This is a genomic window from Streptomyces cyanogenus, from assembly GCF_017526105.1.
Taxonomy (GTDB): Bacteria; Actinomycetota; Actinomycetes; order Streptomycetales; family Streptomycetaceae; genus Streptomyces; species Streptomyces cyanogenus.
Genome location: NZ_CP071839.1, coordinates 1,030,237 through 1,145,579, shown reverse-complemented (window position 1 = coordinate 1,145,579; position 115,343 = coordinate 1,030,237). Strand labels below are relative to the sequence as shown.

Annotated in this window: 89 protein-coding genes and 5 pseudogenes (2 of these 94 only partly in view); 36 read left to right on the top strand and 58 right to left on the bottom strand. The window is 71.8% G+C overall.

Translation table 11 applies throughout. From position 1 onward, the window contains the following. Positions 1 to 1,063 carry the 3' portion of a nucleotide disphospho-sugar-binding domain-containing protein gene (locus S1361_RS05065; protein ID WP_208030640.1) on the top strand. It extends 158 nt beyond the left edge of the window, so 1,063 of the gene's 1,221 nt are visible here — the last part of the coding sequence; its start codon lies off the left edge, out of view; its stop codon occupies positions 1,061 to 1,063. Positions 1,064 to 1,150: 87 nt separating this feature from the next. On the opposite strand, the gene S1361_RS05060 is transcribed toward S1361_RS05065, so the two are convergent. From S1361_RS05060 to S1361_RS05040, 5 genes are read right to left on the bottom strand one after another with little or no spacing between them, the layout of a single operon-like run. Beyond that, positions 1,151 to 2,242 carry an alpha/beta hydrolase gene (locus S1361_RS05060; RefSeq protein ID WP_208030639.1) on the bottom strand — a complete coding sequence of 364 codons (1,092 nt, stop codon included), beginning with the start codon at positions 2,240 to 2,242 and terminating at the stop codon, positions 1,151 to 1,153. Then, entirely contained in the window at positions 2,239 to 3,042 is an 804-nt protein-coding gene (locus tag S1361_RS05055; protein ID WP_243769088.1) for a 2-oxo acid dehydrogenase subunit E2, read from the bottom strand. Before S1361_RS05055 ends, S1361_RS05060 begins: the two co-directional genes overlap by 4 nt. A gap of 32 nt (positions 3,043 to 3,074) precedes the next feature. Then, the gene (locus S1361_RS05050; protein WP_208030638.1) at positions 3,075 to 3,302 is read right to left on the bottom strand and encodes a phosphopantetheine-binding protein; all 228 of its coding nucleotides are present in this window, start codon (positions 3,300 to 3,302) and stop codon (positions 3,075 to 3,077) included. Further along, positions 3,299 to 5,179 carry an HAD-IIIC family phosphatase gene (locus S1361_RS05045; RefSeq protein WP_208030637.1) on the bottom strand — a complete coding sequence of 627 codons (1,881 nt, stop codon included), beginning with the start codon at positions 5,177 to 5,179 and terminating at the stop codon, positions 3,299 to 3,301. Before S1361_RS05045 ends, S1361_RS05050 begins: the two co-directional genes overlap by 4 nt. A 5-nt stretch (positions 5,180 to 5,184) precedes the next feature. Beyond that, positions 5,185 to 6,216 carry a 3-oxoacyl-ACP synthase III family protein gene (locus S1361_RS05040; RefSeq protein WP_208030636.1) on the bottom strand — a complete coding sequence of 344 codons (1,032 nt, stop codon included), beginning with the start codon at positions 6,214 to 6,216 and terminating at the stop codon, positions 5,185 to 5,187. 233 nt (positions 6,217 to 6,449) lie between these two features. Between S1361_RS05040 and S1361_RS05035 the strand changes: the two genes are divergently transcribed. After that, positions 6,450 to 7,043 (top strand): allene oxide cyclase barrel-like domain-containing protein, encoded by a 594-nt coding sequence (locus S1361_RS05035; RefSeq protein ID WP_208030635.1) that lies wholly within the window; start codon positions 6,450 to 6,452, stop codon positions 7,041 to 7,043. A gap of 73 nt (positions 7,044 to 7,116) precedes the next feature. Here S1361_RS05035 and S1361_RS05030 read toward each other — a convergent pair whose 3' ends face one another. Next, complete coding sequence (locus S1361_RS05030) at positions 7,117 to 8,373, bottom strand: cation:proton antiporter (RefSeq protein WP_243769087.1); 1,257 nt, start codon at positions 8,371 to 8,373, stop codon at positions 7,117 to 7,119. Between the two features lie 481 nt (positions 8,374 to 8,854). Here S1361_RS05030 and S1361_RS05025 point away from each other — a divergent pair, with 481 nt between their 5' ends. Genes S1361_RS05025 through S1361_RS05015 form a run of 3 tightly spaced genes read left to right on the top strand, consistent with a single transcriptional unit; the run spans position 8,855 to position 12,148 of the window. Beyond that, the gene (locus S1361_RS05025; protein WP_208030633.1) at positions 8,855 to 9,661 is read left to right on the top strand and encodes a thioesterase II family protein; all 807 of its coding nucleotides are present in this window, start codon (positions 8,855 to 8,857) and stop codon (positions 9,659 to 9,661) included. After that, positions 9,658 to 10,428 carry an AfsR/SARP family transcriptional regulator gene (locus S1361_RS05020; protein WP_208030632.1) on the top strand — a complete coding sequence of 257 codons (771 nt, stop codon included), beginning with the start codon at positions 9,658 to 9,660 and terminating at the stop codon, positions 10,426 to 10,428. Before S1361_RS05025 ends, S1361_RS05020 begins: the two co-directional genes overlap by 4 nt. Before the next feature lie 19 nt (positions 10,429 to 10,447). Next, positions 10,448 to 12,148, top strand: a complete 1,701-nt coding sequence (locus tag S1361_RS05015; RefSeq protein WP_208030631.1) for an MFS transporter — start codon at positions 10,448 to 10,450, stop codon at positions 12,146 to 12,148. 345 nt (positions 12,149 to 12,493) lie between these two features. Here the strand turns inward: S1361_RS05015 and rffA are convergent, their stop codons facing one another. The 5 genes from rffA to rfbA all read right to left on the bottom strand — a co-directional run bounded on the left by rffA (position 12,494) and on the right by rfbA (position 18,254). Continuing rightward, complete coding sequence (gene rffA, locus S1361_RS05010; RefSeq protein ID WP_208030630.1) at positions 12,494 to 13,651, bottom strand: dTDP-4-amino-4,6-dideoxygalactose transaminase; 1,158 nt, start codon at positions 13,649 to 13,651, stop codon at positions 12,494 to 12,496. Positions 13,652 to 13,700: 49 nt separating this feature from the next. Further along, positions 13,701 to 14,912 carry a nucleotide disphospho-sugar-binding domain-containing protein gene (locus S1361_RS05005; RefSeq protein ID WP_208030629.1) on the bottom strand — a complete coding sequence of 404 codons (1,212 nt, stop codon included), beginning with the start codon at positions 14,910 to 14,912 and terminating at the stop codon, positions 13,701 to 13,703. A 75-nt stretch (positions 14,913 to 14,987) separates the two neighbouring features. Then, complete coding sequence (locus S1361_RS05000; RefSeq protein ID WP_208030628.1) at positions 14,988 to 16,355, bottom strand: NDP-hexose 2,3-dehydratase family protein; 1,368 nt, start codon at positions 16,353 to 16,355, stop codon at positions 14,988 to 14,990. Beyond that, a complete protein-coding gene (rfbB, locus tag S1361_RS04995; RefSeq protein ID WP_208030627.1) occupies positions 16,349 to 17,362 on the bottom strand; it encodes a dTDP-glucose 4,6-dehydratase in 1,014 nt (337 codons plus the stop codon). The genes S1361_RS05000 and rfbB overlap by 7 nt, the downstream gene beginning before the upstream one ends. A 19-nt stretch (positions 17,363 to 17,381) precedes the next feature. After that, positions 17,382 to 18,254, bottom strand: a complete 873-nt coding sequence (rfbA, locus tag S1361_RS04990; protein ID WP_208030626.1) for a glucose-1-phosphate thymidylyltransferase RfbA — start codon at positions 18,252 to 18,254, stop codon at positions 17,382 to 17,384. 265 nt (positions 18,255 to 18,519) lie between these two features. On the opposite strand from rfbA, the gene S1361_RS04985 reads away from it, so the two are divergent. From S1361_RS04985 to rfbH, 3 genes are read left to right on the top strand one after another with little or no spacing between them, the layout of a single operon-like run. Then, positions 18,520 to 19,578 (top strand): Gfo/Idh/MocA family protein, encoded by a 1,059-nt coding sequence (locus S1361_RS04985; protein WP_208030625.1) that lies wholly within the window; start codon positions 18,520 to 18,522, stop codon positions 19,576 to 19,578. Further along, positions 19,575 to 20,600, top strand: a complete 1,026-nt coding sequence (locus tag S1361_RS04980) for an NAD-dependent epimerase/dehydratase family protein (protein WP_208030624.1) — start codon at positions 19,575 to 19,577, stop codon at positions 20,598 to 20,600. The genes S1361_RS04985 and S1361_RS04980 overlap by 4 nt, the downstream gene beginning before the upstream one ends. Before the next feature lie 2 nt (positions 20,601 to 20,602). Further along, positions 20,603 to 21,910 (top strand): lipopolysaccharide biosynthesis protein RfbH, encoded by a 1,308-nt coding sequence (rfbH, locus tag S1361_RS04975; RefSeq protein ID WP_208030623.1) that lies wholly within the window; start codon positions 20,603 to 20,605, stop codon positions 21,908 to 21,910. A 162-nt stretch (positions 21,911 to 22,072) separates the two neighbouring features. Here the strand turns inward: rfbH and S1361_RS04970 are convergent, their stop codons facing one another. The 6 genes from S1361_RS04970 to S1361_RS04945 all read right to left on the bottom strand — a co-directional run bounded on the left by S1361_RS04970 (position 22,073) and on the right by S1361_RS04945 (position 28,475). Next, the gene (locus S1361_RS04970; RefSeq protein WP_243769085.1) at positions 22,073 to 22,402 is read right to left on the bottom strand and encodes a DUF6059 family protein; all 330 of its coding nucleotides are present in this window, start codon (positions 22,400 to 22,402) and stop codon (positions 22,073 to 22,075) included. After that, positions 22,399 to 23,541: an acyl-CoA dehydrogenase family protein gene (locus S1361_RS04965; protein WP_208030622.1), complete on the bottom strand. Its 1,143-nt coding sequence runs from the start codon at positions 23,539 to 23,541 to the stop codon at positions 22,399 to 22,401. Before S1361_RS04965 ends, S1361_RS04970 begins: the two co-directional genes overlap by 4 nt. Positions 23,542 to 23,573: 32 nt before the next feature. Continuing rightward, a complete protein-coding gene (locus tag S1361_RS04960) occupies positions 23,574 to 23,873 on the bottom strand; it encodes an acyl carrier protein (RefSeq protein ID WP_208030621.1) in 300 nt (99 codons plus the stop codon). Positions 23,874 to 23,899: 26 nt separating this feature from the next. Continuing rightward, positions 23,900 to 25,516 carry an amino acid adenylation domain-containing protein gene (locus S1361_RS04955; RefSeq protein WP_208030620.1) on the bottom strand — a complete coding sequence of 539 codons (1,617 nt, stop codon included), beginning with the start codon at positions 25,514 to 25,516 and terminating at the stop codon, positions 23,900 to 23,902. A 134-nt stretch (positions 25,517 to 25,650) separates the two neighbouring features. Next, the gene (locus tag S1361_RS04950; RefSeq protein ID WP_208030619.1) at positions 25,651 to 27,399 is read right to left on the bottom strand and encodes a 3-hydroxyacyl-CoA dehydrogenase family protein; all 1,749 of its coding nucleotides are present in this window, start codon (positions 27,397 to 27,399) and stop codon (positions 25,651 to 25,653) included. Beyond that, the gene (locus S1361_RS04945) at positions 27,396 to 28,475 is read right to left on the bottom strand and encodes a 3-oxoacyl-ACP synthase III family protein (RefSeq protein ID WP_208036466.1); all 1,080 of its coding nucleotides are present in this window, start codon (positions 28,473 to 28,475) and stop codon (positions 27,396 to 27,398) included. Before S1361_RS04945 ends, S1361_RS04950 begins: the two co-directional genes overlap by 4 nt. Positions 28,476 to 28,538: 63 nt before the next feature. Between S1361_RS04945 and S1361_RS04940 the strand changes: the two genes are divergently transcribed. Next, on the top strand, positions 28,539 to 31,595 hold the full coding sequence (locus tag S1361_RS04940) for an AAA family ATPase (RefSeq protein ID WP_341829284.1): 3,057 nt from the start codon (positions 28,539 to 28,541) through the stop codon (positions 31,593 to 31,595). Positions 31,596 to 31,762: 167 nt separating this feature from the next. Then, complete coding sequence (locus S1361_RS04935; protein ID WP_208030617.1) at positions 31,763 to 32,797, top strand: 3-oxoacyl-ACP synthase III family protein; 1,035 nt, start codon at positions 31,763 to 31,765, stop codon at positions 32,795 to 32,797. Between the two features lie 16 nt (positions 32,798 to 32,813). Here the strand turns inward: S1361_RS04935 and S1361_RS04930 are convergent, their stop codons facing one another. Continuing rightward, positions 32,814 to 33,938 (bottom strand): helix-turn-helix transcriptional regulator, encoded by a 1,125-nt coding sequence (locus S1361_RS04930; protein ID WP_208030616.1) that lies wholly within the window; start codon positions 33,936 to 33,938, stop codon positions 32,814 to 32,816. Positions 33,939 to 34,827: 889 nt separating this feature from the next. On the opposite strand from S1361_RS04930, the gene ccrA reads away from it, so the two are divergent. Beyond that, positions 34,828 to 36,204, top strand: a complete 1,377-nt coding sequence (gene ccrA, locus S1361_RS04925) for a crotonyl-CoA carboxylase/reductase (protein WP_208030615.1) — start codon at positions 34,828 to 34,830, stop codon at positions 36,202 to 36,204. Positions 36,205 to 36,246: 42 nt separating this feature from the next. On the opposite strand, the gene S1361_RS04920 is transcribed toward ccrA, so the two are convergent. After that, positions 36,247 to 36,909: a response regulator gene (locus S1361_RS04920; RefSeq protein WP_208030614.1), complete on the bottom strand. Its 663-nt coding sequence runs from the start codon at positions 36,907 to 36,909 to the stop codon at positions 36,247 to 36,249. Beyond that, positions 36,906 to 38,177 carry a sensor histidine kinase gene (locus S1361_RS04915; RefSeq protein ID WP_243769084.1) on the bottom strand — a complete coding sequence of 424 codons (1,272 nt, stop codon included), beginning with the start codon at positions 38,175 to 38,177 and terminating at the stop codon, positions 36,906 to 36,908. The genes S1361_RS04920 and S1361_RS04915 overlap by 4 nt, the downstream gene beginning before the upstream one ends. A 214-nt stretch (positions 38,178 to 38,391) precedes the next feature. On the opposite strand from S1361_RS04915, the gene S1361_RS04910 reads away from it, so the two are divergent. The 3 genes from S1361_RS04910 (at position 38,392) to S1361_RS04900 (ending at position 42,563) form a co-directional block, all read left to right on the top strand. Further along, a complete protein-coding gene (locus S1361_RS04910; protein ID WP_208036463.1) occupies positions 38,392 to 39,165 on the top strand; it encodes an ABC transporter ATP-binding protein in 774 nt (257 codons plus the stop codon). Next, positions 39,165 to 41,714, top strand: coding sequence for an ABC transporter permease (locus S1361_RS04905; RefSeq protein WP_208030613.1), 2,550 nt, complete (start codon positions 39,165 to 39,167; stop codon positions 41,712 to 41,714). Before S1361_RS04910 ends, S1361_RS04905 begins: the two co-directional genes overlap by 1 nt. Positions 41,715 to 41,903: 189 nt before the next feature. Beyond that, entirely contained in the window at positions 41,904 to 42,563 is a 660-nt protein-coding gene (locus tag S1361_RS04900; protein ID WP_208030612.1) for an MSMEG_1061 family FMN-dependent PPOX-type flavoprotein, read from the top strand. Positions 42,564 to 42,977: 414 nt separating this feature from the next. On the opposite strand, the pseudogene S1361_RS04895 reads toward S1361_RS04900, so the two are convergent. From S1361_RS04895 to S1361_RS04885, 3 genes and pseudogenes are all read right to left on the bottom strand, one after another. Continuing rightward, positions 42,978 to 43,352, bottom strand: a pseudogene (locus S1361_RS04895) (alpha/beta fold hydrolase); the annotation flags it as partial. Between the two features lie 121 nt (positions 43,353 to 43,473). Beyond that, positions 43,474 to 43,968, bottom strand: a complete 495-nt coding sequence (locus S1361_RS04890) for an LGFP repeat-containing protein (protein ID WP_208030611.1) — start codon at positions 43,966 to 43,968, stop codon at positions 43,474 to 43,476. A gap of 357 nt (positions 43,969 to 44,325) precedes the next feature. Beyond that, the gene (locus tag S1361_RS04885; RefSeq protein ID WP_425086587.1) at positions 44,326 to 45,540 is read right to left on the bottom strand and encodes a PP2C family protein-serine/threonine phosphatase; all 1,215 of its coding nucleotides are present in this window, start codon (positions 45,538 to 45,540) and stop codon (positions 44,326 to 44,328) included. Positions 45,541 to 45,841: 301 nt separating this feature from the next. On the opposite strand from S1361_RS04885, the gene S1361_RS04880 reads away from it, so the two are divergent. Further along, positions 45,842 to 46,177, top strand: coding sequence for a hypothetical protein (locus tag S1361_RS04880; RefSeq protein ID WP_208030609.1), 336 nt, complete (start codon positions 45,842 to 45,844; stop codon positions 46,175 to 46,177). Positions 46,178 to 46,289: 112 nt separating this feature from the next. On the opposite strand, the gene S1361_RS04875 is transcribed toward S1361_RS04880, so the two are convergent. Then, positions 46,290 to 48,746, bottom strand: a complete 2,457-nt coding sequence (locus S1361_RS04875; protein WP_279577602.1) for a SpoIIE family protein phosphatase — start codon at positions 48,744 to 48,746, stop codon at positions 46,290 to 46,292. Positions 48,747 to 48,886: 140 nt separating this feature from the next. Here S1361_RS04875 and S1361_RS38970 point away from each other — a divergent pair. Then, positions 48,887 to 48,998 (top strand): annotated as a pseudogene (locus tag S1361_RS38970) (CBS domain-containing protein); the annotation flags it as partial. A 266-nt stretch (positions 48,999 to 49,264) separates the two neighbouring features. Here the strand turns inward: S1361_RS38970 and S1361_RS04870 are convergent. Next, positions 49,265 to 50,957: pseudogene (locus S1361_RS04870) on the bottom strand (acetolactate synthase large subunit). A 226-nt stretch (positions 50,958 to 51,183) separates the two neighbouring features. Between S1361_RS04870 and S1361_RS40030 the strand changes: the two are divergent. The 5 genes and pseudogenes from S1361_RS40030 to S1361_RS04850 all read left to right on the top strand — a co-directional run. After that, a pseudogene (locus S1361_RS40030) lies at positions 51,184 to 51,261 on the top strand (amidohydrolase family protein); the annotation flags it as partial. 76 nt (positions 51,262 to 51,337) lie between these two features. Beyond that, positions 51,338 to 51,469, top strand: a complete 132-nt coding sequence (locus S1361_RS39830; RefSeq protein WP_279577651.1) for a LuxR C-terminal-related transcriptional regulator — start codon at positions 51,338 to 51,340, stop codon at positions 51,467 to 51,469. Positions 51,470 to 51,793: 324 nt separating this feature from the next. Further along, entirely contained in the window at positions 51,794 to 52,036 is a 243-nt protein-coding gene (locus S1361_RS04860) for a hypothetical protein (RefSeq protein WP_208030608.1), read from the top strand. Then, positions 52,036 to 54,330 carry a heavy metal translocating P-type ATPase gene (locus S1361_RS04855; protein WP_208030607.1) on the top strand — a complete coding sequence of 765 codons (2,295 nt, stop codon included), beginning with the start codon at positions 52,036 to 52,038 and terminating at the stop codon, positions 54,328 to 54,330. Before S1361_RS04860 ends, S1361_RS04855 begins: the two co-directional genes overlap by 1 nt. After that, on the top strand, positions 54,327 to 54,869 hold the full coding sequence (locus S1361_RS04850) for a copper chaperone PCu(A)C (RefSeq protein ID WP_208030606.1): 543 nt from the start codon (positions 54,327 to 54,329) through the stop codon (positions 54,867 to 54,869). Before S1361_RS04855 ends, S1361_RS04850 begins: the two co-directional genes overlap by 4 nt. A 121-nt stretch (positions 54,870 to 54,990) precedes the next feature. Here the strand turns inward: S1361_RS04850 and S1361_RS04845 are convergent, their stop codons facing one another. Then, the gene (locus tag S1361_RS04845; RefSeq protein ID WP_208030605.1) at positions 54,991 to 55,611 is read right to left on the bottom strand and encodes a TetR/AcrR family transcriptional regulator; all 621 of its coding nucleotides are present in this window, start codon (positions 55,609 to 55,611) and stop codon (positions 54,991 to 54,993) included. A gap of 156 nt (positions 55,612 to 55,767) precedes the next feature. Between S1361_RS04845 and S1361_RS04840 the strand changes: the two genes are divergently transcribed. Together S1361_RS04840 and S1361_RS04835 are read left to right on the top strand one after the other, a co-directional pair. Continuing rightward, positions 55,768 to 57,972: an MMPL family transporter gene (locus S1361_RS04840; protein ID WP_208030604.1), complete on the top strand. Its 2,205-nt coding sequence runs from the start codon at positions 55,768 to 55,770 to the stop codon at positions 57,970 to 57,972. 32 nt (positions 57,973 to 58,004) lie between these two features. Next, positions 58,005 to 58,727, top strand: a complete 723-nt coding sequence (locus tag S1361_RS04835; RefSeq protein ID WP_208030603.1) for an LmeA family phospholipid-binding protein — start codon at positions 58,005 to 58,007, stop codon at positions 58,725 to 58,727. A gap of 56 nt (positions 58,728 to 58,783) precedes the next feature. Here S1361_RS04835 and S1361_RS04830 read toward each other — a convergent pair whose 3' ends face one another. The 3 genes from S1361_RS04830 to S1361_RS04820 all read right to left on the bottom strand — a co-directional run bounded on the left by S1361_RS04830 (position 58,784) and on the right by S1361_RS04820 (position 63,735). Then, a complete protein-coding gene (locus S1361_RS04830; protein WP_208030602.1) occupies positions 58,784 to 61,180 on the bottom strand; it encodes a glycoside hydrolase family 65 protein in 2,397 nt (798 codons plus the stop codon). Continuing rightward, positions 61,177 to 61,920, bottom strand: coding sequence for an HAD family hydrolase (locus S1361_RS04825; protein ID WP_208030601.1), 744 nt, complete (start codon positions 61,918 to 61,920; stop codon positions 61,177 to 61,179). The genes S1361_RS04830 and S1361_RS04825 overlap by 4 nt, the downstream gene beginning before the upstream one ends. Positions 61,921 to 62,262: 342 nt before the next feature. Next, entirely contained in the window at positions 62,263 to 63,735 is a 1,473-nt protein-coding gene (locus S1361_RS04820; protein WP_208030600.1) for a carboxylesterase/lipase family protein, read from the bottom strand. Between the two features lie 158 nt (positions 63,736 to 63,893). On the opposite strand from S1361_RS04820, the gene S1361_RS04815 reads away from it, so the two are divergent. Further along, positions 63,894 to 64,871 (top strand): AraC family transcriptional regulator, encoded by a 978-nt coding sequence (locus tag S1361_RS04815; RefSeq protein ID WP_208030599.1) that lies wholly within the window; start codon positions 63,894 to 63,896, stop codon positions 64,869 to 64,871. Between the two features lie 124 nt (positions 64,872 to 64,995). On the opposite strand, the gene S1361_RS04810 is transcribed toward S1361_RS04815, so the two are convergent. From S1361_RS04810 to S1361_RS04800, 3 genes are all read right to left on the bottom strand, one after another. Further along, positions 64,996 to 65,376, bottom strand: a complete 381-nt coding sequence (locus S1361_RS04810) for a RidA family protein (protein ID WP_208030598.1) — start codon at positions 65,374 to 65,376, stop codon at positions 64,996 to 64,998. A gap of 198 nt (positions 65,377 to 65,574) precedes the next feature. Continuing rightward, the gene (locus S1361_RS04805) at positions 65,575 to 66,513 is read right to left on the bottom strand and encodes an MBL fold metallo-hydrolase (protein ID WP_208030597.1); all 939 of its coding nucleotides are present in this window, start codon (positions 66,511 to 66,513) and stop codon (positions 65,575 to 65,577) included. Between the two features lie 286 nt (positions 66,514 to 66,799). Beyond that, positions 66,800 to 68,287, bottom strand: coding sequence for a long-chain-fatty-acid--CoA ligase (locus S1361_RS04800; protein ID WP_208030596.1), 1,488 nt, complete (start codon positions 68,285 to 68,287; stop codon positions 66,800 to 66,802). Positions 68,288 to 68,451: 164 nt separating this feature from the next. Here S1361_RS04800 and S1361_RS04795 point away from each other — a divergent pair, with 164 nt between their 5' ends. Then, on the top strand, positions 68,452 to 69,621 hold the full coding sequence (locus S1361_RS04795) for a PucR family transcriptional regulator (protein WP_208036460.1): 1,170 nt from the start codon (positions 68,452 to 68,454) through the stop codon (positions 69,619 to 69,621). Between the two features lie 78 nt (positions 69,622 to 69,699). Here S1361_RS04795 and S1361_RS04790 read toward each other — a convergent pair whose 3' ends face one another. Beyond that, complete coding sequence (locus S1361_RS04790; protein WP_208030595.1) at positions 69,700 to 70,032, bottom strand: hypothetical protein; 333 nt, start codon at positions 70,030 to 70,032, stop codon at positions 69,700 to 69,702. 124 nt (positions 70,033 to 70,156) lie between these two features. Beyond that, positions 70,157 to 71,410 carry a L,D-transpeptidase gene (locus tag S1361_RS04785; RefSeq protein WP_208030594.1) on the bottom strand — a complete coding sequence of 418 codons (1,254 nt, stop codon included), beginning with the start codon at positions 71,408 to 71,410 and terminating at the stop codon, positions 70,157 to 70,159. Positions 71,411 to 71,695: 285 nt separating this feature from the next. On the opposite strand from S1361_RS04785, the gene S1361_RS04780 reads away from it, so the two are divergent. The 10 genes from S1361_RS04780 (at position 71,696) to S1361_RS04735 (ending at position 81,663) form a co-directional block, all read left to right on the top strand. After that, positions 71,696 to 74,344 (top strand): winged helix-turn-helix domain-containing protein, encoded by a 2,649-nt coding sequence (locus S1361_RS04780; RefSeq protein WP_208030593.1) that lies wholly within the window; start codon positions 71,696 to 71,698, stop codon positions 74,342 to 74,344. 42 nt (positions 74,345 to 74,386) lie between these two features. After that, positions 74,387 to 74,905 carry a hypothetical protein gene (locus S1361_RS04775; RefSeq protein WP_208030592.1) on the top strand — a complete coding sequence of 173 codons (519 nt, stop codon included), beginning with the start codon at positions 74,387 to 74,389 and terminating at the stop codon, positions 74,903 to 74,905. A 120-nt stretch (positions 74,906 to 75,025) separates the two neighbouring features. Beyond that, positions 75,026 to 75,223, top strand: a complete 198-nt coding sequence (locus S1361_RS04770) for a hypothetical protein (protein WP_208030591.1) — start codon at positions 75,026 to 75,028, stop codon at positions 75,221 to 75,223. A gap of 195 nt (positions 75,224 to 75,418) precedes the next feature. After that, a complete protein-coding gene (locus S1361_RS04765) occupies positions 75,419 to 76,168 on the top strand; it encodes an HdeD family acid-resistance protein (protein WP_208030590.1) in 750 nt (249 codons plus the stop codon). A 22-nt stretch (positions 76,169 to 76,190) separates the two neighbouring features. Continuing rightward, positions 76,191 to 77,546: a hypothetical protein gene (locus S1361_RS04760; RefSeq protein WP_208030589.1), complete on the top strand. Its 1,356-nt coding sequence runs from the start codon at positions 76,191 to 76,193 to the stop codon at positions 77,544 to 77,546. Between the two features lie 79 nt (positions 77,547 to 77,625). After that, positions 77,626 to 78,087 (top strand): SHOCT domain-containing protein, encoded by a 462-nt coding sequence (locus S1361_RS04755; RefSeq protein WP_208030588.1) that lies wholly within the window; start codon positions 77,626 to 77,628, stop codon positions 78,085 to 78,087. A gap of 27 nt (positions 78,088 to 78,114) precedes the next feature. After that, the gene (locus tag S1361_RS04750; RefSeq protein WP_208030587.1) at positions 78,115 to 78,555 is read left to right on the top strand and encodes a DUF7144 family membrane protein; all 441 of its coding nucleotides are present in this window, start codon (positions 78,115 to 78,117) and stop codon (positions 78,553 to 78,555) included. An 8-nt stretch (positions 78,556 to 78,563) separates the two neighbouring features. Further along, positions 78,564 to 79,838: a diacylglycerol/lipid kinase family protein gene (locus tag S1361_RS04745; RefSeq protein WP_243769080.1), complete on the top strand. Its 1,275-nt coding sequence runs from the start codon at positions 78,564 to 78,566 to the stop codon at positions 79,836 to 79,838. Positions 79,839 to 79,845: 7 nt separating this feature from the next. Then, on the top strand, positions 79,846 to 80,763 hold the full coding sequence (locus tag S1361_RS04740) for a YihY/virulence factor BrkB family protein (protein WP_208030586.1): 918 nt from the start codon (positions 79,846 to 79,848) through the stop codon (positions 80,761 to 80,763). A gap of 216 nt (positions 80,764 to 80,979) precedes the next feature. Further along, positions 80,980 to 81,663, top strand: coding sequence for a phosphatase PAP2 family protein (locus S1361_RS04735; RefSeq protein WP_208036457.1), 684 nt, complete (start codon positions 80,980 to 80,982; stop codon positions 81,661 to 81,663). A 7-nt stretch (positions 81,664 to 81,670) separates the two neighbouring features. On the opposite strand, the gene S1361_RS04730 is transcribed toward S1361_RS04735, so the two are convergent. The 24 genes and pseudogenes from S1361_RS04730 to S1361_RS04615 form a co-directional block, all read right to left on the bottom strand. Continuing rightward, positions 81,671 to 83,005: a glutamate-1-semialdehyde 2,1-aminomutase gene (locus tag S1361_RS04730; RefSeq protein WP_208030585.1), complete on the bottom strand. Its 1,335-nt coding sequence runs from the start codon at positions 83,003 to 83,005 to the stop codon at positions 81,671 to 81,673. 4 nt (positions 83,006 to 83,009) lie between these two features. Continuing rightward, positions 83,010 to 83,561: a dTDP-4-dehydrorhamnose 3,5-epimerase gene (rfbC, locus tag S1361_RS04725; protein ID WP_208030584.1), complete on the bottom strand. Its 552-nt coding sequence runs from the start codon at positions 83,559 to 83,561 to the stop codon at positions 83,010 to 83,012. Next, positions 83,558 to 84,790, bottom strand: coding sequence for a polysaccharide pyruvyl transferase family protein (locus S1361_RS04720; protein ID WP_208030583.1), 1,233 nt, complete (start codon positions 84,788 to 84,790; stop codon positions 83,558 to 83,560). The genes rfbC and S1361_RS04720 overlap by 4 nt, the downstream gene beginning before the upstream one ends. After that, entirely contained in the window at positions 84,787 to 85,743 is a 957-nt protein-coding gene (locus tag S1361_RS04715) for a glycosyltransferase family 2 protein (protein ID WP_208030582.1), read from the bottom strand. Before S1361_RS04715 ends, S1361_RS04720 begins: the two co-directional genes overlap by 4 nt. Continuing rightward, positions 85,740 to 87,038 carry an MATE family efflux transporter gene (locus tag S1361_RS04710; protein ID WP_425086586.1) on the bottom strand — a complete coding sequence of 433 codons (1,299 nt, stop codon included), beginning with the start codon at positions 87,036 to 87,038 and terminating at the stop codon, positions 85,740 to 85,742. The genes S1361_RS04715 and S1361_RS04710 overlap by 4 nt, the downstream gene beginning before the upstream one ends. Further along, positions 87,035 to 88,318, bottom strand: coding sequence for a DUF4910 domain-containing protein (locus S1361_RS04705; protein WP_208030581.1), 1,284 nt, complete (start codon positions 88,316 to 88,318; stop codon positions 87,035 to 87,037). The genes S1361_RS04710 and S1361_RS04705 overlap by 4 nt, the downstream gene beginning before the upstream one ends. After that, positions 88,306 to 89,331: an NAD-dependent epimerase/dehydratase family protein gene (locus S1361_RS04700; RefSeq protein ID WP_208030580.1), complete on the bottom strand. Its 1,026-nt coding sequence runs from the start codon at positions 89,329 to 89,331 to the stop codon at positions 88,306 to 88,308. The genes S1361_RS04705 and S1361_RS04700 overlap by 13 nt, the downstream gene beginning before the upstream one ends. 3 nt (positions 89,332 to 89,334) lie before the next feature. Continuing rightward, positions 89,335 to 89,982: a PIG-L deacetylase family protein gene (locus tag S1361_RS04695; protein ID WP_208030579.1), complete on the bottom strand. Its 648-nt coding sequence runs from the start codon at positions 89,980 to 89,982 to the stop codon at positions 89,335 to 89,337. Beyond that, a complete protein-coding gene (locus S1361_RS04690; RefSeq protein WP_208030578.1) occupies positions 89,979 to 90,773 on the bottom strand; it encodes a glycosyltransferase family protein in 795 nt (264 codons plus the stop codon). Before S1361_RS04690 ends, S1361_RS04695 begins: the two co-directional genes overlap by 4 nt. Continuing rightward, positions 90,770 to 92,020, bottom strand: coding sequence for a class I SAM-dependent methyltransferase (locus tag S1361_RS04685; protein ID WP_208030577.1), 1,251 nt, complete (start codon positions 92,018 to 92,020; stop codon positions 90,770 to 90,772). The genes S1361_RS04690 and S1361_RS04685 overlap by 4 nt, the downstream gene beginning before the upstream one ends. Further along, the gene (locus tag S1361_RS04680; RefSeq protein ID WP_208030576.1) at positions 92,017 to 93,258 is read right to left on the bottom strand and encodes a glycosyltransferase; all 1,242 of its coding nucleotides are present in this window, start codon (positions 93,256 to 93,258) and stop codon (positions 92,017 to 92,019) included. The genes S1361_RS04685 and S1361_RS04680 overlap by 4 nt, the downstream gene beginning before the upstream one ends. Positions 93,259 to 93,260: 2 nt before the next feature. Further along, positions 93,261 to 94,496 (bottom strand): O-antigen ligase domain-containing protein, encoded by a 1,236-nt coding sequence (locus S1361_RS04675; protein ID WP_208030575.1) that lies wholly within the window; start codon positions 94,494 to 94,496, stop codon positions 93,261 to 93,263. 1 nt (position 94,497) lies between these two features. After that, positions 94,498 to 96,033, bottom strand: coding sequence for a right-handed parallel beta-helix repeat-containing protein (locus S1361_RS04670; protein ID WP_208030574.1), 1,536 nt, complete (start codon positions 96,031 to 96,033; stop codon positions 94,498 to 94,500). Positions 96,034 to 96,041: 8 nt separating this feature from the next. Then, positions 96,042 to 98,000, bottom strand: a complete 1,959-nt coding sequence (locus S1361_RS04665; RefSeq protein WP_208030573.1) for a heparinase II/III family protein — start codon at positions 97,998 to 98,000, stop codon at positions 96,042 to 96,044. Continuing rightward, a complete protein-coding gene (locus tag S1361_RS04660; protein ID WP_208030572.1) occupies positions 97,997 to 100,189 on the bottom strand; it encodes a bi-domain-containing oxidoreductase in 2,193 nt (730 codons plus the stop codon). Before S1361_RS04660 ends, S1361_RS04665 begins: the two co-directional genes overlap by 4 nt. A 17-nt stretch (positions 100,190 to 100,206) precedes the next feature. Next, positions 100,207 to 102,141: an asparagine synthase (glutamine-hydrolyzing) gene (asnB, locus tag S1361_RS04655; RefSeq protein ID WP_208030571.1), complete on the bottom strand. Its 1,935-nt coding sequence runs from the start codon at positions 102,139 to 102,141 to the stop codon at positions 100,207 to 100,209. A gap of 3 nt (positions 102,142 to 102,144) precedes the next feature. Then, the gene (locus S1361_RS04650) at positions 102,145 to 103,698 is read right to left on the bottom strand and encodes a Wzz/FepE/Etk N-terminal domain-containing protein (protein WP_208030570.1); all 1,554 of its coding nucleotides are present in this window, start codon (positions 103,696 to 103,698) and stop codon (positions 102,145 to 102,147) included. Continuing rightward, on the bottom strand, positions 103,695 to 105,047 hold the full coding sequence (locus S1361_RS04645) for a Wzz/FepE/Etk N-terminal domain-containing protein (protein WP_208030569.1): 1,353 nt from the start codon (positions 105,045 to 105,047) through the stop codon (positions 103,695 to 103,697). Before S1361_RS04645 ends, S1361_RS04650 begins: the two co-directional genes overlap by 4 nt. After that, a pseudogene (locus S1361_RS04640) lies at positions 105,044 to 106,308 on the bottom strand (glycosyltransferase family 4 protein). The gene S1361_RS04645 and the pseudogene S1361_RS04640 overlap by 4 nt, the downstream one beginning before the upstream one ends. Further along, the gene (locus S1361_RS04635) at positions 106,298 to 107,614 is read right to left on the bottom strand and encodes a nucleotide sugar dehydrogenase (protein WP_208030567.1); all 1,317 of its coding nucleotides are present in this window, start codon (positions 107,612 to 107,614) and stop codon (positions 106,298 to 106,300) included. The pseudogene S1361_RS04640 and the gene S1361_RS04635 overlap by 11 nt, the downstream one beginning before the upstream one ends. A 75-nt stretch (positions 107,615 to 107,689) precedes the next feature. Further along, entirely contained in the window at positions 107,690 to 109,168 is a 1,479-nt protein-coding gene (locus S1361_RS04630; RefSeq protein ID WP_208030566.1) for a sugar transferase, read from the bottom strand. Positions 109,169 to 110,067: 899 nt separating this feature from the next. After that, entirely contained in the window at positions 110,068 to 111,453 is a 1,386-nt protein-coding gene (locus S1361_RS04625) for an MFS transporter (RefSeq protein WP_208030565.1), read from the bottom strand. Between the two features lie 8 nt (positions 111,454 to 111,461). Further along, on the bottom strand, positions 111,462 to 113,474 hold the full coding sequence (locus tag S1361_RS04620) for a PEP/pyruvate-binding domain-containing protein (protein WP_208030564.1): 2,013 nt from the start codon (positions 113,472 to 113,474) through the stop codon (positions 111,462 to 111,464). After that, positions 113,471 to 114,844: an ATP-grasp domain-containing protein gene (locus tag S1361_RS04615; RefSeq protein WP_208030563.1), complete on the bottom strand. Its 1,374-nt coding sequence runs from the start codon at positions 114,842 to 114,844 to the stop codon at positions 113,471 to 113,473. Before S1361_RS04615 ends, S1361_RS04620 begins: the two co-directional genes overlap by 4 nt. Positions 114,845 to 115,116: 272 nt before the next feature. Between S1361_RS04615 and S1361_RS04610 the strand changes: the two genes are divergently transcribed. After that, positions 115,117 to 115,343, top strand: partial view of a PAS domain-containing protein gene (locus S1361_RS04610; RefSeq protein ID WP_208030562.1) — the start only. Its footprint extends 1,060 nt past the window's final position; only the first 227 of its 1,287 coding nucleotides appear in the window; its start codon is at positions 115,117 to 115,119; the stop codon falls past the right edge of the window.

Sequence of the window (115,343 nt, the reverse complement as noted above, 5' to 3'; positions counted from 1 at the left end):
CGGCGGCGACTACGACCTCATCGCCGGACTGGCCGAGGCGGTGAAGGTACGGGACGAACTGGCCCGTGAATGGAACGTGACCGGTCCCGGCCAGTTCCCGCCCGACGTCCTGCGCAAGCTCCTCGACCTGCGAATGGTCCCGCACATCAGGGCCGCCGAGGACATGGCGCCCGACCTCGTCGCGTTCGCCCGCGGCTGGCGGCCGGACCTCGTGATCACCGACCCGGTGATGTACGCCGCCCCGCTCGCCGCGGCCGCGGTGTCCGCTCCGGTCGTACGGCACCTGTGGGGGCCGGACATGTCGCGCAAGGTCGGCCTGCCGGGCAACGGCGTGAGCGCCCAGGAGGACCACCGCGCCGCCTGGCCGCAGGAGCTGGCCGACCTCTACCTGCGCCACGGCGCCGAGCCGGCCGCCGACATCGCCGTACGGACCCTCGACACCTGCCCGGAATCCCTGCAAGTCCCGGGCGTGCCCCACCGCGTCGCCATGCGCTACACCTCCTACAACGGCACCGCGGTGGCTCCGCAGTGGCTGTTGGAACCCGCCGAGCGGCCTCGGATCTGCGTCACCTGGGGGTCGCTCACCACGACCATGCGGGGGCCCGAGGCCTTCCTCGTTCCGCGCGTCGTCGAAGCCCTGGCAGATCTGGACGTCGAGGTGATCCTCGCCCTGCGGGCCGCGGACCGCGAACGTCTGGGGCCACTGCCCGAGCGGATGCGCGTCCTGGTGGGGATGCCGCTGGACCTGATCCTGCCGACCTGCTCGGCGATCATCCACCAGTCCGGCGCCGGCAGCACCCTCACGGCGGCGCTGCACGGCGTGCCCCAGGTGACGGTCCCACAGATCGCCGACCAGGGGCTGGTCAGCGAGCGGCTGGCCGGCACCGGCGCCGGGATCGTCCTGGACGGCGACAACCTCGGTGCACAGGCGGTACAGGAGGCCGTGCGCCAAGTGCTCGACAGCGCGGCCCCCGGCCAGGCCGCGCGACGGCTGCGGCAGGAGATGCTGGACCAGCCCACCCCGTCCCGGATCGTCACCGAGCTGGAGGCGCTCGTCGGCTGAGCCGCGAGCGACTCGACGCCCATGGGTGGTGCCCCACTTCGCGAAGTGGGGCACCACCCATGGGCGTCGAGCGGTGTGTCCGGCGGTTCAGGCCCGGGAGCCGGTCAGCCGGCGCCGCAGCCCCTGACCGCGCAGCAGCATGCCGAGCACGGCGGACTGTGCGTTGCGGATGCCGCGCGCATGCAGCAGCGCCGCCGTGGTCCACAACTGCACCTCGCCGACGTGGTGCGGGGCTCCGTGCACATCGTCGAACTCCACCAGGTCCAGTCGGCGGGCACCGCTGCGCAGCAGCTCCGGGTCGGCCGCGGGGATGATCTCGTCGCGCCGGCTCGCCACGTACGCCACCGGGATGTCCAGTCCGGCCAGCTGCTCCCGGGTCAGTGCCCACTCGTCCAGGGCGCCCGGTACGGCGTCCGCGACGGTGCCGGTCATGTGGGCGAGCGTGTCCACGGTGATCCGGGGAAGCCGCTTCTGCCACGCGTGGTCGGTGAAGAACGCCCCGATCGGCGCCCCCACGGTGACCACCCCGCGGATGCGGGGGTCCTCCACCGCGCACCGCAGGGCCAGATGGCCGCTGAAGCTCAGCGCGGTGGCGTATGTGCGGGAGACGTCGGCCCGGTCGGCGACGGCGTCCAGCAGCCCGGACAGCATCCGCCAACTGCCGGCCCCGTAACGCAGCCCGTTCTCGCCGGTGCCCGGCAACTCCGCGACCACCGCGGCCATGCCCAGGCGCCGCACATGGGCGAGCATCGGCGCCCACTGCTCCTTGACCGAGACGATGCCGCCCATGACGACCAGCAGCGGCTTGGGATCGGAGGTGGACAGGCCGCCGGCCCAGCAGCGCACCGTGCCCTCCTGCAGCTGGACGTCGAGGGGCTCGATGCCGCTCCGCTGCGTGCCCCGCCAGCGGTCCATGGCCCGCACACAGCGTTCCAGCGCCTCCTGGCGGTCCGGTCCGTCCACGTACGGGAACCTGGCCATGGCGTAGTACTTGACCGCCGCCAGGTCCTTGCCGTGTTCCTCCAGCACCGCGGCCGCCCGTGACCACTCGCCGACCCAGGAGCCGGGCCCGCCGCCGTCATCCGTACGGATCCGGTTCAGTATGTCCCGGTAGTCGGCGATGCGCTGCCCGCGGGCATGCACCGCGACGTGCTGTTTGAGTTCCGCGAGTTCGTTCACGACGCTCCTCCCTGTGGCGCGGCCACGGACTGCCGGGACGGCCCGGCATCCGCCGCCCCCGGCCGGCCGGTGGCCGCGAAGCCCTCGATTCCGTCCTTGATCTCGGCCAGTACGTCGGCGGCCTCGGCACCGTCGATCACCCTGTGGTCGAAGGTGAGGCTGAGCCGCATCACCGGCGCGACCGCCACCGCGCCGTCACGGACCACCGGCCGGTCGGCGATCCGGCCGAGCCCGAGCGTGATGGTGGTGCCGCCGACCGAGTGGAAGCCGTCGACCGGCCGGTGGCCGAGCGAGGTGACGGCGAAGGTGCCCACCGTCCGGTGACGCCGGTTCAGCGGCCGGACCCCGGCACGGAAGGCGAGCTGCCCCAGCGGCCACGGCAGCCGCTCCAGCGTCCGGGCCGGGGCGAACTCCGGCATGGTCGCCGGGTCCCCGGCGCGGAAGCGGTCCACCTCGGCCTGTACGGCGTCCAGGTCCGCCCGGTGGACTTCGGTGAGCACGGCCGAGCGGACGACGCGTCGGCCGCCCACCGTCTTGTCCAGTGTGATCTTCCCGTTGACGGACGCGTAACGCGCCACCCGAGGCCTGATCCGTCCGCGAACCGCCGCGTTGGCCTCCGGGTGCCGCGCGAGCACGCGGGCCGCGACATACAGGACGTAGGCGGTGGTCGAGTAGTGGCGGCCCTGCTCGTGTGCTCCGGCACGGTGCGTCCGTACGCCGGACATGTCGACCTCGGTGTCCAGGAAGACCGGCGTGATCGGCCGTACCTCCTCCAGGAACAGCAGTGTGGGCCGGCGCACCGGCGCGACGGGAACCGCCCGCACCCGCCCGCTCACGCCGCCGCCAGGGTCAGCGAGTGGATGTCCCCCAGGGTGGCGGCCTGAAGTACTTCGGAGAACGGCAGGCTCCGTCCGGTCCGCTGCTCCAGCAGGGTCACCAGGGTCAGCAGGTGCACGGAGTCCCAGCCAGCGACCTGGTCCCACGGCCGGTCGATGTCCTCGGCGGTCACCGGCAGCCCCATGGAGTCGTGCAGCAGTGCGATGAAATCCTCGGTCTTCAAGGGCGTTCTCCCAGCAGGTCGGTCAGATCGATGTGGGCGGGGGGCTCGGGGAGGTGCGTGAGGTCGTGGCGGAAGGTGGTCGCCGACTCGTCGCCGGACACCTCGGTGAACCCGTTGCGCGGGTAGAAGTCCCTGACCTTGCCGTTCCTGGCTGAGGCCCGGTAACTGCCGAAGACCCGCGCCACTCCGGTCTCACGGGCATGGCGCAGCACCGCGGCCAGGCACGCCTGCTCGATGCCCCGCGAGAACACCCGGCAGCTGAGCAGGAAGTTGTCCAGGTGCAGCTCGCGGCCCGTGCGGTGCGCGAAGACCGCGCCGACCAGGCCGTTGTCGCCGAACCGGTCGCGGGAGTGCACCGTCAGCACCAGAGCGTCCGGGGCGTCGGCCAGCTCTCGCACCCGGGCCGGCTGCAGGCGTTCGGTGGTCAGGTTGAACTGGGAGGTGCGCAGTGTCAGCTGGGAGACCCGGCCGACCTGCTCCGGGCCGACGGGTGCCAGCCGCACGACGACCCCCAGCTGGCGGAGGTAGTCGTCGAGAGACGCGAAGCTGTCGAGGAAGTCCTTGCGGACCAGCTCGTCGCGGTACTTCACCACCCGGGTGCGGTCCTCCGCGGTGAGTGCCGGTGTGTCGAACCAGCCGTCGTGCAGCAGCCGTCCCACGTGATGGGCGGGTTCCGCGTCGACGGGGACCACGGCCACGCCCGGCAGCTCCCGCCGCACCAGCCCGCACTCGAACGGGCTGTCGTCCACGAACACGAAGCTGTCCACACCGAGGTTGAGCGCGGCGGCCAGTTCGGTGAGGTTGTCGTGCTTGGGACGCCAGTTGGCGACGATCCGCACGAAGTCCTCCTCCCGCAGCACCATGTCCGGGTGTTCCCGGAACACCGCGGTGACGGCTTCGGCGTCGTTCTTGCTCACCGCGGCCAGCAGCACCCCCTGGCTGCCCAGCTGCTTGACCACGCGCTGGAACGCGCGGAAGGCCTCGCCGCGGTGGGTGCCAGCCGCCTCGATGCCCTCCGGTCCGTCCTCGCCGAGCACCCCGCCCCAGACCGTCTCGTCCAGATCCAGGGCGAGCACCTTCTTGGTGAGCCCGGTGGCCTGCCGGGCCAGCTGGCCCACCTCCCTGGCATAGCGGGCCAGCAGTGCCGGGGACAGGTGCGCCTTGGCGTACGTGTCCAGCCGCGCGTCCTCGGCCGCGATCCCCTCGGCCAGCAGCGGGTCGAGGTCGAGGACGACGACGGCCGGATGCTCCTCGGCCATCCGCAGCAGCGCGGCGTTGGCCGCGTGCCACAGGGCGCTCAGCCGGGACCGCGACGTCTGGTCCACGAGCTGGGCGGTGAACCGCCGGGTGAGCGGCAGGGTGTTGAGGACCAGCGTGCCGCGGCCCGCCGCACGGAAGCGGCTCGCCAGCCCGGACAGCAGGGACAGCTTCTCCGTCAGCGCGCGATCGACGTCCTCGGGCCGCCACGGCACCGGCACCTCGTCGAAGACCACCGTGGGGTCGAGGACGCACAGCACCAGATCCGGGTCCGAGGCGTACAGCGCACTGCCCGGCTCGGCGAGGTCGGCGACGTAGCTGTCGAAGTCACCGACGGAGATCCGTCCCAGGAGCCCGTGCCGGGCCAGCTGGGCGGTGAGCGGGGCCACCAGCGGAGCGAGCGTTCCATGGCCGGTCACGGCCACCGAGACGGTGGGCGTCGCGGGGTGCGCCGCCAGCACGTCGTCCGGGCGCAGCCGGCTGAGCAGGTGTCCGGCCGCGGTCAGCTCGTCGTCGGACGCGTCGGCCAGCAGCGTCCGCAGGTCGGGGTAGCGGGCCACCAGCAGGCCGGAGCGATGCAGGCCGGCGACCGCGGTGCGGCCCGTCGTGGTGTCCGCCATCGGGATCAGACCTTCTCCAGACCGAAACCGGCCTTGATCCACTTGCTGGACTCCACGGCGACGGCCGCGGCGCGCTCTCCCGCGGCCATGCGGGGCAGTGCCGCCTCCAGCTGGAAGAACGGCAGTGCGTTGCCGGTGTTGCCGATCTCGGCGACCAGCGAGATCTCCTGGGCGGCCGGGGCGGACAGGCCCTTGGTGATCCGCGCGGTCATCCGGCCCGACAGCTGAGGGGGCATCAGGTACTCGAGTTCGTCGTTCTTCCAGTCGAGCTCGCCCAGCAGCTCCTCGAACGCCTCGGCGGCGAGCAGCGGCACGGAGTGCTCGATGGCCTTGTAGTCCTCGACCACCGGCGGCCGGCCCGTACCGCGGTCGGCACGTCCGAACCACTCCACGATCTGGCCGGGCGGCCGGTTGCGGCCCACCAGCCGGACGAAGACGTGCTTGAGCACCGCCGAACCGGCAGCGGGCTCGGTGCTCAGTACGACGGCCCCGGCGCCGTCACCGAAGAGCACGCCGTTGATCTGCTCCTCCGGTCTGAGCGAGGCGACGTCCATGGTGACGTCGAAGTGCTTGGCGCAGGTGTCGCCGCCGAGCACCAGTGCGGTGCGCCGACGGCCCGAACGCAGCATCTGGGAGGCGACGTCGAGGGCCTGGACGGCACCGGTGCAGCCGGACTGGAGCTGGTAGGACGGCACCTGGTCGATGCCGAGCCGGTCGGCGATCTCGTTCACCGTCGCCGGCATCAGCAGGTCGGGCGAGGACGTGCCCATCACCACAAGGTCGACGTCCCGCGGGTCCAGCCGGGCCCCGTCCAGCGCCCGGCGCCCCGCCAGCTCGCCGAGGTCGGCGAGCGAGTGGCGCACCTCGCCGCTCTCCAGGTCGACGGCGAGGTGCCGCCGGTGCGTGCCGACGAACTCGTCGATCCACTGCTCCCACAGTGACGGCATGCCGAACCGCCGGCGCAGCGCGGCATTGTCGATGGCCGGGCCGGGGAGCGCGGTTCCGACCGAGCGGATGTGGATGTCGGGAGCGTCCATCCTGGGCCTTCCGTTGGCGGCGGTTTCTTCGGATCTCCGAACAGGGGCACGCCGGGACGAGGGCGGTCCGGCTCAAGGGCATGCTCGGCCGGAGGACTAAAGCCGCGCTTGCGCCCCTCCGGTCCGGGTGAGCGGACGCGCGGCCCCCTGCGAAAGGCCGGAGTTAGCGGAGCTTCAGCGTGCCGTCGAGCATGGGAGTCCCATGGACCCTGCGAAGTGCTGGAGTTGACACGGTGACCACTGGTCTGGAAGAGAACGAGAACGCGGCGGCACAGCCGATCGACCGGCGTGCGATGGACGTAGGCGTGGAGGCCCGGCGCGAGGTCGCGGACCCCAGCCCCCTCGACCCCGAGGCGCTGGCCCTGGCCGCCGCGGCGGCGGCGGGTGTGTGCACCCCCGGCGACGGTGCGCAGGCGCGGGCCGCGGCGATCGAGAAGTGCGTCGTCGTGACAGGACTGACCGAGAAGATCGAGAAGCTGGTGGTGCACGACGGTGAGACGCCGGGCCTGGGCACCTCGGTGGAGTACACCGACGCCTTCTACGACGCGGACGGCAACCGGGTGGCCACCGTCAACGGCCGTTCGGTCGTGCTGAGTACGACCCCTCACATGTGGCAGTACCACCAGAGCCGCGCCGAACTGGAGGACGGCACCTTCGAGGCGGTCGGGGTCCTCGACTGCACGGTGATGATGCGTGGCGGTACACAGCTGTTCCGCATCACCGGGACGGGCGGCCGGTACGCCGGGAAGGTCGGCTACATGACCCTGGCGATCGCCGACCCGAGCCAGAAGCCCCCGCACTACGCCACGTCGTTCGTCCTCTGCTGAACGTCCGGGCCCAACGTCCGGGCCGCGCCGGTGCGGCCCCCTCCTGCGGGGGACGGGGCCGCACCGCCGCCGCTCAGGCTCGTACGGTACTCGCCTCGAGTTCCTCGGCCGTGCTCGTCTGCCGCTCGACCAGGGTGTAGAGCGGTCCGGTGGCCGCGGTCGTCACCAGGGCCATCACCACCAGGGCCAGGTACATCCGCGGGGTGAGGATGCCTGCGGAGAACCCGGCCTGGAGGATCACCAGTTCGGTGAGGCCGCGGGTGTTCAACAGCACCCCCACCTGAAGGCCGACGCGGTGCGACTCGCCGCCGAGCCGGGCCCCGAGGTAGCCGCCGCCGATCTTGGCGACCAGCCCGGCCGCGGTCGCCAGCACGCACGCCTGCCAGGAACCGGAGCCGAGCCGGCCGGCGAACACCGACACGCCGGTGACCACGAAGAAGAGCGGGATCAGCAGGGCGCCGGTCCGCGAGACACGGTGTACCGCCCGGCCCCACGGCCCGTGCTCGTCGGCGGCGGGCAGTGCGGCCCCGACCAGCAGGGCCCCCAGCACCTCACTGAGCCCGCACCGCTGCATCAGCCACGAGGCGGTCAGGGCGAGGGCGGCCACGGCCACGGCCGACAGCCACGGCAGCCGCCCGCACAGCCGCCCGGCCACCGGCGCGCGCAGCAGGCGCGCCAGGACGAAGGCCGCCGTCACCCCGGCCGCCAGGGCCGCCATCCGGTTCACACTGTCGCCGCTGCCGCCGCCGGCCAGGCCGATCGCCAGTGTCAGCAGCAACCAGGCGACTCCGTCGATCACGGCGGCCCCGGCCAGCGACAGCCGGCCGGCCCGGGTGTAGGTCAGCCCGCGGTCCTCCAGGATCCGGGCGAGCACCGGAATGGCGGTCACGGACATCGAGACACCGAGCAGCAGCACGAGCGAGGGGGTGGGGGCGTCGCCGCGCAGGCCGGGCCCCGAGCGCCACAGCACCCAGCCGGCCAGTGCGAACCCGGCCGTGAGCGGCGGGACCAGCGCACCGAAGGTGACCCATCCGATAGCCCGCCGGGTGGCCCAGGAGCCCCCGCTGCGCATCTGGCGGAGGACACCCACGACGAACAGGACGAGCCCGATGTGGGCGAGTTGCCGTACGGGGGAGAACACATCGGCGGGCAGCAGCCGGCCGAGCAGGCCGTGACCGCCGATCGCCACCACGGCGGGGCCCAGTACCAGACCCGCCGCTACTTCTCCCACCACGCTCGGCTGGCCGACCAACCGGGCCAGTTGCCGTCCGGCGTACGCCGCGAGGAAAATCGTGACCAGTACGAGGGATATGTGTCCGGTGCGGATCACCGCATCAACCGTATTCATGAAGGCCAATTCCGCCGGGATGCCTCGAATGGCATTCCGGCTCATGGGAAGTCGGGGTGGGCGGACAGCGGAAAGGTAGGGAGCTGCTGGACCGTCGTGAAACCCCTAAATTCCCGACCGCGCCGCCCCGCGACCGGGGACGACACGTTTCGGCGCGGTGCCCGGCGAGGGGGTGGCCAGCTCTTCGGCCCGGTTCCTGCACGGCACCCCGACCGCCGCCGCACAAGGGTGGCGGGACGCCAAAAGGGGCCGCGGCACGCTCTCCGGGGAGTAGCGTTAGGGGTTGTTAGGGGGGCACGCCCTTGTGGCAGGCTTTCCGGCGAGTGAGCACTCCCGGGAACGCACGGAACGTCCGCCCGCCCTTTGATCCGGCCGACTCCGTCCTGTCCACGGCTATCGCCGCGCGGTCCGCCGTGCGTCCGCCTGGTGAGGAGCTCTGGGCTTGAGGGGAAGGGATCTGCCAATGGCGTCGCCCAAGAGTGATGAGGACCGGTGGTTGCGTGTATTCCAACCGCGTCCGGAGCGGGAAATCCGGCTGGTGTGTTTTCCGCACGCGGGGGGCGCGGCCACTTACTACTTCGCGATGTCGCAGCAGTTGGATCCGCGGTTCGAGGTGACCGCCGTGCAGTATCCGGGGCGCCAGGACCGGCGGACCGAGCCGCTGGTGGACAGCGTTCCGCGACTCGCCGACCAGGTGGCCGACGCCCTCGCGGCGGTGTGCGAGGACGGCCCGTTCGCCTTCTTCGGGCACAGCATGGGCGCGGTCCTGGCCTTCGAGGTCGCCCGCCGGCTCCGGGACCGCGGTCAGGCCGGACCGGTGCGGATGTTCGTCTCCGGCCGGCGCGCTCCCTCCCGCGTGCGGGAGGGACGGGTGCACCTGCGTGACGACCAGGGTCTGCTGGAGGAGCTGCGGGCGGTGGGGGGCACCGATCACCGTGTGCTCGGCGACCCGGAACTGCTGGCGGCGGTCCTGCCGGTGACGCGCAACGACTACCGCGCGGTCGAGACGTACCGCTGGCACGGCGGCGCCCCGCTGGAGTGCCCCGTCACCGCGCTGGTGGGGGACGCGGACCCGCAGACCACGGTCCAGGACGCCGAAGCCTGGGCCGGCCACACCACCGGGGCCTTCGACCTGAAGGTGTTCCAGGGCGGCCACTTCTACCTGGACGCCCATCGCGCCGCAGTGTGCGACGCGGTGTCGGCCGCCCTGGCGGGATCGTGCGACGACGTCGGGGCGGCGGCGACCGCGCTGGAGGGGAGCACATCGTGAGGTACGAGATCCTCGGCCCGCTACGGGTGGTCGACGGTGACACCGTCTCCTCGATCAGCGCTCGGAAGATCGAGATAGCGCTCGCGGTCCTGCTCATCCGCAGTGACCAGGTGGTCACGCACGACCAGCTGATCGCGGAGATCTGGGGCGACCGGCCGCCGCGCAGAGCCACCGCCGGTATGCACGTCTACATCTCGCAGCTGCGCAAGTTCCTGCACCGGCCCGGGCGTTCCGAGAACCCAGTGGTCACCCGGCAGTCGGGATACCTGCTGCGCACCGGCACCGACGAGCTCGACGTGGGCATCTTCCTGGATCTGGTCCAGGACGGCCGGGCTGCCGTGCGGGCCGAGCGCTACGAGGACGCGGTCCAGTGCTTCGAGAGCGCGCTGGCCCTGTGGCGCGGGCCGGTGCTCGGCGACCTGGGCGACGGTCCCCTCGTCAGCGGGTACGTGACCTGGCTGACGGAAGCCCGCCTGGAGTGCCTTGAGATGCTCGCCGACGTCTGTCTGCGGGTGGGCCGGCACCGTGAACTCGTCGGTCGGCTCTATTCGTTGACGGCGGAGAATCCGCTGTGCGAGACCTTCTACCGGCAGCTGATGGTGGCTCTGTACCGCTCCGAGCGGCAGGCTGACGCGCTGATGGTGTACCAGCTGGCCCGCAAGACCCTGCACGACGAACTGGGGCTGGAGCCCGGGCAGGCGCTGCGGGACGTGCAGCAGGCGATCCTCGCGGCGGACGGCCGGCGCCTCGGGGTGCTGGCGTCGTAGCCCGCGTACTGCCCGCAGGGTGCGACCGAATATCGTGCGGCTGTCAATCAAGGTTGACAGCCGCCGATTGGCGAAATACGCTGGAGCAATGACACTCACTCAGATGAGGTTGGCGACCATTGGCGCCGTCTTGTCGATGGTCCTGGGCATCGTCGATTCGAACATTGTGGCCACGGCCGCCTGGCCCATCACCAAGAGCCTCGACCCGGTGCACGGTCTGGATCTTCTCCCCTGGCTGATCACCGCATACGCCCTGGCGTCGACCGTTACGCAGCCGATGTACGGGAAATTGACGGACGTTTATGGCCCGAAGAAGATTTACCTCTTCTCGCTGGCCACATTCCTGGTCGGATCGGCGCTCTGCGGTATCGCACAGAATATGGGTCAGCTGATCGCCTTCCGTGCGGTCCAGGGTGTCGGCGGCGGCGGTCTGATGAGTGTCACGCTCGTCGTGGTGCTCAGCATCTGGCCGCCGAAGACCACCAGCGGCGGCGGTTCGACGGGCGGTGGCAGCGCCGGCATGGGCGGTGTCATGACCGGCGTGTGCATCGTGGTCGGCCCGCTGGTCGGCGGCTACCTCACCGAGCACCTGTCGTGGCGGTGGATCTTCTACGTGAACCTGCCACTGGGCCTGATCGCTCTGGGTCTGGGTGTCTTCAACCTGCGCCTGCCGGTCCGCAACGACCGCCACCGCATCGACTTCCTGGGCGCCGGGCTCATCGCGGCCGCGACCAGCGCCCTGCTGCTGGTGACCGAATGGGGCGGCGCCGAGTACGCCTGGAGCTCCTCCGTCATCGTGCTGCTGGAGCTGGGCGGCGCGTTGCTCCTTGTGGCCTTCCTCCTCAGGCAGGGGCTGTGGAGCAGGATCGCCGCCGAGGAGCCTCTCTTCCCCCTGTCGCTCTTCCGCAACCAGGTCTTCCGGCTCGCCAGCCCCCAGCAGTTCATCTCGGGCATGGTGACCATGGGGTCGGTCGTCTACGTGGCGCTCTACCTGCAGGCCGCGCAGGGCGTGAAGCCGACCCTCGCCGGCGTGCACCTGCTTCCCATGGCGCTCGGCATGATCATCTCGGCGGTCGTCGGGGGCCGACTGATCCGCCGGCCGGGCAGGTTCCGGCTCGTCCTGATCGCGGGCACGGTCTTGGTCACGATCGCCTTCGGCCTGCTGAGCAGGCTGCGTGCGGACACCTCGGTGTGGGTGACCAACGTCGACCTGCTGCTTCTGGGCGCCGGGCTCGGCCTGGTGCTCGGCATGGCCCTGCTGGCGGTCCAGATGTCGGTGCCGAAAGAGCAGATGGGCGTGGCGATCACCTCGATCCGGTTCAGCCAGACGCTCGGCGGTGCCGTCGGCAGCGCGGTCTTCGGGACGATCCTGGCCCGCGAGTTCGCGGCGCGGGTCCCGGACAGCCTCAAGGGCGGCGAGAACGGGAACCGCCCCAGCATCGCCCTGCTCCAGACGCTGACCGGCAAGGCCCGGGACACGGTCGTCCACGCCCTGGTGGGGGCCGCGGACCAGGTGTTCGTCAGCGGCGCCCTGATCGCCGCCGTGGCCGTGCTGATCACGCTCTTCTTCAAGGAGCCGCGCTCGGCCGCGCCGGCGGCCGTCGGGGAGACGGATACGACCCAGGGGCTGGCCGGTGGCCCGGTGGACCCCGCGCCGCGGCCCCGACGCGGCGGGGTCCGCCCGGAACACGCGGGCGGCTTGGAACCTCCGGCCTCCTGACAGGCACCGCAGCCGGGTGAGCGGCCGTCGGCCCCGAGACCTGTCTCGGGGCCGACGGCGTAGGCGCCGGCGAGCCGGAATCCCGTCGCCCGCGTCCGGATCGGCCTTGCGCACGGCCGTCGGTGGAGCGGTGGCGACCGGAGCGGTGCCGCGCCGCTGTCGGGCCTCCCGTCCGCCGGGCCCGACAGCGCCGTCCCCGTGGCCCGTGAGCCCCCGGTCGAACCCCGTGTCCGGGCGGCCGCCCCCGCGGCCGTCCGCCTGCGCTCCCGGTCCCGCCTTCCCACGCACGAGGCCGCGCCCCGCGGAGACTCTCCGCGGGGCGCGGGTGGCCGGCCCGTAGAGCTGTCAGGCCCGGACGCGGAAGGACGTCACCGCCTCCAGGACGCGCTCGACGTCGGAGTCGGTCAGATCGGTGTACACCGGCAGCCGCAGCAACTGGTCGGCCACCCGCTCGGTCACCGGGCAACCGCCCGGTGCCGTCCGCCCGTAGCGCCGGCCGGCCGGAGCGCTGTGCAGCGGCATGTAGTGGAACGCGCTCCTGATCCCGCGCGCGGCGAGATGGTCCATCAGCGCGTGCCGGTGCTCCAGATCGGGCAGCAGCAGGTAGTACAGGTGAGCCGGGTGGGCGCATTCCTCCGGCACCGTCGGCTGGACGACCCCGTTGCGCTCCGCCCAGCCCGCCAGACGCTCCTGGTAGATGTCCCACACCTGCAGGCGGCGCGCCTGGATCGCGTCGAAGTTCTCCAACTGGGCGATCAGGCACGCCGCGAGCAGGTCCGATGGCAGATAGCTGGAGCCGATGTCCACCCACTGGTACTTGTCGATCTCACCCCGGAAGAACTGGCGCCGGTTGGTGCCCTTCTCCCGGATGAGTTCCGCCCGCTGAAGGTGGTCGGTGCCGTTGAAGAGCAGCGCGCCCCCTTCGCCGCAGTGCGCGTTCTTGGTGGAGTGGAAGCTCTGTGTGGCCATCACACCCAGCGACCCCAGCTGCTGCCCCCGGTAGGAGGCCCCCAGGCCATGGGAGTTGTCCTCGACCACGGGAAGGTCGTGCCGGTCGGCGATCTCCATGATGGCGTCCATCTCGCAGGCGACACCGCCGTAGTGCACGACGACGATCGCCCGGGTGCGTTCCGTGAGGGCGTCCTCCAGCAGCCGCTCGTCCATGTTGAGCGTGTCGGGCCGGCAGTCGACGAAGACCGGGACCGCGCCCCGCAGCGCGTAGCCGTTGGCGGTGGAAGGGAAGGTGAACGACGGCATGACCACTTCGTCGCCGGGCTCCAGGTCCAGCAGCAGCGCGCTCATCTCCAGCGCGTGCGTGCAGGACGTGGTCAGCAGGGCCGAGGTCGCCCCGACCATCTTCGTGAGCAGGTCCGTCGCCCGCGAGGTGTACCGGCCATCGCCCTCCAGGGACCGGCACGCGAGCGCTGCTGCGATGAGCTCCGACTCGTCGCCGGTCAGATGCGGCCGGTTGAATGGAATGACGTGATCGGTGGTGATGGTCATGGTCGGTCCCTGAGAAGGTCGGAGGTCCGTGAGGACCGGGGCTGGCTGATCACATGAACTCCTGGATGACACCAATGGCCTCGGACGGCGCCGGCTGGGCGGCGTTCTCCGCGCGGAGCCGGCGCGCCGCCTCCCGCCACTGCCGCTCGTGGAGCAGTGGCGCGACGCCCGCGGCGATCCGTTCGGGGTCCGTCTCGCTCGCCGGCACGGCGACTCCGGCGCCGGTGGCCGCCAGGCACTCGGCGTTGAAGACCAGTCCCGCCTCCTGCGGGACGACGACCTGGGGGACACCGTGACAGGCGGCGGTCAGCATGGTCCCCGCCCCGCCGTGGTTGACCGCCGCGTCGCAGCCGGCCACGACCGTGTGCAGGGGCAGGTCGGTGACCAGCCGGACGCCCTCGGGGACCGGCCCGATGCGCTCGCGGTCGGCCGGCCTGACCACGGCGACGACCTCCGCGTCGAGAGCCACCAGCGCCGTCACCAGCGTGCTCACCGGGTGCTGCGACGCCAGACCGGCCGCGGCCGTGTTGGTGGTCATCCAGGAGACGCAGATCCGGGGCCGGGCGGCGGGCCGCAGCAACCACTGCGGTACGCGGCCGGAGCCGTTGTACGACAGGTACCGGGTGCGCACCTGCCGGGGCACGGGGTGCGGTTGCAGACTGGGCGGACAGGGGTCCACCGTGCAGACGCTGTGCACGGCACGCGGCTCGGCCCCGAACCGCCCGAAGAGCTTGAGCAGGTCCTCGGGCCAGCGTTCGGGGGCCGCGCCGAAGCCCGGGAATTTCGCCAGCGACGGCGGCTGCGGCCCCCACAGGTGGTGTACGAGGGGCACCCCCGCCGTCTCCGCCGCCAGCGCGGCGGCGTAGCCGAGCGGGTCGGTGACCATGAGATCGGGTCGCCAGCCGCGAGCCAGGGCCACCAGGTCGTCGGCCATGTCCTCGGCGGTGCGCACGTGCGGGGCCCCGCGCATCTCCCCGTAGCGGCGTCGTACGTCGGCGGGGAGCGAGTCCCAGCCGGTGGAGCCGGACAGCAGGTGCCCGGTCTCGCGGCGCACGGTTTCGGTGGCCTCGGTGAGACCGGTCAGAAGGTCGTAGCCGCCGCCCACGGCCACAGCCGTCATACCCGATCGGACGACCGGGTCGAGCACGGGCGGCTGGCCGGCCACGCAGACCTCGTGACCGGCCAGGCGGAAGGCCCAGGCCAGCGGGGCCATGGGAAAGTAGTGGCTGGGTGCGGCAGCCGGGACGAACAGTACGCGCATCTTCGCTCCGTTGCTCCTGGGCCGACATCGACGTCGGGCGGATCGTGCCACGCCCGACGCAGGCGGGCCGGGGTGTCAGACCGCGCGGTCCGGGCCGTAGACGCTCTGGAGGCACACCATGAGCGTGCGCGCGTCGACGTTCACGTAGAAGCTGTGCCGGGCCAGGTCGGTGAGTTCCTCCAGCGGGATCCACCGCAGGTCCGCGGTGTCCTCGGGGCCGCCGTCCGGTCCGGCCTCGACGATCAGGTAGCGGGTGCGCGCGTGGAAGAAGCGCCCGCCCTCCTCCGACATCACCGTGTCGAAGAGCACCCGTTCCGCCGGTGCGCCGAGGATCGCGTCCAGCAGCGGCGGTCGCGCATCATCGGGCAGGGCGGCGTAGTTCTCCGGTGTACCCTGCGCGGTCGGCCCCAGCTCCAGCACGTCGGCGCTGCCCGCCTCCACGCGTGTGCTCGCCAGCACCTGCACGCCGTCCCCGGTCCGCCGCACCAGGAACGCCGAAACGCCGGTTCCGTGCGGGCGCACCATCGGCTGCGTCCAGGCGGCGATCTCGCGGCCCCGGCCCTGGAAGGCCACGGCCATGACGTCGAAGAAGGCGCCGCTCTCATGGGTGATCCGGTCGGGCTCGTGCCGCCAGCCCGTCACCTCCCGCAGCGGAACCCGCTCGGCCAGCAGCTCGTGCCGGGTGCGGGCCTCGGTGATCCAGCCCAGTACGGCGGTGTCGGCGGGCCGGTGGCTGCCACCGTCGGCCCCAGCGAACGGGAAGGGCAGACAGGCCAGGACGGTCCGCGAGTCCATGTTCACCAGGTCGTCCTCGGCCAGCAGCCGGTGCAGCTGGCCCAGCGGCACCCACCGGAACCCGTCGAGCAGCTCGACGTCCTCGGTGACCTCGACCACCATGTTCCGGTTCCGCTTGCGGTAGAACCAGCTGCCCTGCTCCGACTGCCGGACATCGGCCAGCACCCGGTGGCGCGCGGCGTTGCGGAAGTACTCCACGTACGGCACCGGATTGCCCCGGTGGACCCGCGTGTAGTTGCTGCGCGTCGCCTGGACGGTCGGCGACAGCTGTGGGCCCGCGATGTTGCCGGGCTCCGTCTTGGCCTGCATCAGGAAGTGCAGGACGCCGTCGAACTCCTTGGCCAGGATGCCCAGGATGCCGACCTCGGGCTGGTGGATGATCGGCTGGGACCAGTGGGGCACCGGCCAGCCGGGCCGCCGCACCCGCAGGCCCTCGACGGTGAAGAACCGGCCGGTGTCGTGGACCAGGTCCCCCGTGTCCGGCCGGAAGCTCCACATCCGCAGATCGGCGAAGGGGATGACCCGGGAGGCCGAGTCGTCGGCGGCGCGTTGCTCCTTCCACCACTGGTGGAAGTCGGCCAGCGGCGCGTGCCCGGTCTCCGTCGCGGCCGCGGACAGCGCGACCCGGGCGGCAAGAGACGTCAGCATGACACCTCCGTGAGGGATCCGGCCCCGCCGGCGGGCTGGGGGCGCAGCGGCTCCCACCAGTCGCGGTGGTCGGCATACCAGCGGACGGTGTCCGCCAGGCCCTGCTCGAAGGGGACGCGGGGAGCGTATCCGAGCTCGGTGCGGATCTTGGTGCAGTCCACCGAGTAGCGGCGGTCGTGCGCCTTGCGGTCGGCCACCTGCTCGACCATCTCCGGGCCCGCGTCCAGCAGTTCCAGCAGCCGGGAGACCAGATCGCGGTTGGTGAGCTCGGTGCCGCCGCCGATGTTGTAGATCTCGCCGGGCGTCCCCTCTGCGGCCACCAGTGCCAGCGCCCGACAGTGGTCGTCCACGTGCAGCCAGTCGCGCACGTTGCGGCCGTCGCCGTACAGCGGGACCGGATGCCCCGTCAGCAGGTTCGTGACGAACAGCGGGATCGCCTTCTCCGGGTTCTGGTACGGCCCGTAGTTGTTCGAGCAGCGCGTGACGCACACGGGCAGGTCGTGCGTGCGGTGGAAGGCCAGGGCCACCAGATCGGAGGAGGCCTTCGACGCCGCGTAGAGGGAGTTGGGCCGCAACGGGTGGTCCTCCGGCCAGGAGCCGTGCTCGATCGACCCGTACACCTCGTCGGTGGACACGTGCACGAACCTGCTCGCGCCGTGGTCGGCCGCAGCCTGCAGCAGGGTGTGCGTGCCCTGGACGTTCGTCCGGACGAACTCGGCCGCGCCCGCTATGGAGCGGTCGACATGGGACTCGGCCGCGAAGTGCACGACCAGGTCGGTGCCGGGCATGACCGTGTCGACCACGGCGGTGTCGCAGATGTCGCCGCGCACCACCCGCAGCCGCGAAGAGCCGGCCACGGGCGCCAGGTTGGCCTCGTTGCCCGCGTAGGTGAACCGGTCGAGGACGATCACCTCGGCGTCGTCGTACTCGGGATACGCGCCGGTCGTCAGCTGCCGGACGAAGTGCGAGCCGATGAACCCGGCGCCGCCCGTCACCAGGATGCGCACGTGCCGCTCCTTGTCCTTGTCATGTCTCTCCTTTGGCGATGTCCCTCAGGTAGGCGCCGTAGTCGGAGGCGCCGATCTCCACGCCGAGCCGGTAGCAGTCATCGGCGTCGATGAACCCCATGCGGTAGGCGATCTCCTCCACGCACGCGATGCGCGTCCCCTGGCGCTGCTCCAGCACCTGCACGTACTGGCTGGCCAGCAGCAGCGAGTCGTGCGTCCCCGTGTCGAGCCACGCGAAGCCCCGGCCGAGGTTGACCAGGCGGGCGTTGCCGCGCTCCAGGTAGACGCGGTTGACGTCGGTGATCTCCAGTTCGCCCCGGGCCGAGGGCTGCAGGTTCTTCGCGATGTCCACGACGTCGTTGTCGTAGAGGTAGAGCCCGGTGACGGCCAGGTTCGAACGGGGGCGGGCCGGCTTCTCCTCCAGCTCCAGCAGCGTGCCCTCGGCGTCCACCACACCGACGCCGTACCGCTCGGGATCCGAGACCGCGTATCCGAAGAGTACGCAGCCGTCGATCTCCTGCACGTTGCGGCGCAGCAGCGGCGAGAAGTTGGGCCCGTGGAAGATGTTGTCGCCCAGGATCAGCGCCACCGGATCGGTGCCGATGTGCTCCGAGCCGATGGTGAACGCCTCGGCGATGCCGTCCGGGGACGGCTGGACCGCGAAGTCGATCTGCATGCCGAGCCGTGTTCCGTCTCCCAGGAGATGACGGAACAGATCGATATTGTCGGGGTTCGAAATGACCAGGACTTCCCGGATTCCGGCCAGCATGAGAACGGAAAGCGGGTAATAAACCATGGGTTTGTTGTAAACGGGAAGCAGCTGCTTGGACACGGCGCGTGTCAACGGGTGAAGCCGAGTGCCGCTTCCGCCGGCGAGCAGGATGCCTTTCATTGCCGTGAAAGTACCGGTGCCCCTGCACCCGGTCGAGTATTGCGCGGAGTAATAGGGGGCGGCACGACATTTCCGGGAGCACTTAGGGGACGATGGCCACCGGTAGGGGGTTGAACGGCCCGTCGGCACGGGCGTTGACTTCTCGGCGACCGGCCCGAGATTTCCGGATCACCTCCGGCACCGCCCTTCGGCACGCGTGCCGGCGGCGCCGTTCGGCGGGTCCCGGGCCGTCCGTGTCCCCCGCACACCGAGGAGAACTGGACCGATGACCGCCGCTGCCCAGGACCGCATCGTCGGCGGCACCCCACACCACGGCAGGATCCGCGTCGGGGTGCTGGGCACCTCCGAGTTCGCCCGCCGCCGCATGATGGCGGCGATCCGCGGGCACCCCGGCGCCGAACTCGCCGCCGTCGCCAGCCGCGACCCGGCGCGGGCCGCGCACACGGCCGCCCAGCACGGCTGCGCGGCCGCCGCCGACTACGGGGAGCTGCTGGCCCGCGACGACATCGACGCGGTGTACCTTCCGCTGCCCAACGCGCTGCATCACGAATGGGCGCTGGCCGCGATGGAGAGCGGCAAGCACGTGCTGGCCGAGAAACCGCTGACGACGTCGGCCGCCGACACCGCCGAACTGGTAGGGGTGGCCGCGCGCACCGGACGTGTCCTGCGGGAGAACTTCTGCTTCCTCCACCACGGCCAGCACCGCACTGTGCGCGACCTGCTGCGGGGCGGACGGATCGGGCGGCTGCGCCGCTTCACCGGAGCCTTCTGCATCCCGCCGCGGCCTGCCGCCGACGTGCGCCACCGGCCCGAACTCGGCGGCGGTGCGCTGCTCGACACGGGTGTGTACCCGATCAGAGCCGCCCAGTTCTTCCTCGGCGACGACCTGTCAGTGACCGGAGCGCTGCTGCGGCAGGACGCCGCGACCGGGGTGGACGTCGGCGGGTCGGCGCTGCTGCGCGCGGCCGGCGGCGAGATCGTCACCGTCGACTTCGGCTTCGAGCACGGCTACGGCTCCCTCTACCAGCTGTGGGGCAGCGAGGGACGGCTCACGCTGGAGCGCGCCTTCACCCCGCCGCCGGACCTCGCCCCGGTGCTGCGCGTCGACCGGCAGGGGGAGCCGGTGCATACCGTGCTGCCGGCCGAGGACCAGTACGCCGCGACGGTGGGCGCGTTCGCCGCGGCCGTGCGCAGGGCCCGGGACCTCGGCACGGACCCGGACCATCAGGCCTGGGCGGCCGCCGCCGTGCGGACCGCGGAACTCGTCGAGGAGATCAGCCGATGCGCCCAGCACATCACGGTGGAGACGAGAGAACGCGGATGACCACGGCACACCACCCGGCCGCCGCGCCGACCGCCGAACCGGGGCCCGGCACGACCGGTCCCGCCCCGTCCGTCCTGGTCCTGGGCGGGACCGGATTCCTGGGACGGCACATCTGCGCCGCTTTCGGCGCCACGGGCGCGCGGCTCACCCGGGTGGCCCGCGAGGCGCCCGTCGACGCCAGTGACGTCCCGTTCATCCGCGTCGACCTCATGGACGCCACATCGGAGCGAATCGCCGAGATCCTCGGTGCCACCGGGGCCGACATCGTCGTCAACTCCGTCGGTGCCGTCTGGCACGTCGGCGAACGCGAGATGTACGAGGCCAACGCCGAGTTGGTGCGGCGTCTGGTCGCCGCCATGACCTCGATGCCCGGCCGGCCGCGTCTGGTCCACCTCGGCTCGATCCACGAGTACGGCCCGGTGCCCCGTGGCACCCGCATCAGCGAGGAAGTGCCGACGGCGCCGGACACCACCTACGGCCGGTCGAAACTGCTCGGCGCCCGGCTGGTGCTGGACGCGGCCGCCGAGGGAACGCTGGACGGCACCGTCCTGCGGATCGCGAACGTGGCCGGGCCGGGCACCCCGCGCGAGAGCCTGCTGGGCATCCTGGCCCGCCGGCTGCGTGAGCGCGCCCGGGCAGCGGCGGGCGAGCCGCCCCCGGTCCTGCGGCTGGCGCCGCTGACGGCATGGCGGGACTTCGTCGACGTACGCGATGTGGCCGGTGCCGTCGTCGCCGCCGCCCGCGCGGACGTCTGCGGACAGGTGGTCAACATCGGCAGCGGCGAGGCGGTGGAGGTCCGCCAGGTGGTCCGCCGGCTGGTCGCACTGAGCGGTCTGAGTCTGACCGTGGTCGAGGACCAGGACCGCGACGAGCAACGAGGCGACCTGCAGTGGCAGCGGTGCGACGTCTCCCTCGCCCTGCGGCTGCTCGGCTGGCAGCCGCAGCTGAGCCTGGAGCGCTCGCTGCACGACCTTTTGGTGGAAACCGGAGTCGGCGTGCTGACTCGTTCAGGAGGGGCTTGAGCATGGGTGACGTCAAGGCGTTGATTCTCGAAGGGGTCCGCAAGTACCACCAGGAGCGGGAAGGCGTACCGGAGTTCGTCCCCGGCGTCACCGAGATCTGGCCCTCCGGCGCGGTGCTGGACGAGGAGGACCGGCTGGCGCTGGTGGAGTCCGCGCTGGACCTGCGGATCGCGGCGGGCACCCGTTCCCGGAAGTTCGAGTCGGAGTTCGCCCGCAAGCTCAAGCGGCGCAAGGCCCATCTCACCAACTCGGGTTCGTCGGCCAACCTGCTCGCGCTGTCCGCGCTCACCTCACCCGTGCTCGAGGACCGCCGGCTGCGCCCCGGCGACGAGGTGGTGACCGTGGCCGCCGGCTTCCCCACGACCGTGAACCCCATCCTGCAGAACGGGCTCGTGCCCGTCTTCGTCGACGTTGACCTGCGCACGTACAACACCACCGCGGACCGGCTGGCGCGGGCGATCGGCCCCAAGACCCGGGCCATCGTGATCGCGCACGCGCTGGGCAACCCCTTCGAGGCGTCCGAGATCGCTCAACTCGCCGAGGACCACGGCCTCTTCCTGATCGAGGACAACTGCGACGCGGTGGGCTCCACCTACGACGGCCGGCTGACCGGATCCTTCGGTGACCTGTCCACCGTGAGCTTCTACCCGGCCCACCACCTCACGATGGGCGAGGGCGGGTGCGTGCTGACGTCCAACCTGGCGCTGGCCCGTATCGTGGAGTCGCTGCGCGACTGGGGCAGGGACTGCTGGTGCGAGCCGGGTGAGAGCAACAAGTGCCTGAAGCGGTTCGGCTTTCAGATGGGGGAGCTCCCGGACGGCTACGACCACAAGTACATCTTCTCGCACCTCGGTTACAACCTGAAGGCCACCGATCTCCAGGCGGCCCTGGGACTGAGCCAGCTCTCCCGGCTCGACGAGTTCGTCGCCGCCCGGCGCGAGAACTGGCGGCGGCTGCGGGAGGGCCTGGACGGGGTGCCGTGGCTGCTGCTGCCCGAGCCCACCCCGCGCAGCGAACCCAGCTGGTTCGGCTTCGCCCTCACCGTCGATCCGCAGGCGCCCTTCAGCCGGGCCGAGCTGACCGAGTTCCTGGAAGCACGCAGGATCGGCACCCGCAGGCTGTTCGCGGGCAACCTGACCAGGCAGCCGGCGTACGTGGACCAGCCCTACCGCGTCTCGGGGGAGCTGACCAACAGCGACATCATCACCCGGCAGACCCTGTGGGTGGGCGTGTACCCGGCGCTCACCCACGAAATGCTCGACTACGTGATCGCCTCCATCCGGCAGTTCGTCGAGTCCCCCCGCCGATGACCGCGTCGGCGTGCACCGGAGCGCGCAGTGGCAGGGGAGCGTACGACGAGGGGCCGGGAACCGCGACAGGACGGTTCCCGGCCCCTCGGTACGAGCAGCACGCCGAAGCCGGCACGGAGGGGCGGCACCGCGCGGCCGGGAGCTACGCGGTGCCGCGCCGGCTCACGCCCGACCGCCGGTGACCGGCGGATTGCCCGGGTGCTCGTCGTCGACCACCCACAACTGCCGCTGCAGGGCCCGCTCCAGCGCGGTCAACGGTATGTCGGGACAGAGCCGTTCGGGGTGGTACAGCGCGGGCCCGCCGGGGTCCCGTTTCACCCGCACCGGCGGCCGGGACCGCCCGTCATCCGCCAGGGAGGGCGGGACAGGAATCCAGAGCAGGCCGAACTGGGCGAGCATGCGCCCGAGCAGGCGCAGGCAGCGCAGCGTCATCCGGCCGGCCCCGCGGGCGTACCGGGCCGCGTCCGAGGGCCCCGGCGGTGTGCTCGTCACAGCCCCGCCTTCCGGACGAGGATCTCCCGCTGCATCTCCGTGGTACCGGAGAAGATCGCTGCGGGCACGGAGTCCCGCAGGTTGCGTTCGATCCCCGTGGCCGCCAGGTAGCCGCTGCCGCCGAAGACCTGCACGGCGTCGAGGCTGTTGGCGACCGCGGCCTCGGACACGGCTGTCTTGGCCAGCGCCGCGGCGGCGACCTGTTCCTCGCGGTCCCGGTCCAGCAGCCAGCAGGCCCGGTACAGCAGCCAGCGGGCGCCCTCCAGGCGCTGGCGCATGGCCGCCAGACGGTGCGAGACGGCCTGGAACTCGGCGATCGGGTGGCCGAACTGGCGGCGCGTACGGGCGTGTGCCACGCAGCGCTCCAGCTGTTCCTCCATCACGCCCAGGTAGAGCGCCGGCAGACAGGCGCGCTCCCAGCCCATCGAGTACTGGAACACCGCGCTGCCCTGGCCCTCGGCGCCGAGGCGCAGGCGGGCGGGAACCCGGCAGCCGTGGAACTCGACCCGGCCGGCCGCGCAGCCGTGCAGTCCCATCTTGGCCATCGGCGCGCTGACGGTGATGCCGGGCAGGTCCCGGGGCACGGCGAACGCGCTGATCCCGAGGAACCCCAGGGAGGTGTCCGTGGTCGCGTAGGTGACGAACACGTCCGCGATGGGCGCGTTGCTGGCGAAGGACTTGACCCCGTCGAGCACGTAGGCGTCGCCGTCGAGGACCGCGGTGGTGGCGAGACGGCCCACATCGGAGCCGGCCTCGTCCTCGGTCATGGCGTTGGCGGCGATCAGCTCGGCCGAACTCATCCCCGGCAGCAGGTCCTTGCGGGTGGCGTCGGAAGCGAAGGCGCTGACCGGTACGGCGCAGGCGAGCAGATGGGCGGCCAGTGCGAACACCAGACCGGTGTCGGCGCAGCCCGCCCCGAACGCCTCCAGACGCAGCGCCGTGTCCAGGGCGCCGAGGCCGCCGCCGCCGAACTCGCGGGGCAGGCACAGCCCGGCCATCCCCAGTCCGGCGGCCGAGCGCCAGGCGTCTCGGTCGCGGTACTCCGCAGGTGCGGCGGCGGCTTCGTCGAACAGGTCGCGGGCTGCCTCCCGCAGGGCCGCGCACGCCTTGCGCTGGTCGTTGGTGAGATCGAAGTCCATCGGCGGTGATCCGTCCCTTGAACGTCAAAGGCTCAGTCGGTGGTGACCGCGGGGGACCGCGCCTCAAGCAGCTCGCACACGAGAGCCGAGATCCGGTTGATGTCCTTGAAGTTTCCGCCGCTCATCTTCTCGAAGGGCACGGTCACGCCCAGTTCGCCACGGAGGAAGTTGAGCAGCATCGCGACCTTCAGCGAATCGAGCACGCCCCACTCCAACAGCGGCGTGGTCTTCTGCAGTTCGCCGTTCGGGTCGCCCGAGAGGAAGTTGTCGCGGATGAAGTCCATCAGCTTCTGACTGACCTCCGCCTCGGTGGGCGCCGTCTTCTCGGCCATGTCGTCCTGCCTTTCGGTTGGTTGCGTCAGATGGTCGCGGCGTGCGCGGGCGCACCGGCCGGGTGGCCGGTGGCAGGGGCGGGGCCGTCGGGGGACGGGGCGGTGAGCCGGCCGGCGAGCGCGGACCGGTCGACCTTGCCGTTGCTGGTGTGCGGCAGCTGCGGCACGAACGCGATGCTGTCGGCGATCATGTACGGCGGAAGCCGCTCGGCGCAGTGCCGCTTGAGTGCGAGTACCCCAGCCGTGGAGTCCGCGGCCAGGACGACGAACGCGGCCAGCCGGGCGCTCAGCCCCGAGCCCGCGACGATCACGGCGGAGTTCTCGACCGCGGGATGGCTGTTGAGCGCGGCCTCGACCTCGCCCAGCTCGACGCGGTGTCCGCGGACCTTGACCATGTGGTCCTGGCGGCCCATGTAGTCGAAGGAGCCGTCCGGCCTGACCAGCACGATGTCGCCGGTGGCGTAGGGGCCGCGCTGCGGGTCCCGTCCCCAGTATCCGAGCATGACGGTGGGGCCTTCCACATACAGCTCGCCCTCCTCGCCCGGCCGGGCCCGTCCGTCGTCGTTGACCGCCCAGACCGTGTCGCCGCACGAGGGCGATCCGATCGGTACGGGACGGTCGCGCGTCAGGTCCTCGGCGAGAACCTCGTGGAAGGTGCAGACGTTTGTCTCGGTGGGGCCGTACAGGTTCAGCAGCCGGGCCCCGGTCCAAGCGGCGAGCTGGCGCACCCCCGTGACGGGGAACGGCTCGCCCGCGAAGAGCACGGCCCGCAGAGAGGACGGAGCGGGGCGGTCCAGCAGCCCGCCGCCGTGCATCATCAGCATCAGCGCGGACGGCACCGAGTACCAGACGCTGATCTCGTGCTCGTACAGGAATTCGGTCAACTGGACGGGCGCGTAGGCGAGTTCTGCGTCGATGAGATGCACCGACGCGCCCACGGCGAACGCCGCGTACAGATCCAGCACGGACAGGTCGAAGGTGAACGGCGCGTGGTTCGCGAAGCGGTCGGCGGGGCCGGCGGACAGTTCCGCGACGGCCCACTCGACGAATGCGACTGCGTTGCCGTGGCTGATGCACACGCCCTTGGGCGTGCCGGTGGACCCGGAGGTGTACAGGATGTAGGCGAGGTCGCCGGGGCTTGCCGTGCGGCGCCCGGGCGTCTCACCCGCGGGCTGCGCATGCTCCGCGTCCAGCGCCACGTACGCGGCACCGGCGGGCAGTTCGGTGGTGACCTCGGCCTCGCGGGCCTGCGCCGCGCACACCACCCGGGCTTCGCAGTCGCGGGCCACCAGCGCCATCCGGCCCACCGGGCTTGAGCCGTCCACCGGGACGTACGCGGCGCCCAGGCGCAGCACCGCCTGCATCGCGACCACGGCGGCGCAGGACTTCGCGGACCAGATCACCACCCGGTCACCGGGGCCCACGCCGTTCGTGGCCAGTGTGTGGGCCAGTGCGTCGGCACGCCGGTCGAGTTCGGCGTAGGTCAGCACGCCGTCCGCGGCGACCACCGCCGGGCGGCCGCCGTGTGCCGCGGCCGTGTCGATCACCAGGCGGTACAGGCCCTGGAAGGCGCCGGCCGCACCTGCGGTACCGCGGGCGGGCTGCCCGGTCTCGTTGCGGGATGCGCTCGTGTGCCGGCCCATGGCACTCCTCCTCGGACCCCTCGCCGTGCCGCCGGGGCGTCGTGGACCCCCGTCGGGTCCGGTTTCCACCATCGTGGGCCGCCCGGCTAAAGCACCTCTTGGCTCGGTCTACGGCGGCCCGCGCGGCCTCAGAGCTACCGGTAGCGGTGGAACCCGTGCCCGCTCTTGCGCCCCAGGTGCCCGGCGGCCACGAGATCCTCCAGAGGCCGGGCGGGGGTCAGCGAGGGCTCGTGAGAGGCCCGGTGCAACCCGCGCTGGATGTGCAGCGACACGTCCAGGCCGATGGTGTCGAGCAGCGCCAGCGGCCCCATGGGGTACCCGCAGCCCACCGTCATCACGGCATCCAGGTCGCCGGCCGGGGCCCGGTGCTCCTCCAGCAGCCGTACGGCGTCGTTGAGGTACGGGAAGAGCAGCGCGTTGACGAGGAAACCGGGACGGTCCTCGACCTCCACCGGGTGCTTCCCGATCCGGCCGCAGACCGCGCGGGCGGTGGCCGACGCGTCCGGAGCCGTCAGCACCGTGCCGACCACCTCCACCAGGCGCATCACCGGCGCCGGGTTGAAGAAGTGCAGGCCGAGGACGTCCTCGGGACGTGCCGTGGCGGTGGCGCACTCCACGATGGGCAGGCTCGACGTGGTCGTGGCGAGCACGGCACCCGGCCGGCACACCGCGTCCAGCCGTCCGAACACCTCCCGTTTGACGGGCAGTTCCTCAGCGACGGCCTCAACCACCAGGTCGCACCCGGCCACCGACTCGATGTGGGCGCAGCCCCGCAGCCGCTCCTGCGCGGCCCGCGCGTCGTCGGACGAGACCTTGCCGCGCCGCACGGCGCGGTCCAGTGAGCCCGCCACCCGGTCCAGCGCCCCCTTGGCCCGCACTTCGGTGCGGGCGACCAGCGTCGTGGGCAGCCCGGACCGAGCGAACACCTCGGCGATGCCCGTGGCCATCGTCCCGGAGCCGACCACCCCGACCGTGGCCACCGGGCGGGGCGCGGTGACGGGACCGGCCGCGGGGGCGTCGGCCGTGGGTCCCGGCGGATAGCGGTAGAAGCCGCGCCCGGACTTCATGCCGAGCAGCCCGGCGGCGACCATGTGGCCGAGCACCGGTGACGGCAGGAACCGCCGCTCGCCCGTCAGGTCGTACAGCCCCCGCAGGGTGTCCAGGGCGGAGTCGAGGCCGATCCGGTCGAGGTGGGCCAGCGGCCCGAGGGGGAGCCCGCAGCCCAGCCGCATGGCTCCGTCGATGTCGTCCCTGGAGGCGTACCGCCGCTCGTACAGGGCGAGTGCGCCGTTCAGGTAGGCCATCAGCAGCCCGCCCGAGAGGAAGCCCGGGCGGTCGACCGCCCGCACCGCGGTCCGGTCCAGGGCGGCGACCAGCCGCTCGGCGTCGCGTACGACGGCGGCCTCGGTGGCGTGCGCGGGGATCACCTCGATGGCGCCGCCGTCGGGCCCGTGGCCGACCGGATGCAGGCCGACGGTCCGCGTCAGCAGTCCGGCGGCGGTTCCGACGGCGGCCACCGACAGACTCGTCGTCGTGGCGAACACCGTGTCAAGGCCGCAGCGTTCGGCGGCCGTGCGCAGCACGGCGGCCTTGAGCGCAAGCCGCTCGGGCACGGCCTCCACGACGAGTTCGGTGTCGGCCGGCAGCGCGGTGCCGGTGGTGAAGGTGATCCGGTCCGGGGCCGACGGCCCGCCCGCGATGCGGGTGCGGGCGTCGGCCAGCCGCGTGGCGTCCGCCTCCACGGCCGTCACGTGTGCCCCGGCCGCGGCCAGCGCGCGGACCAGCCCGGAGCCGACCGTGCCCAGGCCGATCACCGCGGTTCTCCGGAACGGGAGTCCCGCCCGGTCGGCGGGCGCGTTGGAGGCGGAGTCTGCTGTGGTCATGCCGTGTCCTTCCCAGAGGATGCAGCCGCGGAGGCGTCCCAGCGCAGCGCGACGGAGCCGATGGACATACCGCCGCCGAAGCCGGACAGGACGACGAGGTCGCCGTCCCCCAAGGCGCCCGAGCGGTGAGCCGTGTCGAGGGCCAGCGGGATCGATCCGGCGCTGGTGTTGCCGTGATCGGCCACGTGCAGATGGACGCGGGCGCGGCGGAGTCCGAGCGTCGGCAGGATCTCGCCGAGCAGTACGCCGTTGGCCTGGTGCGGTATGAAGTGGTCGACCTGGTCGGGGGTGATGCCGCTGCGTGCCAGCAGTTCGCGGACGCTCTCCGGCAGTTCGCGGGCGACCAGGTCGCGCACGGCCCGGCCGTCCATCCGGAAGTGGTGCTGTCCGGAGACGACCGTCTTCTCGGATGCGGGCAGCCGGCTCCCACCGGCCTCCACGTGGATCAGGCCGTGCTGTGCGCCACGGCTGACCAGGTGCGACCCCAGCATGCCGCGGTCCGCGCGCACCGGCCCGAGGACCGCGGCACCGGCGCCGTCGCCGAAGAGCACGGCGGTGCGCCGGTCAGTCCGGTCGATGATCCGCGAGTAGACGTCGGCACCGATCACGAGGGCGTGGCCGGGCGCCCCGCCGTCCGGCTCCGCCAGCAGCCGGGCCGCGGCGACCAGAGCGAAGACGAAGCCGCTGCACACGGAGTTTATGTCGAACGCGGCGGCGCTCACGGCGCCGATCCGGTCCTGCACCAGGCAGGCGGTGGCCGGCTGGGGATGGTCGGGGGTGGAGGTCGCCAGCACCACCCAGGACAGGTCGGCGGCCGATACACCGGCCGCCCGCAGCGCGGCCTCGGCGGCCTGTGCCGCCAGGTCCGACGTGGCCTCGTGGCGGGCCGCGTACCGGCGCTCGCGGATCCCCGTCTTGCGCAGGATCCATTCCTCGGTGACGCCGGCCCACTCCGCCACCACGCGGTTCGGCACGGTCTCGGCGGGGAGGTACGAACCGGTACCCAGTATTCCTATGCCGTTGATGGCTGGCTCCTGACCGTGCGGGGGACGGGAACGGGCGAGGCTGCTCGCCATCGTGCTGGGCACGGACCACTTGGGTAACCCTTGACCGCCCCCTAGCCGCCCCTACCGGAACCCGTGCTCCCGCCCCCGGGCCACCCGCGCGACCTGCCCGGACGGGATCGCCGGCGGTCGCTCGTGCCCAGGTTTCAACGACAGCAAGGAACAACGCAGTTGCTGTCCGGCAGCTTGTGGCCAACGGGTTACCGAGCGGTTCGCGATGGTGGGCGGCATCTTAAGAGCATCGCCACGGAAGCGACACAAGGGGGAACTGCTTTGTCATTTCTGCAAAGAGATGTGCAATGGAGGAAGCTGGAGGCGGCACTCGAGGCCTGTCAGAGGGGGGCGACAGGCGTGGTCCTGGTCGAGGGATCGGTCGGCTGCGGCAAGACGGAGCTGCTGAGCCGCTTCGCCCACGAGGCCGCGCTGCGCGGGGCCCAGGTGCTGCGCGCCGCCGGCTGTCCCTCGTCCCTCGCCACGTCGCACGGGGTGGTGCGGCAACTGGCGTCCGAGGTGCCGTCGGGACCGCTGTACGCGACCGGGGGCCGCCCGGCCCAGGCCGCCCTCGTTCCCCTCGCCCACGGGCCGCGCCCCGCGCCGTCGTCCGCCGCCGCGGCGCCCGGGCGGGTGCCGCCCGCACCGACACCGCTGGCCGACCGGATGCCGCAGCAGCGCTCCGTCCGCCCGGACGACGAGGAAGCCCCCTTCACCGCCGTGGAGTTCAGCGCCGCGCTGCGCACGGCGGCGCAGCACGCACCGCTCGTGGTGTGCGTGGACGACCTGAGATACGTCGATACGCCATCGCTCGCCCAGCTGCTGCACGCCGCACGGACCATGCGGGACACCCCCCTGCTGCTCGTGCTCGCCGACGCGCCGCCGGACTGCGCCGAACGTGCCCAGGCACGCACCGAGTTGCTGCGCCACCCCGGCTACATGCGCCTGGTCATCGGCCCGCTGACCAAGGCCGGCACCGCCGCGGTGCTGGAGCGGACCGGGAGCCCGGCCGACGGGAACACGGTCGCTCGCCTGCACTCCGTCACCGGGGGCAACCCGCTGCTGCTGCGCGCCCTGCTCACGGAGCCGAGCGCCCCCGAACCGGAACACGGAGGCCCCTTCACCCAGTCCGCGCTCACCTGTCTGAACCGCAGCGGTGCGCAGGCCCGTCGTATGGCCGCCGTCCTGGCGGTCTTCGAGGGCGAGGCGGACACCGACACGGCCGCCCGGGTGGCCCGCACCACCACCTCGGCCGCCGCGCGGGCGATGGGCGTCCTCGACCGGTCCGGCCTCACCCGGGACGGCCGGCTGTCCCACCCGGCGCTGGCCGCCGCCATACTCGACGCGACCCCTGGCCCCGAGCGTGCCGAACTGCACGCCCGCGCCGCCCAGGTCCTGCACGAGAACGGTGCACGCGCCGACCTCGTCGCCCGCCACCTGCTGCTCGCCGCGTCCGAGGCCGAGCAGCCCGCCGACCTGATGGCGGGCGACTGGCCGGTCAGGGTGCTGTGCGAGGCCGCCCAGCAGGCCCTGATCGTCTCCGACGACAGCACGCACGCCGCCGAGTGCCTGTCCCTGGCCCGCGTTTTGTGCGCCGACGAGCAGAACGAATGGGAGGTGGGACTCCGTCAGGCCGCCGCCACTTGGCGGACGTTCCCCGGCGCTGCCGAGCACCATCTGCGGGCCCCACTCGCCGCACTGCGCCGTGGTGCGCTCGGGCCCGCCATGACGGCGCGGCTGGCCAGGCTGCTCGTCTCACAGGGGAGGGTCGAGGAGGCCGCGGAAGCACTCGGCCATATCGCGGGCCGACAAGCGGGGCCGCGTGAGGACCCGCTGCGGGAGCTGTTCGCACTGCCCCCGGCGCTCGGCCCGGCGGCCGCGGACCCGGACGAGGGCCGCGACGCGACCGCCCGGGCGGCCACCGCCCTGCGGGCCGGAGCCGCGCTGTGGACCCACCCGGGCGCGGAGGGCGAGGAGCGGGTCGTCGAGCGACTGCTCAGAGGCACCCCGTTGGCCCAGACCACGTTCGAACCGATCGTTCAGGCGGTCCGCACCCTGATCCACCTCGACCGCCCCGACCGGGCGGTGCACTGGGCCAAGCGCCTGAAGGCCGACGTGCAGCAGCACAGCGCTCCGGCCTGGTGGTCGGCCTTCGGCCTGGTGCAGGCCGAGGGGCTGCTGAGGCTCGGTGACCTTGCCGGTGCCGAGCAGGAGGCGGCGGCCGCGGCCGATGCGGTCACCGACCGGGGCGGCCTCTTCCTGTTCGGCCCGATCGCCGTCCAGGTCACCGCCCTCACCGCGATGGGCCGCTACGAGGAGGTCACGCGGCGCCTGCAGTGCCCCGTTCCCGACGAGTTGTTCAACAGCGTTTACGCGCTCGACTTCCTGCGGGCGCGTGGCCTGTACTACCTCGCCACGCATCGCTACCGGGCCGCGCTCGGGGAGTTCCTGGACGTGGGGCGGCTCGCCCAGCGCTGGGGCCTGGACCGGCCCCGGCAACTGGCCTGGCGCACCGACGCCGCCGAGGCGCTGCTGCAACTGGGCGAGCACCGCAGGGCCGAGCGGCTCGTGGTGGAGCAACTCGGCCTGCCCGACGCGCGCAGCCCCCGCGTGCGCGGTGTGTCGCTGCGGCTGCGCGCGGCCATCGCCGAGTCCCGCCAGCGACCCAGGTTGCTCACCTCCGCGGTGGACGAGCTGCGCCGCTCCGGCGACCGCGTCGAACTCGCCCGCGCCCTGGCCGAGCTGGGCCGGGCGCTGCGGCGGTCGGGGGAGGAGAGCCGGGCCGGGATCGTCACCCGGCGGGCGCGGCAGCTGGCGCAGGACTGTGGTGCCCTGCCGCTGTGCGAGCAGGTGTCGCCCAGCCAGCAGGGACGGACGCGGCAGGAGGAGCAGCCCCCGCCGCCGCAGCGCCCGGAACCCGCCGCGGCGCGCACGGAGCAGCTGAGCGAGTCGGAACGCCGTGTGGCCGCGCTCGCCGGGTACGGCTACACCAACCGGGAGATCGCGGTGCGGCTGTACATCACGGTGAGCACGGTGGAACAGCACCTCACCCGGGTGTACCGCAAGCTCAGCATCACCCGGCGCCAGGATCTGCCGATGGAGCTGCAGTTCGAGCTCATGGAGGACGCCGCCCGGCGGTAGCGCCGTAGTCTGCGTCGAGGGGTCCGGTCCGCGGCGCCGGCGGTGCGCGGCTCGGGACAAGCCGTACTCAAGGGCTCCGCGGAAGGATGGGGCGGTTCAGCAGATGCATGCGGCACGGATGCGCCCGGCCGACCCGATCAGTGTGCGGACGCACAAGGAGCCGAGACATGACGAACCCGCCCTTCTTCATCGCCGGGACGGGCGCGGCGCTGCCCGGTAGCCCGGTGTCCAACGACGAGATGGCGGAGGTGCTCGGCGTCAGTCCGCAGTGGATGGAGCTGTTCAGCGGGATCCGCTGCCGGCACCTGTGCTGGGACCCGGCCACCGGCGACCTCACCCATTCGCTGGCCGACCTGTGCGAGGAGGCGGCGGACGCGGCGCTGAACGCCGCCGGGCTCAGCCCCTCGGACCTGGACTTCCTGATCCTCAGCACCTCGACCCCGGACACGCTGCTGCCGACCACCGCCACGGTGGCGGCCGACCGGCTCGGTCTGAAGGGGTTGCCCGTCTATCAGTTGCAGGCTGGTTGTTCGGGCGCCGTTCAGGCACTGGAGATGGCCGGTGCGCTGATAGCCGCCGGGCGCCGCACCGGCCTGGTGGTGGGCGGTGAGGTCACCGACCGCTTCCTGGACATCAGCAGGAGGCCGGCCGCACTGCCGGGAGACGACAGTGCCGGCTGCCTGCTGCTGGGTGACGCGGCGGGCGCCGCCGCGATCACGGCCGATCCCGTCGGGGCCTGCCTCGCCGTGTCGGGGCTGGTGCACCGCTTCGAGGGACTGGGCCGCGCGCCCGGGCGGATCGTGGACTGGAACGGAGCGGGGCAGGCCGGACCGGGGCGGCGGATGCTCTACGAGGACCACGAGGCCGTGGGGGCATGCGTCCCCGCGCTGGCCGTAGACGTGCTGGACGCGGTGCTGGCCGGCGTGGACTGGCAGTGGGCCGAGATCCGCTACCTGCTGCCTCCGCAGCTCTCCGGCAGGACGGCGGAGCGGTTCGCCGCGGGCCTCGGCATGGAAGGCCCGCACGAGATCTCGTGCGTCGCGGAAACGGGCAATGCGGCCAGCGCGCTGCCACTGCTGCAGCTGGACCGGCTGGCGGCCGAGGCGGAGGAGGGCGACCGGGCGGTCGCCCTCGTCGTCGAGCCCAGCAAGTGGATCGTGGCCGGGCTCGCCCTGGAACGGGTCCGCCCGGCCGCGCCCTAGAAGTCCGTCGAGGAGATCAGGCCGGATCGTCAGCCGCGTACCCAACGTACCCGGGCGATCCGGCAACGCGGCGATGCGCCGTGCCGGACGTCGCGGACCCGGGCTGGTCCCAGGGGAACCCCGAGGTGGCACCGGAGCCGTCGGCCCCGGACGTTCCCGCGGAAGGGGCGTCCAGCAGCCCGTGGAGCATGACGTTCACCCCGGCCTGGAAACGACTGCTGGAGTCCAGCTCCTCCATGATCTGGGCGATGTGGCGCCGGCAGGTGCGCAACGACATGCCGAGCCTGCGCGCCACCACCTCGTCCTTGTGACCCTGGGCCATCAGACGGACGACCGCGCGTTTGAGCTCGTCGGTGATGTTCGGGTCCTCCTGCGCGTCGGGCACGAACGGCATCGCGCCGCTCCATATGTGGTCGTAGACACGGCAGAGGAAGGCGACCAGGGCCGGTTCCCGTATGACGACCGCCCCGGGCGGTCCGTCCTCCAGCTGTTGTTCGGGGAGGAAGACCACCTCCCGATCGTAGATGATCATGCGGTCGATGAGTTCGTCGGTGGTCCGCACGGTGGCGCCCGCGGCCGTCACGGCGCGTACGTAGTCCGTGGTGGCCGGATCGCTGCGGACCGTGTGCTGGTAGAGGTGCTTGAGCCGGACGCCTCTGCGTAGCCGCTCGATCGCGAGCGGCTGGGCCTCCTCCAGGGCGCCCGCACGTCGGCTCCCGCCGGGCTGCGCGGTGAGCAGTTCGCTGCGGCAGCGGGCGCCGTGGTCGTCGAGAACGGCCTGCAGGTCCCGGCGATCGTGGATCACGTCGAAGGCCTCGGTCCCGCGCCGTCGGCGCCGGCTCTCGAAGTAGTCCGGCAACAGCGCCAGCAGGCCACTGCGTGCCTGGGCGACCTGCTGCTGGAGGTCTCGGATCTCGGCCTCCGCCGGTCCCACCAGGCTGACCGCCGCGACGTCCGGACTGACTGGCGTGGGTGTGTCGGCGGAACTCGGGTTGCGCCGCAGCAGATGGACCGACAGAAGCGTCTCTTCGATGTCGGCCGCCGCGGACTCGGTGATTCCCAGGGCCGCCGCCACCTGCGTCCGGTCGAATCGTCCCTGGACAACCGCGTGCCGGTATGCGGCGGCAGCCGACTCGTTCAACTTGGTTGAGCCGAACGGTGATTTGGACCCGTGCAGCGTCATTCTCCACCCCCGTGATGAATAGCACAACCATACGCCGGAGACTCCGACGGCACAGTGCTTTGATCAACGTGTTCGGGGAACGAGGGGGATCAGTGCCCCTATATTCGTGTTGCGGCTATTATCCGGATGCAGGGGTCACCTCCCCGGGGGTAGGGGTGGGTGGTCTGGCTGCGGAACCTTCATCGCCGGATGGAAAAGACCCACTGGATGGCGTGTTTCCGCGCATCCCCCGCCCGGCGGCGCTGCCGGTCGCCGTGGATCACCTGCCGGATCGTCGGCACGCGTCCATTGCCCGGAACCCCTGAAAGGTCAGTGCGTCGCCATCGGACTGGAAAGAGCCCTCCCCGGTCGGCAAGAATCCTCCGCACCGGTGGGCTCCAGCCGAAGTGCGCCGAAGTCGCAGCTTGCCGCAAAGTGGAGGCAAAAATTGTACAGGGATTACGCCAAAAGAATCGTTGATCCGTCGACCGGTGGGGCTGGAATTCGGGTCCCGGGCCTTTTGGGTGTCGCCGCCACGGACGGCGACATGGCCGGAACCGGCCGGCCCGTGGTGGCGCGCACCCCGGCCTCCCACATCACGTTCCGGGCCGGAGACGACCGTTGGGAGCGCGCCCGCTGAAGTCGCCGCCGGTGGCCGGTGGTCGCCCTGCGCGGAAGGCCGTACGCGTGGCGCCTTCTGCGAACCGCCCGGCGTGGAGAAGGCTTTGCCGGCCCTTCCGTTGCCCTCCGGGCCCCCTATCCAGGCCCCTGTTCCGTGGCGCCGGCCCCCACACGGCGCCCATGACGGGCACGGCGGTGCTTGCCGCGGGTTTGAGTGGACCGTCAGTCCGACCGGCTGGAGGCCACTGTGAAGCACATCCTCGATGCGATCGAGGCGTCGACCGCACCAGGCGGCGGTGCCGTCACCGCCGCAGACTTCGCGTCCTTGCCGTTGCCCGGTTCGTACCGCGCGGTCACCGTGCACCGGGACGAGGCCGACATTTTCGCCGGGATACCGGGCCCTGAGCGGGACTCTCGCAAGTCGCTGCACGTGGAGGACGTCCCGGTGCCCGAGCTGGGCCCGGGCGAGGCCCTGGTGGCCGTCATGGCCTCCTCGGTCAACTACAACACCGTATGGAGCTCGATCTTCGAGCCGCTGTCGACCTTCGGGTTCCTGGACCGCTACGGTCGGGTCAGCGAGCTGGCCAAACGCCACGATCTCCCTTACCACATCATCGGCTCCGACCTCGCGGGCGTCGTGCTGCGCACCGGCATAGGAGTGAACAACTGGAAGCCGGGGGACCGGGTGGTCGCGCACTGTCTGTCGGTGGAGCTGGAGGCTCCCGACGGCCACGACGACACGATGCTCGACCCCGAGCAGCGCATCTGGGGCTTCGAGACCAACTTCGGTGGTCTGGCACAGCTCGCACTGGTCAAGTCGAACCAGCTGATGCCCAAACCGCAGCACCTGAGCTGGGAGGAGGCCGCGGCCTCGGGCCTGGTCAACTCGACGGCCTACCGGCAGCTGGTGTCCCGCAACGGTGCCCAGATGAAGCAGGGGGACAACATCCTGATCTGGGGCGCGAGCGGTGGCCTCGGTTCGTACGCAACGCAGTACGCGCTCGCCGGCGGCGCCAACCCGGTCTGCGTCGTCTCCTCACCGGAGAAGGCGGACATCTGCCGTTCCATGGGCGCCGAGGCGATCATCGACCGCAGTGCCGAGGACTACCGGTTCTGGAAGGACGAGCAGACCCAGGACCCAAGGGAGTGGAAGCGCTTCGGCAAGCGCATCCGGGAGCTGACCGGCGGCGAGGACGTGGACATCGTCTTCGAGCACCCGGGACGCGAGACCTTCGGCGCATCGGTGTTCGTGACGAGGAAGGGCGGCACGATCGTCACCTGTGCCTCGACGTCGGGCTACCGGCACGAGTACGACAACCGCTACCTGTGGATGTCGCTCAAGCGGATCGTCGGTTCCCACTTCGCCAACTACCGTGAGGCGTGGGAGGCCAACCGGCTCATCGCGAAGGGCCGGATCCACCCCACGCTGTCTCAGGTGTACTCCCTGGAGGACACCGGCCAGGCCGCCTACGAGGTGCACCGCAACTTCCACCAGGGCAAGGTCGGTGTGCTGTGCCTGGCCCCCGAGGAGGGTCTGGGCGTGACCGACCCCGCTCTGCGTGAGAAGCACCTGGGCGCGATCAACCGCTTCCGGGGCAGGGGCACCCGGCCGCGGCCGTCCTGACCCGAGGACTGGTGGGCCCCTCCGGCCCGCCGCCTGAATGAGTCAGCCGGACGCGAGCCCCGCCTCGTACCCGAGCAGTCCAGCCTGGGTGCGGTTGTCACAGTCCAGCTTCACCAGTAGGCGGGATACATAGCCCTTCACCGTGGGCTCGGTGAGGTGCAGTGCCTTGGCGATCTGGGCGTTCGACATGCCCTTGCTCAGGCACGACAGAACTTCCCGCTCACGCTTGGTGAGTTCGCTCAGCAGGCCCTGGCCGCGCTCCCGCGTGGCATGCCGGCCGGACACGCCGGCCACCAGCCTGCGCGTGGCGGCCGGTGACAGCACCGTGTGCCCGTCGGCCGCGACCCGCACAAGGTTGATCAGGTCCTCGGGAGGAGTGGATTTCAGCAGGAATCCGGCCGCACCGGCACGCAAGGCGCGCATCACATGGTGGTCCGCGTCGAACGTGGTGAGCACGACGATCACCGGCGGTTCGCGGAACGTACTGATCCGCTCGATCGCGGACAGTCCGTCGACGCCGGGCATCCGCAGGTCCATGAGGACCACGTCGGGTCGGAACCGCACCACCGACTCGACCGCGGCCGCTCCGTCGTGGGCCTGATCGACAACCTCCAGATCGTCCGCCGAGCCGAGGATCGTGCGCAGATGCGCGCAGACCATGGGTTCGTCGTCGACCAGCAGTACCCGGATCGGCTCACCGCTCATTCCAAGGGCTCCAAGCTGTCGGCTGTGGCAACGTACGCCGGGAGCACCGCCCGGACGCAGAAACCGCCGTCGTCCTGCGGTCCCGCCTCCAGGGTCCCGCGGATCAGCTCGACTCGGTGGGTCAGTCCGAGAAGTCCCGTTCCCGATCCGGCCGCCGACAGCCGGGCGTCGACGGCCCGTGTCGGTGCCGTGTTGCTGACGACCAGACGTATGCCGTCGTTGCGGCAGCGCACCAGCACCCGGACTCGGGCGCCTGGCGCGTGCTTGCGGACGTTGGTGAGGGCTTCCTGGACGATGCGGTAGACGGTGCGGCTGACCACCGGCGAGGCGAGCGCGGGGTCTCCCTCGGCGATCAGCTCAACGGGCACCCCCACCGACTCCGACTCCTCGACCAGCGGCAGCAGATCGGGAACGGCCGGACTCAAGGAGTCCTCGTCCCCCTCCCGGTCCTCCTCCGGAGTGTTCACCGTCCGGCGCAGCAGGCCGACCACGTCACGCAGTTCCTCAAGAGCCTGACAGCCGTCCGCACGCAGTCGCTCGGCTGCGGCCCGGGTGGCCTCATCGGACGCGGTGACCCACAGCGCGCTTGCCTGCACGACCATGAGGCTGACCCGGTGGCTCACCACGTCGTGCATCTCCGCGGCCAGCCGGGCCCGCTCCTCGGCGCGCGCCCGCTCGGCGCGCTCGGTCAGACTGCGCAGCTCGCGGCGCCGTGCGGAGACGTACATGCCCAGGAGTGTGCCCCCGACGATGAAGACCGCACTGCGGAACGCCAGGCCCGCGGAGGCCGACTGGCCCATGGAACGAGCCTCCGCGGCTTCCGGCGTGGTCGCGCTGGCATGCACGTGCCGCAGGGCCGGGAGCGTCAGCAGGACCAGGGCGAGGAGCGCCACCACCGGAGCCCAACTGGCCAGCCGCTGCCGGGCGTAGGCCATGACGGCGTACGCGGCGAACGGTGCCGTGGGCTGCCACAGCGGCACACGGTAGACGTCGGCGTCCGGCCGGATCACGGTTCCGGGGCATACGTACTCCAGGCACAGCAGCGCCGCCGTCATGCCCGCCGCAGCCCAGGCGACGGCGACGGGCGCGCGCCGGCGCAGGAGGAGCGACAGAGCGCCGAGTGTCAGCACGGTCGTCGTCGCACCGCCGACCGGCTGCAGGAGGGAGGAGGAGCCCTCGGTCAGGACGAGACTCAGGGCGAAGGCGCCTATCGCCGCCAATGCGTCGAAGACGACGCCGCGTTCCGGCAGAGCCACATGGCGTTTCACGCGGTCACTCTACGAGCGCACGACGCTGGAGTCAGCGGCCGGCAACCGACATCGTGTCAACTTCCTACGGAAGTCCGCTGCGTCGCATCACGGTACCTACTTTCGTATGTGGCGGCCGCCTACCTTGGAGACTGTCCTCTGCACGTGGATCCCACTGGAATCGTTCCGAGCGCTTTTCACAGACACGGAAACGAGGCCAGACGTGACGGACACCATGCGCGAAGGGAGCGGCTCCGAGCGTGCGTCGGACGAAGTCGCCGCACGCACCGCCGCCCTCTTCAAGACCTATGGTTCAGGGGATTCCGCGGTCGACGCACTGAAGGACGTCTCGGTCAGCATCACGCGCGGCCGCTTCGTCGCGGTCATGGGGCCCTCCGGCTCCGGGAAGTCGACACTGATGCACTGCATGGCTGGCCTGGACTCGTGCACCTCCGGGAGCGTGTGCATCGGTGACGTCGAGATCAGCGAGCTCGACGACAAACACCTGACCCAACTCCGCCGGGACAAGGTGGGGTTCGTCTTCCAGTCCTTCAACCTCCTTCCCACGCTGAATGCCCTGGAGAACATCACCCTGCCCCTCGACATCGCAGGCCGCGAACCGGACAAGGAATGGCTGGACTCCGTTGTCGACGTGGTCGGACTGGGCGATCGGCTCAAGCACCGGCCCGCCGAACTCTCCGGCGGCCAGCAGCAGCGTGTGGCGTGCGCTCGGGCGCTGGCCGGCAAACCCGAGATCATCTTCGCCGACGAGCCCACTGGTAACCTCGACTCCCGCTCGGGCACTCAAGTCCTGGCATTCCTGCGGGACTTCGTGACGGATATGGGTCAGACCATCGTGATGGTCACGCACGACCCACGAGCCGCCGCCTATGCGGACGAGGTCCTGTTCCTCGCCGACGGACGCACGGTCGGCAAGATGACCGAACCCACGGTGGAGCGGGTCCTCGACCGCATGCAGGGCTTCACACCGCGTGAGGCGGCCGCCTGATGCTGCTGAGAATCGCTCTGCGCAACTTGGGTGCGAACCGGCTGCGCCTCGCCCTCACCGTGCTGGCCGTCACTCTCGGGGCGTCCATCGTGGCCGGGACGCTGATCTTCACAGCCACGATCAACACCGCCGTCACCGACCTGTTCTCGCAATCGGGCAAGGGGACCGACGCCGTGGTCCGGCCGAAGCGGGCCTTGGACGCGGACTCTGCCCAAAGCCTCGACCAGAGCGGCACCAAACCGCTGCCTGCCTCCCTCCTCACGACGGTCAACGGGGTCGAGGGGGTAGCGAAGGCGCACGGCTCGATCCTCGGATACGCCGCCGTACTGCACGACGGGAAGCTGCTCGGGTCCACCCAGGTAGGCCAGGACTGGACCGACGACCCCGACTTCTCGATCATGCACCTCACAGCCGGTCGCGCGCCCACCGGAGCGACGGAGGTCGTGACGGATGCCGGCACCGCGAAAAAGGCCGGCTTCCATGTTGGCGACCGGGTCAAGGTCGCAACCCGGCATCCGATCGAGACGTTCACGCTCGTGGGAACGTTCGACTTCGGATCCACCCCTCCGATCGGCGACACGTCCTACGCGGCGTTCGCCCCCGGGACCGCACAGCGGCTGCTGTCCGAGCGGCCCGGCAGCTACGACGAGATCGCCGTGCACGCGCGCGACGGCGTTTCGCAGCAGCAGGTGCGCGACGCCATCGCGAAAGCGATGCCGTCCGGCATCGAGGTGATCACCGGCCGGAAGGCCATCGACGAACAAGTGAACCAGGCCAAGGACCTCATCACCGTCCTCCGCTCCTTCCTGCTTGCCTTCGCCGTCGTCGCGGTCTTCGTGGGCTCCTTCATCATCTTCAACACCTTCTCCATGCTCGTCGCCCAACGCACCCGCGACCTGGCGCTGCTGCGGGCCGTCGGCGCCTCGCGCAGCCAGGTCAAGCGCTCCGTGCTGGGCGAGGCAGCCGGCGTGGGGTTCTTCGGCGCAACGCTCGGCATCGGTCTGGGATGCGCGCTGGCCGTGGGCTTGCGCCTGCTGTTCAGGCTGTTCGGGCTGCACCTGCCCGAAGCACCCCTGAGCGTTCCCGCGTCAGCTGTGCTGGCCTCCTACGCCGTGGGCATCGCCGGCACCGTCTGCGCCTCGTACCTGCCGGCGCACCGTGCCGCGACCACCCCTCCCGTGGCGGCAATGCGTGAGGACTTCGGCGCGGGCGACCGGTCGCTGCGCACCCGCACCGCAGGCGGTGCGGCGGCGGCGCTGCTCGGGGCGGCCATGGAGGTGGGCGGGCTCCTTGTCGACGGCAGGACCGCGCTCTTCCTCGCCGGCGGCGGCGCGATCGGCATCATGCTCGGGGTCACCCTGCTCATGCCTGCCGTGAACAGACCGCTGACGACGGCACTGGGCTGGCCACTGGCGAGGTTCGGAGGAGTCGTCGGCCGGTTGAGCCGGCGCAATGCCCAAACCAATCCGCGACGTACCGCCGCCACGGCGTCGGCGCTCATGATCGGCCTGGCCCTCGTCGGGTTGGTGTCCGTCATCGCCGCATCGACAGTCTCCTCGGTGACGGCAAGCCTCGACGCCGGCGTCCGGGCGGACTACGAGATCACCTCCCAGGGGTCGATGCCCTTCGGCCGCGACGTGGGCGACGCCGTCGCCAGGGCCTCCGGGGTGCGGAAGGTCGTCGAGTCCCGCACGGCACGCGTCCGGCTCGGAGGGGAGACGCAGAGCGTCACGGCCGCCGATCCGCAGGCGCTGGCCCAGCTGTACCGGCTGAGGACGGAGGACGGTTCGGCCACCCTGGGCACCGACGAACTGCTCGTCGATCGCAGCACCGCGAAGGACAAGGGCTGGCACGTGGGCAGCACGGTGCCGGGCCAGTACGAGGACGGCGACACGGCGCGGTTCCGGATCGCGGGCATCTACACCGACGTCAAGAGTCTCACGGCGACCGTCCCGAAGCTCATCCTGAGCGCCACCGGTTACCGGGCGCACCAGCAGAGTGACCTGATCGACCGGATCGACGTCATCACCGCGCACGGCGCGGACTCCGCCCAGGACCGGCACTCCCTCGAAACCGCACTGGCTGACTGGCCCAACCTCCGTGTCCAGGACCGAGGCGAGCTCAAGAAGCAGGCAGCGGGCAACGCCACCATGCTCCTGCCACTGATCCTGATCCTGCTCGCCCTGTCGGTGGTCATCGCGATGCTCGGCATCGTCAACACCCTTGCCCTCTCGGTCATCGAGCGCACCCGGGAGATCGGCCTGCTGCGCGCGGTCGGCATGCAGCGAAGGCAGTTGCGGCGCATGATCCGGTACGAGTCGGTCGTGATCTCGGTCTTCGGCACGGTGCTCGGACTGGGCGTCGGGGTCGTCTGCGGCCTTGCGCTGCAGCGGGCCATGGCCGGCGATGGCGTGGAGGTGCTGACCGTGCCCTTCGGTCAGATCGGCGCGTACCTGCTGGGCGGGGCGTTCGTCGGAGTGGTCGCGGCCATCTGGCCGGCCCGGCGCGCTGCCAGGATGGAGGTCCTGCGCGCCATCGGCGGCAGGTGAACACATCCGTCGGCGCGCCGTGTTCGAGGGCGTCGCGTCGGCGAGCCGGTCTGCGGCACAAGGACGCGTCTGCCGCCTGGGTACGGCCACCGCGTGATCACCGGGGGTTGTGTGGACTCCTGAAGATCGTGCGGTGGCCGCAGACCACAGCGAAGATCAGTCGCGGGTCGGCCCGTTAGGGTCGGTGGCATGACGACATCCCTTGCCAGCAGTGCCTTCGACTCGCTCCGCCTCGACGCCGTAGCCGATCAGGACGCGTTGCGCCAAGTCTACGAACTGCCCAAGGACACGGCCATACGCAAGCAGATGACCGAACTCACCGAGCAGACCCGGCGGTTGATCGGCTGCTCTTCGCTGGTCCTGGTCGCCAGCGCGGACGCCGAGGGCAACTGTGACGTTTCCCCGCGCGGCGGCCCCGCCGGGTTCGTCGCCGTCCTGGACGCACGGACCGTGGCGATACCGGACGCAACCGGAAACAAGCGTCTGGACACCCTGCAGAACGTCATCGCCACCGGACGAGCCGGGCTGCTGTTCGTCATCCCAGGGCGCACCACGACGCTCAGGGTGAACGGCCGGGCCTGCGTCTCCACCCGCCCGGAGCTGCTGTCGCAGCTGACCGCCGTGGGTAAACCTCCGGCCAGTGCGCTGGTGCTGGGGATCGAGGAGGTCTACCCGCACTGCCCCAAGTCGCTCCTGCGCAGCGGGGCGTGGAAGCCGGAGCAGTGGCTGCCGGCGGACGCCCAGCCGACCTCGGCCGAGGTGACGCTGGCACAGCTGCGGATGCCGGAGCTGACGCTCGCTGACATCGAGCAGGCGGAGGCGGATTCGCTGAAGTACCGGTACGAGTAACGGGCCGACATGCGCCGACTGAACCACCAGCCCGTCGAATCCCCGGAGCGGCCCGCCTCGAGAAACAGCTGATGCCGTCCGTGGATCGCGCAGTCGCACGGCCGAGCGGCACTGCTGCCCTGGGTCTCATGGGAAGAAGGCGTTCCGTTTCGTGACCGGCTGTCTCCCGCAGGTGAGCCGCAGCCGCCGCGCCCTCTCGGGCGGCGACACCGGCACCGGTCGTACCCGCTCCGCGGCCACCCGGGAGGGGATCGCCCGCCGCCCGCCGCCCGCCGCAGGTGCCTGTCGCCCGCGGGCCGGGCGCCCCCTCGCCGCCGTCTCCGGCACGGCAGCCGGCGCGGCCGAGGCACTCGCTCCCCGTCACCGCGCCGACCGACGGACCGGCCCGCCCCCCTCCGGGCACTAAGGCCGGGGTCACTTCGCCAGGAAGGCGAGGGGCGCGGTGTTGACCCCGTCCGCGTCGGTCTGGAGCAGGCCGTGCAGGGCGCCTTCGATCTCGACGTAGTCGGCGGACGGCAGGGCCTCGTGGAACGGCCGTGCGGTGCCCTCGACGGGCAGGATCCGGTCGCCGGTCCCGTGCCGGATCAGGGCCGGGACGTCGGTGGCCGGGATGTCGGAGCGGAAGTCGGTGTACCAGGTGGACGGCGCGGCCGCCGCGGCGAAGAAGCCGCCGCCCGCCGCGACGTTCCAGCTGTTGCGCACGGCCTCCTCGCTGATCCGGGTGCCGAGGTTCTCGTCCAGGTTGTAGGAGTCCTTGTAGAAGTCGGTGTAGTACGCGTAGCGCATGGCGGCGAGAGTCTCGCCGAAGGGACGGCTGCCGGGCGTCGGCACCTGCCCGAACAGCACGACGCCCAGCGTGGATCCGGTGTTCTGGTGAGGCTACGCCGGACGCGTGCGACGTACTGCCGTGTCAGACGCAGGTGTCGGGGTCCGACCAGGTTTTCGTCGCACCTCCGGCGAGGGCCTGGAAGTGGATCACCGTGCACTGGAAGTTCTGGCGGGTCTCGTCACCCACCCTGTACTCGTAACCGGTGGGGTAGCCCGCCCATCCCGCCTCGCACCCCTGGTTGCACCAGTAGTCGCCGATGGCCCCCCATACCGGCCAGGCACCACTGCGCGCGGACCAGTAGATCGTTCCGTGCTCGAACTGCGTGCGCCGGCCGAACCCGTCGGGGTTGGCCAACTCGTCGGTGAGCGGGCACCCGAGTGCCCCGCCGGGCCCGCCCATCTTGAGGTACCGCTGCTCGATCTCCCCCACGACCTCGTGCGTCCCGCAGTAGGTCGTGGCCTGCGCGGGCGCCGCGGCTCCCGCGACGGACACGCTCGCCAGCAGGGCCAGCAGACCCGATGCCGCGGCGAACCGCCCGCGGACCGTCGGCCGGGCAACCGCACGGGGATGCCTCACACGTCCACCTTCTTTCTCACCAGCGCGCATTGCGTCCGTCTCCTCGCTCAGCGGCAGTCTCGGCAGGTACGGCAGCTCCCATTCGAAGAACTGCCGATGAAGGGAAGTTACGGGGGTCGTGCGCGGGATCTGCACGTCGCTGACGGGATCTCACGCTATAGAGTGAGATCCCTTTCCCGGGGACCCGTTCCCGGCGATGTGACGTCCCGGCGGGCCAGGGCGGCAACGAGACCGAAACCGCAGCCTCCAGCCCCGGCCGAACGAGTTGCCGTACCAGCGGACGGAGCCGATCCCGACGAGGCCTTGTGGCAGGCACAGGTCTGCGCACCTGGCGCGCCACGCCCGGCGCATCCTGTGTCACGGATTCGGCGGGCACCATTCGAAGAGCAGGATGGTCGCGTCGTCCCGCAGATGGTTGCGCTGGTAGTCGAGGATGGCATGGATGAGCAGCCGCAGTACCTCGGCCGGGCGCTGGCCGGCGGCGTTGGAGCGGATGATGAAGTCGGTGAACCGGTCCAGCCCGAACTCCGCACCGTTCTCGTCGCGCGCTTCCACTACACCGTCGGAGTAGAGCAGGACACAGTCACACGGTTCCAGCTTCGTCTCGTGGACCTGCCGGGCTACCGGGAAGAGTGGGCCGGCCAGGCCGATCGGCGGTTGCGGGGGGCTGTCCAGCGCTCCGGCGAGCACCCGATCGTCACGGATCAGCAGCGGTGCGGGGTGCCCGCAGTTGACCCAGCGCAGTACCCCGGTCTCGGCGTCGAGCCGGCACAGGACACCGGTGCAGAAGTGGTCGGGCAGCCACTGGGCGAGCGCCTGGTCGACGGAGCCGACGACGTCGATCAGGTCACCGCCGCCGCGGCGGGTGTTGCGGGCCGCGGCCATGGCGACCGAGGTGGTCAGGCCGGCGGTCAGATCGTGACCCATGCCGTCGAGGATCATGGTGTGCAGCACGTTCTTGACCACCGAGTGGTCGAAGGCGTCGCCGGCGATGTCGTACGCCGGTTCCAGGACCGCGGTCGAGACGCACCTTCTGCTGCCGATGGTGCGTGGCGGCAGGAAGGCCCGCAGCATCTCGGCGGGCAGCCGCATGGGTGCGGTGCGTGTGCGGGCGGCGAGCCAGTCGCTGTAGGCGCGTTTGGAGGTGATCAGCATGGCGAACAGGTGGGCCAGCATCCGGCTGCGGCGCATCAGCGGCCCGTCGAGCGAGGCGGTGCGCACCGCCAGCACGCCCAGCCGCTCCGCTCCGTCGACGAGAGGCATCCAGACGATCAGGCCGTCATCGGCATCGACCACCCGCGGGGCGACCGTGCGGTACGCCCAGCCTGCCGACGAGTGGTCCACGGACAGCGGTTCCAAGGCTTCGTCGAGTGGAATGAGCAGCCACTGTTGCAGGTCGGCGAGGTAGATCTGCGCGGTGCCCAGGCCGAGAGCCGAGGCGCACTGGTTGGCCAGTGCGGGCAGTTCCACCGGCAGGGCTGTCTGGGCCTGGGAGATCAATTGTTCGAGCCGACTCTCGTCGACGGCGGGGTCGGGACCGGGATCGGCGGGAACGTGTGGCGAATCCGGCACGGGGACCACCCCTTCCTCGCCCAGTCTCACATTGATCCCGCCCTTCCTCACATGTGCCCGGACAGCAGGAGCGGGGCCGTACACCCTGCAGCGCGTTGGTGCTGGTGCGGGTCGTGATTCGGGCAAGTGCGCCGGGCGTCCGGACCTGTCGTCGTACGTGTGGGTCCTGCTCCATTCCCGCGGGCGCGGTGAAGAAGCGCGCTGCCGCTTACGCTGGAGGTACGTGCCTCCTTCGAGGAGAACCGGGAGGTGTGCCGTGGCCCGCGCCCACCGCTTCCACCTTGAAGTGGAAGGTCACTCGGTGACGGTTCAGACCCGCCACGCCGTACGCGAGACCGAGCTGCTCGTGGACGGAAAGGTGGTCGGATACCGGCAGACCCCAGCGCGACACCGCCCGTCCGTGACCGCGCTCACCGCCGAACTGCCAGGTGACCCACCGGAGCCCTTCGCCGTCACTCTCCACGTTCGGGAGACCGCCGAGGGCGCCCCCACGTGCGTACTGGAGATCGCTGGACGCAGCCATCCCATGCCCGAGTTGCCACTGGCCCGGCCCGGCGTCACCTCTCGCGCAGCGGGCCGCCCCCCACTGCGGTCGGCCCGCAGGCTGCTGCGCAACACCCTGCGGAGGTGGGGGTGACGGTGCGCACGTCGGTTCTGCAGCAGCCCCCTTCGTGGCGATGAGCAAGCGGATCCTCTGTCCCGCTTTCCGAAGCGCCGCATGCCCGCGGCCGCGGACCAGGCTTCGCTACTCACGGGTAGGGGAGGGGTAGCTCCGCCCAGATGATCTTGCCGTCGGGGGTGTAGCGGGTCCCCCAGCGCAGGGCGAACTGGGCCACCAGGAACAGGCCGCGGCCTCCTTCCTCGCCGGCCTTGGCCCGTCGCAGGTGCGGGGAGGTGCTGCTGTGGTCGGACACCGCGCAGACGAGTCGGTTCTCGGTCCGGATGAGGCGGAGCTCGATGGGACCACGGGCGTGCCGGACGGCGTTGGTGACCAGCTCGCTGACGATCAGTTCCGCCGAGAAGGCCAGTTCGTCCAGTTGCCACTGGGTAAGGCGCTCCCCGGTCAGTGTCCGGGCCCTTCGCGCGGACGCCGCCTGGAAGACCAGGTCCCACACGGCGACGTTCTCGGGGGGCAGCGGCTGGGGCCGGGCGACGAGGAAGGCGACGTCGTCGCGGGGGCGGTCGGGCAGCAGGACGCGCTCCACGGTGCCGCAGATGTCCTCCAGCGGGCGGTCGGGGTGAGCCAGGGCGAAGCTGAGCCGTTCCAGCCCGGTGTCCGTGTCACCGTCGGAAGCCGTCAGCAGGCCATCGGTGTAGAGGGCCAGCACGGAGCCCTGAGGTATGTCCACTTCAGCCGACTCGAAAGGCAGCCAGCCCATGCCCAGGGGCGGTCCGGCCGGTATGCCGAGAAACTCCACCGGCTGCCGCAGGTGGGCCAGAGCCGGTGGCGGCTGGCCCGCGCGGGCGAAGGTGGCGCGGCGGGTGACGGGGTCGTAGACACCGTACAAGCAGGTGGCGCCCACCACGCCCTCGACTCCCGACGGATGTGCTTCCTCCGCCTCTTCGGCCAGGCGACTGACCAGTTCGTCGAGGTGGGAGAGCAGTTCCTCAGGCGCCAGATCCAGCTCGGCCAGGGTGTGCACCGCGGTACGCAGGCGTCCCATCGTGGCTGCGGCGCGGATGCCGTGGCCGACGACGTCACCGACGACCAGCCCCACGCGGCCACAGGAAAGGGGCAGCACGTCGAACCAGTCGCCGCCGACGCCCGCCTCGGTGTCCGCGGGCAGGTACCGGTAGGCCGCTTCCACCGCCGCGTGCGTGGGCAGTTTGGAGGGCAGCAGGCTTCGCTGCAGGGTGAGTGCGGACCTGCGCTCGCGGTGGAACCGGCGTGCGTTGTCGATACAGACGGCGGCGCGTCCGGCCAGCTCTTCCACGAGCAGCAGGTCTTCGGAGGCGAAGGCAAGAGGATCGCGCCAGCGCATGAGGGTGGCCACGCCCATGGTGACTCCTCGGGCCCGCAGCGGAACCACCATGTGGGAATGGATACCCAGCTTGTGCAGGCGCGCTCTGCGTGGGGGGTCGTCAAGCAGCCAGGGGCTGGCCGGGTCCAGGACGGCGTTCAGTACGGGCGACCCGGTCGCCAGGCACTGCCACTGCGGTGAGCCTTCGGGGTAGTCGACCCTGTGTCCCGGTACGACGACGGCTTCGGGCAGGTCCTCCCGGACCGAGCGGTGGACGACCCGGCGCAGCCCGCCGGACCTGCCGACCCCCTCGGAGCCGGGCTCCCTGCCGGCCAGCACCGCGCCCATCAGGTCCACGGCGGTGAAGTCGGCGACCCGTGGCACCAGGACCTCGGCCAGTTCCTGCACGGTGCGTTCGAGGTCCAGCGTGCTCCCGATCACGGCACTGGCCTCGTTCAGCAGGACCAGCCGCCGCTGGGCGTGGTGGAGGTCGGTGACGTCCACGGATTCCTCGCAGACCCCCAGCGGCCGTCCCTCCTCGTCCTGCAGCCGGTAGTAGGAGAGCGACCAGACGTGTTCACGGCCGGGATCCGACGGAGGACAGCCTCGGTAGTGCAGGCCCACGACGGTCTGCCCTGTGTCGAGCACTCGGCGCATGACCTGCGTGACCGAGGGCGGGTGCTGTGCGGAGAGCACCTGGCTTCCCGGGTACAGCTCGTCCTCGCTGCGTCCCAGGTACTGCGCAAATGGCCCGGGCAGCTCCTGCCGGGCCGCATGGTTCGCCCATGCAACCCGCAGGTCGGTGCCGTAGATCGTCAGGCCGACCGGAGACTGCGTTGCCATTCCGTGCAGCATCGCCTGCTGCAGCTGCCACTCCGCGAGTAGCTCGGCATCCGTCAGGAGCAGGAGGGTGGCCGGGCCGGCGACCGTGTCGGGAAGGCTGCGGCACTCGGCGGCCACGCGCATGAGACGACCGGAGCGGTGACGCAGAGTGACCTCGCGGACGCGGTGCGAGGTGCACGGAGGGCTGAGCCATGCTTCGCCGTCCTTCGCAGTGGCCCGCGCCGACACGGCGTCGACCGGACGGCCGAGCATCTCCTGCGCCCGGTAGCCGAGCAGCCGATCGGCCTCCGGACTCCAGCCGGTCACCACTCCGCTGTGATCCAGTATGACGGTGGCGGCCCGGGGGACCCTCAACGGGTCACCGAGGCCATCAGCCCCGGGCCCGTTCGATGGTGTCTTCATCCTCACGTCCGTTCCGGCGAGCCCCGGTCGCCTGGCACACGCCCGCCCTCTCTCCAGCATCGACCCGCAGCGGGTGCGGCACAAACGCCCCGCACACGGGGGGCTGCGTCGCTGACTGAACCAGCTGTGAGGCACTGTTCCGGCTGCCGGTGGTGGACGAGACGGACCGGCTCCTGGACATCGTCAGCCGCGGTGATCTGTTGCGGGTCTTCCCCCCGCCGCGACGAGGCCGTCCGCGAGGAGTCCGATCGCCGTCGTCGAGCAGTTGTGCCGTCGCGTCGGGGGCGTACGACGAGCACGGCGATGTCCGGTCGCAGCGCGCGGGAACATACGGATGGGGTGCTGCTCGGTGGGGGTGCGTGTCTCGGCCACGGCGACCTCGATTCCGCGGACGATGGCACACCACCGAATGCGCTGGACATCGAAGGCGGACGACGTCCTTGCTTCCCCACGCGTGCGGCCACCATGCCGTGTCGGGATGATCCGGGGGTGAGGGTGCCGGTGACGCCTGCCAGGCGTCAGAACGGGCCGTTGAGGCTGCCCAGTTTGTCGGTGAGGCGCAGGTTCTCGGTGTAGTCGACAGGGCAGGCGATCACAGAGACCGTGTCCTCCTCCAGGGTGCGGCGCAGCACGGGCAGCAGTTGGTCGGCGGCCTCGATCGCGTAGCCGCGGGCGCCGAAACTCTCGGCGTACGCGACCAGGTCCGGGTTGGTGAACCGGGTGTGGCTGTGCCGGCCCAGTTCGAGTTCCATCTTCCAGGTGATCAGGCCGTATTCCTGGTCCACCAGGACAAGCACGACCAGGGGGACGCGCTCGCGGACGGCGGTCTCCAGCTCCTGGGAGTTCATCAGGAAGGAGCCGTCGCCCATCATCGCCAGCACGCGTCGGTCCGGCTTTGCCAGTTTGGCGGCGATGGCGCCCGGAAGCGCGAAGCCCATGGTGGACAAGCCGTTGGAGACCAGGCAGGTGTCCGGCGCGTACGTCGGGAAGAGGCGGGACATCCACATCTTTCCCGCGCCGGTGTCAGCGAGCACGATGTCCTGGCGGTCCAGGGCGGCGCGGACGTCGTGCACCACACGCTGCGGCACCAGGGGGAAGGCGCCGTTGTCGCGTCCATACCGGAGTTCCTCGTCGAGCAGTGCGCGGATCTTCTTGCTGCTGCCCGAGTCGAAGGCGAGTCCCTCGGGCAGTGCTGCCGCGAGTGCGTCCAGGCTCTGGGAGAGGTCGCCTTCGATGCCCACGGTGACGGGGGTAGTGGGCGTCGACCTCGGCGGGGAAGCGGTGCACGTGCAGGATGCGCTTGTCGCCGTCCGGATTGATTTTGGCGGGGTCGAACTCCTGGATCTCGTAGCCCACGCAGATCAGCAGGTCGGCAGCGTCGAAGCCGAAGTTGCTGTAGTCGTGGCGCATGAAGCCGACCGCGCCGAGCGCGTTCGGGTGGTCGTCGGGGAAGACACCCTTGCCGTGGAAGGTGGTTGCGACCGGGACGTTCAGCCGTTCGGCGAAGCGGGCAAGGGCGTCTGAGGCGCCGGCTCTGGCGGCGCCGTGGCCTGCCAGAACGATGGGGTGCCGGGCAGTGGTGAGGACCTCCCTCGCCCGTGCGATCTGGGTGGGCGAGGGCGCTTCGGCCCGTACCGTGTCGATCTGCAGGGGGGCCAGCGGCTTCGTGGGGCGATCGGCTTCGATGTCCTCCGGCACGGCCAGGAACACGGCGCCGGGGCGTTCACTCTGTGCGATCTTGAACGCCTTGCGTGTCACCTCCGGCACCGCGTCCGGACACTCGACGCGGGCCGACCACTGGGTGACGGGAGCGAACATCGACACCAGGTCGATGACCTGGTGCGACTCCTTGTGGACACGGCGAAGCGACCCCTGGGCGGCCAGAGCCACCAACGGCGCGCTGTTGGTCATGGCGTCCGCGGTACCGAGCAGCAGGTTGATCGCACCGGGCCCCAGGGTGGCCGAACACACTCCCGCCCGGCCGGTGAGCCGCCCGTAGATCTCCGCCATGAACGAGGCAGCCTGCTCGTGGCGCACCAGGACGTAGCGGATCCCGGATCCGTTGAGCGCGTCGACGAACCGGATGTTCTCCTCACCGGGGATCCCGAAGACGTACTCCACGCCCTCGGCCCGCAGACACCGCACCAACAGATGCGCGACGTCCTCCACCGCTGCCGAGTTCCGCGACTCGGTCGCACCTTCGATACCCATGGGACGAACGTAGGCACGCCTCGGCTCCGCCGACCAACCGTGGGCAGCCGGTCGGGGCAGCCCGTAGCGGGCGTGCGAACCACACGGCTGCAGTAGCGCCGGGCCCCTGCGGAGGTGCTGCGGTAGCACGTACCGTGTCGGCGCCGAACGGCCCGCGTAAGCATGGCCCTACCGCGACGCCACCGACGCCGGCGTACGGGTCGCGAGCGGGCCGGACGCCCCCGTCACCCACCCGCACGGGCGCCAGGGCGTCGCCACCATGGTGCTGCGCGAGTCGAAGGCCACCTGCCGGGTCAGCGGGCCCGAGCAGCGCATCGGCCGGGCCGAGGCGATCCGTACGTACACGGTCGACGCGGCCTGGCAGGACCTCCAACTGGGAGATCGCCGAGCGGCTGTACGTCACGCCGCGCGCCGTAGGGACCCACATCGAGCACATCCTCGCCAAGCTCGACGTCCCCGACCGCGCGGCCGCCGCCCGAGCCGCAGCCAGCGGAATCGAGCCTTCCCCATGAGAGCCGGCTGCGTCAGATCGTGAGCAGCCGGACGAGCGACGCCGTCACCGGGCCCACCGTGAACACCGACCCGAGCACCGTGAACACAAGGTCCGCCGCCCTTCGCGTCCCAGCCCTCCAGCGCGAGCGTACGGGGCCCGGCTGCGGCCGCCTTCGCCGTCGTGCGCGCGCAACGGCGGGGACGTGTAGCGCGCGGGTCCGCCATGTGGCGTACGCCATGGTTCGATGCCGGAACTCGGCCTTCGGTCCGTCCGACTCCTAGAGCGGTACGGCTGAGACTCCTCCTCGCCGTACGACGGTTCGACGCGAGCAGGAAGGTCGAGCATGACCGAGTCCCGGCACCCCTCCCGCGGTGCGGACGTGGGTGCCCGCAGGATGACGCCCCCGCCCGCGCTCTGCGGCTTTCTGTTGCTGCTGGCGCTGGTCTTCGCGGTGTCGTATGCCGTGGGATCGGCCGCCGGACCCGTGGCGCCCGGCATGCACGGCACCGGAGCCGGCGGGGGCGGTGGTGGCGTCGGCGGCGGTGACACCGGTGGCATGCCCGGCATGCACGGGGGCGGTGAGTGATGGGAGCCGAACCGCCGGGGCCGCTCGTGGTCACGGACCTGAGGGTCGGCGGCATGACGTGCGCCGCCTGTGTGCGGCGGGTGGAGAAGATCCTCGCCAAGCTGGACGGCGTCACGGCGACCGTCAATCTCGCCACCGGACTCGCCCGGGTCGGTCATCCGGCGGACATCCTCCCGGAAGTCCTCGTCACGGCCGTCGAAAAGGCAGGATACGAGGCCGCGCTCCCCGAGCCGCCCGCGCCGCAGAAGCGTGACGAGGCGGCCGGTGACGAGGACGATGCCGAGGCAGTCACCCGGCGGGAACGTGAGCGGCTCATCGTCACCGCGCTGCTCGCCGTCCCCGTCCTGATGCTGTCGATGGTGCCGTCCCTGCAGTTTCGCAACTGGCAGTGGCTGTGCTTCGTGCTGGCGGCTCCGGTCGCGGTGTGGAGCGCCTGGCCGTTCCACGTACGGGCGGTACGGGGGCTGCGCCACTCCACGGCCACCATGGACACCCTCGTCTCGCTGGGGGTGGTGGCCTCCTTCTCCTGGTCGGCGTACGCACTGTTCCTCGGCGGCGCGGGCGACCCCGGGATGCGGATGCCGTTCAGTCTGCTGCCGTCCGCGTCGGACGGTCCCGCGCACGTGTACCTGGAGGCCGCGGTCGGTGTCCCGCTGTTCGTCCTGACCGGCAGGTTCCTGGAGGCACGGGCCAGGCGGGGGACAGGGGCGGCGTTGCGATCACTGGCGGGACTCGCCGCCAAGGAGGTGTCCGTGCGTGACGAGCACGGCGAGCGTTCCGTACCCATCGAGCAGCTGGGTGTGGGGCAGGTCTTCGCCGTGCGGCCCGGCGAGCGGGTCGCCACCGACGGCCGGGTGGTGGAGGGCAGTTCCGCCGTGGACCTCTCCCTGGTCACCGGCGAGAGCGACCCCGTCGAGGTGGGGCCCGGTTCGCCTCTGGTCGGCGGAGCCGTGAACACCGGCGGGCTGCTGTTCGTCCGTGCCACCGCCGTCGGAGCCGATACTCGGCTGGCTCGCATCACCGAGCTGGTGACGCAAGCACAGGCGGGCAAGGCGAGGGCGCAGCGGCTGGCCGACGCGGTGGCCGGCGTCTTCGTGCCCGTCGTGCTCACCATCGCCGTCACCGTGCTCGGATTCTGGCTCGGCGCCGGAGCCGACCCGCAGGCGGCGATCACCGCATGCGTGGCCGTACTCGTCGTGGCCTGCCCCTGCGCGCTGGGCCTGGCAACGCCGACCGCGCTGATGGCCGCCACCGGCCGCGGAGCCCAACTGGGCGTGCTGGTCAGCGGCCCCCGGACGCTGGAGACGCTCCGGCACGTCGACACGGTCGTCCTGGACAAGACCGGCACGCTGACCAGCGGCCACATGACCGTCGTACGGATCACTGCCGCTCCAGGCGGTCTCGGTCAGGGAGCCGCCCTCCGTCTGGCCGGTGCCGTGGAACAGGGCTCGGAGCACCCCCTCGGACGGGCCGTCGCCGCACACGCCCGGCGCTCGTCCGCCGAGGAACCCCTGGTGCCCGTGCGGGACTTCGAGGCCGTGCCGGGGCGGGGAGTACGTGGCCGCGTGGACGGCCGCACAGTGGAAGTAGTGGCACCGGACGGCGAGTTGCCCACCGCCCTGGCGGACGCACTCGCCGCGGCGGAGACCGCCGCGCACACGCCGGTCCTCGTGCGGGTGGACGGAGTGGCCGAGGCGCTGATCGCGGTCGGCGACGTCGTCCGGCCCGGCAGCTACCGGGCCGTGCACCGGCTGCGCAGGCTCGGGATCCGCCCCGTGCTCGCCACCGGGGACCGCGAGGCACCCGCCCGGGCCGTGGCCGACGCGCTCGGCATCGACGAGGTGCATGCCCGCTGCACGCCCGAGGACAAGGCGGCCCTGGTAGGGCGCCTGCAGAAGGAGGGCGGCCGGGTCGCGGTCGTCGGCGACGGCGTGAACGACGCCGCAGCGCTCGCCGGCGCCGATCTGGGCATCGCCATGGGCAGCGGTACGGACGCGGCCATCGGCGCGGCCGACCTCACTCTCGTGCGCGGTGACATCGAGGCCCTGGGCGACGCCGTGCTGCTCGCCCGGCGCACGCTCGGCACGATCCGGGCCAACCTGGTGTGGGCCTTCGGCTACAACGCCGTCACCGTGCCGCTCGCCATGGTCGGACTGCTCACCCCGATGGTGGCGGCGGCCGCCATGTCGGCAAGCTCCCTGCTGGTGGTGGGCAACAGCCTGCGCCTGCGCGCCTGGCAGCCATCGGCCCCTCCGGCGCGGGAGCGACGGCGGAGGAGGGCTGGTCACCGGTGAACGGACGGCTCACCCGCCTGACGGCCCGGCTCGGCGGTCGCCGTCGGCCGACCGACGCTCTCCTTGCCGTCCTGGTGCCCGTCGCGGCGTCCAGCCTGGCTCTCGCGGGCCTGACCACCTGGGTGGGCACGGGCAACGCGGGCGGCCCGGCCCGCATACGCGTCACCGAAGGACGCGTCCTCCTGCCGGCCGCCGGCTCCTTGGAGACGGCGGCGTTCTTCCGCATGACCAACGAGGGCGGCTCCGACGACCGTCTGGTTGCGGTCACATCGGCCGACGCCCCCGGAGGAGTGGGTTTGGCCCGCCACCACATGCGGAGCGGCACGACTGCCTACCGGACTTCGATCGAGTCGGTCGAGATACGGGCGGGGAAGAGCGTCGCCATGTCGCCGTACGGGGTGGACCTGACGGTGACGGTCCCGGCCGAGCAGTGGCGCCCGGGCGACCTGGTGTGTTTCACACTGGTGTTCAGCCGGAGCGGCAGGGTGACGCTGCCCGCCGTCGTGGTCCGGCCCGGAACGGTCGCGTTCCAGCAGTAGCTGTCCTCTGCCGCCTGAGACAGCCGGATCCACCGGGGCTCTTTCTCCCGTTCCTCCTTCGGGACCCGCAGAGCGCTGACCACCGCAGGCGCCCCGCTGCGCCCACCGGCCCCACGCGCCGTCAGGGCTGTTCGGAGCCGATCGCCCGCAGTATCCCGAGGGCGCGAAGCAAGGGCGCCGGGCCGGTGTCCGTGAGGCCGGAGGCCCGGCGCGCCCTGCGGGTGCGCAGGACGGCGCGGACCGCCGAGAGGGCGGCGCAGGCGATCACCGCGGCCGTGAGATCGGCGTCCGGCGTGTCCGGCGGCAGTCTGCGCTGGACCAGGACGGTGAGCCGCTCCTCGAAGTCGGAGAAGGCCTGGACGAGCCGGGCCGTGACGACGTTCTCGATCCCTTGGACGGGATGGCTGAGGGCGGTCAGGGTGGAGGCGGCGAACGGCTCGGCCGCCTCCAGGAGGGCGTTGCACACCGCGTCCAGGGGCGCCTCGTCCGCCGGACGCCGGGCCAGGGCGTCCTCGACGTAGGCGAAGATCTCGACGCTGTCCGGCAGCAGGAGCGCCTCCTTGCTCTCGAAGTAGCGGAAGAAGGTGCGCACGGAGACGTTCGCGTATGCGGCGATGTCCGCGACGGTGGTGGCCTCGAAGCCGCGTTCCTTGAACAGGCGCGCGGCCCCTTCCAGCAGGCGGTGCCGCGTCTCCTCCTTCTTCCGTTCGCGCAGTCCGGCGGTGGCGATCTCACTGGGCATGGTCCGAAGCCTCCCGCCGTGTGACGCGACTGTCAATTGACACCCGTGTCACTCCCACGAAGCGTCACCCGCGCAAATGTCACCGATGTCAATTGTCATCCATGCCACTTTGTCTCTACAGTTCGTGTCACTCGTGACACTTTCTAGGAGGCAACGGTGGCCCGACCTCTACCGCACCCAGCCCCGCCGAGCGGGGCGCACAGCGCCGCCCCTCCGGCGACCGACTCGGCCGCGGCCCGCAGCGGACTCGGCCGCCTGGGCGGCTTCTGTGCCCGGCACCCGGCCGCGGTGATCGCCGCCTGGCTGCTGGTTCTCGTGGCCGCACTGGCCGGACGGCATCTCGCCGCGCCCACGTTCAGCGACCAGGTCAGCCTGCCCGGCACCGCCTCCCACACCGGCGCCGACCTCCTCGCCACCTCGATGCCCGGGGCGGGCAGACCCAACGGCAAGGTCGTGTTCCACACCGGCTCCGGCACCGTGGCCGACCACCGGTCCGCGCTCGACCGCACCCTGGCCGAGCTGCGTGATCTGCCGCACGTCACTGCCGTCTCGGCGCCCGTCACCAGCGCCGACGGACGCACCGCGTACACCACCGTCTCCTTCGACGAGCAGCTCAAGAACCTCGGCCACGACTACACCGGCCGACTGGACAAGGCGACCGGCCCTGCCCGGGCGGCAGGACTCGGCGTCGCCTACGGCGGCGACCTGGACCAGGTCGTCCGTGCACCGGCCGACGACAAGCTGAGCGAGGGTGTGGGCGTCGTCACCGCCCTCGTCCTCCTGCTGCTGGCCTTCGGCAGTGTCCTCGCCGCGCTGCTGCCGCTGATCACCGCGCTGATCGGCGTCGGGGTCGGTCTCGGCATCGTGGGCATCGTCGCCGCCACCCTCTCCTTCGCGACCTCGGCCACCACCCTTGCCGGCATGATCGGCCTGGGGGTCGGCATCGACTACGCCCTGTTCCTGACGACGCGCTTCCGCCAGGACCTCATCGACGGGCGCGACCCGGCCGACGCCGCGGCCCGCACCGCGCACACCAGCGGACGCGCCGTCCTCGTCGCCGCCGTGACCGTGGCCGTCGCCATGCTCAGCCTCTATGCCTGTGGGCTGACCTTCATCGGCAAGATCGGCCTCGCGGCCACCCTCGCCGTGGTCGTCACCGCCGCTGCCGCGCTCACCCTCGTACCGGCGTCCCTGGGACTGGTGGGCAGGCACATCGACCGATTCCGGCTGCGCCGCCCGGTCGCCGAGGGCACGGCGGCCGGCGACGGCCGGAACCGCTATGCGGACCTCGTCGCCCGGCGCCCCTGGACGTTCCTCGCCGTCGGCGTCGCCGTCCTCGGCATGTGCTCGCTGCCCTTGCTGTCCATGCGCCTCGGCCACGTCGACGCCGGCGCCGACCGGCCCGGCAGCAGCACCCGAACCGCCTACGACTGGATCGCACACGCCGACGGGCAGGGCTTCGGAGCGGGAGCGAACGGGCCGATCGTCACCGTCGTCGACGTGCGTGACGCGAAGTCGCCTGTCGACCGGATCACCAGCGACCTGGCCACGGCCCTGAGAACCACCCACGGCGTGGCCGCCTTCACCCCCGTCAAAGCGAGCGCCGACGGAAAAATCCTCGTCACCACGCTGACCCCGACCACCGGCCCGCAGGACGCCGCCACCGGCGACCTGGTCGCCACCCTCTCCGGACGGACACTGCCGGACGCCCTGAACGGCACAGGCGCCAAGGCCTATCTCACCGGCACCGTGGCCGGCCAGGCCGACTTCCGGGACACGGTCGGCGAACGGCTGCCCATCGTCATCGGCATCGTCCTGGTCCTCGCCTTCCTGCTGCTCATGACCGTCTTCCGCAGCCTGGTCATCCCGCTCAAGGCCGTCGTGCTGAACCTGTGCACCACGGCGGCGTCCTACGGCGTGCTCGTCGCGGTCTTCCAGTGGGGGTGGGGCGACTCGCTGCTGGGACTCTCGGAGCCGGTGCCCATCGAGTCGTACGTGCCGATGATGATGTTCGCGATCGTCTTCGGGCTGTCCATGGACTACGAGATCTTCCTGCTGTCCCGGATCGCCGAGGCCTGGCACCGCACGGGCGACAACCGGCTCGCCGTGGGGGAGGGGCTGTCCGCGACGGCACGCGTGATCTCCGCTGCCGCGTTCATCATGACCGCTGTGTTCCTGTCCTTCACCGCCTCACCGACCGTGGTCGTGAAGATGCTCGCCCTGGGGCTGGCGATCAGCGTGGTCGTCGACGCCACGGTGGTCCGCCTGATCCTGGTGCCGTCCGCCATGTTCCTCATCGGGCGGGCGAACTGGTGGATACCCCGCCGGCTCGACCGGGTCCTCCCGCGCCTGCACGCCTGACCGTCCGCCGACCGACCTGGAGCAGTTGTCCCGTGAGACCGAACTTCCGCGGAAAGACCCGCATCGTCCTGGCCGCCATCGCCGCGACCCTGGCCCTGCTCACCGGCGCGACCGACCTTCTGGTGGAGCACCGCACCGAGGGGCGGATCGTCACCCGGGCCGCGCACCGGCTGCGGCCGGACGGCTCGGTGCGCGCCGACCTCACCACCCCCCTCGCGGGCCTGCGCACCCTGGGCGGGGAGGTGGGGGACGTCGAGGTGAGCGCGAAGGGCGTACACCGTCAGCACGCCGTGCTGGATGTGACCGTCCACCTGAAAGACGTGACGACCAACGGCGACAGCGCCGGTGGCACCGCGACCGCCACTGTGGGATACGACCAGGTGAGCCGGCGCCTGGGCGCGATGGGCAACGGCCTGACCGCCGACGGCCAGGACGGCGATCTGATCCTCTCGGGAAACGTCGGCCGCCTGGGCCTGCCGGTCGCCGTGCGGGCCACCCTGTCCACGACCGCGCACGCCTTCACCATCACGCCCACCACGGTGAGCGTCCTCGGCCGAAGCGTGGCCGTCGACGACCTCGCCGAACTGCCGGCCACCTCGGGACTGCGCGACGAACTGCGGCCCAGGACCGTGGCCCTGACCTCACTGCCCCACGGCGTCGCGCTCACCTCGGCGCACGCCGCCGACGACGGCCTCGTCCTCGGCTTCTCCATCGCCGCCGGGCCGACACCGGGCGCGGGAGGGACAGCCGTCTGACCGTCCGAACGGCGGCCGCCCGACGCGTTGTCGCGCAGGCGCGGTGGACCGCTTGGTCACTCGGCGGCCTCGGCCCGCGGCTCCTGCCCGGTGGACAGGCCCATCGGGCGGCGGTTCAACGGTTGTTGCGGTTCGGGCCGGGCCGTTACGGGGGGTGTCGGGCGGTCGACCGGTGCGTCGGTGGTCACGGTCGTCGGTACTCCGTGGTGCAGCAGGAGCAGTGGTTCGCCTTCCTTCAGCTGGTACCTGGTACGGGACCGGCCGACGTCGACCGTGAGCCTGCGTCCGCGTACCAGCACGGTGAACGCGATCCTGGCCAGTGCTTCCGGCAGGCGCGGTGTGAAGGCCAGCCGGTCCGGGTTTCCGTCCTCACCGAGGTACCGGCGCATCCCGCCGAACCCTGCGACCAGGGCGATCCAGGTTCCGGCGAGGGAGGCGATGTGCAGCCCGTCACGGGTGTTGTGCTCCAGATCGTCCAGGTCCATCAGCGCGGCCTCACCGAGGTAGGCGTAGGCCAGCCGCAGGTGCCCGGTCTCGGCAGCGAGCACCGCCTGGCAGGACGCCGAGAGAGAGGAATCGCGTACGGTGAGGGCGTCGTAGTAGGCGAAGTTGCGCGCCTTCTGCTCCTCGGTGAAGAGGTGGGGGCACTCCATCATCGCCAGCACCAGGTCGGCCTGCTTCACCACCTGCCTGCGGTACAGGTCGAAATAGGGGTAGTGCAGCAGCAGGGGGTAGTTCTCGGGCGGTGTCGCCTCGAAGTCCCAGCGCTGGAAGCTCGTGAAACCGGCCGACTGTTCGTGGACGCCGAGAGACTCGTTGTACGGCAGCGCGATGCGGGCCGCCGCGTCCCGCCACACCGCGGCCTCCTCGTCGTCGACGCCGAGTTCCGCGGCCCGCTCCGGGTAACGGGTGGTCACGTCGGCGGCTGCCATGAGGTTGTGGCGGGCCATCAGGTTGGTGTACAGGTTGTCCCGGGCGAAGGCGCTGTACTCGTCCGGGCCGGTGACCCCGTCGATGTGGAAGACGCCTTCCGCGTCATGGTGGCCGAGGGAGCGCCACAGCCGCGCGGTGTGCACGAGGAGGTCGAGTCCCTCGGCGCGCTCGAAGTCCTCGTCCCCGGTCACCGTGACGTACCGTACGACGGCCATGGCGATGTCGGCGTTGACGTGGAAGGCGGCCGTCCCGGCGGGCCAGTAGGCCGAGCACTCCGCGCCGTCGATGGTCCGCCAGGGGAACGTCGCACCGGACAGGCCGAGTTGGTGTGCGCGCTCTCGTGCCGCCGGCAGCGTCCGGTGCCGCCAGCGCAGCGCCGACGCGACGGTCTCGGGTGCGGTGAAGGTGAGGACCGGCAGCACATAGGACTCGGTGTCCCAGAAGGAGTGCCCGTCGTAGCCGGTTCCGGTCAGGCCCTTCGCGGGAATCGCCCGGTTCTCGCCGCGGGCCGCCGCCTGGAGCACGTGGAACAGGGCGAACCGCACCGCCTGCTGGATCTGCGCGTCGCCCTCCACCTCGACGTCCGCGCCGGCCCAGAAGCGGTCCAGGTACGCCCGCTGCGCGGCGACCAGTCCGTCCCAGCCGGTGCTGACCGCGGCCGCCACCGCCCCGTCCACCTGGTCGTGCACGGCCGGCAGCGAACGCTCCCCGGACCAGCCGTACGCGACCACCTTCACCAGCCGCAGCGGCCGACCGGGCACCAGGTCCGCGGTCACCGTCAGCCGGCTGACATCGGGCTCGCTCTGTGCCGTCCACCGGGTGCTCTCGGGCCCCTCGACGAGGTGATCGGCCGCTGCCCCCACCCGCAGCCTGCTGCGGTGGGTGCAGTGCACGAGCCGCAGCCGGGTGTCCTGCGCGAAGTGCTCCTCGGGCGCCAGCGGGGACTCGGTCGCCGCGGCGACACGGGGGTCGCCCTCGAACCGGGGCAGCTGCTCGTTGGCGACGAGCTCGGACTGTACGGCCACCGTGGTCGGCCCGTCGAGCGGCTCGACCTCGTACACCACCGCGGCCACCGCGCGCTGGGTGAACGACACGAGCCGCCGTGAGGTGATCCGGACCGTACGGCCGCCGGGCGAGGTCCAGCGCGCGGTCCGGCTGAGGATGCCGGTTCGGAAGTCCAGGACCCGTTCGTGGGCCAGCAGCCGGCCGTAGCGCAGATCGCAGGGGTGGTCGTCGACCAGCAGTCGGATGATCTTGCCGTCGGTGACGTTGATCATCGTCTGGCCGGACTCGGGGTAACCGTAGCCTGCTTCCGCGTACGGCAGTGGGTGCCGCTCGTAGACGCCGTTGAGGTAGGCGCCGGGCAGACCGTGCGGTTCTCCCTCGTCGAGGTTCCCGCGCCAGCCGACGTGCCCGTTGGACAGCGCGAACACCGATTCGCTCTGCGCGAGCACATCGAGGTTCAGCTCGGTCTCGCGCAGGCACCACGGCTCGACCGTGAAGCTGGGATGGGTGATCATCGCGACTCCAGAAGCTCTGCCAGGTCCCGGACCACCACATCCGCACCGTGCGCCCGCAGTTGCTCCGCCTGTCCGACCCGGTCGACCCCGACGACCACGCCGAACCGGCCCGCCCGGCCCGCCTCGACACCGGCCAGGGCGTCTTCGAACACGGCCGCCTCGTCCGGGTCCGTGCCCAGCTCGCGTGCCGCCTCCAGATAGGTGTCCGGGGCGGGCTTGCCGCGTAGTTGACGCTCGTGCGCCACGACTCCGTCGATCCGCTCGTCGAACAGGTCCTCGATGCCTGCCGCGACCAGGACGTCCCGGCAGTTCGCGCTGGAGGACACCACCGCGCAGCGCAGCCCGGCCTCCCGCGCCGCGTGAACGAAACGGACCGAGCCCTCGTAGGGCTCCACCCCGTCCTCGCGGATCCGCCGCAGCACCAGGTTGTTCTTCCGGTTGCCCAGTCCGTTCACGGTCTCCGCCTCCGGAGGGTCGTCCGCGGAGCCCTCGGACAGGTGCACCCCGCGCGCCGCGAGGAACGTGCGCACACCGTCCTCACGGGGCCGCCCGTCCACGTACTCGTCGTAGTCGTCGACCGCGTCGAACGGCACGAACGCGGTCCCCTCTCGGGTGGCGCGCTCGCGGAGATAGCCGTCGAACATCTCCTTCCAGGCGGCCGCGTGGACTTTCGCGGTCTGGGTGAGCACCCCGTCGAGGTCGAACAGGCAGGCACGGACGTGAGCAGGAAGCCCCAGCATGCCGCCGAGGCTAGAAGGCGGGTGCGGCCGGCGGCGGCAGGACACCGCCCGGCAGGCCGGAAGGCACCCACTCGGCGGAGGCGGCTGCGAGTGTGCTCAAGTGAGGGGTCCGGCAGGCTCTGACCGAGGCGTCCCCCGAGAGCGCCCCGGCCTGGGACCCGCCGCCGCGCTCGTCGGGTCCACCACCGCGGCCACCGGGACGCAGCCGCCCGCCCGCGGGGGGCTCGGCCCTGAGGGCCGCGTGTTGCGCCGTCGGCTTCCGGTGCCGGGTGTCGTGGCGCGGGTGCCGGCCAAGCGGGGACGTCACCGCGCACCGGCGCAGGTGTGCCCCCGGTACGGGGGTCAGGGGGCGACGGGCGTGGCTGCCAGCGGCTCGATGCGCAGCGCGTGCGGGGAGCCGTCGCTGTCGTGGCCGTCGAGATCGCCCGTGGAGGCGAAGCGGACCCAGGCGGCGTGCACGGCCGCGGCCTCCTCCAGGGGGGCGGGGCCGGGGCCGAGCAGTGCCTGAGGGCCCGAGAGGGAGGGCAGGTCCGTGCGGTTGAAGACGAAGGGCAGTTCGATGCAGTGGCAGGCTCCGAGGCTCCCGTCGAAGGCGGCCGACCGCCAGGAGAACTCGTAGCTGTAGGTACGGGAGTCCGGGTGCCGGGCGTGGGCATGGGCCAGGCGCCGGCTGCCGGTCGCGAACAGGTGGTCCGTCATGATCACGGTGCGCAGCCGCGCGGCGGAGGCCTGGGGGTGCTGTGCCTGGTAGGCGTGCAACAGGCTGTGCGGTTGGGGGTGGATACGGGCGGCCAGCGCGAGCAGGTCCTGTTCGCTGGTGGCGGCCAGGGCGCCGGTGGGCGCCAGGTACAGGGCCGCCTCGTCGGTGTTGGTGCCGACCAGCAGGTCGATGCCGGCGGCGGCTCCGGACTCCACTGCTTCGGCGGGCTGCTGCTCCAGCGTTCCGGCTGTCAGGACGGGGGCGAGGGGGGTCAGTCCCAGCAGGGGGTCCGGGTGTTCTTCGGTCGTCAGGTCCAGGCCGGCGATGCCGGTGACGGCGGAGACGAGGCGGACGTCGGGGATGTCGGCGAAATCCTCGATCGTGGGGCGCACCCCCAGGTGGCGTGCGACGGCGTGGGTGACCCGGGTTGCCTGCTCGGTGGTGAAGGCGCCCATGGCGTTGCCGCTCTGGCTGATCGCGCGGCGCAGCAGGGCGGGTGCCGTCGCCTGGGCCAGGACCGTGGCGGTGAGGGTGGCCCCGGCGGACTGGCCGAAGACGGTGACGTTGCGGGGATCGCCGCCGAAGGCGGCGATGTTGTCCTGGATCCAGGACAGTGCCGCGATGACGTCGAGCGTCCCGCGGTTGTCCGGCCGGCCGGGCAGGTGGAGCCAACCAGGAGCGCCCAGCCGGTAGTTGCACGTCACCAGGACGACACCGCTGCGGGCGAAGGCCGTGCCGTCGTACAGCGGTGCCTGCGCGGTGCCGGCGAGGAAGCCGCCGCCGTGGACGAACAGCATCACCGGCAGGCCGGCACCGGCCGGTTCGGGCGTCCAGACGTTCAGGGTCAGGTACTCCGGTCCCTCGATCCATCCGCCGCCGGTCAGGGCGGTCAGGTCCAGGCCGTTGACGCGGCTGCCCGGCGGCGGAGCCGGCGCGGTCGGGCCGGCGGCCGCCTCGCGGACACCGCTCCACGGCCTCGGCGGCTGGGGCGCCGCGAACCGCGAGGCCCCGACGAGTGGCGCCGCGTAGGGAATGGCCCGGAAGGCATGGACGCCCTCGTGCTGCATGCCGCGGACCGTGCCCTGAGCCGTGGTGACCTGTGCGTGGTGGTGCATGGGGCTGTTGTCTCCCTCGAGGCGTGGATGTCCCGGCCTGAACCCGCCGTATGGCGGCTTTCGCCTCACTGTAGAAGTCGGCGAAGTAGACGAACTATGCTTGAGACGCGCGGATCTATACGTGTTCGTCTCGACTGCCGGGGGGTTGGCATACGTTCATGGACGTACTGAGCGATGTGATCACCTTGATGCGCACCGGACGGCCCCTGACCGCGCGGGATCGCAAGTGCGGCCCGTGGAGTGAGCGGCACGGCCCCTTTCCCGGCGCCGGCTTCCACGTGGTCCTGCGCGGCAGTTGCTGGCTGATCCCGCGCGAGGGAGAGCCGATCGCGCTCGGCATGGGCGATGTCGTACTGCTTCCCCGGGGAACGGAGCATGCCCTGGCCCACTCCCCGGACCTGCCCTACGCCGGCATTCCCCGGGCCGACCACGACCCGCTGGAGGGTTCCCGCCGGTCCGACACCGAGGCGGTGCCGCTCGCGCGAACGGACGGCGTGTCCGCGGACCTGCTGTGCGGCGCCTACCGGCTGGACCAGGACCGTACCCATCCGCTGCTGGCCGAGATGCCCGACATCGTGCATCTGCCGGCCACGGTGGGCAGCCGGCCGGCGCTGCGCGGCGCCGTAGACCTCCTCGGCGCGGACCTGGAGCAGGCCCGTCCCGGGAGCAGCGCCGCTCTCACCGCGCTGCTCGACCTGCTCCTGATCTACATCATGCGCGCCTACACCGAGGACCGTGCCGCCCGGCCGGGGGGCTGTGGCTGGCCGGCCGCGCTGACGGACACGGCCATCGCCGCCGCGCTGCACAGCATGCACCAGGACCCGGCCACACCGTGGACGGTCCAGGAACTCGGTGCCCGGGCGGGGTTGTCGCGCGCGGCCTTCGCCCGCCGGTTCACCTCGCTGGTGGGGCAGCCGCCGCTGGCCTACCTGACATGGTGGCGGCTGGCCACGGCGGCCCGCATGCTGCGCGAGAGCGAGGCACCTCTCGCCGCCATCGCATCACGCGTGGGCTATTCGTCACAGTTCGCCTTCGCCAACGCCTTCAAGCGCGAGTACGGCCAGGCGCCCGGCAGTTACCGCAAGAGCCGGTGCGACGAACCGCAACCGACCGGCACCGGACAGGCCGCCGGGTGATCAGGGCAGGACACCGGCCCGTTGCCCGCATCCGCACCTCCCGCCTCGGGGAACAAGAGGACAGGCGGGGGGTAATGGCTCGCTCGGCGGGCGCGGCAGGTCACGCGCGTTCGGCCGCCCGGGCTCACCCGTCGAGAACGGCGAGGGCCTCGATCTCCACGAGGAGGCCCTCGGGCAGCGGGCCGTAGAAGGTGGTCCTCGCCGGGTGCTCCGAGTCCCAGTACTTCTGGTACGCGCTGTTCATATCCGCGAAGTGCGCCGTGTCGGTCAAGTTGACCCGCAGCAGTACGACATCGTCCAGGTTCGCGCCGCCCGCCCGCAGAACCGCCGTGATGTTGCGCATGACCTGGTCGGTCTGCTCGGTGACCGTCGTGCCGACGATGTGTCCCGCCGTGTCGAAGGCGACCTGTCCGGACAGCTGGAGGATCGGGCCCTTGCGTATCGCCTGGGACAGCGGAGCCGGGGGATGGGGTGCATGGGGTGAGGTGACGACGGTGCGGGGCATGGCGTACGGACTCCTGTGTTCCTGCGGATCTGACACGCGTGGGCGCCATGGCGGCGTGCACGCGGGGGAGCGGTGGACTGTGGGACCGATGGGGGCACCCGCCCGGGACGAGGTGCGCGCCGACGCCCGACGGCACCGGCGCGCACTGCCTGAGTGGCTCGTCCCGGGCCTGTCCTGCCACGACGGGGCGGCAGCGGCTCAGCCGGCCGCGTTCTCCTCCGGGCCGAAGGCGGCCCACTCCTTGATCTCGAAACGGCTGCCCGTACGCCGCACCTCGGCGGCTCCCGCACCGGGGAAATGCGCGGGCAGGACGAGGGAGTTGTGGTCGGCTGCCCACTCCAGGACACGGCGTCGGGTGGCGCCGGCCTCCTTCGGCTCCTCGTCGAAGCAGGTGTGCAGGTCCGGATCGAGGATCTGCACCGGGCTGTGCATCATGTCGCCGACGAAGACCGCCGAGTCGGTGCCCGACCGCAGGGTGACGACCGCCGAGCCGGGCGTGTGGCCGGGCGCCACGTCCAGGCGCAGGTTCGCGTCGATGACGTAGGCGTCCTCCCACAGCACCGCCTGGCCGGCCTGGTGGACCGGCGCGACGCTGTCCTCGAACATGTTCTGGTTGCCCAGATGGGCGGGCAGTCCGAAGGCCACGGCCTTGCGGTCGGTGCCGTTGACCGGGTTCCAGAACTCGAAGTCCGTCTTGTTGATCAGGTACTTGGCGTTGGGGAAGGTCGGTACCCATTCCCGGTCGGCCAGTACGGTGTTCCAGCCGACGTGGTCGGCGTGCACGTGCGTGTTGATGACGTAGTCCACGTCCTCCGGACGTACCCCTGCCTGGGCGAGGTCGTCGAGGAAGCCGGTGTCGAGCCTGCTGAGGACGGGGAGGTAGGGGCGCTCCTTGTCGTTGCCGGCGCCGGTGTCGACGAGGATGGTCTTGCCCTCGCTGCGCACCACCCAGGTCTGCATGTGGGCGCGGTACAGACCGGTCTCGGGGTCCCAGAAGTCGGGTGCCAGCCATGACCGGTTCTCTTCCCACAGCTCCGGCGTGCTTCCGGGTACCACGTCGAGCGCGGGAGCGATGTCGCCCTCCCACTCGACGATCCGAGTGATGGTCACATCGCCCAACGTGATGGTCTGCGCCATGAGTACTTCCCTGAAAAGGTGACGGAACGGCGGGCGGCGCCTCGCCTGACGCTCACGTTAGGCGCAGCAGGAAGACGCTCATATGCGTCAGACGCGCCTGTTTATACGCCGGCGTCTCTCATGGCGCCCTCCTGCGTGGGGGAGGGGCAGGTGGCGCCGCCGGTGACGAGGAACCCGCTGTTCCCGAGCGCGTGTGCAGCGCTCGGTCCCCGCACTCCACGGAGAGCGGGGACCGAACGGGTCGCATTACCGGAGGGCCCAGGCACAGAGGCGGAGACGACCGGCCTCACCCCGTCGGCGCGCTGATCTCCCGCTTGAGTATCTTGCCGCTCGGACCGGTCGGCAGCGTGTCCACGAGCCATACTTCGCGCGGGTACTTGTACGCCGCCACCCGCTCCTTGACGAACTGCCGGAGCTCCTCCGGTGTGGCCTGCGCCTTCGGGCGGAGCACCACCGCGGCCGCGATCTCCTCGCCGAGGTGCGCGTCGGCCACGCCCACCACCGCGGCCAGTGCAACGGCCGGGTGCTCGTGGAGCACCTCCTCGATCTCGCGCGGGTAGACGTTGTAGCCGCCGCGGATGATCATGTCCTTCTTGCGGTCGACGATGTACAGGTAGCCGTCCTCGTCCCGGCGCGCGAGGTCGCCGCTGCGCAGCCAGCCGTCCGGGATGGTGGCCGCCGTCTCCTCCGGGCGGTTCCAGTACCCCTTCATCACGTTGGGCCCGCGCACGGCCAGTTCACCGATCTCGCCGGGAGCCACGTCCTGGCCCTTGTCGTCGAGGAGCCGCACCTCCACGTCCTTGATCGGCGTGCCGATGGACCCGGCCTTGCGCGGCCGGTCGGGGTGGTTGAAGGTGACCACCGGACTGGTCTCGGACATGCCGAAGCCCTCCAGCACGATGCAGCCGAAGCGACGCTCGAAGCCGTGCAGGACCTCCACCGGCAGCGAGGCCCCGCCGGAGACGCACATCCGCAGCGTGGACACGTCGGCCTCCGACGGGTGCTGGAGCAGCGCCGCGTACATGGTCGGTACGCCCTCGAAGATCGTCGCCCGGTCGCGGGCGATGGCGTCCAGCACGGTCTGCGGGTCGAAGCGGGGGATCAGGGTGAGCGAGGCACCGGCGCGGACGGTCACGCTCATCGTGCAGATCTGGCCGAAGATGTGGAACAGCGGCAGACAGCCCACGACCACGTCCTCTGCCGTCACCTGCTGCACATGGACCGCGTTGACCTCGGTGTTGTGCCGCAGCCCGCTGTGGGTGAGCGTGGCACCCTTGGGCCGGCCGGTGGTGCCGGAGGTGTACAGCAGCACGGCCACGTCCTCGCTGTCCGGCTCGCTCACCTCCGGCAGCGGCTCGTGACCGGCCAGCAGCTCCGCGAAGGCGGCGGGCTCGACGGCCATGTGCCGCACCCCGGCGGCGGCCGCGCCCTGTGCCCCTTCGCCCGGCGCCTGGTGCCACTCGAAGAGCATCTCCGCACCCGAGTCGCGCAGGTGGTACTCGGTCTCCCGGGTCTTCAGCAGTGGGTTCATCGGTACGACGACCGCTCCGGCGCGCAGCACGCCGTAGTACAGGACGACGAACTCGGGAACGTTGGGGAGCATCAGGGCGACCCGGTCTCCCGGCCGCACGCCCTCGGCCCGCAGCAGCGTGGCGGCGCGGGCGCTGCGCTCGTCGAGGTCCGCGTAGCTGGTGACCTGGCTCCCCAGTCGCAGCGCGGGGCGTTCCGGCTGCCGCCGTGCCGTCTCCACCAGGAACTCCGCCAGATTGGCCATGACCGCCTCCACGAACGTCGCCGTCGAAATCCGCTGTTCACGCTGACGACATCGTGCAGACCACGGTGGCGACGGCCTATATGAGGCATGACAGTGTCTGCCTCCCCGGATTGTTCATGAGTACAAAACAGGAGCGTTACGCTGCGGGAATGAACCTCTCGGGTGTGGTTTCGGCGCTTCGTGTGAGGTTGCCGGATCTGGGCGAACGGATGGCGCAACGGATCCGCTCGGACGTCGATGCCTACAAGGACGAGTCGCTGATCTCCTTCGACTCGCTGCGCCACTCGTGCACCGCCAACGCGGACCTGATCCTGAACCAGCTCGGCCGCTCCGGCGCCCAGGACGCCGGCCCGGCCCGGGAGACCGGCCGCCTGCGCGCCGAGCAGGGCGTGCCGCTGGCGGACACCCTGCACGCGTACCGGATCGGCTTCGAGCTCCTGTGGACGGAGGTCCTCGCCGAGGCACGCACCCATTCCGAGGTCACCGACGCCCAACTGGTGTCGCACTCCGCGGAGATCTGGGCCCTGTTCGGTTGCTACGCGGAGGCGGTCGCGGCGGCCTACCGGGAGACGACCGCCGAGCTGACCTCGCGGCGTCAGGCGCGCCGCTCGGCCCTGGTGGAGGCGCTGTTCACCGGCGTCATCGCCGACCGCACGCTGTGGGAGGCCGCCCGCGAGCTGGGTCTGCCCGACCGAGGGCCCTACGTGGTCGCCGTGGCGGCGGCCGACGCTCCCGGCGAGGAGCCGCTGGCGGGGACGGAGGCGGCACTGCATCAGGCCCAGGTCCACTTCACCTGGCGGCTGCTGCCCGACCAGCAGATCGGTTTGGCCGCCCTGCCCACGGCGACCGTGGAGAACACCTGTCTGCGCATCCTGCGCCGCGCGGGCGCCCGCGTAGGTGTGAGCCCGCGCTTTCACTCGCTGCGGGACACCCCCCAGGCTCTGCGCTTCGCCCGTCTGGCCCTGGCCGGCCTCCCGGGCACCGGCCCCGGCGTCGCGCGGTTCGACGACAACCCGCTGGCCATGGTCGTCGCCGCCGCTCCGGCCGAGGCGGCGCACCTCGTGGAGGCGGTCCTCAAGCCCCTGCTCGATCTCCCGGCCGCGGAGCGTGCCCGTCTCCTGGAGACCCTGGAGCACTGGTACGCCGCCGCCGGCTCCGCCGCGGACACGGCACGCAGTCTCTTCGTCCACCCCAACACCGTCCGCTACCGGTTGCGCCGCATCGAGCAGCTGGCAGGCCGCTCCCTGTCCGATCCACGAGCGGTGGCGGACATCGGCGCGGCGCTCCTGGCGGTCCGCCGGGCGGACGCGTCATCCAGTGACGTCAATCGGTGACCGGCATGCGTACCTGCCGACCGTCACCCCGGCGCAGGGACGGCGACCTGCCGGAACCGTTGAACCGGAGGGAGGCGGCTACGGGCAGGGGCGGCCAGCCGAAGGGGAGGGGAACATGAGCGGGAGCGAGGAACGGGAGCGCTGGGCACTGCTGCCCGGAGCCGCGCTGGGTCGCGGCTCGGTATGAGCCCGGCCGAGGTGGCCGTCGTGAGGGTGCGACCTCGGGGCGTTGACCGAGTTGTTGCTGCCGCCATGGCCGCAGAAGGCACCCAGGCAACTGCCGCCGCGTGCGGCCACCGACATCATGATGTCCGCCGTGCCATGAGCATGAGCGGCCACCGGCTCGCCGCCGCGCCGGGACCCGTCGGTCGCGGCGGCGAGTGCCGTCTCGGCGAACTGGGACTCCCGCATGGCGGATCCACGCGGTGCCAATGGTCTTCGCCGACCATGACCTTGGTGAGGTCCGCGCCCTGCCGGATGTTGGGCCTTACCTGGTGGTGCCTGGCCTGCTCCCCGTCCGGCTCACGGCGTGGTGTCAGGGAGTTGAGCTGCCCGCGACCCACTCGTTCCACGGCATGTTCCAGTCGCCGAGGCCGTTGTCCGGGGCCAGCGTGGTCTTGTCCTGGGAGTTCTTGACGATCACGACGTCGCCGATCAGCGAGTGGTCGAAGAACCACGCGGCGGGCTGCCTGCCGTCGCCGCCGCCCCGGACGTCCTTCAGGCCCACGCAGCCGTGGCTCGTGTTGACCTTGCCGAAGACCTTGTCGCCACCCCAGTAGTTGCCGTGGATGAACGTGCCCGAGTCGGTCAGGCGCATGGCGTGCGGTACGGCCTTGATGTCGTACGAGGGCTTGCCGTCCTTCTCCGTGAGGCCGACGGTCGCACCGTTCATGTGGATCTGCCGGAACTTCTCGGAGATCACCATCTGCCCGTTGTACGTCGGGTGCTCGGCGCTGCCCGACGAGATCGGGATGGTCTTGATCTTCTTGCCGTCCCGGACGACGGTCATCCGCTTCGTCTTCGCGTCGACGGTGCTGATCTGGCTCCGGCCGATCTTGAACGTCACCGTCTTGCGGACGCCGTAGCGGTCGAGCGTGACGGTGACGGTGGAGCCGGGCTTCCAGTAGTGCTCGGGGCGGAAGTCCAGACGGCGGTCGCCGAACCAGTGGCCGACGACCCGCTGACCGCTGCTGGAGCTGACCTGGATCTCCGACTCCACGCCGGCCTTGTCGCCGATCGCCTTGCCGAAGGTGACCGTCACCGGCATGCCCACACCGACGGTGGAGCCGTCCTCGGGGGAGAGGTGCCCGATGAAGTCGTTGCCCGGGGAGACCGTGGTGATCGTGGCGTTCTCGGTGACGGAGCGGTTCTCGGCGTCCACGGCCTCTGCGGCGACCTGGTACCGGGTGGCCCGCTCCAGCCGGCTGTTCGGCTTCCACGAGGTGCCGTCAGCGGACAGGGTGCCCGCGATCTCGGCACCGGTCGCGACGTCGGTCATGGTCACCTTGGTGAGCTTGCCGTCGCTGACGGTGACACCGACCGGGTCGTCGACCCCGGCGTTGCGGGCACCTTGCCCGGGCGTGAACGCTATTCGCGCGTCGGAGGCTTCCTGGGCGCCCGCCTGGTCTGCAGGCGCCTGCGATGCCGTGGGGTTGCCGGCATCGTTCCCGCCGGCGGCAGCGTGGCTTGTGCCGCCCATGGCCGTAACCGCGAGTACGCCGCCGAGTACGCCGGCCGTAGCCACCAGCCCGGTGCGTCGTTTACACAGCGTGGTCAACCGCTTCTCCATGCCATTGGTCGTCGGGTCCGTGCGCTGATCGCCGGAGGGGTGCAACCAGCAACGAAACCACTTATAGGCACGCCTCTGTCCAGAAATGGGCAAATTGTGGTGAAGGCCACGCATTGTCGAGTGCGTGGCCGGGGGGCCGGGCACGGAGCCAGGCACCCGCGAGGCGACCGGCCCCGGCCGGGCAGATCGGACCTGGTCACGGCCCTGCGGGTCCCGTGCCGCGCGCGTACCCGCCGCGAACCTGTCATGGTGATGGTGGGGGATCACTGCGGGTGGTGAGGCGGTGTGGCACCGAGCGACAAGACCGGACAGGACCGAGCCGTCCCGGATCTCGATCCGCTGGGCGACCCGTTCCTGCGGACCCGGTTCGCCCTGCCGACGCGACCAGGGACCTTCCTGCGCCGCGCACGGCTGGCCGAACACCTCGACCGGTCGCGGACGACGCCGCTGGTGATGGTCAGCGGGCCGGCCGGTGCGGGCAAGACCCTGCTGGTCGCCGACTGGGTCGCCGGCCTCGCCCCGCCGGTCGCCTGGCTCACCCTCGACGCGGCGATCCAGGGGCCGGGCATGTTCTGGGCCCATCTGCTCCAGGCCCTGCGCGCCGGCGGGGTGCAGCTGCCCGCCGACATCGGATTCCCCGCCGACGGCAGCCGGGTGGACACCGCTTTGCTGACCCGGCTCGCCGCCCACCTCGGCAGCGGCGGGAGGAGCGTGACCCTGGTGCTCGACGACTACGACCGCGCGGGCGCCGACCTCTCGGAGCAGCTCGCGTTCGTCCTGCACCACGCCCGGCCGGGACTGCGTCTGGTCCTGGTCGCCCGCACCGAGCCCCTGCTGCCGTTGCACCGGTACCGAGCGGCCGGCGAGATGACCGAGATCAGGGGCGCCGAACTGGCCTTCTCCCCGGACGAGGCCAGAGAGCTGCTCGGGCTGCACGGCCTGCACCTGACGGCGGAGGCCGCGCGTGCACTGGTGGAGCGCACCCGGGGCTGGGCGGCGGGCCTGCGGCTGTGCGCCCTGGCCGCGCAGCAGAGCCCGGATCCGGAGCTCTACCTGAAGGAGTTCGAGGCCGGCCACAGCGCCATCGCGGACTTCCTGCTGGCCGAGGTGCTCAGCCGGCAGACGCCGGAGTCCCAGGACCTCCTGCTGCGCGTCAGCGTCCTGGAGCGCTTCTGCGCCGATCTGGCGAACGAACTGACCGGACGGTCCGACGCCGCCCTCCTCCTCGTCGGACTGCACCGTGAGAACGCCTTCGTCGAGGACCTCGGGCACGCCTGGTATCGCCTGCATCCGTTGTTCCGGGAAATACTCCGCGTGCACCTGCGCGAGCGCTGTCCCGGTCTGGAACAGGAACTGCACCGGCGGGCCGCGCGCTGGTTGCGGCGGTTCGGGGCGCTTCCGGAGATGCTGGCCCACGGCGCCGCGGCGCAGGACTGGGAGAACACCGCGCGGGCGCTGGTGGACGACCTGGCGATCGGACAACTGTTCACCGGTCTGCGCTCCCACGACCTGACCGAACTGTTCGCCGGCATGGAGCCCGCGACGACGAGTGCCGCCACCGAACTCGTCCGGGCGGCCCGTGACCTGGCCCGGCACGACCTCGACCGCGGTCTGGCGCACCTGCGGCACGCCGAGGAACAGCTCGCGGCCGACGACCACGGCCAAGCGGCGGCCCGACTGAGCCACGCCCTGCTGGAGGCACTCGCCGCGCGCCTGAGCGGATCACCCACACGAGCGGAGAAGGCCGTCCGCGCAGCCCGCGAAGTGCTGCCGGAGGTCCCGGAACGGCTGCTCGATCACCACCCGGAAGTCCCCGCCCTGCTGCTGACGCACGTCGGCTCGACGTGGGTGTGGGCCGGGCGCTTCGACGAGGCGCGAGCCGCGCTCGCGGAGGTGGCCGGGAACAGCGGGGGTGCCCCCACGGCCGTCCCGCGCCAGGAGTCCCTGGGACACCTCGCGTTGATCGACTACCTCGAGGGCCGGCCGGGCAGGGCGGAGCGCAACGCCTTCGCCGCGCTGACCGAGCTGGACCGGTTCGGACTGCGGGAACCCTCCGGATCCGGCCTCGGACGCCTGGTCCTCGCCGCGGTCGCCGTCGAGCGGGGTGAACTGCGCCGTGCCCAGGAACTGATCGACCAGACGCCCCGCGCGGCACCGCAGGACCCGGTGACAGCCGCCGGCAGGTCCATCGCCGTGGCCCGGCTGCTGCTGGCCCGCGGCAGGGCCCGTGCCGCCGCCGCGGTCGCGGAGGAGGCGTTGCCGACCGACGTGGGCTCCCGCTGGGCACGGAGCCAGGCCGCGCTGGTCACCTCTGCCGCCCACCTCGCCGAAGGCCGCCCGGACAAGGCCGCGGAGGTCCTGCGGGACATGGCCGACGACCAGCCCGCGTGTGCCGTCGGCGCGGCGCGGGCGCACCTGGCGGCGGGCAACCCGCTCGAAGCCCTCCGGATGCTCGACACCATCGGCGCGGCGGAGCACGTCGGACCCGCGGTGCGCGTGCGTGCCACCTTGCTGCGGGCCCAGGCCGCGCACAGGAAGGGCGACGGAGCCACCGCCCGCCGGCTGGTCGCCGAAGCGCTGCGGGGCGCCCGGCGCGACAGGCTGCGCCAGCCCTTCCGCGAAGCCGGACCGTGGGTCGAGCCGTTGCTGAAGGCACCGCCGCTGCAGCAGCTGGCGGCGGGCTGGCTCCTTCCCGGCGCCGCGACGCCCGACCCCGCTGCCGAGCTCGCGCCCGTGCTGGTGGAGCCGCTGAGCGGACGCGAACGCGATGTGCTCACCAGGCTCGCCCAGCTGATGCCGACCGAGGAGATCGCCGAAGACCTGTGCGTGTCGGTGAACACGGTGAAGACCCACATCAAGAGCGTCTACCGGAAATTGGCCGTGAACCGCAGGCACGACGCGGTACGCCGGGCACGCGAACTCGACCTGCTGTGAGCCGTCCGTCCTCCGGCCCGGACCTCATGCGAAGAGGCCGTCATGCTCAGACACGACGCCGCGGCCGCGCGGGAACGCCGCCGCGAACGAAGAGCCCACGCCGACTACACGGGCGGGGTCTACGGCTCCATGGTCGCCGCCACCGTGGTGATCGGCGCCGGCACGCTGGGCTCCTTCCCGCGCCTGGAGCTGGTCCTGCTGCTGATGCTCAGCGGTGTCGCCTTCTGGGTGGCACACGTGCACGCCCACCTGTTCGGCGCCCGCCTGGCGCAGCAGGCCCTCGACCGCCACACCGTCCTGCACGTGTGCCGTGACGAGTGGCCGATCGTCAAGGCCGCCGTCCCGCCGTCCCTGGCCGTGGCCGTCAGTCCGCTGCTGGGACTGGATGTGACGGGAGCGCTCTGGCTGGCCGCCTCCGTGGCCGTGGCCGGCCAGGTGGGGTGGTCGGTGGCGGCATCGCGGCGAGCCGGTGCCGCACCGCGGGACATCCTCCTGACCGCCTCGGTCAACCTGGTCCTCGGCCTGCTGATCATGTCCTTCAAGATCGTCGTCAAGCCGTGAGACGCGCGGGACGGCGCCCAGAGGTCACCTGCGCCGGGTGAGACCTGAGGGCAGCGGCGGCGGGACGATGGAACGCAGGGCGGCAGGGCACCGACGTCGGCTGCGGCGGGAGCACAGCACATGCGCTACGAGATCCGCGTCGAGGGACATGTGTCGGAAACACTGGCCAAGATGTTTCCGGAGCTGGATCACGTGGTCGTCTCCGGTCAGACACTGCTGTACGGCCCCGTGGTCGACGAGGCTCACCTGTACGGGCTGCTGGCCCGCTTCCAGTCGGTGGGACTGCGTGTGGTGGAGCTGCGGCAGATGCCCGACTGAGCAGGGACGCGATCCACGCTCGGGCGAGCCCTCACACCGGGTGGAACCGGCGGCGGCCGGCCCCGCCGCACGGCGGGCTGCGGATCACCCGCCGGGGGTGACCCGGCGCCCGGGGGGTGCGCGGGAGGCTGACGGGTGCGGGTGCATCACACCGCCAACGGTCCGGTAGCGGACCGCGTCAGGCGAGGAGGAGCCATGACCACATCGCGTGATCCCGCACCGCCCCCGGGGGCGGAGCCTCCGCACGGCGGGACGGCTGCCGCCCCGGGCAGCGGCCCCGCGCCTTCCCCCGGCGACACGGGTACGGTCTGGAGCAGCAGCCCCCCGCGGCCGTCGGCGGAAACGGGCGCGGCCGCGGACGGTGACCCGGAGGGGCAGCTGGCCAGGGCCGGCGGCTCCTGGGTCTGGCTGCTGGGATCGGCCGTGTCGACGCTCGTACCGGGGATCCTGGCGCTGGTCTGGCCCGACGAGACCCTGCACGTCCTGGCGGTCCTTCTCGGGATCTACCTGCTCGTGACAGGCGGGTTCCGGTTCGTCGCGGCCTTCGCCCGGGAGCACGGCGACCGGCACGCGGGGCTCCTGGTCGCGGTCGTGTACGTGCTGGCCGGAGTGCTGTGCCTGCGGCATCCGCTGCAGACGATCGCCGCGCTGTCGTTGATCACCGGGACCGTCTGGCTCGTGTCCGGCATGCTGACCCTCTGGGCGGCGCTCTCCGCCAAGGGCATGCCGCACCGCGGCTTCGTCCTCGGGATGGCGGCACTCGGCATCGTCGCCGGCATCGTGGTGCTCGCCCTGCCCACCCAGTCCGCCCGCGCCCTGACCCGGCTGCTCGGCCTGTGGCTTGTGCTGCTCGGGGTGGCCGAGCTGGGACTCGCACTCGCCCTGCGATCGGCACTGCGCAGGTCACGCCCCAATCCGCTGCCAGGCCCGCCGGCGACTGCATGACGTCCCGTGGCGAGGAGCTCACATGGCCTCCAAGTTGCCCCCCGAACCCCCGGATCCCGGCCGCGGTGCCGAGGGCCCGGTGGAGCTGTCCGCCGAGGAACACCAGAGGTACCTGCGGCTGAGCCGTGCCGCGGCCGTACGCCACCGCAGGGTGCGCTACGCCGGGGCGTCGCTGTTACTCCTTCTCACCCTGCTGCTGGCCCCGCTCGCCGTCGTCGCGGCCTGGATGGACGACACGATCACCGACACCGACCGGTACGTGCAGACCGTCGCGCCCCTTGCCTCGGAACCGGCCGTGCAGAAGGCCGTGACCGACCGGCTGACCGACCGGGTCGTCGACGAGATGGACCTCGACGCCGTGACGGCAGCGCTGAGCAAGGCACTGGCGGACGCCGGGGCACCACCGGCCGTCGTGGACCACTCGGCGGCTCTCACCGGGCCGCTGCGTGCCGCCGTGACGAACGTCGTGCACGGCATCGTGTTCCGCGTGATCAGCAGCGACGCGTTCCAGCAGGTGTGGGAGACCGCCAACCGACGTGCACAGAAAGCCGTCGTGGGCATGCTCACCGGTGACCGGAGCACGGCTCTGCGCGCCCAGGGCGACACCGTCACGCTCGACCTCGGCACCGTGATCGACCAGGTCAAGCAGCGTCTCGTCGACCAGGGCTTCGCGAAGGCGTCGGCCATACCGGCGCCCGACCGGCAGATCACCCTGTTCAAGACCGACAAGCTCTCCAAGGCCCAGGACGCCCTGCGGCTGCTGGACGTCATGGGGTCCTGGCTGCCGGTGCTGACCCTCGTCCTCGCCGCCCTCGCCGTGTGGGTCGCTCCCGCGCACCGCGTGATGCTGCTCGTCACCGCCATCGGCATCGGCGTGATGATGATCGTGCTGCTCGTCGCGCTGGCCGTGGCGCGCCGGATCTACCTCAACTCCGTGCCCCCGTCGGCCCTGCCCCCCGACGCGGCGGCGGTGATCTACGACACCTTCGTCCGCTTCCTGCGCAACAGCACGCGCACCCTGCTCGTGGTCGCCGTGATCACGGCGCTGACCGCCGTCCTGTACGGCCCGAGCCGCGCGGCCCGCGGGGTACGGACCCTGGCCCGGCGCGGTACCGGTGCGGCGGGCCGCGCACTGCACGACGCCGGGGTGCACACCGGCGCGACCGGACGTTGGCTGGACGGCCACCGGCGGTGGACCACCGGTGTGGTCATCGGCTGCGGGGCGCTGGTCCTGGTGCTCTGGAACCGTCCCACGGTCGGGGCCGTGCTCCTGGTCGTCGTCCTCGTCGTCGTGGTGGTGGCCGTCCTTGGGGTGCTGGCCGCCGCGGCGCGCCCGGAAACCGCAGCCGCGCCCGGCGACTTCACCCGCCCGAGGTGAGGACGGCCCTTGCCGGGGCGCCGATGCTGGAGACAGCCGGGAACGGTGGTTGGGCTTGCGCCCGGAACGGAGAACACAGATGAGTACCGATACGTTCCTCGCCTACGACTATCCGCTGCTGAGCATGTTCTGGACCCTGCTCTGGTTCTTCCTGTGGATCATGTGGTTCGTCCTGCTCTTCCGCATCATCGGCGACATCTTCCGCGACGACAGTCTGGGCGGCTGGGGCAAGACCGGGTGGCTGGTGTTCGTCGTCGTGCTGCCCTTCCTAGGCGTCTTCATCTACCTCATCGCCCGGGGCAAGAGCATGGGCCGTCGAGAGATCGACCACGCCCGCGCACAGCAGGCCGAGGTCGACGCCTACATCAAGAAGACCGCGGGCGGCGGGCTCTCGAGCGCCGACGAGCTCGCGAAGCTGTCCGACATGCGGACCCGCGGAGACATCACGGACGAGGAATTCCGCCGCGCCAAGGAACTCGTCCTCGGCGGCGCCGGTCGGCCGGGCCCCTCCGCCACGACCGACGCACCCTCCCCCCACTGAGCACGCACCCAGGAAACGAGGCACAAGATGACTACCACGCACGCCCCACGGGAGCACCCGGCGAAATACACCTGGGCCGCGGGCCTGATGGTCTTCGGCGCCGTCATGCTCTCCCTGGTCGGCATTCTCGACATCTTCCGCGGGATCATGGCGATCGCGCAGGACGAAGTCTTCGTCACCACACGCAACTACGTCTTCGCGTTCGACCTCACCGCCTGGGGCTGGATCCACCTCGTCCTGGGCGTGGTCGCGGTGATCGTCAGCTTCGGGCTGTTCCAGGCGGCGACATGGGCGCGCGTGGCCGGTGTGGTCATCGCCGGGCTCGTCGTCATCGCCAACTTCCTCTCCCTGCCGTACTTCCCGGTGTGGTCCGTCGTCATGATCGCGATGTCGGGGTTCATCATCTGGGCCCTGTGCGTCGCCAGGAAGGAAGACGTCGCGCCCGGCGGTACGCCCGGCGGCATGTGAGGCGCCGCGTGGCGTCGGCCGGAAGAGTATGGGCGGCACGTGCGGCCGTGCTCGCCCTGCTCGGCGGTGTGCTGGTCCTGTTTCTGGCCGCCGGAGCGCGCAGCCTGCTGTGGGTGCTGCTCGCGATGGCCGGTCTGGCACTCGCCGCGGTGGGGGCGTGGTGGATCCTCGCGCACACCGGGGTCGTACGCGCCTGTGGCGCGGCTCTGATGGTGGCCGCGCCGCTCACCGTCCTCGGCCTGTACGCCGTCGGCGGCATGCTGGGTCCGGCCGTCGTCTGCCTCGCGCTGTGGCTGATCGCGGGCGCCGCGGCGGGCAGCGCCCTGACATCCGGCTCCGCCTCCCGGGCACGGCCGGCCCAGGCGCCGCGTAACCCCTGGATCCTGATGAATCCGCGCTCCGGCGGCGGCAAGGTCGGCCGCTTCGGCCTCGTCGACCGCGCCCGCTCGATGGGCGCGCGGGTGACCGTGCTCGACGGACACCAGGACGTGTCCGCACTGGCACGGCGGGCCGTCGGTGAGGGGGCCGACCTCCTTGCCGTGGCGGGCGGGGACGGCACGCAGGCCCTGGTCGCGGAGGTGGCCCACGAACACGATCTGCCGTTCGTGGTGATCCCCGCGGGCACCCGCAACCACTTCGCCCTCGATCTCGGCCTGGACCGGGACGATCCCGCCGCGGCCCTGGAGGCGCTGACCGACGGCGTCGAGGTCAGGGTGGACCTCGGGTTCGCCGCGGACCGGGTCTTCGTCAACAACGCGTCCTTCGGTACCTACGCGGCCGTGGTCGGCGATCCCGCCTACCGGGATGCCAAGGTGCGCACGGCGCTGGACGACCTGCCCGAACTGCTCACGGGCGACCGCGTCCAGAGACTGCGGATGCGGTGCGGACGGCACCAAGCCGACGGGCTGCAGGCGGTGCTGGTCAGCAACAACCCCTACGGCTCCGCGGTGGGCCCGGGGCACGGCCGCAGGGACAGGCTGGACTCGGGACGGCTCGGTGTGCTGTGCGTACGCGTCGACAACGCCGTGCAGGCCGCGCGGTCCGTGGCCGGCAGAGGGGGCGGGTTCCGGCGTCTGGCCGGTGAGGAAGTGATCGTGGACGCGGACGACGCGACCGTTCCGGTGGGCATCGACGGGGAACACGTCGTGCTGCCCGCGCCCGTGGTGTGCAGGATCGTGCCGGGGGCTCTGCGCGTGCGCGTTCCCCGTCGTCACGTCACTCGCCGAAGCGGTCCGTCCGGGGCCGACTGGCCGCGTGTGCTCCGCCTCGCACGCGGAGCGTGAGCCTGAGATGCCGGGCACTCGCCCCGAGAAGGAACACCCACCCCAGCGGCGACGGCACACGCAACGCGGTCGTTCACCCCAGCGGTGGCGGGCCGCGCACCGCCGTTTCGAGGAGAGCGGGCCGGGCCGGCTGTGGGGACGGCTCTCGGCGGTCGACCTCTTCGCGCACTCCTTCCAGCTGGCGGCGCTCGCACTCCTGTGCTTCTTCCCTTTCCTGATCATCATCACCGCGGCGGCAGGACGCGACGCCGCCGTGGTCGTCACCGAGTGGCTGGGGCTCAACCAGCAGGCGGCACGGGCCGTGGCATCCCTGTTCAAGCCCGCGACGGGCTCGTACGCCCTCACCGCGACGAGCGCTCTGTTCCTCCTGCTCGGGGCACTGGCCGTGGCCGGCACGCTCCAGACCTGGTACCGCATGCTGTTCGACGTCCGGGGAGGCGGCTGGCGGACCAACGCGGCCCAGCTGGCCTGGCTCGCGGGGCTGCTCGGCTACGCCGCCGTGCAGAGCGCGTTCGGCAGGGCGTTCGGCGGGACACCCCTCCCCGGACTGATGGGCTTCCTCTGGTCGCTCGTCTTCTGGTGGGCGAGCATGTACGTGCTGCTCGTCGGAGCAGTGCCGTGGCGCGTCCTCTTTCCTCCGGCCCTGGTCACCAGCCTGTGCTGGACCGGGCTCGGTGTGTTCTCCGCCCACTGGTTCTCCGCGACGATCGTGGCCAACCAGCAGAAGTACGGCCCCATCGGCGTCGTCATGGTCATCCTGTCCTGGCTGGTGGCGGTCGGCGTGGTCATCCACCTCGGAGCCGTCGTGGGCCGCATGACGAGCGGAACCCTCACCGCGCGCAAGGACGGCGGAGGTGACGGCGGGCAGCGAGTCCACGGCGACGGCGGACACAGCGGTCGGGAAGCCCGCGAGGACGGCGAGTGAGCCGTTAGGGTGACGAAGAGAGGTTCCATGCCCTCGGCCGGGGCGGGGGACAGGCCGGCGGCTCCCGTGCGGGCCGCGTCGGATACGACCAAGGGGGGCTCCTTGGCGGGGAGTTCGGGCCGGCAGAAGCCGAGGACCACCTCGGCCGGCGACGGGGGCGTGGGAACTTCGCGCCCGACGTGCGTGCGGAACACCGGATCGGCGGCCCCAGGGCCGGTGACCGGCCGGTCGGCGTCCGCGGTGCTGCCGCCGTCACTGCGCGCGTGGCTCGGGCCGATCGCGGCCCTCGCCGCGCTCGTGGTCGTCGTGCTCGGGGTCCTGTACGCCGGCGCCGGCAAGCCCGGCCCGGTGGACGCGCGGATCGGGGCGGCGGTGGACGGCGTGCGGCCGCCGTGGCGGCACGTCGCTCTGGCCATGGACTTCCTGGGGGAGCCCGGGGGAGCGGTGGCACTGGTGGTGGCCCTCGTGACGGGCTGCCTGCTGCTCCGGAGTCCTCGCGCGGCGGTGCTCCTCGTTGCCGGCCTCGGCACGACCGTCGGGACGGCGACGCTGCTCAAGCACGTGGTGGGACGCACCATCCACGGCGAAGGCAACCTGTCCTATCCGAGCGGGCACACCGCCTTCCTCACCGCGCTCGCCCTCGTCGTGGCGCTGGCCGCGACCGGTCGGCTCGGCCTCGGCAGAACGGCCGGCACGGCACTCGTGCTCGCCGCGGCGCTGCTTGCCGGCGCCGCCATGGGGTGGGCGCAGGTCGCCTTGGGCGCGCACTACCCGACCGACGTCCTCGGTGGCTGGTGCACCGCGCTGGCGGTGACACCCGCGACCGCCTGGCTGGTCGACCGGATGGCTGACCGGCCGGCCGGTCAGCCATCCGGCGCCGGCCGGCGGGAGCGTGGCTGACCTCCCGTCAGGCCAATCGGCGGAACACGGGCTTCACCGGTCGTCCGGCCAGCCACGGGGTGGGGTCGCCGGCGTCCAGCGCCTTCCGGTACACCACACACGCCTGGGCCACCACGTCGACGGTGTGATCGATGTCGGCGTCGCCGAGCGCGCTGCTCACCACGAACGACGGGGCCAGCACCCCGCCCGCGAGGAGCCGCCGCAGGAACAGGGTGCGGTACTGCTGCGACGGCTGCCGGTTCTCGTCGAGGGTGGTGAAGACCAGGTTGCTGGCCCGGCCCCGGACGACGACGTGCTCGCCGACGCCCGTGGCGGCGGCGGCCTCGCGGACACCGGCGGCCAACCGCTCGCCGAGGGCGTGCAGCCGCGCGGTGACGCCCTCCTCGGCGTAGGTGGTCTGCACGGCCATCGCCGCTGCCAGGGAGTGCGTCTCCGCACCGTGCGTGGTCGACAGCAGGAAGACCCGGTCGCCGGAGTGGCGCAGCCCGCCCAGCTCCATCAGCTCGCGGCGCCCGGCCAGCGCGGAGACGGCGAACCCGTTGCCCAGCGCCTTGCCGAACGTGGAGAGGTCGGGGACGACGCCGTACAGGCCCTGGGCGCCCGCCTCGGACCAGCGGAAGCCGGTGATCATCTCGTCGAAGATCAGTACGCAGCCGTGCCGGTCGGCCAGCTCCCGCAGGCCGGCGAGGTACCCGGGCGGCGGCTCGGTGTGGGTGGCGGGTTCCAGGATCAGGCAGGCGACCTCGTCCCGGTACCGGGAGAGCAGCTCCTGAGTGGCGGCCAGGTCGCCGTAAGGGAACGTCACGGTCAGCTCGTTGGTCGCCGCCGGAATGCCGGCGGACATCGGCGTGGTGCCGATGAACCAGTCGTCGACGGAGAAGAACGGTTGGTCGGCGCAGAGGGCCACCCGCGGGCGCCCCGTGGCGGCGCGGGCGAGGCGCACCGCGGCGGTGGTGGCGTCGGAGCCGTTCTTCGCGAACTTCACCATCTCGGCGGTCGGCACCGTGGCCAGGAAGCGTTCCGCGGCCTCCAGTTCCACGACGGACGGCCGGACGAAGTTGCTTCCGCGGTCGAGTTCCCGCCGCACCGCCTCGGTCACGCGCGGATGGGCGTGGCCGAGGCTGACGGACCGCAGACCGGAGCCGTACTCGACGTAGCGGTTGCCGTCGACGTCCCACACGTGGGCACCGCGGCCGTGGCTGATGACCGGGGCCAGGTTCTCGGGGTACTGGTCGTCGCCCTTGGCGTAGGTGTGCGCGCCCCCGGGGACCAAGGCGTGCAGCCGTTCGTTCGCCGTCCGCGACCGGGGCAGGAGGAGCTCTCCGGTGTCTTCGGTGTTCACGGTCTCAACTTTCTTCGTGTTTCAGGACCTCGGCGAGGCTCGGCGCCTCACGGTCCCGCTGGGACATCGACGTGACCGGCAGGGGCCACGGAATGGCGAGCTCCGGATCGTCGAAGGCGATCGTCACGTCCTCGGCCGGATCGTGCGGGCGGTCGATCCGGTACGAGGTGTCGGCGGTGTCGGTCAGCGCCTGGAAGCCGTGCGCGCATCCCGCCGGGACGTACAGGGTCGCCTGCGTCTCGCCGGACAGCTCGAAGAAGGCCCGGCCCAGGTAGGTCGGCGAGTCCGGCCGCAGGTCCACGACGACGTCGAAGATCCTCCCGTACGAGCACCGCACCAGCTTGGCCTCGCCGGCGCCGGAGCGCAGGTGCAGGCCGCGCAGTACGCCCCGGACCGAGCGGGACAGGCTGTCCTGGACGAAGGCGTCCGGGTCGAGGCCCACCGAGCGGACCACGTCGGCGTCGAAGGTGCGGCAGAAGAAGCCGCGCTCGTCGGTGTACGGCGTCGGCTCGAAGAGGTACGCGCCGTCGATCGCCGCTACTTCGGTCGCCTTCATGGAGCCTCCCGCAGGGTCTGGGTCCGGCCGGCCGCCGGGAACAGGGCCGCCGTCAAGGCGTGGAACTGGTGATCGAGGAGCCGGGCGGCGGCCCGGTTCCGCTCGGTGAGGGTCTGCCGCAGCTCGGCCGACTGCTTCTCCAGCGCCCGGAACTGCTCGAACAGCCGGTCGGCGTCGAGCTCGCGCGCTGGGTGGCAGTACGCGCCGAGGCCCATCCGGTCCATGAGCGCGTCGCTCTTCGCCGCATAGGTGATGGCGAGCGTCGGCGTCCCGGTCTTCAGCGCGCAGATCAGGTTGTGGTACCGGATCGCGACGACCGTGTCGGCAGCCGCCATCTCCTTCATCAGGTCGGCCAGCGATTTCGGCTCGGCGGCGGTGACCAGCGGCGAGTCCACCGCGTCGAGGATGGCGGCGACCACCGAGGCATCGCACTCGTCGCCGGTGAGCAGCCGGACCGGTCTGCCCTCCCCGACCAGCGCACGGACGAACCGGATCGTCCCGTCGAGGTAGCGACGGTGGATCTCGTCGGCCCGGGCACGGTCGTCGTTGCCGCCGTGGAAGTCCATGACACCGACGCAGACTCGGCCCGGCGGGCCCGAGGGGGCGCTCGCGGGCGGCGTCGGCAGGGAGAAGGCGAGGTCCGGGTAGACCTCGTCGTGCGTGGTGTCCACGCCCATCGCCCGCATCGCGTCGCGGGACGGGGCGTCCCGGTACGACCGGTACGCGGCCAGCCGCGCCGACCAGCGCACCAGGGCCCGGGTCGGCCGGTTGCCGATCGCCGCGGCGCCGACGCTGACCAGCGCGACCCGGGTGCGGAACAGCCTGCCGGTCGCACAGAGCAGGAACAGCGAGTACGGGAAGCCCCACGGCCGCAGCGGCAGCGTGGCCTCCAGGACCCCCATGCCCGGCACGATCACCACGTCGTGCCGGCGCACCCAGGCAGCGGTGCGGAAGACGTCGACGAGTTTGCCCAGACCCTTCGCCGCGACCGCGCCGGCCCGCGACGCCGTCCGGTACTCCCCGCGGTTCCAGTGCAGCCGCGTCGCGGGGATCCCGAACCGGGCCGTGACCACCTCGGGGCCGCCGCACAGCGCGCTCACGACCGCCTCGGGGTGCTCGGCGCGGAGGTAGCCGAGCACGGCCTCCAGCGACCCGTCGTTGCCGAGGTTGCCGGAGCCGAGCAGGCCGAACAACCCGACACGCACGGGAGATCCGTCCGCTGACGTCATACCTGACTCCCTTCCCGACCGTCACGCCCGGCGACGAGGGCGTCGACGGAGACGGTGAGCCCGGCCGGGTCGACGGGGGCGCGGTCCTCGACCCGCTCGCCGGCGCCCGGCCGGACCCGGCTGGTCATCCACGCGGCCAGGTGGCGGTAGCACGCCCGCCGGTCGGCCGCGGACAGCGGGGCCCGCCGGATCGCCGAGGCGAAGCCCCAGACGTACTCGGCGAGCAGCCGGGGCGTCGGGTGCAGCAGTCCGGCCCGGCGCGGGTCGAGGTTGACGCACCGGGAGCGCTTGGACGGGTTCGCCCGCTCTGCGCGGGTGGGGTGGTCGCGGCGGAAGTACAGGAGTTCGGGCACCTGGTGGAAGCGCCCGTGCAGGGCGATCTCGGCGACGAACGTGCGGTCCGCGTGGTGGTAGCTGTCCATCGGCTTCACCCGGCGCAGCGCGTCGGCCCGGATCACCCCGTAGAAGTCGTCACCGCCGGGCTCGAACAGCATGCTGCGGAAGCGCACCGGCGCGTGCGGCGAGTCGGTGGCGAGCGTGTACTCGTACGGGACCTTCACCTGGCCGTCGCCGTCGATGACCGCCTGGTCGGCGTGCGCGAGGATCACGTCCGGTCGCTCGTCCAGGGCTTCCACACAGCGCCGCAGCAGGTCCCGGCCGTACAGGTCGTCGTGCGAGGCCCACTTGAACAGCTCGCCGCGGGACTCGGCGAACACATGGTTGTGGTTCGGCGTGGCGCCGATGTTCCGGGGCAGCCGGAGGTACCGGATGCGGGAGTCCTTCGCGGCGTACCGGCGGCAGATGTCCTCGGTCCCGTCGGTCGAGGCGTTGTCGGAGACGACCAGTTCGAAGTCCTCGTAGGTCTGGCCGAGCAGGGCGTCGAGCGACTCGGCCAGGTACTCCTCGCCGTTGTACACGGGCAGGCCGATGCTCAGCCTGGGTCGGTCGGTCATGGGGTCCTCACTTCGGGAATGGAGTTCGGGCGGTGCTCCCGCAGAGCGGACCGCAGGTGCAGCCACCACACGGCCGAGCCGCTGACGGTCGCGGCGGCGACGCCCCAGGCCGAGCCGACCGTGCCGGCCGCGGCCGCCCCGCCGAGCCCGCCGCCGACGTAGCAGGCGGAGGCGAACAACTGGCAGCGCAGGCTGCGTCGGGCCGCGCCGAGCGCGCGCAGCCCGGCCGCCGCGCCGGTGCCGAGACCCGCGCCCGCGACGCCGAGGGTGATCGGCACGACGAGCCGCGCGGCGGAGTGCCAGACGCTGCCGAGCACCAGCTCACCGAGCCGGTCCGGCACCAGCAGCAGCGCCGAGCCCCAGACCAGCGCGGCGGCGGCCTGCCCGCCGCCCAGCAGGAGGCAGAACATGCCGAGGCGGTGCGGGGCCTGCCGCAGCACTCGTGCCGCCTCCGGGACGGTGACCAGAGACAGTCCCATCAGCACGGCGAGGAACGGGCCCATCAGGAGCTCGGCGCCCCGCACCGCGCCCACCGCGCCGACCCCGACGATCGCGCCGAGCCCGTACGCCCGCAGCTGGCTCGCGCCGCTGAGGCTGACGTTCTCGACCAGGTACCGGTAGCCGAGATCGCGCTGTTCGCGAAGCCACCCACGCGCCCCGGCCGGCCGGGGCCGCACGCCGGACTGGAGGCAGCCGTACGCGGCGGCCACCGCGGCCGACGCACCCCAGGCGAGCACGAAAGCGGCCACGCTGCCCACGCGGGCCGCCACGACCATGGCCGGGACGAGCGCGACGCCCCACACCAGGTCGTTGACGAACGCCTTCCGCCCGGCGCCGGCGGCGAAGAACGAGAACCGCCAGGCGTCCTGCAGCAGCAACCCCGGCAGCGTGACACCGAGGCAGACGAACGCGGGCCCCACACGGCCGCCGAGCGCCGGCCCGACCGCCACGCACACCGCGCCGACGGCCGCGCCGACGCCGAGCGCGGTCCCCGACGACCGGACCACCGCCGCGCGCCAGGACGCGTCCGGCACGCCGCTGAAGCGCACCACCAGCGGGTCGGTGGCCAGCCCGCGGGAGACGTTGAGCACCACGCCGTAGGTCACCCAGGCCAGGCTGAACACGCCGAACGCGGTCACCCCCAGCGAGCGCGCCACGTAGATCCCCACCACGAAGTTGCTCATGCTGGAGGCCGCCTGGTCGGCCAGCCCCCAGGAGAGCCGGCCGGCGAGGGCCCGCCTGGCGGAGCGGGCCGGCGCCGTCGCCTTCTCCCCCGGGGTGGTCATCGGCGTCATGCCTTGATCAGCCCGGCGCCGTGCAGGGCGCCGGCCGCGGCGGCGACGGTGTCGAACGGCAGCCCGGACCGCTCGGCGACGTCCAGCAGACCGTGCTCGCCGTCGGAGAGGCTGAGCACCCACAGCATGGCCATCTGGGCCTCCTTCGCGTCGCTGCGGCCGCCGAGCGAGTCGTACAGCCCACGCCGGCCCAGCTGCGGCTCGCCGTACGGGCTGAGGTTGACGTACCGCCGGTTGCGGTCCAGCACGGCGAACGCCTCACGGCACACGGCGAGCGTGTCCGCCATCGCCGCCGGGGAGACGAAGCCCAGATCGTCCGCCGAGGTGTGGTACTCGGGATAGCCGGCGTACGGGGTCCGGCTGAGCGAGCCCACGCCGAGGTCGAACCCGGGCGAGCAGAACTGCCGCTCGTCGTAGCCGTACGGAGTGAACTCGGTGACGCGATGCGGGCGTTGGGAGGCGGACAGCACGTGCCGCATCACCCGGTCGATCTCCGCGTCGCCGCGCCTGCTCTGCTTGTACGTGAGGTGACCCGGGTCGCCGGCACAGGCCAGCACCAGCCCGTGCCTGACAAGCTCCACCCGGTCCGCGTTGCGGGCCAGCCAGGTGATCGCCCCGATGGTGCCGGGCGCGAACAGGAACCGGTAGGTGTAGTACGGCCGCTGCTCCGCCAGCGCCCGGGCCAGGAACGTCGCCACCGCGACGCCGGCCAGGTTGTCGTTGGCCAGCGACGGGTGGCAGACGTGGCAGGAGACGATCACCTCGTCCGCGACCTGCCCGGGGATCACGTGCTCGGCGTAGGTGAGGTGGCCGTCGGTGAGCGTGGAGTCGATGCGTACCTCGTACTCGCCGTCGGGCAGCGCGTCCAGGGTCTCCTGGGCCAGGCAGAACCCCCATTCCGGCTTGTAGTAGCTGGTGCGGTACGGCACCCAGGACGGGTGGTCCGGCAGGGTGTGCAGGTGTCCGCGCAGGTCGGCCAGCGGCATGGTCGCCGACACCGGCAGGCTGTAGCCGAGCACGTGCAGGTTGGACGCGGCGAAGTCGACGACCCGGTTGCCGGCGGCGTCGGCGATGTACGCGTCCCGGATGTTCCACTCCTGCGGCACCGTCCAGTCGAGCACCTGCGTCCCGGTCGGCACCTCGTGCACCTGCAGCGGGACGTACTCCCCGACGATGTCCAGGGTGGCGCGCACACCGTCGCCGGTGATGCTGCGGCACAGCGGGTACAGCCGCTCCACCAGCGCGTACATCTCTTCGCCGGCCGCGGTCACCGGCGCCACCGCAGGGTGTCGTCCACCGCACCGGCGTCGGAGGCGGATCGCAGCACCGCCAGCCGGGTGAAGCGCCGGTCGAAGTCCTCCCGGGTCAGCCCGTGTGTCCGGTAGGCCTCGGCGAGTTCGAGCGCGCCCTGCTTCACCGTCCATTCGCAGTCGAAGCCGGGCACCGCGGCACGGAACCGCGAGAAGTCCACCCGGTACGACCGCGGATCGGAGCCGGTCTCCCCGGTGATCACCACCTTGGAGCCGGGCACCGCCTCGGCGACCTGCTCGGCGATCTCGGCGACCGTGACGTTGTTGACCTCGCTGCCGATGTTGAACGCCCGGTCGTGCACCGCTTCCCGCGGCGCGGTCAGCGCGGCCGTGAAGGCCCGTGCGATGTCGGCGGCGTGCACCAGCGGGCGCCAGGGGGTGCCGTCGGAGAGCACCAGCACCTCGCCGGACAGCAGCGCGTGGCCCACCAGGTTGTTCAGCACGATGTCGGCGCGCAGCCGGGGCGAGTAGCCGAAGGCGGTGGCGTTGCGCATGAACACCGGGGTGAAGTCGCCGTCGGCCAGGGCGTGCAGGTCGTCCTCCACCCGCACCTTGGACTCCGCGTACGGCGTCACCGGGCGCAGCGGGGCGTCCTCGGTCACCAGGTCGTCACCGCCGGCGGCGCCGTAGACCGAGCAGGTCGACGCGTACAGGAAGCGCCGCACTCCGGCGTCGCGGGCCAGCCGGGCCAGCCGTACGGACGCGTGGTGGTTGATGTCGTAGGTGAGTTCCGGTGCCAGCGATCCCAGCGGGTCGTTGGAGAGCGCGGCCAGGTGGATCACGGCGTCCACCCCGGCCACGTGGTCGGCCGTGACGTCGCGCAGGTCCACCCGCGGCCCCGGCGGGTCCGCGGGCGTCGGGCCGAGGACGCAGTCGGCGAACAGACCGGCGTCGAGGCCGACGACCTCGTGTCCGGCGGCGGTGAGGACCGGGGCCATCACGGTGCCCAGATAGCCCTGGTGTCCGGTCAGCAGTACGCGCAAGGTTCAACCCCCCAGGTCGAGCTTGGATTTGGTGACGGCGAACGCTTCGGCGTAGCGCTCGTGGCATTCGATGCCCCGGATCCGCGCAAGACCGAGGAAGGCCTCGCGGTCGTACCAGGGCCGGTGCCGCTGCGACGGGTAGTGCTCCTGCAGCAGCCGCACCTTCTGTTCGGCGACCTCCGGCGACAGCGGCTGGTACGCCGCCGGCCGGCCGAGATCGCCGTCCCACTTGACGATCTCGTAGCCGAGCACGAGGTGGTCACGGAACGCGGTGGGTATCAACTGCGCCAGGCCGCGGTGGTCCTGGTGCGCGTCGTCGGTCCGCGGGGCCAGGATCAGGTCCGGCTCGGTCTGCCCGCGCAGCTCCTCGACCGCGGCCTTGGCCTCGTCCCAGCGCACGGGCAGCCGGCCGTCCGGCAGCTTGAGCACGGTCAGCCGCAGGTCGGCACCCGGACAGAAGGCGGCGAGCGCGGCCCGCTCCTCCTGCTCGCGGTCGGTGCCGCCACCGGAGAGCACCAGCACGTCGACGCGCAGACCCGGCCGCGCGAGGCACAGCGTGAGCAGGGTGCCGCCGGCACCGATGGCGATGTCGTCGCAGTGCGCCCCCACCGCGACGATCCGCTCCAGGGGCCCGGTCCCGAGCCGGATCACGCGCTCACCCCCGCGCCGTCCCGTTCCCACACGGCCCACGGACGGTCGCCCCTGGCGTACGCCTCGTCGAGCGCGGCCCGCTCCTTGACGGTGTCGGTCGGCTTCCAGAAGCCGCGGTGCTGGTGCGCCACCAGGCGACCCTGCTTGGCCAGTCCGGCGCATCCGTCCGCGACCAGGTCCCCGTTCTCCGGGATGTGGTCGAAGACCTCCTGACGGAGCACGAAGTAGCCGCCGTTCTCCCACAGCGGCAGTTCGCTCACCGCAGTGATGCCGCCCACGAGGCCGTCCTCGCCCAGCTCCACGCAGTGGAACGAGGACTGCGGCGGCACCACCATCATCGACGCGCCGGCGTCGCGGCGGGCGAACCGGTCGATCATCTCCGGCAGCGGGGCGTCGGTGAGCACGTCGGCGTAGTTGGCGAGGAACATCTCGTCGCCGTCCAGGTGGTGCCGCACCCGGCGCAGCCGCTCCCCGATCGGTGACTCGATGCCGGTCTGCGCGAACGTGATCGTCCAGTCCGCGATGTCGGTGGACAGCAGCTCGGTCCGCCCGCCCCGCAGCACGAAGTCGTTCGACGTCGTCTCCTCGTAGTTGAGGAAGAAGTCCTTGATGTGGTGGGCGCCGTAGCCGAGGCACAGGATGAACTCCGTGTGCCCGAAGTGCGCGTAGTAGCGCATCACGTGCCAGATCAGCGGCCTGGGGCCGACCATCGCCATCGGCTTGGGCACGTCGTCCGCGGCACCGCTCCGCATCCGCATCCCGTAACCGCCGCAGAACAGGACGACCTTCATGCTGTGACCCTTCCAGAGGCGACCTCGACGATGCTCAGTTCCGGGATGGGAAAGACGAGGCGTCCGCCCCAGTCGCCCACGTAGGACAGCTGCTCGACCAGCTCGGCCCGCAGGTTCCACGGGAGGACGAGCACGTAGTCCGGTTTGTCCGCGGCTATCCGCTCGGGCGGCAGGACCGGGATGCGGGTGCCCGGGGTGAACCTGCCGTGCTTGTAGGGGTTGCGGTCGACCGTGTACGGGAGCAGGTCGGGCCGGATGCCGCAGTGGTTGAGCAGGGTGTTGCCCTTGCCCGGGGCGCCGTAGCCGACGACCGTCTCGCCGCGCTCGGCCGCCTCGACGAGGAACTTGAGGAGGTCCCGGCGTACCTTGGCCACCCGCGCGGAGAACTCGGTGTACCCGGACAGCTCCTGCAGTCCGGCGGCCTTCTCCCGGTCCAGCACGTCGGTCACCCGCCGGCTCGGCTCGCCGGCCACCTCCGACGGACGGGCCCACAGCCGGATCGAGCCGCCGTGCGTGGGCAGCAACTCGACGTCCACGAGCGCGAGTCCGCCGCTCGCCAGGGCCCGGATCGCGGACGCGACCGTGTAGTACTGGAAGTGCTCGTGGTAGATCGTGTCGTACTGGTTCTCCTCGATCAGGGTCAGCAGGTGCTGCACCTCGATGGAGACCCAGCCGTCGTCGGCGACCAGGGCGCGCAGCCCCCGGGTGAACCCGACCACGTCGGGGATGTGCGCGTACACGTTGTTGGCCACGACCAGGTCCGCCGGGCCGTGCTCGGCGCGGACGTCCGCGCCGGTGGCCGGGTCCAGGAACCTCGTGAGCGTGGGCACGCCCGCGTCCCGGGCCGCGGCACCGACGTTCACCGAGGGCTCGATGCCGAGGCAGCGGATCCCGCGGTCCACCACATGGCTGAGCAGGTACCCGTCGTTGCTCGCGACCTCGACCACGAAGGAGTCGGGGCCGAGAGCCAGCCGCCGTACGGCGTCGGCGACGAACGTGCGCGCGTGCTCCACCCAGGAGGTCGAGTAGGAGGAGAAGTACGCGTACTGGGTGAAGGTCTCCTCCGGCGTGATCAGCGGAGGGATCTGCGCCAGCCAGCAGTCGGTGCAGACCCGCAGGTGCAGCGGGTACGCCGGTTCCGGCTGGTCCAGTTGGTCCGCGGCGAGAAAGCTCTCACATGGTGGTGTCGCCCCGAGATCGACGACGCTCGTCATCGCTTCCGAGCCGCAGAGTCGGCATCGTGTCATCTGCTGTCCCCATCCCCCCTGCTCGCGCGGGTGTCCCCGCCGCGAGCCAGTGCTGACCGACCCGCGATCGCGGTGCGGTACTCCTCAACCAGGCGCTCCAGCCCGACGGCCGGGCTGAAGTCCTGTTCGTAACGGCGCCGGGCCGTCCGCCCCATCTCCCGGCCCCGGGCCGGCTCGGCCGTGATCCGGCGCAGGCAGGACGCGAGCGAGGCGGCGTCGCCCGGCCGGTGCAGCAGCCCGGTCACCCCGTCCTCGACGAGTTCGACGAAGGCGCCGTGACCGGCGGCGACGGTCGGGACGCCCGCCGCCATCGCCTCCACAACCACCAAGCCGAACGCCTCCAGCCACGTCGAGGGAGCCACCACGGCGACCGACCGCGCGACGGCCTGCCGGCACCGGGCCGTGTCGTACAGGCCGGCGTACTGCACGTCGTCGCGGCCCGCCGCCCAGGCGGCAACCTCCCCTTCCAGCGGCCCCGCGCCGGCGATCACCAGCGGCACGCCCACCCCACCGCCGGCGGCGATCTCGTCCCACGCGGCCATGAGCAGCCGCACGCCCTTGGCTTCCGCGAGCCGGCCGAGATAGAGCAGATGCTCGCCGGGGCCCGTCCGGCAGACGCCCGGATCGGGCACGAAGTTGTGCTTCACCGCCAGCCGTTCGGCCGGCATGCCGGCCCGTACCAGCACGTCGCGCTGCGCCGCGGAGATGCACAGGAACCGCTCCACGCCGGACCACCACCGGCGCCGGTTGACCGACAGGCTGACCGCGAGCGGCACCGTCGCCAGCCGGGAGCCGCGGTAGCAGCCGTGCCGGACGGCGGGCAGCGGCACGGACCCGACGCACTCGGCGCACGGCCGGCCGTCGCGCTGCAGCGTGCCGGGCGGGCAGACCTGGGTGTAGTTGTGCAGTGTGGCGACGGCGGGCACACCGGCGTCGGCGCAGGCGGCCAGGACCGCCGGCGACAGCAGCGGGAAGACGTTGTGGACGTGCACCACGTCCGGCCGCTCGGTGCGCAGCAGGGCGGCGAGTTCCGAGCGGACCGCCGGGTTCCACGGCACCAGCAGCGGCAGCGCGGCCTTGCCCAGCAGGGACCGGGCGGCGATGTCGTCGCTGCGCCGCTCGAACAGCCCGACCCGGTGGCCGGCGCCGCGCAGCAGGGCCACCTCCTGGTCGACGACCTTGTTCTCCCCGCTCGGCTGCGCCGAGGCGTAGCGGTTGTGCACCACGAGGACGTGCATGCTCAGGTCGCCTCCGATCGTTGGGCCCATCGCGGGACGCGTCGTCGAGGCACCTCGGGCGCCGGGAGGGCGGTGGTGGCCGTGGCGGGTGCCGCCAGCAGCGAGGCGGCCACGGTGAGATGCAGCAGATACGGCGAGGCGTCGCCCAGCCCGGCCTCGGTGTACGACGCGATCGCGCAGTAGCTGATCAGGAAGACGGCGCAGGCCCTCGCCGGCGACGGTGGCCGCAGCAGCGCGACGCCGCCCAGCACGATGATGATGGCCGCGACGAGGCCGACGCCGATCAGGCCCTGCTCGTTGTACACGGCCAGCCAGCTGTTGTCGATCGGCAGCCCGCCGTACGACTTGTCGCCCAGGCCCACGCCGAACAGTTCCTCCGAGGCCGACCGGGGCGCAGCCAGCAGGGCGTCCCAGACCTTGGCCCGACCGGTGAGGTTGGAGAAGTTCTCCTTGCTCTGCCCGCGCAGGAACCACGCCTGCAGCGCGGAGGCGAACCCCACCGCTGCCACCACGGCGATCAGCACCGCCCAGGTGAAGAACCGGCGCGCGGCGGCGCTGGTCAGGAGGAGCGAGCCGATCGCCAGCGCCAGCCCGATGAACAGGCCGAGCGTGGCCGTCCGGGTGTGGGTCAGCGCGAGCAGGACGAACGACGGCACGATGACCACCGCCGCGCTGACCTTGTCGGTCCGGCGATCCAGCACGAGCAGCACGGTGAGCCCGATGATCACCGCGGCGTACTGCCCGATCTGCGGCGGGGTGAGCGGCCACAACGCGCCGACCAGCCGCCCGCCGTAGAGGTCGGGAAGGGCGGCGCCCGGTGAGATGACCAGGCCGGCGGCCACCGAGCCGAGCACCGCGAAGTACATCCGGATGTGGTGCCGCACGAACGTCAGGCCGCCGTCCCACCAGCGGCTGAGCAGCCACAGCGTGCCGACGAAGAGAGTCAGCCGAACGCAGCGGAACAGCGCGCCGAACCCGGACTCCAGGTGCACGCTGGAGATCACGCTCATCGCCAGCAGCAGGGTGAGCAGGAGCAGGAAGGCGCTGGCCCGGATGCGCAGCCGGAGATTGAGTGCGAGCGCCAGCGCGAACGCGGCGACCAGCGCGCCCATGGTGACCATCTGGATGAGGGAGCGGGGCAGCGGGACGATGGTCTTCGCCCCAGCGGAGCCGAGCGTGTTGAGGACCAGCAGCCCCCAGACCGTCCCGACGATCCTCGACGTGGGATCCGCGCGCATCTCAACCACCGTCCCCTGCGCGGAAGGTACTGCCCGCGTCCTGCCGGTACGGCGTGCCCTGCCACTGCCCGAAGTCGATGATCCGGCTCGGGTCGAGGGCGACGAACTTCCACGGTCCGAGGTAGACGTTGTCGTGCCAGCGGTTGTGCTGCCGGCGGGTGATCGCCTCCGCCACCCGCTCGCCCTTGTACGGCGACCAGTCCGGATAGGTGCCGTAGTTGGCGAGCACCGCCATACGGTCGCACCTCACCGTGCAGTCGACGACGGACTTGTCCAGCACGAAGCGGTTGGCGTGGATGTCCACCCGCTGGGTCTTCCACCGGCAGTCGGCGTACAGCGGTGCCGTGGCGATCGCCGGCTGGGCGCAGCGGGAGGTGTCCTTCACCAGCAGCGTGCAGTCACCGGACGAGGTGTTGGCCGGGCTGTTGCAGAACCGGTCGGCGTTCTCCCACAGGGTGATCCCGGACCAGTTGTTCTCCAGCACGTTCCGGTAGATCTCGATCTTGTCGGTGCGGGCCCGGATCCGTGGTTCGCCGCCGGACTCGGACAGGTAGAGGGTCGCGAACGGGAAATTGTCGCCGCGGGCGGCGTACCTGCGGCCCTCGACCCAGTTGTTCCGCCGGATCGTGTTGCCGCGGACGACCGCGTTGTAGCTGGTCTCGTAGATCAGCGCGGCACCGTCGTTGGCCTCCAGCACGTTGTCCTCGATGCGGAAGTCGTTGTTGTTGGTGTCCGCCCACAACCCCGCCCCGCGGTTGTCGTGCACCCAGTTGCCGCGTACGTCGGCGCCGTCGACGGCCCAGAACTTGACGCCCGCGGTGCAGCCGCAGCCGGGCCGCCGCCGCTCCCAGTCGTCCCTGTTGTTGCCCGCGATCTCGTTGCCCTCGACCACCAGGCCGCTGATGCGGCCGGTGGCCTTGTACGCGTTCATGCCGTACTGACCGTTGCCGCGCAGGCAGCTGGCGCGGACCTGCTGGCGGGCACCGGCCATCAGCCCGGCGCCGGAGTTGTTCTGGATGGTCGCGTGCTCGATCACCCACCCGTCGGCCGAGTCGTGGTTGACCACGCCCTCGTTCTGGGGCGCGACGAAACCCTGCACGGTCAGGTAGCGGATGGTGACGTCGCGGGCGGTGCCGCCGAACGCGTACTGGTTCTTCTCCCGGCCGTCGAGCACCGCGCCCGGTGCGCCCAGGTAGCTGTCCCCCTTCTTGGGGACGACCTGGGCGTAGCGGTCCGGGTCGAGTCTGTGCCGGCCCGGCCGGAGCCAGAACGTGGTGTTCGGGGGGCTGCTCCTGGTCTTCGCGGCGAGGTCACCGACCACCGCGGGGTCGACCGTCACCGCGCCCGCCGGCGCCTTCGCCGGGCCGGTGGCGGGTTTGGCGCACACCTGGGCCACGGACCGGGCCGCGGACGTGGACGGCGCGGCGGTCGGCTCCGGCCGCGTGGCCGCCGTGCTGCTCTCACAGCCGGTCGCCGCCAGCAGGGCCAGCGTCAGCGGTGCCGCCGCCGACGCCCAGTGCCGCCTCTTGATCCCCACGCGCCCCCCTAGCCGCGGAACCCGAGCACGGTGGTGAAGCCCTCCGCGCCGTCCGTGAAACCGGTGCCGATCAGCGTGGTGGTGGGTTCCTTGCGCCCGAAGCCGGCGGAGTACCAGCCCAGCGGCGGATCGGTCTCGCCGCGGTGCGCCCGCCAGGACAGCTGCCCGGGCAGTTCGAGCACCGCGGACCGGTCCTCGCCGTCCCTGGTCCAGGTGAGCACGGCCCGATGGCCCGCCAGGTCCGCGCTGACGGCCGGTCCGAGGTGGAACGCCAGGCGCGCGGCCCGGCGCGGGCCGGGCACCTCGTCCAGGATTCTCAGCTCCCGGCTCGCGGCGGTCAGCTCCACCCGGCGGCGGTGCACGCAGCGCCCGTAACCGTCGTGCTCCGCACACCAGCGGCTCACGCCCCCGTCGGACGTGCCGGTGACCAGGACGCGGCTCCTGGCATGCCGGGTCCACAGGAACGGGCCACCGGAGACGGACTGGTCCGCGCCGTCCAGTTGCAGGGTGTTGTGGCCGAGGGTCGACCGGAAGTACCGCCGCCACTCGGGCTGCCCGTGGTAACAGTACGTCCCCGGGTCGGCGAGCACGTCGACCCCGTCGTACCGGACCTCGACGGACAGCGCGTCCGCGTGGGCGTGCGCGGCGATGGACAAAAAGCCGTGCGGACCGCCGTCGCAGCGGCACCAGATCTCCCCCGGACCGCGCAGGATGGTCATCCCCGCGTCGGCGAAGTGGGCCGGCCGGCCTGCCGGGCGGGGCACGGCCGGTGCGGTGCCGTTTCTCGCGTACGGCCGGATGAGCGCGGCCAGCAGCGGGGTGCGCACATCGGTGCCGGTCACCGCCGGCCACCAGGCGAGCCGGCCGAACACAGCGTCCCCGGTGGCCAGCAGCGAGGCCCAGCGGTCGGTGCCCGTGCCGTCCACCACCAGACCGTGCCCGTCGTCCGCGTCCCCCTGGCGCGGCGGCCGCAGCCGGCCGTCCACGATGGCCGCGAGCGCGTCGGTCATCCGCAGCAGCACCAGCCGGACGGTCGCGGGCACCGGCACGCCGGCGGCGTCCGCCTCCGCCACCGCGGCCAGGCCCAGCTCCAGCACGAGTCCGTGGTACTCGGTGGCCAGTTCGCGGTTGAGGCCGGAGGGGAAGGTGTTGCCGCGCAGGTGCCGATCCAGCGACCGCAGCGCGTCGGCCCGCCAGCGCGCCGAGGCGGGGAACCAGCCGAACGCGCAGGCCGCGGCGAACTGCCCGGCGGCCTCGGCGATGACGTGGTTGTTCGCCGACGACCCCCGGCTGGGGAAGGCGGCCAGCCAGCGCTGGTGGTGCCAGATCTGGTTCCGCGCGACGGGGTTGTCCTCGAACAGCCCGGCCGCACCCGGCCAGCCGTCGAGCAGCCGGCGGATCCACACCCAGGACAGCAGCCGGATCCCCAGCTCGATGCCACTGGTCCAGTGCACTCCGCGCAGGGGCGCGTTGCCCGCCCACCACGACCGCAGGTGTCGGGCCACCCGCTCGGCGTACCGCTCGTCCCCGGTGATCGCGTAGGCGGCGGCGAGCACGGTGAGGTACTGGTGCCGGGACGGCTCCCAGATCTGCTTGATGTCCCCGACCGCGTCCTCGTTCCGGTACGGCACGTCGAAGGCGTAGCCCAGGGGAGCGCGGCGCCCGGTCTTCGGGTCGTACCACCAGTCCGGGTCGGCCAGGTCGTCGCGGACCACCCCGAAGAACTCGGCGTGCCCGTCCATCAGCCGGTCCGCCTCGGCGAGCAGACGTTTCGCGGCGTCCGGCGGCACGGCGGCGATCGTCCCCGCGGGCAGGAGCGCGGTGAAGCGGGCGCCGGTCACGCCCGGGCAGTCCGGCGGCACCGACCGCCACCGCCGCCTGCGCACCGCGTCACCCACCCGGCCGCCGACCTCCCGCGGCCCCATCCGGGACAGCCGCCGCAGGTACCAGCCCGCGCTCATCGTCATCGCGTCCTCGCCAACGTCACCGGGGCGCCGCCGGCCACGGCGGTCTGCACGGCGAGGGTGGCCGCCGTGGTGGCGACCAGCGACCGAAGCGGCACCGGCATCGGCCCGCCGGTCCGCACGGCCTTGACGAACGCGGCCAGTTCGGCGTTCTGGCCCTTGTCCCGGGCCTTGGGCAGCCGCGAACTGACCCACCGCTTGTGGCCGTGGACCGAGGCACGGACGAAGTCGTCGAGCCGCAGCACCTTGCCGTCCGCGACCAGGTCCAGCGTCTCCTTGGGAAAGCCGGGCGCGCCGGTGGTGACGTAGCTGATGGTGGCGGTGGACCCGTCCGGGTAGCGCAGGACGACCTGCAGGTCTTCGTTGCCCGACGAGGCGACCGCGTACACCGAGACCGGGTCGGCGTCGAGCAGCCAGCTCGCCGTGTCGATGAAGTGCCCGCCCTCGCCGGCGAACCGGGAGCCCTCGGTGCCCTGCTGCAGGTACCAGCTGCCGTGGTCGAGGCGGCCCGCGTTGACCAGGTAGCGCAGGTTCGCCGGACCCGTCCGGGCGCCGAACCGGTTCCTGGCCTCCCGCAGCAGCGGCGCGAACCGGCGGTTGAAGCCCACCTGCAGCCGGTCGTTGCCGGACTCCTCCACCGCCGCGAGCACACCGGCCAGCTCGTCCTCGGTGAGCGCCAACGGCTTCTCCACGAACACCGACTTGCCGGCCAGCAGCGCTCTGCGGGTCAGTTCGGCGTGCGAGCTGTGCCGGGTGACGACGAACACCGCGTCGATGGACTTGTCACCGAGCACGGCGTCGAGATCGGTGGTCGCCTCGTCGAAGCCGAACTTTCGCTGCGCGTTGGCCGCGGACAGCGCCGTCGTGGTGACGACGGTCGACAACGTCACGCCGTCGCGCCGGGCCAGGTGCGGCAGCAGCATCGACGTCGCGTAGTTGCCCGCGCCGACGAACGCCAGGCGCACCGGCGCACCGGCGGCCCGGGCCGGGGCGGACAGCCCGCCGCTGGGTGGCTTCACCGCGGGCACGGCCACCGCCGGGGCCGCCGTCTCCTCCGCCGTCCCCGCGTGTTCGGGGTAGCGGAACAGCACGGCGACGGCCTTCAGCTCGCCGTCCTTCAGGCGCTGGTAGGTCTCGACGGCGTCATCGAAGTCGGCGACGTGGGAGACCAGCGGCTCCACGTCGACGCTGCCGCGGGCGACGAGATCGAGGAAACACGCCAGGTTGCGGCGCTCGGTCCAGCGCACGTAGCCGATCGGGTAGTCCCGGCCCTCCAGCTCGTACTCCGGGTCGTAGCGCCCGGGGCCGTAACTGCGGGAGAACCGGACGTCGAGCTCCTTCTCGTAGTACGCGTTCCACGGCAGGTCCAGGCGGCACTTGCCGATGTCGACGACCCGCCCACGGTCCCGGCTCAGCCGGGCGGCCAGCTCGACGGGCTGGTTGCTGCCGCCGCCGGCGGCCAGGTACACCTGGTCCACGCCGTGGCCGTCGGTGAGTTCGGCGACGGCGGTTTCCACGGCCGCGGAGGCGGGGTCGCCGCAGGCCGCAGCGCCCAGGCGCTCGGCCAGCTCGCAGCGCGCCGGGTCGGGGTCGGCCCCGATGACGCGGGCTCCCGAGGCGGCCAGCAACTGCACCACCAGCTGCCCGATCAGCCCGAGCCCGATGACCAGCGCCACGTCGCCGAGCTGCGGTTCGCCGCGGCGGACGCCCTGCAACGCGATCGACCCGACGGTGCCGAAGGCGGCGTGCCGCGGCGCGAGGCCCTCCGGCACCCGGGCGTAGAGGTTCTTCGGCACCCAGTTCAGCTCGGCGTGCAACGCGTGCTCGTTGCCGGCGCAGGCCACCAGGTCACCGACCTTCACATCGTCGATCCCGGCGCCGACCTGCTCGACCACCCCGCACAGCGAGTAGCCCAGCGGTGTGTAGGAGTCCAGCTTGCCCATCACCTTGCGGTAGGTGGCGGGCACCCCGTTGGCGGCCACGCTCTGCACGACCTTGGCCACCTGGTCCGGCCGGGAGCGGGCCTTGCCCAGCATCGACATGCCGGCCTCCGAGACCTTCATCAGCTCGGTCCCGGTGGAGATCAGCGAATAGGCACTGCGCACCAGCACACCGCCCGGCTTGCACCCCGGCACCGGCACGTCGAGCAGCGCCAGCTCACCGCTCTTGTAGTTCTGCACAACCTGTTTCACCTGAAGTCCTCTTGTCTCTACGCCGTCGAGGGGGAGTTCTGGCCGGTCCCGGAGGTCGCGCTGCGGTACCAGTACTCGAGAGTCAGCACATGCCACAGATGTTTGGAGAAGTCCCGGTGCCCGGCGGCGTCCTGGGCGACCATCCGCGCCAGCGCGTCGCGGCGCAGGAACCCGGAACGGACGAGCACGCCGTCGTCGACCACGTCGCGCACCAGCGGGGCCAGGTCCCGGCTCATCCAGGCGCGCAGCGGGGCGCTGAACAGGCCCTTGGGCCGGTACACGATCTCCCGGGGCAGGACCGAGGCGGCCGCCTCCTTCAGAACCGCCTTGCCCTGCCGTCCGGCGATCTTCCGGTCACCGGGCACGGCGAACGCCGCCTTGACCACCTCGACGTCCACGTACGGCACCCGCACCTCGGTCGACGCGGCCATGCTCGACCGGTCCGTGTACGCGAGGTTCAGGCCCGGAAGGAACATCCGGGCGTCGGCCAGGCACATGCGGTTGACGAAGTCGTCGAGGTCGTTGTCCCGGTAGGTGTCCGCGTGCTCGGTCAGCACGTCCTCGACCGTCCCGGCCAGGTCCGGATCGACCAGGCCGAGCAGCTCGTCCCGGTCGTACATGGTGTAGCTGCGCCGGAACGCGGTCTCCTCGGGCAGGTCGGCGAAGGAGAGGAACCGCTTCGCGAAGCGCACCGACCGGTAGCCCCGGCGGCTCGTCGCGACCGGCAGCCGGTCCACGGCCCTGGACAGGCCGCGCCGCAGGGGACGCGGGACGCGCTGGTAGCGCAGCGCGAGCAGGTTGGCCAGGTGCTTGCGGTAACCGGCGAACAGCTCGTCGGCCCCCATCCCCGAGAGCATCACCTTGACCCCGGCCTCCCGGGCGGCCGAGCAGATCAGGAACGTGTTGATCGCGGCGGGGTCGCCGATCGGCTCGTCCAGGTGGTAGGTCATCTGCGGCAGCAGGTCGAGCACGTTCGGGGCGATCTCGATCTCGTGGAGGTCGACGCCGAACCGCTCGGCCACCCGCCGTGCATAGCGCAGGTCGTCCGGCATCGCCTCGAACCGGGCGTCCTCGGCCCGGAACCCGATGGTGTACGCGGAGATCCCGGGGCGGTCGCGGGCCGCCAGTGCGGTCAGGTAACTGGAGTCCAGCCCGCCGGACAGGAAAGTCGCCACGGGTACGTCGGAGAGCAGGTGGCGCCGGGTCGACTCCTCGACGGCGGCGGCGACATCCGGCTGCTCGCCGCTCCGGGCCCGATCCCGGGCCTCGGCGGCGACCTCCCTCAGGTTCCAGAACCGGCCGCGTTCCACCCGCCCGTCGGGCCGGCACCTGAGCCAGCTCCCCGGCGGCAGCTTCTCCGCCTCGCGGAACGCGCACCGTGAGTCCGGCACCCAGTAGTACAGCAGTGAGGCCACCAGCGCCGCATGGTCCACCTGGAGCGACCCGCCGGTCACGCCGGCGAGCGCCTTCAGCTCGGAGGCGAACACCAGGCCCTCGCCGCGCCGGAGCAGGAACAGCGGCTTGATGCCGAGCTGGTCGCGGGCGAGCACCAGGTCACCGGTGCGCTCGTCGAAGATCCCGAACGCGAACATGCCGCGCAGCCGGGGCAGACAGTCCGTGCCCCAGCGCCGCCAGGCCTCCAGCAGCACCTCGGTGTCGGAGGTACCGCGGAAGCGCACCCCGGCGGCCGCCAGCTCGGCACGCAGCTCTGGGGCGTTGTACAGCTCACCGTTGTACGTCAGGACCAGGCCGGCCGAGACCATCGGCTGGGCGCCGGTCTCGGACAGGTCGATGATGGACAGCCGGCGGTGCCCTAGGTGCACTTCGCCGTCACCGGCGGGGTGGCTGTACCGGCCCGCCCCGTCCGGACCGCGGTGGGCGAGGGTATCGGTGAGCCGGTCGGTCACGGCCTTCCCGTCCGGCCACCGGTACGTGCCTGCGATGCCACACATGTCCTACCGCGCCTCCTGGTCGCTGTCCGGGACCCGTGCCGCCCACAGCGGCGGCCGCTCCGTCCGATGCCGGCCCTCCCCCACTGCCTGAACGGCGTGGGAGGTACCCCCACCGTTCTGCCGGGCCGGCAGCCCGCCGTGGCCGCGCAGCGCGGTGTGCAGCCCGTTCCACAGCGTGCCGTCGGTCCGGTCACGCGGATCGGGATCGATCAGCACCACACCGATCACGCCGATGCGCTGGTCCGCGAGCTGCCGTGCCACGGTGTGCAGCCATGCGGCACTGCCGTGCCCGGCCCGCACCACGAGTACGGTCCGGGTGCCGAGGTACTGCAGGTCCGTCCAGGCCGTGCCGGGCGCCACCGAGCCGACGCCGAGCCGGCGTTCCCCGGGCGACAGGGCCGTGGCCTGCTCGCAGCCGACCACGGTGGGGTCCTGCGGCTTCCGGCGCCGGCCCGCGAGCTGCGAGCCGGGCAGGCCGTCGACGACGACCACCGGCCCCTCCGCCGCCAGCGCTCTGGCGAGGTCCAGGGCGATCACGCTCGCACTGCGCGCACAGCCCAGCTCCAGCAGCGACACCGGTTCCGCGGAGCCGCGCACGGTGCGCGCCAGGGACGCGATGAGCCGTTCCCGTGCCGCCCGGATCCGCCGGCGCCGCCACAGCCTGGGCGACCGGCGGGGCAGCTCCGCGACGACCGAGGCGCCGAGGTTCGCCGCGATCTCCCGGCGCAGCACGGGGCGGTCCGCCACCACCGTGCCGACCGCGGCCACCGCGAGACCGAGGACGAGCCCGAGCACGAGCCCGATCGCGGCGTTGGTGGCAGCGGTCTTGGGCAGGGAGTGGCGCACCGGGTGCGGGGCGTCCACGACCTGGGTGCCGGCGGTGAGCCGGGGCGCGCCGACGCGGGCTTCGGCGGCGCGCTGGTTGAAGTCGGCGATTCGCGACGTCAGTTCGGCCCGGCGGGCGAAGAGCGACTCGAGGTTCGCCGCCGCCTTCGGCCCGCTCTGCGGCGCTCCGTCTCCTATCGCCTTGTTGACCTGGACGAGTTCGGCCTGCAGCCGGTCACGCTGGTCGAGCAGGCTCTTGGACTCGGCGTCCGCGGCCTGCTGCATCCGCCGCACGTGGTCCGTGACGAACGCGTCGGCCAGCGCCTTGGCGCGGGCCACCGCCTCCGCGTCGCTGTCACCTGTCGCCGTGATCTGCAGCAGGTTGTTGGTCAAGCCGATGCCCCCGTAGTCCTGCATGAAGTCCTCCGGTTTCTCCGGGGACCCGAGGGACTTCAGGGCCGCGCCCGCGATGCGCGTGGTGTGCAGCAGCGCGACGTCGGTACGGATCAGCGTTCCGGGATCGTTCGGCTGGTCCTCCTGGTGCGCGACGAGCACCTTGGTCACCGCGCTCGGCTGCGGTGGCAGCAGCACGGCCACCGCCACGCCGAGGAGCAGCCCGAGCAGCGCCGCGGAGCACCACAGACGGCGCCGCCTGCGCACCGCCACCACCAGCGCCTGCAGGTCCAGCAGCGGAGCGGAGGACGACGACTGCGGCGTCGTACCCGTCGTCATCTCGAACCCCCCGTCGCGTCGGCGCCCACCGCGAGCGGCGGCGCGGCGACGTCCCGAGGGCGGCCGGCGGACCGCGCCGAGCGGATCCGGACCGTCCCGGCGAGCACGATGCCGACGACCTTGTGCCGGGCGTCCGCACACGCCTCGGCGATGCCGGCGAGTTCTGCCGCGGTCCAGCTGCCCGCGCTCAGCACGACCAGGGCGCCGGACTCGTGGTCGCGGTCCGGCACCAGCGGTTCGGACACCGAGACCTCCGCCACCCGCAGCAGCGGATCGCTCCCGGCCTCGGCGACGAGCTGCTCCGCGGCCCGGCGGGCGATGTCGTCACCGCCGGGGACGACGACCAGCAGCCGCCCGGGGGCGGGCAGTTGCTCCCGGAGGCGGGCGCACACCCGCCGGTAGCGGATCCGCCTGCCGGCCTCGTCGGACACCTGCGGGGCGGGTACGTCCCACCGGGTGCCGACGCCCAGCAGCCGGCGGATCCAGGCCTGCGGGCCACGGCCCCCCGGCCGCCCGGCGGGTACGTCGACGGTACCCAGCAGCGTCGAGCGCAGTGCCGCGGCGATCTCCGGTTCGGTGCGCAGCCGGCGGTTCATCCGCGCGGCGGTGAGATGGCCGATGACCGCGAGCAGGAAGAACAGCAGCGCCCCGCCGCCGGCGAGTTGCATCCTCGTCGGCGGTGCCTCGCCGGCCGGCCGGGGCGCCGGCCCCATGACGACCATGCTGGCCCTGGTGGCGGCCGGGTCGGCCTGGTCCAGCTTCTTCATCGCCTCCTGCAGCGTGGTGCGCAGCTTCTCGAGGTCGGTGCGGGCCTGCACGCTCTCCACGGTCTGCCCCGGATCGGCCGCGTCGGCCAGCTCGGTGATGCGGCTGCTGGTCTTCACCACCATCTGCCGCAGTGCTTCGAGCCGTGTCGCCGCTTCGGGGTCGGTGTTGTCGCCCACGATCTGCGCGGCGAAGGTGACGAACTGCTGGGCCACCTGGTCACAGAGTTGCTGTGCGCGCTCCGGGGTGTCGGCCGTGCCCGAGATCTTGATGATGTTCCCGTCGGCGGCCTGGGCGCTCACCCGGTCCCGCAGCTCCCTGCCGCCGACCCCCGCCCAGCCGAGCTTGGCGGCCGCGCGGTCGACCACCACCGAACTGGTCGCGATCTCCGTCTGGGTCAGCAGCTCGCGCTCCTCCCACGCACCCGGCAGCAGCACCGATGCCGACGTCGTGTAGCGCGGCGGGATCAGCAAGGAGGTTCCGTAGCCGACGAGCGCACCCACCACGGCGAGGATGGTGAGCAGCCGCCAGCGCCGGCGGAGCATCCGCCCGATCGTGACCAGGCGTATCGTGTCATCGCTCAACGGCGCGGCCTCCTTGCTGCCTCGTCCCGGCGCCCGTCGACACCGGAGCGTGGTCACGGCAGGCGGCGGCGTAGGCGGCGAGCAGCGACGCTTGCGAGTTCCGCCAGGAGAGCGGCCCTCCGATCCGCTCCTGGCCGATCTTGCCCATCCGGGCCCGCTGTTCCGGATCGTCCAGCAGCAGCGCGATGAGCCCCGCGAACTCGGTCTCGTCGTTGGCGGGCGCGTAGACGGCGGCGTCACCGGCGGAGACGCGTGCCTCCCGGAGGTCGAACGAGACGATCGGCCGGCCCATCACCATGTACTCCAGGACCTTGTTCATGGTCGACACGTCGTTGAGCGGATTGTGCGGGTCGGGGGAGAGGCACACGTCCGCGGTGGACAGGTAGCGCACCAGGTCGGCGTCCGGGATGCGCCCGGTGAACTGCACCTGCTCCGAGAGCCCGAGCCGCCGGGCCAGCTCCACCATCGCGTCGAAGGTGTCGCCGGCGCCGACGAACACCGCGTGCCAGTCGGTCCGCCCGAACTCGTCGCGCAGTCTCGCGAGGGCCCGCAAGGCGTAGTCGACACCGTCCTGCGGTCCCATCACGCCCAGGTAGCACAGCAGATGAGGCTTGCCGCGCTTCAGCTCCGGCTCGGGCGGTACGGGACGGAACCGGTCGATGTCGGGGGCGCTGCGCACCACGAAGACGTCCTCCGGCCGCCGGCCGCCACGGCGCACCGCGACGTCCCGGTAGCTCTCGTTCGTGGCGAGTACGACGTCCGCGGCCCGGTAGGTCAGCCGTTCCAGCGCGCGGACACCGCGGTAGAGCAGGTCCTCGCCGCGGCCGAACCGCGAGAGGTACAGCTCGGGTACCAGGTCGTGCTGGTCGAAGACGAACCGTGCGCCGCGCCGCTTCAGCCACAGTGCCGGCAGGAACAGCAGGTCCGGCGGGTTGCAGGCGTGGACCACGTCGACCGGGCCGACCTTGCGGGCCAGCCGGGCCGTGTGCCACAACGCCGAGCCGTACTCCCTGAGGTAGCCGGCCGGCCCTCCGGTGGCCGCGCGCAACGGGTAGCGGTGGATCCGTACCCCGTCGATCTCCGCCTCCGGCTCCGTGTCCCGCTTGTTCCCGCGCGGGCAGATGACGTGCACCTCCCAGCCCGCGTCGCGCAGCGTCGTGCACTCCTGCCACACCCGCCGGTCGAACGGCACCGACAGGTTCTCCACCAGGATCAGCGCGCGCCGGTCCGGCCGGTCGCCGCCGCTTCTTTCACCAGGCAAGGCCCACGTATCCCGGGTCGGTCCGGCGCGTCTCGGCGTCGGGAAGGCGGACGAGGTCGACGATCACCGGACCGTCCTCGTGGGGCAGCGCCGACAGCACGGCCGGGTCCCTGGTCCCGACCAGGCAGACCTCGGCGTGGTCGAGCACCTCCTCGACGGAGTCCGCGAGCAGCTGCGCGAGGTGCGGCAGCCGGGTCTCGATGTACTCGCGGTTCGCGCCGAGCAGCCGGGACAGGCTCACGTTGGCGTCGTAGATCCTGAGGTCGTACCCCTTGCCGAAGAGTCTCTCCGCCAGCTCGACGAGCGGGCTCTCGCGGAGGTCGTCGGTGCCGGGTTTGAACGACAGCCCGAACAGGCCCACCCGGCGTCTGCCGGTGCGCTCCACCAGCTCCACCGCGCGCTGCAGATGGTCGGAGTTGGAGGGCAGCACGTGGGCGAGGATGGGCACCGAGACGTCGGCCCGCTGCGCCGCGTGGACCAGGCTGCGCAGGTCCTTGGGCAGGCAGGAGCCGCCGAAGGCGAAGCCGGGCCGCAGGTAGGCGGGGCTGATGTTCAGCTTGTGGTCGGCCAGGAAGACGTCCATCACCTGGTGCGAGTCCACCCCGAGCGCCTGGCACACCGCGCCCAGCTCGTTCGCGAAGCCGATCTTGAGGCCGTGGAAGGCGTTGTCCGCGTATTTGATCGCCTCGGCCGTCGGGATCGGCACCCGGAACACCTCGCCGGGCAAACCGCCGTAGAGCGCCATCACCGCGTCGCCGCTCGCCGGGTCGAGTTCGCCGATGACGGTCTTGGGCGGGTCGAAGAAGTCCCGCACGCTCGTACCCTCGCGCAGGAACTCCGGGTTGACCGCGATCCCGATGTCCGCCCCGGCCGTGCCGCCGACGTACTTCTCCAGGATCGGCACCAGCAGGTTCAGGCAGGTGCCCGGCAGCATGGTGCTGCGGAAGACGACGGTGTGCCGCCCGCCCCGCTCGGCCAGTGCGGCGCCGATCTGTTCGGTGACCCGTTCCAGGTACGTGGTGCACAGGCTGCCGTTGGGCTCCGACGGCGTGCCCACACAGACCAGCGACACCTCGCTCTCCCTGATCGCCTCGCGGACGTCACCGGTGGCGCGCAGGGCTCCGGTGTTCACCACATCGGCGATGAGCTCGCCGATCAGCTCCTCCACGACCGGGGCCTTGCCGTCGTTGACCAGGTCGACCTTCACCTGGTTCACGTCCACCCCGATGACTTCGTGACCCATGCTGGCCAGGCACGCGGCCGACACACAGCCCACGTAGCCGAGCCCGAAAACGCTGACCTTCATGATCCGTTCCTCCCCCCCAGGCAGGCCTTCCGGCCTGCGGTCCGCGCGCGGGGGCCGGACGACGGCCCCCGCGCATCAGTAGGCGCCCTGCCCGTGGAGCACCGCTCGCAGCGTCTTCCACAAGATCACTGTGTCCAGGGCGAGCGACCAGTCCTCCACGTACCGCAGGTCCAGCCGGACCGCCTCCTCCCACGACAGGTCGCTGCGTCCGCTGATCTGCCACAGCCCGGTGAGTCCGGGCTTGACCAGCAGCCGCCGCCGGATGTCGGGGCCGTACGCGGCGCACTCCTCCGGCAGCGGAGGCCGCGGACCGACGAGCGACATCGATCCGGTGAGCACGTTGAAAAGCTGCGGGAGTTCGTCGAGCGAGTACCGGCGCAGCACCGTTCCCACCCGGGTCACCCGCGGATCCCGGCGGAGCTTGAACAGCGGGCCGGCGCCCTCGTTGCGGTCGGCCAGCTGGGCCCGTGCCCGGTCGGCCCCGACGACCATGGTGCGGAACTTGAGAATCGTGAACTCACGGCCGTCCTTGCCGACCCTGCGCTGGCGGTAGAACGCCCCACCGCGACTGTCCGCCAGCACGAGCAGGCCGACCAGCAGCATCAGCGGTGAGAACAGCACCAGCAGGATCGCCGCGCCCATCCGGTCGACGACCCCCTTGACCGCCCGGCGGCCCCCGGTGAAGGTCGGCATGCTGACCCGCAGCAGCGGTATTCCGAGCACCGCGTCGACGTGCAGCCGCGGGCCGGCCACCTCCATCAGCACGGGCGCCACGATCATCTCGGCGTCGCTGCCTTCGAGGTTCCAGGCCAGCCGCTGCAGCCGGTCCGGTGACCAGTGCGGGTCCGGTGTGACCGCGACGACGCGGTAGCCGTCGTGGTGGACGTGCTTGGCGACGTCCGTGAGTTGGCCGACGACCGGTACCCCGTCGATCTCGTCACCGTCGAGTCCGACTCCGTCCGTCGTGCACACCGCGTCCACGCGCCAGCCGAGGTGCGGGAACTTGCGGGTCCGGGTGATGAGGTCGCCTACGGTGGCCGGGCTGCCGGCTGCGAGCACCGGCCTCAGGCACCGTCCTTCCTTGCGCTGTTTGTGCAGCCACAGCCGCAGCAGGTACCGCGCGGTCATGGTGACGAGCGCGATCGCGGGGATCGCGACGAAGATCCACAGCTTGATGTTGCGCGAGGTGAGAGCGATCCCGCCGAGCGCAAGGACGACGGTCGCCGTGAACAGCGCGCGTCCGAGCCGGCGGAATTCCTCGGCGCCCTGGCCGAGCACGGCGGGAGCCCACGACCGGCTGACCGCGAGGGCCCCCAGTACCAGCAGCTCGGAGCCGAATGCGAGAATCCCCCACTTCTCGTGCCAGTTGGCCGCGTCGCGGGCCCCGAAGAAGTTGCCGATCGCCGCCACCACGACGGCGGTGGCCACGGTGTCGCTGATGATCACGGTACGGCGGTACCGCTGCTCCCATTCGATCGCGGGCCGGCTGATCGCCCCGTTCTCCAGACGCCCGCGCGCCGACGGAAACGAGCTGACAAGTCCCCCTTGCCGCACAGAACCCCCCAGGTTCCCAGTGATTCGACGTTGTCGCCCAACACTGTTTGCTCCCCTCGGGAGGCCCCCGCCTCCCGCACCGCGCTGCTCCTCCCCTCGGGAGGCCCCCGCCCCCCTGGCGCATGACATCCCGGGCTGTTTCCTCGGGTGCTCCCCACACCCAAGACCCCTCTCGGGAGCCACGAATTGATCAACCCCCCGTCCGGCGCCGGGCAGGCGACTAACGGCCTTCCGCAGCTCCGGACCTGTTGATCATTTAATGGCTGCCTCGTCTCCGAACAGCTGAAGCACGGTCAATCTAGACCATCGGAACCGGTATGGAGAGAGTATGTGTGTAATTTGTGTTCAAGGTTCGAGGTTGGCCCACTGATCATTTACGTCTACGGGTGTGTTGACGTGCGCCGGGTGTGCCGACGGACAGACCGGTGACGGCCGGCTGATGTGGTGCCGCCGATGCCGGTGCGGACGCCCGGGGCAGGCTCTGACCTTGGCGTTCACCGCGCAGACCGCACCGGCATATCGTTGATCGCAAAGCATTGCGCCTGTTGGCCGAATACCTCGCCCGGGCGACGCTCGACCGATGGCTTGTTCCATTCCGGCGCACACTTCGAACGTTTGGCCGCAGGTGGGGATTTCGAGCAGGTCGCGGACCGGCGACAGTGGTCCGGCCGGCGCAGGCGAATTGCCGGCCCGCAAGCCTCCTCACCTCGTCCCCGTCTACGCATCCGCATCAAGCAACTGTTCGAGAGGCCGAAAATGGACCATTCCTTCCGGGCCGCGACGGCTACGGCCCTGCGGACGGAAAAGCCCGGATGTATCAAGGCCGACGGAGTCAGGTCGCGCAAGCCGAGACCTGAGGGGCCGCACATCCTCGGCCGCACGCCCTCGGACACGCGTCGTCAGCGTGGCGCAGCGCCCTCGTCGGCCGGCAGGGAGACGGGTCGGTCCGCCGAGGCGATGTCTGCCGGGGAGACGGGTTGTCCCGCCGAGGCGGAGTTCCGTCCGCGGGCGCCGGAGGCCGTGCCGCCCTCCCCGTCCGGGGCGCCGGCCCGATCGGCCCGGTGCAGCGCCAGGTGGAGGGCCGGCATCAGGACGCAGGTGATCGCGGCACTGTGCCACAGCAGTGCGTCCAGCCGGCCCGCCGCCAGATACGCGCCGGCGGCCACCGCGGCCAGCGCGCACACGCCACGGTCCACGATGCTCTCCACCGACAGCAGCGTGGCACGGGGCGCGTGTGCCGGGACTGCGTCGTTGACGAGCTTGCGCTGCACCGGATAGACGAACCCGGTGAGCGCGGCGAACGCGCACAGCAGGGCGACCACGGTCCAGGGTCCGCCGACGGCGGTGCCCGCCAGGGCTGCGGCGAGCGCCACGCTCAGCAGGGACACCCAGACGACAGGCGGCAGCCGGCGGCTCAGCCACTGCGGGCGGGCCGACGCCACCGCCTCGGCGACCGTCATGGCCGCGAGCACACTGCCGTGTGCGTTCTCCCCGATGCCGTGCTCCAGGAGCACCGGCTGGAACAGGTTGACCTGGCAGATGCGCGACAGCGTGAACACGGCGACGCCCTGGACCATGAGCAGGGCCAGCCACGGAGAGGACCGCAGCGCACGCAGCGCGGCACCCGTGTCCCGCAGGAAGCCCCCGCCGGTCCGCGCCGGGGAACGCGGCCGGTTGTCCGTCCCGCGCGCGGCGAGCCGCGGCAGGGCGAGCGCGCAGCCCAGGGAACCGGCCGCGCTCGCCGCGCTCAGCACGTACGGCGTCTGCGGCGCCAGCGTCATCAGCGGCCCCACGAGCGGCCAGCAGACGACCTTGGCGGCGAGCCCGAGGGCACGTGCCGTTCCCTCGGCCCTCAGGTAGTGGGCGTCCGCCCGCTCCGCGCGCAGCCCCTCGTAGAGATAGGCACTGGCCGCGCCCGACGTCAGGGACCGTCCGGCCGCGATGGCGAGGAAGTGCGCGAGGAAACCGGTGTACGTCGGTGCCAGCACGGGCACCAGATTCGCCGCCGTCATGACCACCGCTCCCGCACGCAGGCAGTTGCGGGCGCCGATACGGTCGGCGACGATCCCGGTCGGTATCTCGAACAGGCAGAAGGCGATGTAGTAGATGCTCTGGATGCCGAAGATCTGGCCGTCGGACAGGCCCGCGTCCCGCTGGTAGGCGTAGAACACGGGCATCCACCACAGCAGGTTGAACAGCAGCTGGAAGCCGTTGTTCAGGCGGATGATCCGGCGCGCGGCCGGGGACGGCGCCGGCGCGGGGGCGGAGGACCGCAGGAGCGACATACGGCGCCTCACCGGGCGTAGGGGCGGACCTGGACCAGGTGGAAGGTCCCCTCGGCGGTCATCAGCCACTCGATGTCCAGGGCCTCGTCGCAGTCGGTCTCGCTGAAGTGGGACTGCAACAGGCGCCCTGCCAGGGCCAGATGGGCCAGCGAGGCCCGTGTCGCCGCGGGCAGGTCCTCGCGCGAGGAACCGAGGTCGACCGTGCGGCCCCCGCCCTCGACGGTGTTGTACAGGTACTGCTGCGGCAGGACGGTGCCGTCGACCACCCGCTCGGGCGAGCCGGGGGTGCAGTTGAGGTACACGTTGCGGAAGTCCTCGGGCCGGGTCGGATCACAGGTCACCAGGACACCCCCCAGGTCGGCGGGCGTGTACTCCTGGACGATCACTCCCATGTAGGTGTCGTCCAGGGGGATGCCGGCCTCGTGCCGCAGGCGCACGCTGCGCGGCGACAGGAGCGACGCCCACACCTGCCGTACCGCGTCCATGAGCTGGTCCGTGCCGTGCACCGTGGTGACCGAGTCGTAGATCCCGGCGGCGGAGAAGCCGGGCAGGTCCTCGGCATTGGACGAGGAGCGCACCACCAGACGGCGCCCGTCCGCCGTGAGGTCCGCCACGGAGGTGGTGATCGCCCGCGCCACCTCCCCGGGCATCGGCGTGCTGCACGTCAGCCGCTGCAGGTGCAGGGACAGCGAGTCGACCACGTCCAGCGCGTCGAGTTCCAGCGCCATCTTCAGCCTGCCGATGCCCTGTTGCAGCGCGGGGGAGGAGGTGAGGAACAGGTGGTGCAACCGGAACGGCAGGGCCACTCCCCGGGGCGCGCGGACCGTCTCCGCCACGCGCTCCGCCGCGGCGGCCCGCAGCCGCTCCGGCGACGCCCCCGACTCGCCCAGCCGGGCGGCCAGGTGGCCGAGGAGATCGGGCCGTGGCGGACGCGGGCGCGCGTAGAACCTCGTCAGGTCCGCGGTGCGGCTGTCCAGGACGTGGTGCAGCTCCCCGAGGTTGGCCGCCTTGGTGCCGTAACCGTCCCGGTCGGTGCGCCGCAGCCGGTGCAGCGCCAGGATCGGGGCCTCCTGCAGCAGCGGTGTCTCGATACGGATGCGCTGCCGGTGCCAGGCGGGCCGTTCCAGAGCCGGTGCGCCGGGCAGCCGTTCCAGGGTGACGGCGTCCTCGTGCACGCGGTAGCGCACCCACGCGCCGTCGAGACCGTCGCGCCGTACGACGGCGTCGAGATCGCGGACGATCGCGTTCGGAATGCCCCAGCCCGCGGCCAGCACGTTGGTGTGTGAAAGCGGCGTCGTGGGAGCCGTGTTGATGAACCCGGCGGTGCGGGGCACGTCGTCGGGCAGACGGGGCATGGCGATGATGTCCTGCCAGCCGAGGTCCGCGGCGGCGCTCTCGTACTCGACGGCGGTGCGGAAGTAGCGCAGTCGTCCCTCGGCCTCACCCGGGTTGAGGCAGGTGCGCATCCGGTTGCCGAACAGCTCGTGGCTGAGGATGCGCGGCACCCGTGCCTCGCCGATCGCGGCCAGTTCCTGTTCCTGGCCGTGGTTGGCCGGCTTCAGCAGCAGCGGCAGGCGACCGTCCACCCGTCCGCGCACATAGTGGTAGAACTCCTCCAGCAGCGGCCCGGGCATGGTGTCCGCCTCGGTGGTCTCCAGGACGAGGAACGGCCGCTCGGAGCCGCCGGCCTCCTCCTCGGTGTGCAGGGACAACACCCCGAGCAGGAAACGGCGTTCGGGGTCCATGTACACCGAGGCGTTGAACGCGTCCAGGTTCGCGTCGAGTTCGTCCAGCGTCATACCGAGGACGCGGGTCGCGACGTAGTCGACGTGGAAGGGGTGCACCCGGGTGTCCAGCAGGTGCCAGGTGTCCCGGACACGGTCCACGACCACCTTGAGGTACGGGTGTCCGGCCAGCACCCCGGACAGCGCGCGGAACAGCGGCAGCGACAGGTTGGCGCCGACGACGGTACGGTCGCCCGCGGCGTCCGGCACCCCAACCTCGTGCAGTGTGCCGGTCATGCCCGCACCGCCTCGGTGACGTCCGTGGGCAGGATCCGTGGCAGGGCGTCCACCATGGCGGTGAAGTCGTCCACGACGGTCTGCGGCCGGCCGGCCGACAGCAGACACACCGCCGCCATGGTGTTGGCGCCGGCGGCCGGGTCGTACACCGGCACGAGGGAGCCGTCCGGCAGGGAGCTCTCGGCGACGACGGACAGCGTGCTGCCCGGGCTGACCGGGGCCGAGCGGACGACCGTCGCGGAGTCCCACAGATGGCGACGGGCCCACGGCGAGCCGTCCTTGTTCACGGCGAGCACCACCAGGGACCCGGCGGCGCCGTCGGCGTCGTCCGGTGTCAGCGCTCGCGCGGGCCAGGCGGGAGAGCGGCCGAGCAGCTGATCGGTGAACATGCCGGCCAGGTCGATCCCGAAGACCTGCTCGATCTGCGGCACCGTCATCGCGCCGCCGAACCGCGCGGCCGTCTCGATCAGCCACATGCGACCCTGCGCGCCCAGCTTGATCTCCGTGTGCGTACCGCAGTTCTCCAGACCCAGGGCGTCCACGGCCCGCCGGGCCAGCTCCACGATCCCGGCCTGCGCGGCGCTCCCGAGGGCCGCCGGGGTGATGCCGGCGCGCTCGGTGAACGGCGCCACGGTGGGCATCCGCCCGCTCACACAGACCGGGTGGAAGACGCCGTCGGCCACCACGCCCTCGACACTGACGTAGTCACCCCAGCCGGAACCGCCGAACCAGTCCGCGGCGCACCCGCTGACGATCTCCTCCACGATGAAGTCCTCACCGGCCCCGGGCACGTGCAGCTCCGCGAACCCGAGCAGCGCCGACTCCGCCATCACCGCGCGCGACCGCTGCCAGGCGGCGCGCAGGTCCCCGGGCGTCCCGATGATCTGGTGGGCGGTGGAACCGGCGCTCCACGCGGCCTTCAACAGCAGCGGGAACGACAACTCGGCCGCCGCGCGCTCCAGTTCCGCGGCGGTGGTGACCGAGCGGAACCTGGGCTGCGGTAAGCCCTGGCGCTCCCAGGCCGCACGCATCAGCCGCTTGTCCCGGGCCAGCGCGGCGGTGGACCCGGCACCGCGCAGCCCGAGCCGCCGGGACGCCTCGGCGACCGCCACCACCGCGTACTCCGAGAAGGTGACGACCGCGTCCGCGCCCACCTCGCGGGCGCGGGCGGTGATGAGCCCGACGAGATCGCCTTCTTCCGCGGTGGCGTGGGCGACGACCGAGTCGCACAGCCGCGCGGCTTCCGCCGCCACACCGGCGGGCAGCTCGCTGAGTGCCAGCAGGTGCACCGCGGACCGCGCGGCCACCCGCCGCAGGGCGTGCCCCGCCGGCGGCCCGCCCTTGGCATGCACGTACAGCACCTTGCTCACGGAAACCCAACTCCCTTGGTCGTCCCGAAGTCCCGGGCACGGGCCGTGCCCGGAACGGTTGCGGCGGCAAGCGCACGCGCTGCCGTGCGGAAGTCCGCCGCGCCGCCCTCTCCTTCCAGCGAACCAGCCGCACCTCACGTGAACGGCACCGAAATCGGCGGCCCGTTCAGGCAAATGCCGCAATGCCGCGACGACGCATGGCCGGTGCGCTACGGGATACGCATGAGATGTCACTCACCGTGAACATGGTGGACGATTAAAGGAGTTGGGCCGTGGACGAGGCCGATTTCAAGACGCTGCTCGGGCCCCTTCCGGTGTCCTGGTGGGAAGCCGACGGCGGGCAGAGAGTGGTCGACAGCGGAGGCGGCGCGTTCGCCGACGAGCGGACCGCCCGCCGCTTCCTGGACACTCTCCGCGCCGACCGCGACGGCCCGTCCGGGGCTCCGGACGCGGGCCCCTACCAGGCGTGCTTCGAAGGCCGCACCTTCGACGTCAACTG

Bases quoted from the DNA above. Each gene is read 5' to 3' on its own strand.
- S1361_RS05045 (WP_208030637.1), bottom strand. From the start codon at position 5,179: ATGGCGGACACCACGACGGGCCGCACCGCGGTCGCCGGCCTGCATCGC.
- S1361_RS05040 (WP_208030636.1), bottom strand. From the start codon at position 6,216: ATGGACGCTCCCGACATCCACATCCGCTCGGTCGGAACCGCGCTCCCC.
- S1361_RS05025 (WP_208030633.1), top strand. From the start codon at position 8,855: ATGGCGTCGCCCAAGAGTGATGAGGACCGGTGGTTGCGTGTATTCCAA.
- rffA (WP_208030630.1), bottom strand. From the start codon at position 13,651: ATGACCATCACCACCGATCACGTCATTCCATTCAACCGGCCGCATCTG.
- S1361_RS05005 (WP_208030629.1), bottom strand. From the start codon at position 14,912: ATGCGCGTACTGTTCGTCCCGGCTGCCGCACCCAGCCACTACTTTCCC.
- S1361_RS05000 (WP_208030628.1), bottom strand. From the start codon at position 16,355: ATGCTGACGTCTCTTGCCGCCCGGGTCGCGCTGTCCGCGGCCGCGACG.
- rfbA (WP_208030626.1), bottom strand. From the start codon at position 18,254: ATGAAAGGCATCCTGCTCGCCGGCGGAAGCGGCACTCGGCTTCACCCG.
- S1361_RS04985 (WP_208030625.1), top strand. From the start codon at position 18,520: ATGACCGCCGCTGCCCAGGACCGCATCGTCGGCGGCACCCCACACCAC.
- S1361_RS04980 (WP_208030624.1), top strand. From the start codon at position 19,575: ATGACCACGGCACACCACCCGGCCGCCGCGCCGACCGCCGAACCGGGG.
- rfbH (WP_208030623.1), top strand. From the start codon at position 20,603: ATGGGTGACGTCAAGGCGTTGATTCTCGAAGGGGTCCGCAAGTACCAC.
- S1361_RS04965 (WP_208030622.1), bottom strand. From the start codon at position 23,541: ATGGACTTCGATCTCACCAACGACCAGCGCAAGGCGTGCGCGGCCCTG.
- S1361_RS04960 (WP_208030621.1), bottom strand. From the start codon at position 23,873: ATGGCCGAGAAGACGGCGCCCACCGAGGCGGAGGTCAGTCAGAAGCTG.
- S1361_RS04955 (WP_208030620.1), bottom strand. From the start codon at position 25,516: ATGGGCCGGCACACGAGCGCATCCCGCAACGAGACCGGGCAGCCCGCC.
- S1361_RS04950 (WP_208030619.1), bottom strand. From the start codon at position 27,399: ATGACCACAGCAGACTCCGCCTCCAACGCGCCCGCCGACCGGGCGGGA.
- S1361_RS04945 (WP_208036466.1), bottom strand. From the start codon at position 28,475: ATGGCGAGCAGCCTCGCCCGTTCCCGTCCCCCGCACGGTCAGGAGCCA.
- S1361_RS04935 (WP_208030617.1), top strand. From the start codon at position 31,763: ATGACGAACCCGCCCTTCTTCATCGCCGGGACGGGCGCGGCGCTGCCC.
- S1361_RS04920 (WP_208030614.1), bottom strand. From the start codon at position 36,909: ATGAGCGGTGAGCCGATCCGGGTACTGCTGGTCGACGACGAACCCATG.
- S1361_RS04910 (WP_208036463.1), top strand. From the start codon at position 38,392: ATGCGCGAAGGGAGCGGCTCCGAGCGTGCGTCGGACGAAGTCGCCGCA.
- S1361_RS04905 (WP_208030613.1), top strand. From the start codon at position 39,165: ATGCTGCTGAGAATCGCTCTGCGCAACTTGGGTGCGAACCGGCTGCGC.
- S1361_RS04900 (WP_208030612.1), top strand. From the start codon at position 41,904: ATGACGACATCCCTTGCCAGCAGTGCCTTCGACTCGCTCCGCCTCGAC.
- S1361_RS04875 (WP_279577602.1), bottom strand. From the start codon at position 48,746: ATGAAGACACCATCGAACGGGCCCGGGGCTGATGGCCTCGGTGACCCG.
- S1361_RS04860 (WP_208030608.1), top strand. From the start codon at position 51,794: ATGACCGAGTCCCGGCACCCCTCCCGCGGTGCGGACGTGGGTGCCCGC.
- S1361_RS04855 (WP_208030607.1), top strand. From the start codon at position 52,036: ATGGGAGCCGAACCGCCGGGGCCGCTCGTGGTCACGGACCTGAGGGTC.
- S1361_RS04845 (WP_208030605.1), bottom strand. From the start codon at position 55,611: ATGCCCAGTGAGATCGCCACCGCCGGACTGCGCGAACGGAAGAAGGAG.
- S1361_RS04830 (WP_208030602.1), bottom strand. From the start codon at position 61,180: ATGATCACCCATCCCAGCTTCACGGTCGAGCCGTGGTGCCTGCGCGAG.
- S1361_RS04825 (WP_208030601.1), bottom strand. From the start codon at position 61,920: ATGCTGGGGCTTCCTGCTCACGTCCGTGCCTGCCTGTTCGACCTCGAC.
- S1361_RS04820 (WP_208030600.1), bottom strand. From the start codon at position 63,735: ATGCACCACCACGCACAGGTCACCACGGCTCAGGGCACGGTCCGCGGC.
- S1361_RS04815 (WP_208030599.1), top strand. From the start codon at position 63,894: ATGGACGTACTGAGCGATGTGATCACCTTGATGCGCACCGGACGGCCC.
- S1361_RS04810 (WP_208030598.1), bottom strand. From the start codon at position 65,376: ATGCCCCGCACCGTCGTCACCTCACCCCATGCACCCCATCCCCCGGCT.
- S1361_RS04805 (WP_208030597.1), bottom strand. From the start codon at position 66,513: ATGGCGCAGACCATCACGTTGGGCGATGTGACCATCACTCGGATCGTC.
- S1361_RS04800 (WP_208030596.1), bottom strand. From the start codon at position 68,287: ATGGCCAATCTGGCGGAGTTCCTGGTGGAGACGGCACGGCGGCAGCCG.
- S1361_RS04790 (WP_208030595.1), bottom strand. From the start codon at position 70,032: ATGCGGGAGTCCCAGTTCGCCGAGACGGCACTCGCCGCCGCGACCGAC.
- S1361_RS04785 (WP_208030594.1), bottom strand. From the start codon at position 71,410: ATGGAGAAGCGGTTGACCACGCTGTGTAAACGACGCACCGGGCTGGTG.
- S1361_RS04775 (WP_208030592.1), top strand. From the start codon at position 74,387: ATGCTCAGACACGACGCCGCGGCCGCGCGGGAACGCCGCCGCGAACGA.
- S1361_RS04770 (WP_208030591.1), top strand. From the start codon at position 75,026: ATGCGCTACGAGATCCGCGTCGAGGGACATGTGTCGGAAACACTGGCC.
- S1361_RS04765 (WP_208030590.1), top strand. From the start codon at position 75,419: ATGACCACATCGCGTGATCCCGCACCGCCCCCGGGGGCGGAGCCTCCG.
- S1361_RS04760 (WP_208030589.1), top strand. From the start codon at position 76,191: ATGGCCTCCAAGTTGCCCCCCGAACCCCCGGATCCCGGCCGCGGTGCC.
- S1361_RS04755 (WP_208030588.1), top strand. From the start codon at position 77,626: ATGAGTACCGATACGTTCCTCGCCTACGACTATCCGCTGCTGAGCATG.
- S1361_RS04750 (WP_208030587.1), top strand. From the start codon at position 78,115: ATGACTACCACGCACGCCCCACGGGAGCACCCGGCGAAATACACCTGG.
- S1361_RS04740 (WP_208030586.1), top strand. From the start codon at position 79,846: ATGCCGGGCACTCGCCCCGAGAAGGAACACCCACCCCAGCGGCGACGG.
- rfbC (WP_208030584.1), bottom strand. From the start codon at position 83,561: ATGAAGGCGACCGAAGTAGCGGCGATCGACGGCGCGTACCTCTTCGAG.
- S1361_RS04720 (WP_208030583.1), bottom strand. From the start codon at position 84,790: ATGACGTCAGCGGACGGATCTCCCGTGCGTGTCGGGTTGTTCGGCCTG.
- S1361_RS04715 (WP_208030582.1), bottom strand. From the start codon at position 85,743: ATGACCGACCGACCCAGGCTGAGCATCGGCCTGCCCGTGTACAACGGC.
- S1361_RS04710 (WP_425086586.1), bottom strand. From the start codon at position 87,038: ATGACGCCGATGACCACCCCGGGGGAGAAGGCGACGGCGCCGGCCCGC.
- S1361_RS04690 (WP_208030578.1), bottom strand. From the start codon at position 90,773: ATGAAGGTCGTCCTGTTCTGCGGCGGTTACGGGATGCGGATGCGGAGC.
- S1361_RS04685 (WP_208030577.1), bottom strand. From the start codon at position 92,020: ATGACACGATGCCGACTCTGCGGCTCGGAAGCGATGACGAGCGTCGTC.
- S1361_RS04680 (WP_208030576.1), bottom strand. From the start codon at position 93,258: ATGCACGTCCTCGTGGTGCACAACCGCTACGCCTCGGCGCAGCCGAGC.
- S1361_RS04675 (WP_208030575.1), bottom strand. From the start codon at position 94,496: ATGCGCGCGGATCCCACGTCGAGGATCGTCGGGACGGTCTGGGGGCTG.
- S1361_RS04665 (WP_208030573.1), bottom strand. From the start codon at position 98,000: ATGACGATGAGCGCGGGCTGGTACCTGCGGCGGCTGTCCCGGATGGGG.
- asnB (WP_208030571.1), bottom strand. From the start codon at position 102,141: ATGTGTGGCATCGCAGGCACGTACCGGTGGCCGGACGGGAAGGCCGTG.
- S1361_RS04650 (WP_208030570.1), bottom strand. From the start codon at position 103,698: ATGACGACGGGTACGACGCCGCAGTCGTCGTCCTCCGCTCCGCTGCTG.
- S1361_RS04635 (WP_208030567.1), bottom strand. From the start codon at position 107,614: ATGAAGGTCAGCGTTTTCGGGCTCGGCTACGTGGGCTGTGTGTCGGCC.
- S1361_RS04625 (WP_208030565.1), bottom strand. From the start codon at position 111,453: ATGTCGCTCCTGCGGTCCTCCGCCCCCGCGCCGGCGCCGTCCCCGGCC.
- S1361_RS04620 (WP_208030564.1), bottom strand. From the start codon at position 113,474: ATGACCGGCACACTGCACGAGGTTGGGGTGCCGGACGCCGCGGGCGAC.